The sequence below is a fragment of the Microbacterium maritypicum genome (genome assembly GCF_041529975.1).
In the GTDB taxonomy this organism is placed as follows: domain Bacteria; phylum Actinomycetota; class Actinomycetes; order Actinomycetales; family Microbacteriaceae; genus Microbacterium.
Map to the genome: position 1 here is coordinate 2,591,493 of NZ_CP168030.1, position 113,260 is coordinate 2,704,752.

General features: G+C 67.8%; 109 protein-coding genes and 3 tRNA genes (2 of these 112 only partly in view). 74 read left to right on the plus strand and 38 right to left on the minus strand.

The features are described from left to right. From alaS to ACCO44_RS12790, 44 genes are all read left to right on the plus strand, one after another. Positions 1–1,550, plus strand: the 3' portion of a protein-coding gene (gene alaS, locus ACCO44_RS12575) for an alanine--tRNA ligase (protein ID WP_372466786.1). 1,111 nt of this gene lie to the left of the window's left edge; the window shows 1,550 of its 2,661 coding nt (coding positions 1,112–2,661); the start codon falls outside the window, past its left edge; the stop codon is at positions 1,548–1,550. Next, on the plus strand, positions 1,547–2,020 hold the full coding sequence (ruvX, locus tag ACCO44_RS12580; protein WP_029263337.1) for a Holliday junction resolvase RuvX: 474 nt from the start codon (positions 1,547–1,549) through the stop codon (positions 2,018–2,020). The genes alaS and ruvX overlap by 4 nt, the downstream gene beginning before the upstream one ends. A gap of 2 nt (positions 2,021–2,022) precedes the next feature. Then, entirely contained in the window at positions 2,023–3,543 is a 1,521-nt protein-coding gene (mltG, locus tag ACCO44_RS12585) for an endolytic transglycosylase MltG (RefSeq protein ID WP_372466787.1), read from the plus strand. 4 nt (positions 3,544–3,547) lie between these two features. Beyond that, positions 3,548–4,360 carry a shikimate dehydrogenase gene (locus ACCO44_RS12590; RefSeq protein WP_372466789.1) on the plus strand — a complete coding sequence of 271 codons (813 nt, stop codon included), beginning with the start codon at positions 3,548–3,550 and terminating at the stop codon, positions 4,358–4,360. Between the two features lie 60 nt (positions 4,361–4,420). Further along, positions 4,421–5,650: a chorismate synthase gene (gene aroC, locus ACCO44_RS12595; protein ID WP_105709960.1), complete on the plus strand. Its 1,230-nt coding sequence runs from the start codon at positions 4,421–4,423 to the stop codon at positions 5,648–5,650. Next, positions 5,634–6,155, plus strand: coding sequence for a shikimate kinase (locus tag ACCO44_RS12600; protein ID WP_262000958.1), 522 nt, complete (start codon positions 5,634–5,636; stop codon positions 6,153–6,155). The genes aroC and ACCO44_RS12600 overlap by 17 nt, the downstream gene beginning before the upstream one ends. Further along, positions 6,152–7,240, plus strand: a complete 1,089-nt coding sequence (gene aroB / locus ACCO44_RS12605) for a 3-dehydroquinate synthase (protein WP_029263342.1) — start codon at positions 6,152–6,154, stop codon at positions 7,238–7,240. The genes ACCO44_RS12600 and aroB overlap by 4 nt, the downstream gene beginning before the upstream one ends. Beyond that, positions 7,237–7,671 (plus strand): type II 3-dehydroquinate dehydratase, encoded by a 435-nt coding sequence (gene aroQ, locus ACCO44_RS12610; RefSeq protein ID WP_372466790.1) that lies wholly within the window; start codon positions 7,237–7,239, stop codon positions 7,669–7,671. Before aroB ends, aroQ begins: the two co-directional genes overlap by 4 nt. A 212-nt stretch (positions 7,672–7,883) precedes the next feature. Further along, positions 7,884–8,444 (plus strand): elongation factor P, encoded by a 561-nt coding sequence (efp, locus tag ACCO44_RS12615; RefSeq protein WP_029263344.1) that lies wholly within the window; start codon positions 7,884–7,886, stop codon positions 8,442–8,444. Between the two features lie 3 nt (positions 8,445–8,447). Continuing rightward, positions 8,448–8,858, plus strand: a complete 411-nt coding sequence (gene nusB, locus ACCO44_RS12620; RefSeq protein WP_029263345.1) for a transcription antitermination factor NusB — start codon at positions 8,448–8,450, stop codon at positions 8,856–8,858. A 46-nt stretch (positions 8,859–8,904) separates the two neighbouring features. Further along, positions 8,905–11,862, plus strand: coding sequence for a DEAD/DEAH box helicase (locus tag ACCO44_RS12625; RefSeq protein ID WP_372466791.1), 2,958 nt, complete (start codon positions 8,905–8,907; stop codon positions 11,860–11,862). Positions 11,863–12,045: 183 nt separating this feature from the next. Continuing rightward, the gene (locus ACCO44_RS12630; RefSeq protein ID WP_372466793.1) at positions 12,046–12,903 is read left to right on the plus strand and encodes a hypothetical protein; all 858 of its coding nucleotides are present in this window, start codon (positions 12,046–12,048) and stop codon (positions 12,901–12,903) included. Next, positions 12,900–13,235 (plus strand): hypothetical protein, encoded by a 336-nt coding sequence (locus ACCO44_RS12635; protein WP_029263348.1) that lies wholly within the window; start codon positions 12,900–12,902, stop codon positions 13,233–13,235. The genes ACCO44_RS12630 and ACCO44_RS12635 overlap by 4 nt, the downstream gene beginning before the upstream one ends. Before the next feature lie 147 nt (positions 13,236–13,382). Next, a complete protein-coding gene (locus ACCO44_RS12640; RefSeq protein WP_372466794.1) occupies positions 13,383–14,960 on the plus strand; it encodes a Rieske 2Fe-2S domain-containing protein in 1,578 nt (525 codons plus the stop codon). 84 nt (positions 14,961–15,044) lie between these two features. Beyond that, positions 15,045–15,575, plus strand: coding sequence for a bifunctional pyr operon transcriptional regulator/uracil phosphoribosyltransferase PyrR (gene pyrR / locus ACCO44_RS12645; RefSeq protein ID WP_105709953.1), 531 nt, complete (start codon positions 15,045–15,047; stop codon positions 15,573–15,575). After that, positions 15,572–16,537 carry an aspartate carbamoyltransferase catalytic subunit gene (locus tag ACCO44_RS12650; protein ID WP_262000953.1) on the plus strand — a complete coding sequence of 322 codons (966 nt, stop codon included), beginning with the start codon at positions 15,572–15,574 and terminating at the stop codon, positions 16,535–16,537. The genes pyrR and ACCO44_RS12650 overlap by 4 nt, the downstream gene beginning before the upstream one ends. Further along, positions 16,534–17,838, plus strand: a complete 1,305-nt coding sequence (locus ACCO44_RS12655; protein ID WP_029263352.1) for a dihydroorotase — start codon at positions 16,534–16,536, stop codon at positions 17,836–17,838. Before ACCO44_RS12650 ends, ACCO44_RS12655 begins: the two co-directional genes overlap by 4 nt. Beyond that, positions 17,835–18,347 carry a hypothetical protein gene (locus tag ACCO44_RS12660; RefSeq protein ID WP_372466796.1) on the plus strand — a complete coding sequence of 171 codons (513 nt, stop codon included), beginning with the start codon at positions 17,835–17,837 and terminating at the stop codon, positions 18,345–18,347. The genes ACCO44_RS12655 and ACCO44_RS12660 overlap by 4 nt, the downstream gene beginning before the upstream one ends. Beyond that, entirely contained in the window at positions 18,344–19,522 is a 1,179-nt protein-coding gene (carA, locus tag ACCO44_RS12665) for a glutamine-hydrolyzing carbamoyl-phosphate synthase small subunit (RefSeq protein ID WP_105709951.1), read from the plus strand. Before ACCO44_RS12660 ends, carA begins: the two co-directional genes overlap by 4 nt. Continuing rightward, positions 19,522–22,809, plus strand: coding sequence for a carbamoyl-phosphate synthase large subunit (gene carB / locus ACCO44_RS12670; RefSeq protein ID WP_372466798.1), 3,288 nt, complete (start codon positions 19,522–19,524; stop codon positions 22,807–22,809). Before carA ends, carB begins: the two co-directional genes overlap by 1 nt. Beyond that, on the plus strand, positions 22,806–23,651 hold the full coding sequence (gene pyrF, locus ACCO44_RS12675; RefSeq protein WP_262000949.1) for an orotidine-5'-phosphate decarboxylase: 846 nt from the start codon (positions 22,806–22,808) through the stop codon (positions 23,649–23,651). The genes carB and pyrF overlap by 4 nt, the downstream gene beginning before the upstream one ends. Then, a complete protein-coding gene (gene gmk, locus ACCO44_RS12680; protein ID WP_029263357.1) occupies positions 23,644–24,555 on the plus strand; it encodes a guanylate kinase in 912 nt (303 codons plus the stop codon). Before pyrF ends, gmk begins: the two co-directional genes overlap by 8 nt. A 66-nt stretch (positions 24,556–24,621) precedes the next feature. Continuing rightward, the gene (rpoZ, locus tag ACCO44_RS12685) at positions 24,622–24,876 is read left to right on the plus strand and encodes a DNA-directed RNA polymerase subunit omega (protein ID WP_017204385.1); all 255 of its coding nucleotides are present in this window, start codon (positions 24,622–24,624) and stop codon (positions 24,874–24,876) included. A gap of 88 nt (positions 24,877–24,964) precedes the next feature. Next, positions 24,965–26,158 (plus strand): methionine adenosyltransferase, encoded by a 1,194-nt coding sequence (gene metK / locus ACCO44_RS12690; RefSeq protein ID WP_372466799.1) that lies wholly within the window; start codon positions 24,965–24,967, stop codon positions 26,156–26,158. A 16-nt stretch (positions 26,159–26,174) separates the two neighbouring features. Further along, positions 26,175–28,133 carry a primosomal protein N' gene (locus ACCO44_RS12695; protein WP_372466800.1) on the plus strand — a complete coding sequence of 653 codons (1,959 nt, stop codon included), beginning with the start codon at positions 26,175–26,177 and terminating at the stop codon, positions 28,131–28,133. 18 nt (positions 28,134–28,151) lie between these two features. Next, positions 28,152–29,072, plus strand: a complete 921-nt coding sequence (fmt, locus tag ACCO44_RS12700; RefSeq protein ID WP_372466801.1) for a methionyl-tRNA formyltransferase — start codon at positions 28,152–28,154, stop codon at positions 29,070–29,072. Then, a complete protein-coding gene (locus ACCO44_RS12705; RefSeq protein ID WP_372466802.1) occupies positions 29,069–30,565 on the plus strand; it encodes an RsmB/NOP family class I SAM-dependent RNA methyltransferase in 1,497 nt (498 codons plus the stop codon). The genes fmt and ACCO44_RS12705 overlap by 4 nt, the downstream gene beginning before the upstream one ends. A gap of 4 nt (positions 30,566–30,569) precedes the next feature. Beyond that, positions 30,570–31,250: a ribulose-phosphate 3-epimerase gene (gene rpe, locus ACCO44_RS12710; RefSeq protein ID WP_105709946.1), complete on the plus strand. Its 681-nt coding sequence runs from the start codon at positions 30,570–30,572 to the stop codon at positions 31,248–31,250. Then, the gene (locus ACCO44_RS12715; protein WP_017202142.1) at positions 31,247–31,510 is read left to right on the plus strand and encodes a phosphoribosyl-ATP diphosphatase; all 264 of its coding nucleotides are present in this window, start codon (positions 31,247–31,249) and stop codon (positions 31,508–31,510) included. The genes rpe and ACCO44_RS12715 overlap by 4 nt, the downstream gene beginning before the upstream one ends. Before the next feature lie 38 nt (positions 31,511–31,548). After that, the gene (hisG, locus tag ACCO44_RS12720; protein WP_029263363.1) at positions 31,549–32,391 is read left to right on the plus strand and encodes an ATP phosphoribosyltransferase; all 843 of its coding nucleotides are present in this window, start codon (positions 31,549–31,551) and stop codon (positions 32,389–32,391) included. Beyond that, a complete protein-coding gene (hisF, locus tag ACCO44_RS12725; protein ID WP_372466803.1) occupies positions 32,391–33,152 on the plus strand; it encodes an imidazole glycerol phosphate synthase subunit HisF in 762 nt (253 codons plus the stop codon). Before hisG ends, hisF begins: the two co-directional genes overlap by 1 nt. Beyond that, positions 33,149–33,508, plus strand: a complete 360-nt coding sequence (gene hisI / locus ACCO44_RS12730) for a phosphoribosyl-AMP cyclohydrolase (RefSeq protein ID WP_029263365.1) — start codon at positions 33,149–33,151, stop codon at positions 33,506–33,508. The genes hisF and hisI overlap by 4 nt, the downstream gene beginning before the upstream one ends. After that, a complete protein-coding gene (locus ACCO44_RS12735) occupies positions 33,505–34,092 on the plus strand; it encodes a Trp biosynthesis-associated membrane protein (RefSeq protein WP_105709944.1) in 588 nt (195 codons plus the stop codon). Before hisI ends, ACCO44_RS12735 begins: the two co-directional genes overlap by 4 nt. A gap of 47 nt (positions 34,093–34,139) precedes the next feature. Then, positions 34,140–34,370 (plus strand): HGxxPAAW family protein, encoded by a 231-nt coding sequence (locus ACCO44_RS12740; protein WP_029263367.1) that lies wholly within the window; start codon positions 34,140–34,142, stop codon positions 34,368–34,370. A gap of 2 nt (positions 34,371–34,372) precedes the next feature. Next, positions 34,373–35,143: an indole-3-glycerol phosphate synthase TrpC gene (gene trpC, locus ACCO44_RS12745; protein WP_029263368.1), complete on the plus strand. Its 771-nt coding sequence runs from the start codon at positions 34,373–34,375 to the stop codon at positions 35,141–35,143. Then, positions 35,143–36,411: a tryptophan synthase subunit beta gene (trpB, locus tag ACCO44_RS12750; protein WP_029273873.1), complete on the plus strand. Its 1,269-nt coding sequence runs from the start codon at positions 35,143–35,145 to the stop codon at positions 36,409–36,411. The genes trpC and trpB overlap by 1 nt, the downstream gene beginning before the upstream one ends. After that, a complete protein-coding gene (gene trpA, locus ACCO44_RS12755) occupies positions 36,408–37,211 on the plus strand; it encodes a tryptophan synthase subunit alpha (RefSeq protein WP_372466805.1) in 804 nt (267 codons plus the stop codon). Before trpB ends, trpA begins: the two co-directional genes overlap by 4 nt. A gap of 10 nt (positions 37,212–37,221) precedes the next feature. Beyond that, a complete protein-coding gene (gene lgt / locus ACCO44_RS12760; protein ID WP_372466806.1) occupies positions 37,222–38,247 on the plus strand; it encodes a prolipoprotein diacylglyceryl transferase in 1,026 nt (341 codons plus the stop codon). Positions 38,248–38,392: 145 nt separating this feature from the next. After that, a complete protein-coding gene (gltB, locus tag ACCO44_RS12765) occupies positions 38,393–42,916 on the plus strand; it encodes a glutamate synthase large subunit (RefSeq protein WP_105710343.1) in 4,524 nt (1,507 codons plus the stop codon). Continuing rightward, complete coding sequence (locus tag ACCO44_RS12770) at positions 42,909–44,375, plus strand: glutamate synthase subunit beta (RefSeq protein ID WP_372466807.1); 1,467 nt, start codon at positions 42,909–42,911, stop codon at positions 44,373–44,375. The genes gltB and ACCO44_RS12770 overlap by 8 nt, the downstream gene beginning before the upstream one ends. Before the next feature lie 58 nt (positions 44,376–44,433). Next, a complete protein-coding gene (pyk, locus tag ACCO44_RS12775; protein ID WP_029263374.1) occupies positions 44,434–45,882 on the plus strand; it encodes a pyruvate kinase in 1,449 nt (482 codons plus the stop codon). Between the two features lie 120 nt (positions 45,883–46,002). Further along, positions 46,003–46,185 (plus strand): hypothetical protein, encoded by a 183-nt coding sequence (locus ACCO44_RS12780; RefSeq protein WP_372466809.1) that lies wholly within the window; start codon positions 46,003–46,005, stop codon positions 46,183–46,185. 95 nt (positions 46,186–46,280) lie between these two features. Then, positions 46,281–47,093 carry an alpha/beta fold hydrolase gene (locus ACCO44_RS12785; protein ID WP_372466811.1) on the plus strand — a complete coding sequence of 271 codons (813 nt, stop codon included), beginning with the start codon at positions 46,281–46,283 and terminating at the stop codon, positions 47,091–47,093. Next, positions 47,078–47,743 (plus strand): esterase/lipase family protein, encoded by a 666-nt coding sequence (locus ACCO44_RS12790; RefSeq protein ID WP_372469408.1) that lies wholly within the window; start codon positions 47,078–47,080, stop codon positions 47,741–47,743. The genes ACCO44_RS12785 and ACCO44_RS12790 overlap by 16 nt, the downstream gene beginning before the upstream one ends. 5 nt (positions 47,744–47,748) lie before the next feature. Here the strand turns inward: ACCO44_RS12790 and ACCO44_RS12795 are convergent, their stop codons facing one another. Next, positions 47,749–48,225 (minus strand): hypothetical protein, encoded by a 477-nt coding sequence (locus ACCO44_RS12795; protein ID WP_029263376.1) that lies wholly within the window; start codon positions 48,223–48,225, stop codon positions 47,749–47,751. A 94-nt stretch (positions 48,226–48,319) separates the two neighbouring features. After that, positions 48,320–48,402 (minus strand) — tRNA-Leu (locus ACCO44_RS12800). Positions 48,403–48,501: 99 nt separating this feature from the next. Here ACCO44_RS12800 and ACCO44_RS12805 point away from each other — a divergent pair. Together ACCO44_RS12805 and ACCO44_RS12810 are read left to right on the plus strand one after the other, a co-directional pair. Beyond that, a complete protein-coding gene (locus ACCO44_RS12805) occupies positions 48,502–49,122 on the plus strand; it encodes an ANTAR domain-containing response regulator (RefSeq protein WP_017830602.1) in 621 nt (206 codons plus the stop codon). A gap of 2 nt (positions 49,123–49,124) precedes the next feature. Continuing rightward, positions 49,125–49,700, plus strand: a complete 576-nt coding sequence (locus ACCO44_RS12810; protein ID WP_372466813.1) for a GNAT family N-acetyltransferase — start codon at positions 49,125–49,127, stop codon at positions 49,698–49,700. Here the strand turns inward: ACCO44_RS12810 and ACCO44_RS12815 are convergent. Further along, positions 49,675–50,103 carry a hotdog fold thioesterase gene (locus ACCO44_RS12815; protein ID WP_105709938.1) on the minus strand — a complete coding sequence of 143 codons (429 nt, stop codon included), beginning with the start codon at positions 50,101–50,103 and terminating at the stop codon, positions 49,675–49,677. The genes ACCO44_RS12810 and ACCO44_RS12815 overlap by 26 nt on opposite strands. Positions 50,104–50,148: 45 nt before the next feature. Here ACCO44_RS12815 and polA point away from each other — a divergent pair, with 45 nt between their 5' ends. The 7 genes from polA to ACCO44_RS12850 all read left to right on the plus strand — a co-directional run bounded on the left by polA (position 50,149) and on the right by ACCO44_RS12850 (position 59,487). Then, entirely contained in the window at positions 50,149–52,782 is a 2,634-nt protein-coding gene (gene polA / locus ACCO44_RS12820) for a DNA polymerase I (protein WP_372466814.1), read from the plus strand. A 41-nt stretch (positions 52,783–52,823) separates the two neighbouring features. Then, the gene (locus ACCO44_RS12825; protein ID WP_372466815.1) at positions 52,824–54,500 is read left to right on the plus strand and encodes a DUF885 domain-containing protein; all 1,677 of its coding nucleotides are present in this window, start codon (positions 52,824–52,826) and stop codon (positions 54,498–54,500) included. 54 nt (positions 54,501–54,554) lie between these two features. After that, complete coding sequence (locus tag ACCO44_RS12830; protein ID WP_372466816.1) at positions 54,555–55,589, plus strand: LLM class flavin-dependent oxidoreductase; 1,035 nt, start codon at positions 54,555–54,557, stop codon at positions 55,587–55,589. 48 nt (positions 55,590–55,637) lie between these two features. After that, complete coding sequence (locus ACCO44_RS12835; protein WP_105709934.1) at positions 55,638–56,990, plus strand: MFS transporter; 1,353 nt, start codon at positions 55,638–55,640, stop codon at positions 56,988–56,990. A 61-nt stretch (positions 56,991–57,051) separates the two neighbouring features. Beyond that, on the plus strand, positions 57,052–57,807 hold the full coding sequence (locus ACCO44_RS12840) for an SGNH/GDSL hydrolase family protein (protein ID WP_372466817.1): 756 nt from the start codon (positions 57,052–57,054) through the stop codon (positions 57,805–57,807). Between the two features lie 28 nt (positions 57,808–57,835). After that, positions 57,836–58,582 carry a formylglycine-generating enzyme family protein gene (locus ACCO44_RS12845; protein ID WP_372466818.1) on the plus strand — a complete coding sequence of 249 codons (747 nt, stop codon included), beginning with the start codon at positions 57,836–57,838 and terminating at the stop codon, positions 58,580–58,582. A 92-nt stretch (positions 58,583–58,674) separates the two neighbouring features. Continuing rightward, positions 58,675–59,487: an arginase family protein gene (locus ACCO44_RS12850; protein WP_029263385.1), complete on the plus strand. Its 813-nt coding sequence runs from the start codon at positions 58,675–58,677 to the stop codon at positions 59,485–59,487. Between the two features lie 145 nt (positions 59,488–59,632). Here ACCO44_RS12850 and ACCO44_RS12855 read toward each other — a convergent pair whose 3' ends face one another. Then, complete coding sequence (locus ACCO44_RS12855) at positions 59,633–60,958, minus strand: nitrate/nitrite transporter (protein WP_029263386.1); 1,326 nt, start codon at positions 60,956–60,958, stop codon at positions 59,633–59,635. Between the two features lie 73 nt (positions 60,959–61,031). Here ACCO44_RS12855 and ACCO44_RS12860 point away from each other — a divergent pair, with 73 nt between their 5' ends. From ACCO44_RS12860 to ACCO44_RS12870, 3 genes are all read left to right on the plus strand, one after another. Beyond that, positions 61,032–61,400 (plus strand): VOC family protein, encoded by a 369-nt coding sequence (locus ACCO44_RS12860; RefSeq protein WP_029263387.1) that lies wholly within the window; start codon positions 61,032–61,034, stop codon positions 61,398–61,400. Between the two features lie 561 nt (positions 61,401–61,961). Beyond that, positions 61,962–63,398, plus strand: a complete 1,437-nt coding sequence (locus ACCO44_RS12865; protein ID WP_372466819.1) for an Ig-like domain-containing protein — start codon at positions 61,962–61,964, stop codon at positions 63,396–63,398. A gap of 29 nt (positions 63,399–63,427) precedes the next feature. After that, entirely contained in the window at positions 63,428–64,141 is a 714-nt protein-coding gene (locus ACCO44_RS12870) for a tyrosine-protein phosphatase (protein ID WP_372466820.1), read from the plus strand. Between the two features lie 14 nt (positions 64,142–64,155). Here the strand turns inward: ACCO44_RS12870 and ACCO44_RS12875 are convergent, their stop codons facing one another. Genes ACCO44_RS12875 through ACCO44_RS12885 form a run of 3 tightly spaced genes read right to left on the minus strand, consistent with a single transcriptional unit; the run spans position 64,156 to position 67,355 of the window. Further along, a complete protein-coding gene (locus tag ACCO44_RS12875) occupies positions 64,156–66,513 on the minus strand; it encodes an excinuclease ABC subunit UvrA (RefSeq protein ID WP_262000929.1) in 2,358 nt (785 codons plus the stop codon). A 27-nt stretch (positions 66,514–66,540) separates the two neighbouring features. Next, on the minus strand, positions 66,541–66,951 hold the full coding sequence (locus tag ACCO44_RS12880; protein WP_105710341.1) for a VOC family protein: 411 nt from the start codon (positions 66,949–66,951) through the stop codon (positions 66,541–66,543). 5 nt (positions 66,952–66,956) lie between these two features. Further along, complete coding sequence (locus tag ACCO44_RS12885) at positions 66,957–67,355, minus strand: helix-turn-helix transcriptional regulator (protein ID WP_051662469.1); 399 nt, start codon at positions 67,353–67,355, stop codon at positions 66,957–66,959. A 182-nt stretch (positions 67,356–67,537) separates the two neighbouring features. Between ACCO44_RS12885 and ACCO44_RS12890 the strand changes: the two genes are divergently transcribed. Then, entirely contained in the window at positions 67,538–68,134 is a 597-nt protein-coding gene (locus ACCO44_RS12890; protein ID WP_029273870.1) for an HdeD family acid-resistance protein, read from the plus strand. Positions 68,135–68,201: 67 nt separating this feature from the next. Here ACCO44_RS12890 and ACCO44_RS12895 read toward each other — a convergent pair whose 3' ends face one another. Then, a complete protein-coding gene (locus tag ACCO44_RS12895) occupies positions 68,202–68,966 on the minus strand; it encodes an SDR family oxidoreductase (protein ID WP_029263394.1) in 765 nt (254 codons plus the stop codon). Positions 68,967–69,088: 122 nt separating this feature from the next. Here ACCO44_RS12895 and ACCO44_RS12900 point away from each other — a divergent pair, with 122 nt between their 5' ends. From ACCO44_RS12900 to ACCO44_RS12915, 4 genes are all read left to right on the plus strand, one after another. Next, on the plus strand, positions 69,089–69,562 hold the full coding sequence (locus ACCO44_RS12900) for an NfeD family protein (protein WP_105709927.1): 474 nt from the start codon (positions 69,089–69,091) through the stop codon (positions 69,560–69,562). Between the two features lie 10 nt (positions 69,563–69,572). Next, positions 69,573–70,502 carry an SPFH domain-containing protein gene (locus tag ACCO44_RS12905; protein ID WP_051662450.1) on the plus strand — a complete coding sequence of 310 codons (930 nt, stop codon included), beginning with the start codon at positions 69,573–69,575 and terminating at the stop codon, positions 70,500–70,502. Further along, on the plus strand, positions 70,499–71,269 hold the full coding sequence (locus ACCO44_RS12910) for a glycerophosphodiester phosphodiesterase family protein (RefSeq protein WP_372466821.1): 771 nt from the start codon (positions 70,499–70,501) through the stop codon (positions 71,267–71,269). Before ACCO44_RS12905 ends, ACCO44_RS12910 begins: the two co-directional genes overlap by 4 nt. 132 nt (positions 71,270–71,401) lie before the next feature. Beyond that, on the plus strand, positions 71,402–71,785 hold the full coding sequence (locus tag ACCO44_RS12915) for an RNA polymerase-binding protein RbpA (RefSeq protein ID WP_029263398.1): 384 nt from the start codon (positions 71,402–71,404) through the stop codon (positions 71,783–71,785). Here the strand turns inward: ACCO44_RS12915 and lnt are convergent. From lnt to ACCO44_RS12960, 9 genes are read right to left on the minus strand one after another with little or no spacing between them, the layout of a single operon-like run. Further along, positions 71,760–73,316 carry an apolipoprotein N-acyltransferase gene (gene lnt / locus ACCO44_RS12920; protein ID WP_372466822.1) on the minus strand — a complete coding sequence of 519 codons (1,557 nt, stop codon included), beginning with the start codon at positions 73,314–73,316 and terminating at the stop codon, positions 71,760–71,762. The two genes, ACCO44_RS12915 and lnt, sit on opposite strands and share 26 nt — an antisense overlap. A gap of 2 nt (positions 73,317–73,318) precedes the next feature. Further along, on the minus strand, positions 73,319–75,793 hold the full coding sequence (locus tag ACCO44_RS12925) for a DEAD/DEAH box helicase (RefSeq protein WP_372466823.1): 2,475 nt from the start codon (positions 75,791–75,793) through the stop codon (positions 73,319–73,321). After that, positions 75,790–76,548 (minus strand): twin-arginine translocase subunit TatC, encoded by a 759-nt coding sequence (tatC, locus tag ACCO44_RS12930; RefSeq protein WP_029263401.1) that lies wholly within the window; start codon positions 76,546–76,548, stop codon positions 75,790–75,792. Before tatC ends, ACCO44_RS12925 begins: the two co-directional genes overlap by 4 nt. 56 nt (positions 76,549–76,604) lie before the next feature. Beyond that, entirely contained in the window at positions 76,605–76,841 is a 237-nt protein-coding gene (gene tatA / locus ACCO44_RS12935; RefSeq protein ID WP_105709923.1) for a twin-arginine translocase TatA/TatE family subunit, read from the minus strand. Positions 76,842–76,885: 44 nt separating this feature from the next. Beyond that, positions 76,886–77,869, minus strand: a complete 984-nt coding sequence (locus tag ACCO44_RS12940) for a YafY family protein (RefSeq protein WP_105709922.1) — start codon at positions 77,867–77,869, stop codon at positions 76,886–76,888. Next, a complete protein-coding gene (locus tag ACCO44_RS12945) occupies positions 77,866–78,858 on the minus strand; it encodes a YafY family protein (protein WP_105709921.1) in 993 nt (330 codons plus the stop codon). Before ACCO44_RS12945 ends, ACCO44_RS12940 begins: the two co-directional genes overlap by 4 nt. Further along, positions 78,858–79,790 carry a hypothetical protein gene (locus ACCO44_RS12950; protein WP_372466826.1) on the minus strand — a complete coding sequence of 311 codons (933 nt, stop codon included), beginning with the start codon at positions 79,788–79,790 and terminating at the stop codon, positions 78,858–78,860. Before ACCO44_RS12950 ends, ACCO44_RS12945 begins: the two co-directional genes overlap by 1 nt. Positions 79,791–79,800: 10 nt before the next feature. After that, positions 79,801–80,820 carry a tRNA (adenine-N1)-methyltransferase gene (locus tag ACCO44_RS12955; protein ID WP_262000926.1) on the minus strand — a complete coding sequence of 340 codons (1,020 nt, stop codon included), beginning with the start codon at positions 80,818–80,820 and terminating at the stop codon, positions 79,801–79,803. Then, a complete protein-coding gene (locus ACCO44_RS12960) occupies positions 80,817–81,509 on the minus strand; it encodes an HAD family hydrolase (protein WP_372466827.1) in 693 nt (230 codons plus the stop codon). The genes ACCO44_RS12955 and ACCO44_RS12960 overlap by 4 nt, the downstream gene beginning before the upstream one ends. An 81-nt stretch (positions 81,510–81,590) precedes the next feature. On the opposite strand from ACCO44_RS12960, the gene ACCO44_RS12965 reads away from it, so the two are divergent. After that, positions 81,591–82,439, plus strand: coding sequence for a PAC2 family protein (locus tag ACCO44_RS12965; RefSeq protein ID WP_029263408.1), 849 nt, complete (start codon positions 81,591–81,593; stop codon positions 82,437–82,439). A gap of 7 nt (positions 82,440–82,446) precedes the next feature. Here ACCO44_RS12965 and ACCO44_RS12970 read toward each other — a convergent pair whose 3' ends face one another. Both ACCO44_RS12970 and ACCO44_RS12975 read right to left on the minus strand, forming a co-directional pair. Next, positions 82,447–83,271: an undecaprenyl-diphosphate phosphatase gene (locus ACCO44_RS12970; RefSeq protein WP_105709918.1), complete on the minus strand. Its 825-nt coding sequence runs from the start codon at positions 83,269–83,271 to the stop codon at positions 82,447–82,449. Positions 83,272–83,311: 40 nt separating this feature from the next. After that, a complete protein-coding gene (locus ACCO44_RS12975; RefSeq protein ID WP_029263410.1) occupies positions 83,312–84,607 on the minus strand; it encodes a M20/M25/M40 family metallo-hydrolase in 1,296 nt (431 codons plus the stop codon). A gap of 112 nt (positions 84,608–84,719) precedes the next feature. Between ACCO44_RS12975 and ACCO44_RS12980 the strand changes: the two genes are divergently transcribed. Together ACCO44_RS12980 and ACCO44_RS12985 are read left to right on the plus strand one after the other, a co-directional pair. Then, positions 84,720–84,802, plus strand: a tRNA-Leu gene (locus ACCO44_RS12980). A 144-nt stretch (positions 84,803–84,946) separates the two neighbouring features. Continuing rightward, positions 84,947–86,287: a DUF1254 domain-containing protein gene (locus ACCO44_RS12985; RefSeq protein WP_372466828.1), complete on the plus strand. Its 1,341-nt coding sequence runs from the start codon at positions 84,947–84,949 to the stop codon at positions 86,285–86,287. 15 nt (positions 86,288–86,302) lie between these two features. On the opposite strand, the gene ACCO44_RS12990 is transcribed toward ACCO44_RS12985, so the two are convergent. Next, positions 86,303–87,400 carry a VIT1/CCC1 family protein gene (locus ACCO44_RS12990; protein ID WP_262000922.1) on the minus strand — a complete coding sequence of 366 codons (1,098 nt, stop codon included), beginning with the start codon at positions 87,398–87,400 and terminating at the stop codon, positions 86,303–86,305. Positions 87,401–87,545: 145 nt separating this feature from the next. After that, positions 87,546–89,288, minus strand: coding sequence for a DEAD/DEAH box helicase (locus ACCO44_RS12995; protein WP_029263412.1), 1,743 nt, complete (start codon positions 89,286–89,288; stop codon positions 87,546–87,548). Between the two features lie 148 nt (positions 89,289–89,436). Here ACCO44_RS12995 and ACCO44_RS13000 point away from each other — a divergent pair, with 148 nt between their 5' ends. After that, entirely contained in the window at positions 89,437–90,264 is an 828-nt protein-coding gene (locus ACCO44_RS13000; RefSeq protein WP_372466829.1) for an SGNH/GDSL hydrolase family protein, read from the plus strand. Between the two features lie 7 nt (positions 90,265–90,271). Here ACCO44_RS13000 and ACCO44_RS13005 read toward each other — a convergent pair whose 3' ends face one another. Further along, positions 90,272–91,072, minus strand: coding sequence for a TrmH family RNA methyltransferase (locus ACCO44_RS13005; RefSeq protein WP_372466831.1), 801 nt, complete (start codon positions 91,070–91,072; stop codon positions 90,272–90,274). Between the two features lie 115 nt (positions 91,073–91,187). On the opposite strand from ACCO44_RS13005, the gene ACCO44_RS13010 reads away from it, so the two are divergent. Continuing rightward, positions 91,188–92,027 (plus strand): Sir2 family NAD-dependent protein deacetylase, encoded by an 840-nt coding sequence (locus tag ACCO44_RS13010; protein ID WP_105709912.1) that lies wholly within the window; start codon positions 91,188–91,190, stop codon positions 92,025–92,027. Continuing rightward, positions 92,024–92,611 (plus strand): histidine phosphatase family protein, encoded by a 588-nt coding sequence (locus ACCO44_RS13015; RefSeq protein ID WP_029263416.1) that lies wholly within the window; start codon positions 92,024–92,026, stop codon positions 92,609–92,611. The genes ACCO44_RS13010 and ACCO44_RS13015 overlap by 4 nt, the downstream gene beginning before the upstream one ends. On the opposite strand, the gene ACCO44_RS13020 is transcribed toward ACCO44_RS13015, so the two are convergent. The 5 genes from ACCO44_RS13020 to ACCO44_RS13040 are packed head-to-tail and all read right to left on the minus strand — an operon-like array spanning position 92,612 to position 98,577. Next, positions 92,612–93,418 carry a CoA ester lyase gene (locus ACCO44_RS13020; RefSeq protein ID WP_262000920.1) on the minus strand — a complete coding sequence of 269 codons (807 nt, stop codon included), beginning with the start codon at positions 93,416–93,418 and terminating at the stop codon, positions 92,612–92,614. Continuing rightward, the gene (locus ACCO44_RS13025) at positions 93,415–93,903 is read right to left on the minus strand and encodes a MaoC family dehydratase (RefSeq protein ID WP_029263418.1); all 489 of its coding nucleotides are present in this window, start codon (positions 93,901–93,903) and stop codon (positions 93,415–93,417) included. Before ACCO44_RS13025 ends, ACCO44_RS13020 begins: the two co-directional genes overlap by 4 nt. A 41-nt stretch (positions 93,904–93,944) precedes the next feature. Next, a complete protein-coding gene (locus ACCO44_RS13030) occupies positions 93,945–95,093 on the minus strand; it encodes an acyl-CoA dehydrogenase family protein (protein ID WP_372466835.1) in 1,149 nt (382 codons plus the stop codon). Between the two features lie 2 nt (positions 95,094–95,095). Next, positions 95,096–97,018, minus strand: a complete 1,923-nt coding sequence (locus ACCO44_RS13035) for a biotin carboxylase N-terminal domain-containing protein (RefSeq protein WP_372466836.1) — start codon at positions 97,016–97,018, stop codon at positions 95,096–95,098. Between the two features lie 5 nt (positions 97,019–97,023). Continuing rightward, a complete protein-coding gene (locus tag ACCO44_RS13040) occupies positions 97,024–98,577 on the minus strand; it encodes a carboxyl transferase domain-containing protein (RefSeq protein ID WP_372466837.1) in 1,554 nt (517 codons plus the stop codon). 111 nt (positions 98,578–98,688) lie between these two features. Between ACCO44_RS13040 and ACCO44_RS13045 the strand changes: the two genes are divergently transcribed. Then, positions 98,689–99,297 carry a TetR/AcrR family transcriptional regulator gene (locus ACCO44_RS13045; RefSeq protein ID WP_029263422.1) on the plus strand — a complete coding sequence of 203 codons (609 nt, stop codon included), beginning with the start codon at positions 98,689–98,691 and terminating at the stop codon, positions 99,295–99,297. Here ACCO44_RS13045 and ACCO44_RS13050 read toward each other — a convergent pair. Genes ACCO44_RS13050 through pdhA form a run of 3 tightly spaced genes read right to left on the minus strand, consistent with a single transcriptional unit; the run spans position 99,290 to position 102,776 of the window. Beyond that, positions 99,290–100,651: a dihydrolipoamide acetyltransferase family protein gene (locus tag ACCO44_RS13050; RefSeq protein WP_372466839.1), complete on the minus strand. Its 1,362-nt coding sequence runs from the start codon at positions 100,649–100,651 to the stop codon at positions 99,290–99,292. The genes ACCO44_RS13045 and ACCO44_RS13050 overlap by 8 nt on opposite strands. Then, complete coding sequence (locus ACCO44_RS13055; protein WP_372466840.1) at positions 100,648–101,658, minus strand: alpha-ketoacid dehydrogenase subunit beta; 1,011 nt, start codon at positions 101,656–101,658, stop codon at positions 100,648–100,650. The genes ACCO44_RS13050 and ACCO44_RS13055 overlap by 4 nt, the downstream gene beginning before the upstream one ends. Positions 101,659–101,660: 2 nt before the next feature. Beyond that, the gene (gene pdhA, locus ACCO44_RS13060) at positions 101,661–102,776 is read right to left on the minus strand and encodes a pyruvate dehydrogenase (acetyl-transferring) E1 component subunit alpha (protein WP_372466841.1); all 1,116 of its coding nucleotides are present in this window, start codon (positions 102,774–102,776) and stop codon (positions 101,661–101,663) included. 168 nt (positions 102,777–102,944) lie between these two features. On the opposite strand from pdhA, the gene ACCO44_RS13065 reads away from it, so the two are divergent. After that, the gene (locus tag ACCO44_RS13065) at positions 102,945–103,418 is read left to right on the plus strand and encodes an Lrp/AsnC family transcriptional regulator (protein ID WP_029263426.1); all 474 of its coding nucleotides are present in this window, start codon (positions 102,945–102,947) and stop codon (positions 103,416–103,418) included. Here ACCO44_RS13065 and ACCO44_RS13070 read toward each other — a convergent pair. Next, positions 103,390–104,289, minus strand: a complete 900-nt coding sequence (locus tag ACCO44_RS13070) for an alpha/beta fold hydrolase (RefSeq protein WP_372466842.1) — start codon at positions 104,287–104,289, stop codon at positions 103,390–103,392. The genes ACCO44_RS13065 and ACCO44_RS13070 overlap by 29 nt on opposite strands. Positions 104,290–104,355: 66 nt before the next feature. Here ACCO44_RS13070 and ACCO44_RS13075 point away from each other — a divergent pair, with 66 nt between their 5' ends. The 3 genes from ACCO44_RS13075 to ACCO44_RS13085 all read left to right on the plus strand — a co-directional run bounded on the left by ACCO44_RS13075 (position 104,356) and on the right by ACCO44_RS13085 (position 106,593). After that, positions 104,356–105,081: a 3'-5' exonuclease gene (locus tag ACCO44_RS13075; RefSeq protein ID WP_105709904.1), complete on the plus strand. Its 726-nt coding sequence runs from the start codon at positions 104,356–104,358 to the stop codon at positions 105,079–105,081. 110 nt (positions 105,082–105,191) lie between these two features. Further along, a complete protein-coding gene (locus ACCO44_RS13080) occupies positions 105,192–106,106 on the plus strand; it encodes a helix-turn-helix transcriptional regulator (protein ID WP_372466844.1) in 915 nt (304 codons plus the stop codon). 169 nt (positions 106,107–106,275) lie between these two features. Further along, complete coding sequence (locus ACCO44_RS13085) at positions 106,276–106,593, plus strand: hypothetical protein (RefSeq protein WP_029263431.1); 318 nt, start codon at positions 106,276–106,278, stop codon at positions 106,591–106,593. 42 nt (positions 106,594–106,635) lie between these two features. Here ACCO44_RS13085 and ACCO44_RS13090 read toward each other — a convergent pair whose 3' ends face one another. Together ACCO44_RS13090 and ACCO44_RS13095 are read right to left on the minus strand one after the other, a co-directional pair. After that, complete coding sequence (locus ACCO44_RS13090; RefSeq protein WP_029263432.1) at positions 106,636–106,896, minus strand: DUF6458 family protein; 261 nt, start codon at positions 106,894–106,896, stop codon at positions 106,636–106,638. Between the two features lie 118 nt (positions 106,897–107,014). Continuing rightward, the gene (locus ACCO44_RS13095) at positions 107,015–108,235 is read right to left on the minus strand and encodes a globin domain-containing protein (RefSeq protein ID WP_372466845.1); all 1,221 of its coding nucleotides are present in this window, start codon (positions 108,233–108,235) and stop codon (positions 107,015–107,017) included. A 21-nt stretch (positions 108,236–108,256) separates the two neighbouring features. Between ACCO44_RS13095 and ACCO44_RS13100 the strand changes: the two genes are divergently transcribed. Then, positions 108,257–108,997, plus strand: a complete 741-nt coding sequence (locus tag ACCO44_RS13100; RefSeq protein ID WP_105709901.1) for a helix-turn-helix domain-containing protein — start codon at positions 108,257–108,259, stop codon at positions 108,995–108,997. On the opposite strand, the gene ACCO44_RS13105 is transcribed toward ACCO44_RS13100, so the two are convergent. After that, positions 108,995–109,068: transfer RNA gene (locus ACCO44_RS13105), tRNA-Ile, on the minus strand. The genes ACCO44_RS13100 and ACCO44_RS13105 overlap by 3 nt on opposite strands. A 30-nt stretch (positions 109,069–109,098) precedes the next feature. Further along, entirely contained in the window at positions 109,099–109,635 is a 537-nt protein-coding gene (locus tag ACCO44_RS13110) for a gamma carbonic anhydrase family protein (RefSeq protein ID WP_372466847.1), read from the minus strand. A 130-nt stretch (positions 109,636–109,765) separates the two neighbouring features. On the opposite strand from ACCO44_RS13110, the gene ACCO44_RS13115 reads away from it, so the two are divergent. Then, positions 109,766–110,251, plus strand: a complete 486-nt coding sequence (locus ACCO44_RS13115) for a Dps family protein (protein ID WP_029263436.1) — start codon at positions 109,766–109,768, stop codon at positions 110,249–110,251. A gap of 66 nt (positions 110,252–110,317) precedes the next feature. On the opposite strand, the gene ACCO44_RS13120 is transcribed toward ACCO44_RS13115, so the two are convergent. The 3 genes in view from ACCO44_RS13120 to ACCO44_RS13130 are tightly spaced (at most 39 nt apart) and all read right to left on the minus strand, a layout consistent with a single transcriptional unit that may run on beyond the window. After that, entirely contained in the window at positions 110,318–111,817 is a 1,500-nt protein-coding gene (locus tag ACCO44_RS13120; RefSeq protein WP_372466848.1) for an amidohydrolase, read from the minus strand. Then, a complete protein-coding gene (locus ACCO44_RS13125) occupies positions 111,814–112,455 on the minus strand; it encodes an FMN-binding negative transcriptional regulator (RefSeq protein WP_372466850.1) in 642 nt (213 codons plus the stop codon). The genes ACCO44_RS13120 and ACCO44_RS13125 overlap by 4 nt, the downstream gene beginning before the upstream one ends. A gap of 39 nt (positions 112,456–112,494) precedes the next feature. Then, positions 112,495–113,260, minus strand: partial view of an Fpg/Nei family DNA glycosylase gene (locus tag ACCO44_RS13130; protein ID WP_262000907.1) — the 3' portion only. It continues 233 nt past the right edge of the window; the window shows 766 of its 999 coding nt (coding positions 234–999); its start codon lies beyond the right edge, outside the window; it ends in the stop codon at positions 112,495–112,497.

Below are 113,260 nucleotides of genomic sequence, written 5' to 3' on the forward strand. Positions count from 1 at the left end.
GTTCGACGATCCTCGACCTCGCTCTCGACGAGACCAAGAAGGGCGGCGGCAAGACCCTCAGTGGTCCCGAGGCCTTCCTGCTGCACGACACCTACGGCTTCCCGATCGATCTCACCCTCGAGGTTGCCGAAGAGGCCGGGCTCGAGGTCGACCGCACCGCGTTCGACACGCTCATGCAGGAGCAGCGCCAGCGCGCCAAGGACGACGCTCGCAATCGCAAGCGTCAGCTCGCCGACGTCTCGGTGTACCGCGACCTGCGCGCCCTGGGCGAGACCGGCTTCGACGGATACACGGCGCTCGAGGTCGAATCTCGTGTGATCGGACTCCTCGTCGACGGGGTTCCGGTGCGCAGCGCCGCCGAGGGGCAGATCGCCGAGGTCGTACTCAGCGAGACCACGCTGTATGCGGAGTCGGGCGGTCAGGTCGCCGACAAGGGCACGATCGTCGGACCGGGCTACGAGCTCGAGGTACTCGATGTGCAGAAGCCCGTTCCCGGTCTTATCAGCCACACCGTCGAGGTCGCCCGCGGAAGCGTCGCGGTCGACGACGTCGCGACGACCGTCGTGGACGCCGCCAACCGTCGCGCGGCACGCCAGGCGCACTCGGCGACGCACCTCGTGCATGCCGCTCTCCGGGACACGCTCGGACCGACCGCCACGCAGGCGGGGTCGTTGAACCGCGCGGGTTACATGCGATTCGACTTCTCGTGGTCGCAGGCGCTCTCCGCGGACACGCGCAGCGAGATCGAGGAGATCACCAACCGCGCCGTGCAGGACGCCCTCGAGGTGACCACGCGCATCGTCTCCCTCGACGAGGCGAAGGAAGCCGGCGCCATGGCGCTGTTCGGCGAGAAGTACGGCGACGTCGTGCGCATGGTCGACATCGGCGGCCCCTGGTCGCGTGAGCTGTGCGCCGGTACACACGTGGGCACGAGTGCCGAGATCGGTCTGGTCAGCCTCGTCGGAGAATCGTCCGTCGGTGCATCCAACCGCCGTATCGAAGCCCTCGTCGGCGCCGATGCCTTCCGCGAGCTCGCAGCCGAGCGGGCGATCGTCTCGCAGCTCACCAGCTCGCTGAAGACGCCCCGTGAGCAGCTGCCCGAGCGGATTGCCGATCTCACGGCGAGCCTGAAGGCCGCGGAGAAGCGCATCGCGCAGTTCGAGTCCCAGCAGCGCGCGGGGCAGATCCCGGCGATCGTCGAGGCCGCGAAGCGCGTCGGCGCCTTCCGGCTCGCAGCACTCAACCTCGGCGACGTGGCATCTGCCGATGATGTGCGCGACCTCGTCAACGGCGTGCGCGATCGGCTCGGCTCCGATGCCGCGGTCGTCGCCCTGGGGGCGGTCGTCAACGGTCGCCCGGTCGTGGTCGTGGCGACGAACGATGCTGCTCGATCCGCCGGCGCGAAGGCGGGTGCGCTCGCGAAGCGCGCCGCCGGTGTACTCGGCGGCGGTGGCGGAGGACGCGATGATGTCGCGCAGGGCGGCGGCGCGGACGCCGCGGCTCTTCCCGCGGCTCTCGAGGCCATCTCGCAGGAGCTGCACGGCGCGTGAGCGGCTTCCGCCGCGGTGTGCGGCTCGGCATCGACGTCGGTCGGGCGAGGGTCGGTGTCGCCCGCTGCGACCCGGACGGCATGCTCGCCGTGCCGGTCGAGACGGTCCCGCGGGACGAGGCGTCGATCGATCGCCTCGTCCAGCTCGCGGGGGAGTACGAGCCTCTGGAGTTCGTGGTCGGACTGCCGGTGAACATGCGGGGCGCCGATACGCCGTCGACAACGGACGCACGGGAGTTCGCGGCGGCTCTCCAGCTGCGCAGTGGCATCGTCGTGCGGCTCGTCGACGAGCGTCTGAGCACCGTTTCCGCGCACGCCGCCCTGCGCAGTTCCGGGAGATCTCAGAAGAAGTCTCGTAGCATTGTGGATCAGGTCGCCGCCGTGGTGCTTCTGCAGCAGGCGATCGATATGGAGAAGAGCACCGGAAACCCGGCCGGTGCGGCCATCTCGCCTGACGAGGAGCACGCCTGACGATGTCCGAACGCGACAACGAAACGCCGCGGCATGACGCAGACTCCCGCCTGGGGGAGCTGTTCGAGAACCTTCCGGAGCCGACCACGCAGATTCCGACGGTCGACAACAGTGCGCCCGCTCCGGGTTCGCGTCGTGCGGCTCGTGAAGCCGCCTCGGGGGACGCCACGGCGCCCACGAACGGCGCATCGGGTGACCATCTGCAGCCATCGCCCGTGCCGGTCCGTGCGTCCGCCGACGAGGCGGCCGCGGCGAACCGCGAGTCCCCGTCGCCGACCCCTGTGCGCGACTCGGCCGACTCCGTGGACGCGGGCGATACGCCGACGCGAGCCGTTCCGGTGACCCGGCCGCCGGCAGCATCCGCGTCGCCGGCCGCGACGCCGGAGCCCGTGATCGGCGGCGGGCTCGACGACCTCTTCGCCCCGCACGACGATCACGTCGACGCCACGCCGAAGAAGAAGCGTCGCAAGGGATGCCTGATCGCGTTGATCATCGTCCTCGCAATCGTCGGCGGCCTCGCGGGAGCCGGCGTCTGGGTGGCGAACACCTACGGTGACAGGATCAGCGAGGCCATGGGCTGGGGGCCGTCGAAGGACTGGGAACCGGGTCAGGCGACCGGCGAAGCACTGGTCACTATCAAGGAAGGCGACACCGGCGGACCGGTCTCGATCGCTCTCCACGAAGCGGGCGTCACGAAGACCGAGGATGTGTTCTACGACTACTTGGTCGATGAGGGCATCAACCCGACGTTCTACCCCGGTGTGTACCGCCTGCAGCAGAAGATGACGGCCGAGGCCGCTCTCGCCGCTCTCGAGGATGAGGCCAACAAGCTCGAGAACACGGTGTCGGTCGGCGAGGGCGCGACGATCGTCTCGTCGCTGCCCGGCATGGCCGAGACTCTCGGCCTCCCGCTCGCCGACTTCGAGGCGGCCGTCAAGGACCCGTCGCAGTACGGCGTCGACGCGCGTAGCCTCGAAGGCTGGCTGTTCCCGGCCGTGTACACCTTCGACCCTGAGGTCACCCCGACGCAGGTCATCCAGCGGATGGTCGACCGTACCCGCCAAGCGCTCGATGAGGCAGGAGTGCCGCCCGAAGACGCGCAGCGCGTGCTGACGATCGCCTCGATCATCCAGCGTGAAGGCCGACTGGACGACTTCGCGAAGGTGTCGCGAGTCATCCAGAACCGTCTGGATATCGACATGCTGCTGCAGATGGACTCGACAGCCCAGTACGGCTATGGATCGCTGCACGAGGGTGTCGTCTCGAGCTCCAAGGAGGCGCTCGAGAGCGACAACGAGTGGAACACCTATAAGCGCCAAGGACTCCCCGCGACCCCGATCTCGAGCGCGAGCGACGCTGCCATCGATGCCGCCATGCATCCGGCGGACGGTCCCTGGCTGTACTTCGTCACGATCAACCTCGAAACCGGGGAGACGCAGTTCTCCGAGACCATGTCCGAGCACGAACAGGGGATCGAGAAGTGGCGCGCGTGGTGCCGGGAAAACCCCGACGCGGGCTGCTGAGACGGTGACCGGTACCCGTCTGGCGGTCTGGGGCGACCCGATCGCGCACTCCAAGTCGCCGGACCTGCACGCCGCGGCCTACCGCGTGCTGGGCATGGACTGGGAGTACGGGCGCCGTCAGGTCACCGCCGACGGATTCGCGGGGGCGCTCCGAGGACTCGACGACTCCTGGCGCGGTCTCTCGCTGACCATGCCGTTGAAGGAGGAGGCGTTTCGCGCCGCTGAGACGAGGGACGCCCACGCCGAGCTCACCGGCGCCGTCAACACCCTGCTGCTCGGGGACGCACCCGCGGGTTTCAACACCGACGTAGGAGGGATCGTCGACGCACTGGCCGAGGCCGGGGTGACCGAGGCGGGAACGGTCCGCATCCTCGGGGCCGGCGCCACGGCTGCCTCCGCGCTCGTGGCGGCGTCGGAGCTGGGTGCGACCCGGGTGGTCGTGCATGCCCGACGACCCGAACGAGCGGCGGGGCTGGTGGCGCTCGGAGCGCGCATCGACGTCGTGGTGGAGGCGCAGCCGCTCGATGGGCCGACCACGTCCGCCGACCTCACGATCGCCACGCTGCCGAGTGGGACCGCACTCCCCGTCGACACCTCGACGGCCTTGGCGGCGAGCGGGGGAGCGCTCTTCGACGCCGCGTACGCGCCGTGGCCCTCGGCTCTCGCGGCGAATTGGGGGGATGGCGCGGTGATCTCCGGACTCGGCATGCTGCTGCACCAGGCCGTGCGTCAGATCCGCATCTTCCATCACGGTGACCCCCGCATCGAGCTACCGGATGAGGGCCCGGTCGTTGCCGCGATGCGCGCCGCGCTCTGAGCCGACTCGCAGGACGAAACGCGGCGCAGCGGGGGTCCGAACCCGTGGGAGACTGGAGCAATGCTCCGCGTGCTCACGGCCGGCGAATCCCACGGCCCAGAACTCATCGCCGTCATGGAGGGTCTGCCCTCCGGCGTCCCTGTCTCCTCCGAGGCCATCCAGGCCGATCTCGCCCGTCGAAAGCTGGGTTACGGCCGCGGCTCGCGCATGAAGTTCGAGCAGGATGAGCTGACCCTCTCGGGCGGCGTCCGCCACGGAAAGAGCCTGGGCAGCCCGATCGCCCTGCGCATCGGCAACACCGAGTGGCCGAAGTGGATCGAGGTCATGAACCCCGAACCCGTCGAGCTCACCGACAAGTCCCGTGGGCGCAGCGCTCCGCTCACGCGGCCGCGCCCGGGGCACGCCGACCTCGTCGGCATGCAGAAGTACGACTTCGACGAGGCGCGTCCGATCCTGGAGCGTGCGAGCGCGCGCGAGACGGCGGCACGCGTCGCTCTCGGCGCCATCGCCCGTTCGTTCCTCGGCGAGCTCGGCATCCGTCTGGTCAGCCACACGCTCTCGATCGGTCCGGTGCAGGTTCCTCCGGGCTCTGCTCTTCCGACGCCGGACGACGTGGACGCCTTGGACGCCGATCCGCTCCGCTGCTTCGACGCCGCGACGTCGGCACTCATGGTCGCCGAGGTCGACGACGCGAAGAAGGACGGCGACACGCTCGGCGGCATCGTCGAGGTGCTGGCGTACGGCCTCCCGCCCGGGCTCGGCTCGCACGTGCACTGGGACCGGCGTCTGGACGCCCGTCTCGCCCAGGCGCTGATGAGCATCCAGGCGATCAAGGGCGTCGAGGTCGGCGACGGGTTCGAGACCACGCGCCGTCGTGGCTCGGCGGCGCACGACGAGCTGTTCGCGACCGCTGACGGCATCACCCGCGGCTCCGACCGCGCCGGCGGCACCGAGGGCGGCATGTCCACGGGCACCGTGCTGCGCGTGCGTGCCGGTATGAAGCCGATCGCCACGGTGCCGCACGCGCTGCGCACCATCGACATCGCGACCGGCGACGACGCGACCGCCCATCACCAGCGCTCCGACGTGTGCGCGGTTCCCGCGGCGGGTGTGGTCGCCGAGGCCATGGTCGCGGTCGAGCTGGCGAACGCCGTGCTGGAGAAGTTCGGCGGCGACAGCATCCGTGAGACGCGGCGCAACCTCGACGGGTACCTCGACGGCATCCCCGCGGAGCTGCGCACGACACCCGCGTCCGAGGCGGCGCTCATCGCGCATGACGAGCGAGGCTGACCCGCTGACGCTGGTGCTGGTCGGCCCGATGGCCGCCGGCAAGACCAGCGTCGGTCGACGCGTCGCGCGTCGACTGGGAGTCGCCTTCGTCGACACCGACAAGCGCATCGTCGCCGCTCACGGGCCGATCCCCGCCATCTTCGCGGAGCACGGCGAGGCGCACTTCCGAGACCTGGAACGGGCAGCGGTGGCGGACGCGCTCTCCGAGGGCGGCGTGATCTCCCTCGGAGGCGGCGCGGTGACGCAGGCCGACACGCGCGATCTGCTCAAGGATCAACCGGTCGTCTTCCTGACGGTGAGCGTCGATGCGGTGGCCGACCGCCTGCGCGGCAGCAATCGTCCGCTGCTGGCGGGCGAGGAGGATCCGGTCGAGCGCTGGAAGAAGATCTTCGAGGAACGCCGGAGGTGGTACGCCGAGGTCGCCTCGACGACCTTCGACACCTCACGTCGTCCGATGCAGAGGATCGCGGACGACATCGTGACATGGAGGAGAGAGCAGCGATGAGCACGACGACCATCAGCGTCACCGGGAACGATGCCTACGACATCACGATCGGGCGGGGGATCCTGGAGCAGGTCTCGGCTGCCCTCGCGCCGGGTGTGCGCAAGATCCTGGTCGTGCACCCGCCGACGCTCGCGGCGCGCGCGGCCGAGCTGCGGGACCGTCTGCTCGCCGACACGGCCGAAGGACCGCGCGAAGTTCTGCTCGCCGAGATCCCGGACGCGGAGCAGGGCAAGCGCATCGAGGTCGCCGCATTCTGCTGGCAGGTCATGGGGCAGGCCGACTTCACCCGCAGCGACGCCGTCGTCGGCTACGGCGGCGGTGCAGTGACCGATCTCGCAGGTTTCGTCGCGGCGACCTGGCTGCGCGGTGTGCAGCTGGTCCAGGTGCCCACCACCGTTCTCGGGCTGGTCGACGCCGCGGTCGGCGGGAAGACCGGCGTCAACACCGCCGAGGGCAAGAACCTCGTCGGCGCGTTCTGGGCCCCCAGCGCCGTGATCGGCGACCTCGACGAGCTCGCCAGCCTGAGCCCGAACGAGGCGACCGCAGGGTTCGCCGAGGTGGTCAAGGCCGGGTTCATCTGGGCACCGGAGATCCTCGACATCATCGAGGCTGATCCCGTCCGCGCGGTGGATACGACCACCGACGAATTCCGTCGTGCGATCGAGCTGGCTATCGGTATGAAGGCGGAGGTGGTCTCCGACGACTTCCGCGAGGCCGGCCTCCGCGAGATCCTGAACTACGGACACACCCTCGGGCACGCGATCGAGCATGCCGAGCGGTACCGCTGGCGGCATGGTGCGGCGATCTCGGTGGGGATGCTGTACGCCGCGGAGCTCTCTCGCCTCGCGGGCCGGCTCTCCGACGCCGCGGCCGAACGCCACCGCACCGTCCTCGACTCTCTGGGGCTTCCCACGTCGTACCGCGCCGGAGCGTGGCCGCAACTGCTCGCCACGATGCAGCGCGACAAGAAGAGCCGCGGCGGGATGCTCCGTTTCATCCTGCTCGACGACATCGCCAAGCCCACCGTGCTGCAGGCCCCGGACGAGTCGCTGATGTTCGCCGCCTACCAGGAGGTGGGTGCGTGACCCGCCGCATCCTCCTGGTCAACGGCCCGAACCTGAACCTGCTGGGCACGCGCGAACCCGAGGTCTACGGCACCGCCACGCTCGCCGACGTGGAGCGGATCACCGCTGCTGCCGCCGCCGAGTTCGACTTCGAGGTGCGCGCGGTGCAGAGCAACCACGAGGGCGTCCTGATCGACGCCATCCACGCCGCGCGCGAGGACTGCGCGGCCATCGTGATCAACCCCGGGGGGCTCACGCACACGTCCGTAGTGCTGCGGGACGCGCTGACCGGTGTCGCGCTGCCGTTCGCCGAGGTGCACATCTCCGATGTGTACGCGCGCGAGGAGTTCCGCCACCACTCCTACCTGCATGATGTCGCCGTGGTCCGCATCGTCGGACGCGGCGTCGACGGATATGCCGACGCCGTGCGCGAACTGGTCACGCACCTCTGATCGAAACGAGTCGCCGTCCACCGCGATGGCCATCAGCTGAGCGCCGAAACGGATGACGTCCACGGGGCGTGCGAGGCGGTGCTGCGTGCCTACGTTCTCGTGGGATGGGCTGATCCACGGCATGGGCCGTGCGGGGGTCCGGCCGCTCATCCCTTAGACTCGACTGTCGGCCTCGTCCGAACCCGCAGACACACGAACGGAACTCGCAGCGCATGGCATCTACCGCAGACATCAAGAACGGCGTCGTCCTCAGCATCGACGGGCAGCTCTGGAGCGTCATCGAGTTCCAGCACGTCAAGCCCGGCAAGGGTGGCGCGTTCGTGCGCACGAAGCTGAAGAACGTCGTCTCCGGCAAGGTCGTCGACCGCACGTACAACGCGGGCGCGAAGATCGAGATCGAGAACGTCGACCGCCGCGACTACACGTACCTGTACACCGACGGCGACGGTTACGTCTTCATGGATCAGACCGACTTCGACCAGATCACGGTCGGCGCCGCCACTGTCGGCGACGCGAAGAACTTCCTTCTCGAGAACCAGGCCGTGACCATCGCCCTGAACAACGGCAACCCGCTGTACATCGACCTCCCGGCATCCGTGATCCTCGAGATCACCTACACCGAGCCGGGCCTGCAGGGCGACCGCTCGTCGGCCGGCACCAAGCCCGCGACGCTCGAGACCGGCTACGAGATCCAGGTGCCGCTGTTCGTCGAGACCGGCACCAAGGTCAAGGTCGACACCCGCACGGGTGACTACCTCGGCCGCGAGAAGTAAGGCGTGAGCGCCCGGACGAAGGCGCGCAAGCGCGCTCTCGACATCCTGTTCTCCGCCGATGTGCGCGGGGATGACATCGCCGTGACGTTGGCGGCCGAGGCGAAGCGTGCGGCCAGCGAGCCTGCACGTGAGGCCTCCTGGCTCTATGCCCGCGAGATCGTCGACGGCATCATCGACCAGCGCGACGAGATCGATGAGCAGATCACGACGCACAGCCGCGACTGGAAGCTCGAGCGGATGCCCGCGGTCGACCGCGCGCTGCTCCGCATCGCGGTGTGGGAGATCCTCTACAACGACGAGGTTCCGACGGCCGTGGCGATCGACGAGGCCGTGGAGCTCGCGAAGGAGTTCTCGACCGACGACTCCGGCGCGTTCGTGCACGGCGTCCTCGCGCGGGTAGCCCGCTCCGCCTGATCGTCCGCCGCGAGGCACTGTCGGTGGTGTCGGAGAGGATGGGGGCATGTCCCTCGCGTCCGATCCGTCCCGCTCGGAGGGCTCGTCATCCGCGGACTGGCGGTCGATTCTCGGTTCTCCGCGCGACTACGCAGAAACTCCACTCGCACTCGGCGTGGAACTGCGGCTGCGCGACGGCCGAGGCGCGAACCCGTGGGCGTCCCGCCCGCAGCGCACGGCGACCGCGCGCGACGTGGCGAAACGTACCGGCGAGATTCTGCTCGGCATCCGGCCGCTCGAGAAGAGTGCGTCGACCGGCGCCTGGGTGCAGGGCACGGCATCGTGGGACGCCGTCCGCCGCTCGCCCACGCAGTACGGACGCGACCGGTCGCGGTGGTTCGCCGATCTGCTCAGCATCGCGCGCGACACTCTTCTGTCGGGCACGGCCGGCGACTGGCTGGTCGCCGACCTGATCGAGTCCGGCCTGCTCTGGGGGCATCTGCGTGCCGCGGCCGACGTCGGCATCCCCCTCGTCGCCGCCCAGAAGAGCACGACCGTCGTGCTCGCGGAGCGCGCATCGATCGGCGCCACCGTCGGACGCGAGGGCGGAGGCCTCATCGTGCACCCGGCCGTCACGATCGACGGCCGCGAGGTCGACCCGCTCGCCGTGCATCCGATCGGGCACAGTGGTCTGTACGAGGTCGCACAACGCGGCACGAATCTCCGTGTCACGCTGGCCGAGGTGGCGATCAGCCGCCCCGTGCACGCCCTGCTCGGCGCCGGCGAGGGCCTCGCGGTGCCTGCCGGTGACGAGGCGGCATTCTTCCGTGATGCCTACCCGCTGCTGGCGCGTCGCATCGATGTGCGGCCGGTCGGTCGGGTCGAGCTGCCTCCTCTTCCGGCGCCCCGTGCCGTGCTGGAGCTGTCCTTCCAGCGGGGCGACACCGTCAAGTATTCGTTCGCGTGGGACTACCGCGGGTTCGGACTCGTGCCTTTCATGCCGAGTTCCGATGCGGTGCGAGACACCGTCGCCGAGAATGCGCTCAGGGATGCGCTTCAGGCCGTGTGGACGGAACGACTGGGGGAGGAGCTCGCGCCCACCGGGGCTTTCCACGACGTCGCGGCCGCCGAGTTCGTCACCCGAGTGGTGCCGGCGCTCGAGGCCGAGGGCGTCACCGTCACCGTCACCGGCCGCAGCAAGAGCTATCACGAGCTCACGGGCGAGCCCGAGATCACGGTGACCACGGTCGAGAGCACTGATCCCGACTGGTTCGATCTCGGCGTCCTGGTGAAGATCGACGGCCGCACCATCCCGTTCGGACCCCTCTTCACCGCATTGAGCAAGGGCAAGAAGAAGCTCCTGCTCTCCGACGGCGGCTATTTCTCCCTGAATCACCGGGCGCTCGACCGCCTCCGCGAACTGATCGAGGAGGCCGGCGAACTCGAGGAGTGGGAAGCCGGCCCGCGGATCAGCCGACATCAGACCGATCTCTGGGAGGAGTTCGAGGATCTCGCCGACGAGGCTCTTCCCGCAGTGACATGGCGGGCGACGGCCGACGGGCTGCGTCGGGCGAGTTCCGTGCCGGCGGTCGCGGTGCCGCAAGGAATCACGGCCGAACTCCGCCCTTATCAGAAAGAGGGTCTGGACTGGCTCGCCTTTCTCTGGGCGCACCGTCTCGGCGGCATCCTCGCCGACGACATGGGCCTCGGCAAGACGCTGCAGCTGCTGGCGCTCATCATGCACGCGCGCGAAGCGGGGGAGCGGCGACCGTTCCTCGTCGTCGTGCCCACGTCTGTCCTCGCGACCTGGCGCAGCGAGGCCGCGCGATTCGCGCCGACGCTGCGCGTGCAGGTCAGGGCGAGCACGCAGGGGCCGCCATTGACGGACTCGCTGCGGGACATCGACCTCGTGATCACGAGCTATGCGGTCGCACGGCTCGACGAGGACGTGTACGCCGGGGTCGAATGGGCCGGGCTCATCCTCGATGAAGCCCAGTTCGTGAAGAACCCCGAGACCAAGCTGCACCGCGCGGTCGCGACGTTCCGCGCGGACGTCACCTTCGCGGTCACCGGAACCCCGATGGAGAACAGTCTCAGCGAGCTGTGGGCCCTGCTCAAGCTGACGGCGCCGGGCCTCTTCGCCTCGGCCCGGAAGTTCCGCGAGGACTACATCCAGCCGATCGAGCAGGGCAAGGTCCCCGAGAACGAGGAGGGCGGCGCCTATCGGCAGCGTCGACTCGAACGGCTGCGCCGCCGCATCCGCCCGCTCCTGCTGCGGCGCACGAAAGAACTCGTCGCGCCGGAGCTGCCGGCGAAACAGGAGCAGATCCTCGAGGTCGAGCTGAGTTCCTCCCACCGGGCGCTCTACGAGGTCGTCCTGCAGCGTGAGCGGCAGAAGGTGCTGGGACTGCTGGAAGACCTCGACCGCAACCGCTTCATCGTGTTCCGCTCCCTGACGCTGATGCGCGTGCTCAGCCTGGCTCCCGGACTGATCGATCCCGAAGACGCGAAGATCGGCTCGCGCAAGCTCGACGTGTTACTCGAGCGCGTGATCGAGCTGCAGGCCGAGGGCCATCGGGCTCTGGTGTTCAGCCAGTTCACGTCGTTCCTCGACATGGCCGCGGCGCGCCTTGATGCCGCAGGCATCCCGTATGCGCATCTGGACGGTTCGACGCGGCAACGTCAGAAGGTGGTCGACGGCTTCACGTCGGGGGAGCAGCCGGTGTTCCTCATCAGCCTGAAGGCCGGCGGATTCGGGCTCACCCTCACCGAGGCCGACTACGTGTTCCTGCTCGACCCGTGGTGGAACCCGGCCGCCGAGGCGCAGGCCGTGGACCGCACGCACCGCATCGGTCAGGACAGCCAGGTGTTCGTCTACCGCATGATCGCCACGGGCACGATCGAGGAGAAGGTGCTCGAACTCCAGCGCAAGAAGGCACGCCTGTTCACGGCGGTCCTGGACGACGAGGCACTGTTCGCGCAGTCGCTCTCGGCCGACGACATCCGCGGGCTGTTCGACGCCTGACCTGTCTCTCGCCGCGAGGTTCGAAGGAGGACGAGCGGCGGGCACGTCGTTTGGACAGCTCAAGCCGGACGGGGTGGGTGGGGCGCATCTACGGGAAGTTCGGTGCGCAAGCAGTCGCAACCCGTACACAGCTAGCGTGTTACCGGTTAGCGGGGATCAAATCGAGGAGGCTTGGAGATGCACATGAGAACGAACCGGACAGTAGGAATCATCATCGCGGGAGCGTTGGCTGCAACAATGGTGACGGCTACACCGGCTCTCGCCGAGGAAGGTACGTCCTCATATGGTGAGGAGGATCAGGCAGTCGCAAGCGCTCTCGGCAACCTGGGTGAAGGTTTGCTCCAGCACCCCGTCGGCTCCCAGTCGCCAGCGCAGGACAATGCTAATCCTGTGATGAGCGACGGCTATCTGGACGTGATCATCCCGGCCAATGCCAGAGATGGCGTTTCCATGACCGTAGGGGAGTTCTCGCTCGGGATATCTCTCCCCAATGCAGCAACCTCAGCCCCCGCCAGTACGCTAGAGAACGGCGCCGTCGCGTTTGCCTCTGGCGGTGAGAGCTCCAACGCCGTCGTTCCGACGGAGGGAGGCGTACAGCTCCTCTCGGTCATCGAGAATAAACTGGCGTCCGAGTCTTACGCGTATGGCCTGTCGATTCCCGCAGGGCACAGGCTCGTGGCGACCGACGAAGGCGGGGCGCAGATCATTGACGCGCAAGGTGTGACCAAGGTGGTCTTTGAGCCGGCTTGGGCCCGCGACGCCAATGGCGAGGCAGTACCAACGCATTACATCGTCGAGGGAACGACCTTGACGCAGATCGTCAAGCATCAGGAGCTCAGCGACGTGGCGTACCCCGTCGTTGCCGATCCTCTCCCCCTGGTCGTCATCGTCGTGACGACGATTGCGATGATCGTCGTTGCCGCGGCGGTACTCGGTGTCGCTACGTGGATCGTTGTCAGCTGGTGGAACACGTGCCGGGCGATGGGGAAGTATCCCGAGCTGTCCACGAAGAATGGCTTCACTGCCAGGTGCGTACGATGACGAGCGCTGAAGGGGCGATCGGAATGCGCGGCTCGGCTTCGTCGATGGTTGGCTATTGCCTGGTCGTTCTCCATTCACTCCTCATCTCGGTCGGGATCGTGCTCGTTGGATGGATGCTATGCGCGGCCGTGGCGTTCGGCGGCGGGACGACGATCGCGATTCCATTTATCGCGACGTTTCGCGGCGCTGCCGGACGGGAATATGCTCCGGCCGTGACGATCACCGGATCCGTAGGCGCCACTGCTCTCCTGATAGTCGCATTGGCAGCGCTCATCACCTTGTTGGTCATCGGAGCGGCCCGCCTGCGGTACCCCCACGGCTCCAACGCCTGAAGTGTGGCACGGCGGCCTCGCGCGGCGATGTGTCGGTGAGGCCGCCGCGGGTTCTTCGACGCCTGACCGGAATACTCACGGCGAGGTCGACCGGGCCCACAGGGAGCCCTCGGTACAATCGAACGGTTCACTTTCGGGAGGAATGCAATGCGGATCACGGGACTCGGCCACGCCGGGATGTTCATCGAGACCTTGGGCGGGAACATCATCTGCGACCCGGTCCTCGGGCCTTCTTTCTACGGATCCTGGTTCCCGTTCCCCGACAACCGAGGGCTCGACTGGGAGCGTTTCGGGCGTGAGGCCGACTTCCTCTGGATCTCGCACCGCCACCGCGACCACTTCGACCCGAAGCTGCTCGAGCGCTACATCCGCAAGGACATCGAGGTGCTTCTTCCGGAGTACCCGACGGATGACCTCGAGAAGGACATCCGCGCGCTCGGCTACACGAACATCACCTACGCACCCGCGGGTCGGGTCATCGAGCGCGGTGAGCTCAAGATGATGATCACACCGCTGCGCGCGCCCAGCGACGGTCCGATCGGCGACTCCTCCCTGAGCGTCGACGACGGTACCGGCTCGGTGCTCAACCAGAACGACTCGCACCCGCTCGACCTCGAGAAGCTGCTCGATTTCGGCAAGCCCGACGCGTACTTCACGCAGGTCTCCGGAGCTATCTGGTGGCCCATGGTCTACGACCTGCCGCTGGATGCCAAGCAGAACTTCGCTCGGCTCAAGCGCGAGGCGCAGAACAAGCGCGCCATGTACTACATCGAGAAGGTCGGTGCCCCGCACGTCTTCCCGATGGCCGGCCCGCCCATGTTCCTCCGCGACGACCTGTTCGACTTCAACGGGCTCGGCAAGAACGGCGAGTCGATCTTCACGGATCAGAAGCAGTTCCTCGCGCACATGAAGGAGCTCGCGCCGCAGTACGACGGCCAGCTCTTCATCCCCGGCACCGTGGTCACGGTCGATGGGGGAGCGGTCACCAGCGAGCAGACCCTCTACACCGAGGCCGAGATCGCGCACATCTTCGATGAGAAGTGGGACTACCTCGAGGAGCAGCGCGCGAGCCGACAGCAGGAGATCCGCGATGAGGAGGCCTCTCGTGCCGAGATCATCCCGCCCGCGGAGATGCTCGAAGCCCTCAAGACGTGGTGGGAGCCGCTACTGAAGAAGTCCCGCACGATCCGGCTCGGCGTCGGTGGCTGCGTGCGCTTCCGCATCGGCGAGCTCGACATGGTCGTCGACTTCCCCCGCGCGAAGGTCCGCGAGTACGCGGGCGAGGAGTGCGTGTACTGGTACACCATCCCCGCCGATCTGGTGTCGACCAACATCGTCGACCACGAGATCGACTGGTCGAACTCGATCTTCCTCTCGATGCAGTTCTCCGTGGGCCGCAGCGGCAAGTTCAACGAGTTCCTGACCACGTTCCTCAAGTGCCTCTCGGTCGACCGCATCGAGTACGTCGAGAACTGGTATCAGGAGCAGACCGACCAGACCGAAGACACCGAGATCGGCGACTGGGTCGTTCAGCGTCGCTGCCCGCACCTGCGCGCAGACCTCACCCGCACCGGCACGGTCGACGAAGACGGCATCCTCACGTGCAGCATGCACGACTGGAAGTGGGATCTGAAGACCGGGCGCTGCCTTTCCACCGCCGGTCACGCGATCCGTTCGTCGAAGATCGACGACGTCACCGATCCGGTGCTGCGAGAGGCCAGCTGACCCTCGGGAGCCTCATCGCTCCGATACACTGGCATGACAAGCAACCTTTAACACCGTCCTGTGAGGCGGAGAAGGGAGCGGCCGATGAGCATGCGCACCGTGCTGCACGAAGCCGACATCTCACGAGCGCTGACCCGTATCGCGCACGAGATCCTCGAGTCCAATCGAGGCGCCGAGAGCCTCGTCCTGCTGGGCATTCCGACCCGGGGCGTCACTCTCGCCCACCGACTCGGCCTGCTGATCAGCGAGATCGCACAGCAGTCCGTCCCGGTCGGATCGCTCGATGTCACGCTGTTCCGCGATGACCTCGCCAAGCACCCGACCCGTTCTCCGCAGCCGACCGAGATCCCGGTGGGCGGCATCGACGGCAAGACCGTCGTCCTCGTCGACGACGTGCTCTTCTCCGGTCGCAGCATCCGCGCTGCTCTCGACGCGATCCAGTCCATCGGACGCCCCGCCGTCGTGCGCCTCGCGATCCTCGTCGACCGCGGGCACCGCGAGCTTCCGATCCGTCCGGACTTCATCGGCAAGAACATCCCCTCCGCCCGCACCGAGCGGGTCAACGTGCGCCTCCTCGAGAACGACGGGGCCGAAGAGGTGACGATCGGCGAATGAGACACCTCCTCGACACCCGCACCCTCGACAGGACCACTGCCCTGCGCATCCTCGACATCGCCGAAGACATGTCCGACACACAGTCGCGCGAGGTCAAGAAGCTCCCGACCCTGCGGGGCAAGACGGTCGTCAACCTCTTCTTCGAGGACTCGACGCGCACGCGCATTTCGTTCGAAGCCGCCGCCAAGCGACTCTCCGCCGATGTCATCAACTTCGCCGCGAAGGGCTCCAGCGTCTCGAAGGGCGAGAGCCTGAAGGACACCGCGCAGACGCTCGAGGCGATCGGTGCCGATGCGGTCGTGGTCCGTCACCCGGGCTCCGGTGCGCCACAGACCCTCGCGACCAGCGGGTGGATATCGGCGGGGGTCGTGAACGCCGGCGACGGCACCCATGAGCATCCGACCCAGGCTCTGCTCGACGCCTTCACCATCCGCAAGCGTCGGTTCGGCGCCGACAGCCGCGGCCAGGACCTGAGCGGAATGCACGTCGTGATCGTGGGCGACGTCCTGCACTCACGGGTCGCCCGCTCGAATGTCTGGCTGCTCACCACGCTCGGCGCCGAGGTCACCCTGGTGGCTCCGCCTACGCTGGTTCCGCAGAACGTCTCGCTCTGGCCGGTCCGGGTCGTGTACGACCTCGATCACGCGCTGGCGGACGAGCCGGACGCGGTGATGATGCTGCGCATCCAGCTCGAACGGATGAACGCCGCGTATTTCCCGACTGAGCGGGAGTATTCCCGCCGCTGGGGCCTGGACGCGCGGCGAGTGGCGGCTCTTCCGGGCGGTAGCATTGTGATGCACCCCGGACCCATGAACCGGGGACTGGAGATCTCTTCGGAAGCAGCCGATTCCCCCCGTTCGACGGTGCTGGAACAGGTCACGAACGGGGTGTCCGTCCGCATGGCGGTGCTGTACCTGCTTCTGGCAGGAGAACGAGACGACGAACGAGGGGGAGACCTGTGAACGAGACCCTCGTCATCACCGGCGCACAGCTTCTCGGTGCCGAGAGCGCCGACATCATCATCGAGGACGGCCGGATCGCCGAGATCGGCAGCGGGTTGAGCCGCTCAGGCGCGCGCGTCGTCGACGCGGCGGGACTCGTCGCGCTGCCCGGACTCGTCGACCTGCACACGCATCTGCGCGAACCGGGCTACGAAGCCTCCGAGACGATCCTCACCGGCACGAGGGCTGCGGCCGCCGGCGGCTTCACGGCCGTCTTCGCCATGCCCAACACCTCGCCGGTCGCCGACACCGCGGGTGTGGTCGAGCAGGAGCTCGCCCTCGGTGAAGCAGCCGGCTACGCCACCGTGCAGCCCATCGGCGCGGTCACCGTCGGCCAGAAGGGTGAGCGTCTCGCCGAGCTGGGCGCCATGGCGACCTCCCGCGCGCAGGTCCGCGTCTTCAGCGACGACGGCTTCTGCGTGTTCGACCCGCTGATCATGCGTCGTGCGCTGGAGTATGTGAAGTCCTTCGGGGGAGTCATCGCCCAGCACGCGCAGGATCCCCGCCTCACCGAGGGCGCCCAGATGAACGAGGGCACGGTCTCGGCAGAGCTGGGCCTCGCAGGCTGGCCCGCCGTCGCCGAAGAGTCGATCATCGCCCGCGACGTGCTGCTCGCGGAGCATGTCGGCTCGCGCCTGCACGTGTGCCACCTCTCGACCGCGGGGTCGGTGGACATCATCCGCTGGGCCAAGAAGCGCGGCATCGATGTCACGGCCGAGGTCACCCCTCATCACCTGCTGCTGACCGACGAGCTGGTGCGCGGATACGACGCGCGGTACAAGGTCAACCCGCCGCTGCGCCGGGAAGAGGATGTGCTCGCCGTGCGCGAGGGCCTCGCCGACGGCACGATCGACATCGTGGCCACCGACCACGCCCCGCACCCGAGCGAACACAAGGCGTGCGAGTGGCAGGCTGCCGCGAACGGCATGGTGGGCCTCGAGAGCGCGCTGCGCGTCGTGCACCAGTCGATGGTGCAGACCGGACTGCTGGAGTGGTCCGATGTCGCACGCGTGATGAGTGCGACGCCGGCGCGCATCGGCCGACTCGCCGGTCACGGCACCCCGCTCGAGGTCGGTCAGCCGGCGCAGATCACGCTCTACGACGCCTCCGTCGACGGCGTCTTCACCGAAGCGGATCTGCACGGCCGCAGTGTGAACTCGCCGTACCTCGGCAGGGCTCTTCCCGGACGGGTCGAATACACGATCCACGGGGGCGTCCTCACGGTCGACGGCGGCAACGTCGTCGAGGAGCTCGGCGCATGAGCGCTCGGGATCTCGCCGTCGCGATCACGATCGCGGTCGCGCTCCTGGTGCTGCTCACAATGCTCTTCGCCTGGCGACGACGAATTCGCCGCGACTCCGTGTTCACGGCCCCGCTGGGGGTTCCGGAGCATGCGGAGGTCTCCCGCCGCGACGAGGTGCTGTACGTGTCGACGACACGGCACGAGCAGCCGCTCGAGCGTCTGGCGGTGTCGCCCCTCGCGTACCGGGCCCGCGGCGAACTCGCCCTCACGGATCGCGGCATCGCCCTCTGCCTCGACGGCGAGCCGACGGTGTTCCTCGCGAGCGTCCGGCTCGTCGCCGTCGACCGCGCCACGGTCACGATCGACCGGGTCGTCGAGCCCGGCGGCCTCGTGCGCATCGCCTGGAACATCGACGACGACACGATCGTCGACAGCTACCTGCGGCTCGCCACCGGCGACCCGCGGACTCTCATCTCCGACCTGCAGCGGCTCGTCCCCGCCGCCCCCGACACAGGAGCAACGTCATGACACTCTCGACACCCCCCGGACAGGCCCCCGCGGCCCAGCTCCCCGATCCCGCCGTCCTCGTCCTGGAAGACGGCACCCGCCACACCGGACGCGCCTACGGCGCCCGCGGACGCACCCTGGGCGAAGTCGTCTTCGCGACCGGCATGTCCGGTTACCAGGAGACGATCACAGACCCCTCCTACGCGGGCCAGATCGTCCTGCAGACGGCACCGCACATCGGCAACACCGGCATGAACGACGAGGATGCGGAATCCCGTCGCATCTGGGTCTCCGGATACATCGTGCGCGACCCCTCGCGTGTGGTCTCCAACTGGCGTGCGAACGCCTCGCTCGACGACGTGCTCGTCGAGGACGGCATCGTGGGCATCAGCGGCATCGACACCCGGGCGATCACCCGCCACATCCGCTCGGCCGGCTCCATGCGCGGCGGGATCTTCTCCGGCCCGGATGCCGCCCTCGATCCGGAGGAGCAGGTGCGCATCGTCCGAGAAGCGCCCGAGATGGCGGGACGCAACCTCTCCGCCGAGGTCTCGGTCGACGTCGCGACCATCACCACGGCGATGGGCAACCGGATCGGCAACCTCGCCGTCCTCGACCTCGGCGTGAAGCAGGCGACGATCGACAACCTCGCCGCCCGCGGCTTCGAGGTGCACGTGCTTCCGCAGGATGTCACGATCGACGAGATCCGGGCGATCGACCCCGTGGCGGTCTTTTACTCGAACGGCCCCGGTGACCCCGCGGCCTCCGGCGACCACGTCGAGCTGCTCCGCTCGGTGCTCGATGACGGCCTCCCGTTCTTCGGCATCTGCTTCGGCAACCAGCTGCTCGGCCGCGCGCTCGGTCTCGGCACCTACAAGCTGCCCTTCGGCCACCGCGGTATCAACCAGCCGGTGCTCGACAAGCAGACCGGCAAGGTCGAGATCACGGCTCACAACCACGGCTTCGCGGTCGAGGCGCCCCTGGAGGGCTCCTTCGACAGCCCGAACGGCTACGGCAAGGTCGAGGTCAGTCACGTCGGCCTCAACGACAACGTCGTCGAGGGCCTCCGCGCCCTCGACATCCCGGCCTTCTCGGTGCAGTACCACCCCGAGGCGGCGGCCGGCCCGCACGACGCCAACTACCTCTTCGACAGGTTCCGCGACCTGGTCATCGCCAGCCAGAAGGACTCCAAGTAATGCCCAAGCGCGACGACATCAACTCCGTCCTCGTCATCGGCTCCGGCCCGATCGTCATCGGTCAGGCCTGCGAGTTCGACTACTCCGGCACCCAGGCGTGCCGCGTGCTCCGTGAAGAGGGTGTCCGGGTCATCCTGGTCAACTCCAACCCGGCCACGATCATGACCGACCCCGACTTCGCCGACGCGACCTACATCGAGCCGATCACCTGGCAGGTCATCGAGACGATCATCGCCAAGGAGCGCCCCGACGCGATCCTCCCGACCCTCGGCGGCCAGACCGCGCTGAACGCGGCGATTGAACTGCACAACCACGGCATCCTCGAGAAGTACGACGTCGAGCTCATCGGCGCGAACTTCGAGGCGATCAACAAGGGCGAGGACCGCCAGATCTTCAAGCAGCTGGTCCTCGATGCCGGTGCCGACGTGGCGGATTCCCGCATCGCCCACACGATGGACGAGGTTCTCGCGGCCGCCGACGAGCTCGGCTACCCGCTCGTGGTCCGCCCGAGCTTCACGATGGGCGGCCTGGGGTCCGGCTTCGCGTACGACGAGAGCGACCTGCGTCGCATCGCCGGTGCGGGCCTGCGCGACTCGCCCACCACCGAGGTGCTCCTGGAGGAGTCCATCCTCGGCTGGAAGGAGTATGAACTCGAGCTCATGCGCGACACGGCCGACAACACGGTCGTGGTCTGCTCCATCGAGAACGTCGACCCGGTCGGCGTGCACACGGGTGACTCGATCACGGTCGCGCCCGCGCTGACCCTCACCGACCGCGAGTACCAGAAGATGCGCGACATCGGCATCGACATCATCCGTGCCGTCGGCGTCGACACCGGTGGCTGCAACATCCAGTTCGCGGTGGATCCGTCGAACGGCCGCATCATCGTCATCGAGATGAACCCGCGCGTCTCGCGCTCCAGCGCCCTGGCCTCGAAGGCGACGGGATTCCCGATCGCCAAGCTCGCGGCCAAGCTCGCGCTCGGCTACCGCCTCGACGAGATTCCGAACGACATCACCGGCGTGACACCGGCGAGCTTCGAGCCCACGCTCGACTACGTCGTGGTCAAGGTGCCGCGCTTCGCGTTCGAGAAGTTCCCGGCGGCCGACGCGACGCTGACCACGACCATGAAGTCGGTGGGCGAGGCGATGGCGATCGGCCGCAACTACGCGACCGCGCTGCAGAAGGCGCTCCGCTCGCTGGAGAAGCGCGGATCCAGCTTCCACTGGGGCCCGGAGGAGCGCTCGGTGGAGGAACTCCTCGAGATCTCGAAGATCCCGACCGACGGCCGGATCGTGACGCTGCAGCAGGCGCTGCGCAAGGGGGCGACCGTCGAGCAGGCCTTCGACGCGACGGCGATCGACCCGTGGTTCCTCGACCAGATCGTGCTGATCAACGAGGTCGCCGAGATCGTGCGCACGGCTCCCGAGCTCGACGCCGCGACCCTCCGGTACGCCAAGGAGCACGGCTTCTCCGACGCGCAGCTCGCCGAGATCCGCGGCACGAACGAGGCAGAGGTGCGCGGCGTCCGCCACGGCCTCGGCATCCGCCCGGTGTACAAGACGGTCGACACCTGCGCCGGCGAGTTCCCGGCTCTCACGCCGTACCACTACTCGAGCTACGACTTCGAGACCGAGGTGGCACCGTCCGAGCGGACCAAGGTCGTCATCATCGGCTCGGGCCCGAACCGCATCGGTCAGGGCGTCGAATTCGACTACTCGTGCGTGCACGCCTCGTTCGCGCTGTCGGACGCCGGCTTCGAGACCGTGATGGTCAACTGCAACCCGGAGACCGTGTCGACCGACTACGACACCTCCGACCGCCTGTACTTCGAGCCGCTGACGCTCGAAGACGTGCTGGAGGTGCTCGACGCGGAAGCCGCGAGCGGAACCATCCTCGGCGTCGTGTGCCAGCTCGGCGGCCAGACGCCGCTCGGGCTCGCGAAGGGCATCGAGGCAGCCGGGTACACGGTGCTCGGCACCAGCCCCGAGGCGATCGACCTGGCCGAGGAGCGCGAGCTCTTCTCCCGTCTGCTCGACGAGGCAGGGCTCGTGGCGCCGCGAAACGGCACCGCGATCGACGTCGAGGGCGCCGTACGCATCGCCGAGGAGATCGGCTACCCGGTGCTGGTGCGCCCGAGCTTCGTGCTCGGCGGACGCGGCATGGAGATCGTCTACGACACCGCGTCGCTGCGTGACTACTTCGTGCGCACCGCGGGCGAGGTCGTCATCGAGGAGGGCAAGCCGCTCCTGGTCGACCGCTTCCTCGACGACGCGATCGAACTCGACGTGGACGCGCTCTACGACGGCACCGATCTGTACATCGGCGGCGTCATGGAGCACCTCGAAGAGGCCGGCATCCACTCCGGCGACTCGAGCTGCACCTTGCCTCCGGTCTCGCTCGGCCGCACCGATGTGGACCGCGTGCGCGAGGCCACTCTGGCCATCGCGAAGGGCGTCGGCGTGCGCGGACTGCTGAACGTGCAGTTCGCCATCAGCGCCGGTGTGCTCTACGTCATCGAGGCGAACCCCCGCGCCAGCCGGACCGTGCCCTTCGTCTCCAAGGCGCTCGGCATCCCGATGGCCAAGGCCGCGAGCCGTGTGATGACCGGTTCCACGATCGCCGAGCTGCGCGCCGAGGGCATGCTGCCGGAGCAGGACGGATCCCGCGTTCCGCTCGACGCCCCGGTGTCGGTCAAGGAGGCCGTGCTCCCGTTCAAGCGGTTCCGTACGGCCGACGGCAAGACGGTCGACTCGATCCTCGGCCCGGAGATGCGCTCCACCGGTGAGGTCATGGGCATCGACCGCGACTTCCCGACGGCGTTCGCGAAGAGCCAGGCCGCGGCCTACGGCGGCATGCCCACCTCGGGCACCGTGTTCATCTCGGTCGCCGACTCGGACAAGCGCGCCGTGATCCTGCCCGCGCACCGACTGCAGCAGCTGGGCTTCACGATCGTCGCGACCGAGGGCACCGCCGAGATCCTCTCCCGCAACGGCATCGCCGTGACCATCGTCGAGAAGTTCAGTGCGACGCAGGAGTCCGGGGCGAAGAACATCGTCGACCTCATCAACGAGGGGGCGATCGACATCGTCGTGAACACCCCGTCAGGTGGGGCGGCCCGTGCCGACGGGTATGAGATCCGCGCGGCAGCGGTCGCCGCTGACAAGGCCCTGTTCACGACCATGGCCGTGCTCGGCGCCGCGGTGAGCGGCATGGACGCGGCCCACGAGGGCTTCCAGGTCAAGAGCCTCCAGGAGTACGCGCTGGAGCGGAAGGCGGCACTGTGAGCGCACGCTTCGGCGAGCGGGTCCGCGCGGCGCTGCACGCACGCGGACCGCTCTGTGTCGGCATCGACCCCCACGCCGCGTTGCTCGCGGCGTGGGGGCTGAGCGACGATGCGCAGGGCGTCCGCGAGTTCGGCCTGCGCACGGTCGAGGCCGCTTCCGGGCGGGTGGGCATCGTCAAGCCCCAGGTCTCGTTCTTCGAGCGCTTCGGCTCCCAGGGCATCGCCGCACTCGAAGATGTTCTCGCAGCGGCACGCGCGGCCGGTCTCGTCGTGATCGCCGACGCCAAGCGGGGAGACATCGGTTCGACGATGGACGACTACGCGCGTGCGTGGCTGACTCCGGGTTCACCACTGGAGGCCGACGCGCTCACGGTCAACCCGTTCCTCGGAGTCGGTGCTCTCGACGGGGCATTCGCGTTGGCCGCCGACCATGGCAAGGGGCTGTTCGTGCTCGCCGCGACCAGCAACCCCGAGGCCGAGCTCCTGCAGCGCTCCACCGGCTCGACGGGTGCGACGGTGTCCGCTGTGGTCATCAGCGAGGTCTCCGCTCGCAACGCCGTGGAGTCAGCGGCAGGGGAGTGGGGGAGTTTCGGTTTCGTGATCGGCGCGACCGTCGACTGGACCCTGGCCGGCATCGAGCCCTTCGCACCGGCAGCTCCCATCCTCGCTCCCGGCTTCGGCGCCCAGGGGGCCACGCCGGCCGACCTCCGTCGCCGCTTCGGCCCGATGTCGGAAGCGGTGATCGCGAGTGAGAGCCGCAGCATCCTCTCGGCGGGTCCCGCGGATCTGGCCGAGGCGATCACCGCACGCGCCGCCGAGTACCTCGAGGTGGCCGGTGTCTGACGCGCAGCGCACGGTTCCCGAAGTCGACAGGGCTGCTGCCGCACGCCGCGCCGTGGAGCGTCGGCGCGCCAGGGCTTCGGTGAAGCGCGATCTCACGATGCGGGTGGTGACCCCGCAGACAGTTCTGCATCGCGCCACCGCGGATGCCGACTCCGTCGAGGGGTCGATGCGCATCACCGACTTCCTCCTCGCTCTCCCCGCGATCGGTGCCGGCAAGCGCGACCGGGTACTGGAGGAGCTGCAGATCTCTCCGGTCAAGCGCCTCGGTGGGCTCGGAGCTCGTCAGCGCCGGGTACTCGAGGAATGGCTCGACACGCGCTTCCCCGCGCCGAGCGCGCGAGGAGCGCGGAGTCGATTGCTCGTGCTCGCCGGCCCCACCGCGGTCGGCAAGGGCACGGTCGCCGCGCACATCCGCGAGCACAACCCGGAGATCCACCTCTCGGTGTCAGCGACCACACGGCCCCCGCGCCCCGGCGAGATCCACGGCGTGCACTACTACTTCGTCGACGACGCGGAGTTCGATCGGCTGATCGCCGACGGGGAACTCCTCGAGTACGCGGTGGTCCACAACAAGTCGCGCTACGGCACGCCGCGGGGGCCCATCGACGAGGCTCTGGCCGCAGGCAAGACCGTTCTGCTCGAGATCGACCTGCAGGGCGCTCGTCAGGTGCGCGCCGCGGAACCCGCCGCGACGCTCATCTTCCTGCTGCCTCCGAGCTGGGACGAACTGGTGCACCGGCTGGTCGGCCGTGGCACCGAAGATGCCGAGGAGCGCGCCCGTCGACTGCGCACCGCGAAGGGCGAACTCGCCGCTCAAAACGAGTTCGATCACCTCATCGTGAACGAGGACGTCGCCACGGCGGCCCGCGAGGTCGTAGAATTGTCTTCAAGCTCTGCGCGCTGAGCGTCTTCGCGCGCCATTTCGCACCGACTTCGCGACGATCCCGTCGCCTGACCAGGAGGTCTCACCATGGCCGGACACAACAACGGCATCATCGATCCCCCCATCGACAACCTGCTCGACCGCGTCGACTCCAAGTACGAGCTCGTGATCTACGCCGCCAAGCGCGCGCGCCAGATCAACGATTACTACTCCGATCTGCACGAGGGCAACCTCTTCGACAACGTGGGCCCGCTGGTCGACTCCTCCGTCGAGGACAAGCCGCTCACCATCGCACTGCACGAGATCAACGAGGACAAGCTCCGCCTGCGTCACGCAGAGTGATATTCGAGGCCGCGCCTCCCTTCTGTCGGAGGCGCGGTCCAGAATGGGTGCAACACCCTCCCTCTGTCCGTCCCGTTCTGGAGTTTCGATGAGCACCCTGCGTCTGTTCACGTCCGAGTCCGTCACCGAGGGGCATCCGGACAAGATCTGCGATCAGATCTCGGACAGCATCCTCGACGGGCTCATCGCCAAGGACAGAGACTCCCGCGTGGCGGTCGAGACGCTCGTCACGACGGGCCTCGTGCACGTCGCCGGCGAGATCCGCACCGAGGCCTACGTCGACATCCCCACGATCGTCCGCCAGGTCGTGAACGGCATCGGCTACACATCCAGTGAGACCGGCTTCGACGGCGACTCCTGCGGTGTCAGTGTCTCGGTGGGCGAGCAGTCGACCGACATCGCGCACGGCGTCGACAGCGCTCAGGAGCACCGCGACGGATCGTCGGTCGATCCGCTCGACGCCCTCGGCGCCGGCGACCAGGGCATCATGTTCGGCTTCGCGACGAACGAGACGCCGCAGCTCATGCCGATGGCCGCGTGGACCGCGCACCGGCTCGCCGAGCGGCTGACGGAGGTGCGCCGCTCCGGTGTTCTGCCGTTCCTCCGCCCCGACGGCAAGACCCAGGTGACCCTCGGTTACGACGGCTTCACCCCGAAGACGGTCGACGCCGTCGTGGTCTCGACACAGCATCACCCCGACATCTCGCAGGAAGACCTGCAGGCGCGGGTTCGCGAGCACGTCATCGACCCCGTGCTGGCCACGACCGGTCTCGACCTCGACGACGTCACCCTCTACATCAACCCGGCCGGTCCCTTCGTGACCGGTGGCCCCAAGGGAGACGCCGGGCTCACCGGCCGCAAGATCATCATCGACACCTACGGTGGCGCCTCCCGCCACGGCGGAGGAGCCTTCAGCGGCAAGGACCCGTCGAAGGTCGACCGCTCCGGCGCCTACGCGACCCGATGGGTGGCGAAGAACGCGGTGGCAGCTGGACTCGCAGACCGGCTCGAGGTGCAGATCGCCTATGCGATCGGTGTCGCACGTCCGGTCGGTCTCTACGTCGAGACCTTCGGCACCGGCAAGGTGTCCGACGAGGTCATCACACAGGCGATCACATCGGTGTTCGATCTGCGTCCGCAGGCGATCATCGAGCAGCTCGACCTGCTGCGTCCGATCTACGCCCAGACGGCCGCGTACGGTCACTTCGGTCGAGAACTCCCTGATTTCACGTGGGAGCGCACCGACCGCGTCGAAGAGCTGCGCCGCGCTGCCGGGCTCTGATGGGACCGCGGTCCTGATGTCTCCGGTGAGCCGGCGCATCGCGCGCGTGCTCCTCGATTCCCCGCTGCCTCAACTCGATCGGCTCTTCGACTACGCGCTCCCTGCGGAACTGGGCGACGTCCCGCTCGGGGTTCGGGTCCGCGTGCCGCTGCGCACCGCTGGGCGCGTGATCGACGGCTACGTCGTCGAGATCGGCACCGAGGACGACGCGGACCGCCCGCTCTCCGAGGTGGAGAGCGTCGTGTCGGAGGTCCCGGTCCTGCCGGAACGTCTGCACACGCTCGCGCGCCGGGTGGCCGACCGGGCAGCCGGCTCGGCCTCGGATGTGCTGCGCCTGGTGATCCCCAAGCGTCAGGTGCGTGTCGAGAAGGCGTGGACCGCCGATGCGCCGGCGGAGACGCCCGACCCGGATGCGCTCGCGGTGGCCGAGGGCACCGTCGGACTGTACGAGGGCCTCGGGGCCGTGCTCGACTCGGGCGGACGCGCCGCTGTGGAGGCGATTCCTCAGCTCGTCGATGGCCTGCAGGGGTGGGCCCGACTGCTGGCATCTTCCGCGGCCCGGATGCTCGCGGCGGGCAAGTCGTCGATCATCGTCGTCCCCGACAGCCGTGATCTCGACAGGCTCCTCGCTGCGCTCGACGCTCTCGTCCCCACCGGAGCGGTCGTGCGCCACGACTCCCGGCAGACGAATCCCGACCGCTACCGCGGATTCCTGCGCACGCTCGAGGATGCGCCGTGCATCGTGGTGGGCAACCGCTCGGCCGTGTACTCCCCGGTCGTGGCGGGGATGGTCGCGATCTGGGACGACGGCGATCCGCTCCTGGGGGAGCCGCTCGCTCCGTATGTCAACGCTCGCGACGCGGCTCTCCTTCGACAGGAGCTCGAGGGGTCGGCGCTGCTCTTCGCGGGACACACCCGCACCACGGATGTGGAGCGCCTCGTGGTTCTCGGCTGGCTGCAGGATGTGAGGGCGGCACGCCGCGTGCTTCCTCGCGTCGTGCTCAGCACACCGCAGGAGATGGAGCAGCCGACGGCCCAGCGGATGCCGTCCTCCGCCTTCCTCGCCGCGCGCACCGCAGCGGCCGAGGGGCCGGTGCTCGTTCAGGTCTCGCGACCCGGCTTCTCGCCCTCGCTCGTCTGTGCCGAGTGCCGTGCGCCGGCGCGATGCGCCCACTGCGGCGGCCCGCTCGGCGCGAAGCATCGGGGTGCAGTGCCCGTGTGCGGCTGGTGTGGCCGGGCAGCCAGCGCCTGGGCGTGCCCTGCGTGCTCCTCGACCAAGCTGCGACTCGCCTCCTCAGGGAGCGAGCGCACCGCCGACGAGCTCGGGCGGGCGTTCCCGGGTGTACGCGTGATCGTCGCCGACAGTGCGCACCCGGTCGAGCGCGTGCCGGCCAAACCCGCGCTCGTGGTCGCGACCCGCGGCGCGGAGCCGATCGCGGAGGGCGGATACCGTGCCGTCGTCCTCCTCGACGGCCCTCGCATGCTCCAGGCGCCCGACCTGCGCGTCGCGGAATCCTGTCTGCGATGGTGGTCGAACGCGACCGCCCTGGCCGCGCCCGGCGCGCCGATCCATCTCGTCGGGGTCAACGGTGCGGCGGCGAAGGCACTTGCGACCTGGAACCAGGCAGGCCACGCGCGGTCTGAGCTGGAGAGCAGGGCGCCGCTGCACATGCCCCCGACGACCAGAGTGGCTCTGGTCCAGGGCGCGGTTCCGGCGGTCGCGAACGCTCTCGCCGCCCTCACCGAGCTCGCCCTACCCGGGGATGCCGTACTCGGCCCTGTGCCCATCGAGTCCGACGACGTTCCCCCTCGGGTGCGAGCGCTCGTGAGGTTCGACTACGGCTCGGGCCCTCGCGTGGCGACCGCCCTGCGCGCCGCTGTCGTCGCCGAAGCAGTGAGCGGCCGCCGCCGAAAGGGGCGTGCGACCAAGAGCACGCTCTCCGTCCGCCTCGATATCCTCGAACCAGAGCTCTGACCCTTCCGGAGAACCTTCATGCGCCTCGTCTTCGCCGGCACACCCGCTGCCGCCGTGCCCACCCTGCGACGTCTCGCGACCTCGCACGACATCGCCGCGGTCGTCACGCGACCCGATGCCCCGCTCGGGAGAAGGCGGGTGCTGACGCCGTCTCCGGTCGCCCAGGCCGCCGTCGAGCTGGGTCTTCCCGTGATCAAGACGGCGCGGCTCGACGAGGCCGCGACAGCCGAGATCTCGGCGCTGCAGGTCGAGCTCGGAGTGATCGTCGCGTACGGCGGGCTGGTGCGCGAGCCGCTGCTCTCCGCCCCGACCGCCGGGTGGATCAACCTGCACTTCTCTCTGCTGCCCGCATGGCGGGGAGCCGCCCCCGTGCAGCGCGCGCTCATCGCGGGCGATCGGGTGCTCGGTGCGAGCGTGTTCCAGCTCGTCGCCGAGCTGGATGCTGGTGACGTATTCGCCATGCGGGAGATCGACGTTCCCGAGACGGCGACCGCAGGAGAGGCGCTCGAGGCGCTCGCGCTGGACGGAGCAGAGCTCACGGCCGATGTGGTCTCCGCGGTCGCGGACGGCACGGCGCGGGCGGTTCCGCAGCAGGGCGAGCCGACCTTCGCCGCCAAGCTCACGCTCGCCGACGGACTGCTCTATTGGGACCAGCCGCTCGACGCCGTGTTCGCCCGATTCCGCGGCGTGACTCCCGAGCCGGGAGCGCACACGACCGTCGCCGGTCAGCCCCTCAAGGTACTCGAGGCGGCTCCGGCAACGGATGCCGAATCGCTGCCCCCCGGACGACTCCGGGGTACCAAGACCGCTCTCCACATCGGCACGGGCACCGGGGCACTCGCCGTCACGAGGGTGCAGCCTGCGGGCAAGGGAGCGATGAACGCGGTCGACTGGTGGCGCGGCCTGCGCGGGGGAGATGAGCTGGTGGCCGGATCATGAGCGACGAGCGACGCAACCGTCGAAGCACGCCGTCGAACGGTCGACCGCGCGGCTCCCAGAGCTCGGCGGAGGGGCATCGCGGCGGTCAGCGCGGTCCCGCTCGCACCGTGCAGCCCGCGAGACGGGTGGCCTACGACGTGCTTCGTGCCGTCTCCGAGACCGACGCGTACGCGAACCTCGTGCTTCCCTCGGCCATCGCCGACGCGAAGCTCACCGCTCAGGACGCGGCGCTCGCGACCGAGCTGACCTATGGGACCCTGCGACGGCTCGGGACCTATGACGCGATCATCGCCTCGGCGGCAGATCGTGCGACAGACGGCATCGACCCGGCGGTTCTCGATGCGCTCCGGCTCGCGGTGCACCAGCTGCTCGCGACACGTGTCGCCTCGCACGCCGCGGTGAACGAGTCGGTGAACCTGGTCGCCATCGAATCAGGTCGCGGAGCGTCGAGTTTCGCGAATGCGGTTCTGCGGCGCATCACCCGGGATTCGGCGGAGGCCTGGCAGGAGCGCATCGAAGAGCAGGCGCGCTCCGACGACGAGCGCCTGGCGCTGCGTTCCGCACATCCGGTCTGGGTGATCCGGGCGCTCCGTCGCGCCCTTGCGGCGGAAGGTCGCGACGCCGAGCTCGGCGCCCTCCTCGAGGCCGACAACGCCTCGCCCGATGTGACGCTCGTCGCCCTGCCCGGTCTCGCGGAGCCCGGCGAACCTCGTCTGCCCTACGCGCCGACGGCCTTCGCCTCTCCCGGTGGCGATCCGCGTCTGTCGGTCGAGGCCTCCGGCGGCACGGTGCGCGTGCAGGACGAGGGCTCCCAGCTCGTCGCGCTCGCCCTGGCCGGAGTCTCACCGATCGCCGCGGGGGAGCGGTGGCTCGATCTCTGTGCCGGCCCGGGTGGGAAGACCGCGCTCCTGGCGGCGATCGCGCTCGAGAAGGATGTCGTCCTCGAGGCCAACGAGGTCGTCCCCGTCCGCGCGCGCCTGGTGCGCAAGGCGCTCCGCGCTGTCCCCGGCGAGATCGTGGTGCACGAGCAGGACGGCCGCGAGATCGCGGCCTCGCGTGCCGGCGAGTTCGACCGGATCCTCGTGGACGCGCCCTGCACGGGCTTGGGTGCGCTGCGCCGCCGGCCCGAGGCTCGGTGGCGCAAGTCGCCAGCCGACGTGGCCGAGCTCGTACCGCTCCAGGTGGAGCTGCTCTCCGCCGCGCTCGACGCGCTCGCCCCGGGCGGGATCGTCGCATACGTCACATGCTCGCCCCACCTCGCCGAGACCACGGGCGTCGTGCAGGAGGTGCTGCGCGGGCGCACTGACATCGTCGAGCTCGATGCGCGCGCAGCGATCGCCGACGTCTCGCGGTCGCCGATCGACCTCGCGACCGAGGGGCGCTCCGGTTCCGGCAGCGCACAGCTCTGGCCGCATCGACACGGCACCGACGCGATGTTCCTCGCGCTCCTGCAGCGCTCCGCAACCGTCAACACCACAGGGAAGGAAGACTAGGACCGTGGATCTGCCTCGCGCACCGCGCATCAACCCCAGCATCCTCGCCGCCGACTTCGTGAACATGCAGGCGGACCTCGCCCGCATCGCGACAGCAGACTTCGCGCACGTCGACGTGATGGACAACCACTTCGTGCCCAATCTGACGTTCGGACCCCAGATGGTCGAGCGCATCCAGGCGACCAGCCCGATCCCGCTCGACGTGCACCTGATGATCACCGACCCGGAGCGCTGGGCACCCGAGTATGCCGAGATCGGCGCGGCGAGCGTCACGTTCCACCTCGAGGCCGCCGCCGATCCTGTGGCCCTCGCCCGACGCCTGCGCGACATCGGTTCCCGCGCCGGCGTCGCGGTGAAGCCGGGAACCCCGGTCGATTCGCTGTTCGATGTGCTCGACGAGTTCGATCAGATCCTCGTGATGACGGTCGAGCCGGGATTCGGCGGACAGAGCTTCATGCCCGAGACGATGCCGAAGCTCCGCTCCCTGGCGGAGGAGGCGCGTCGGCGCGGCTCCTCGGTCTGGCTCCAGGTCGACGGCGGTATCTCGGACAGCACGATCGAGTACGCCGCCGCCGCCGGAGCAGACACCTTCGTCGCAGGTTCGGCCGTGTACGGCGCGGACGACATCGAGGCGGCCGTCACCCGGCTGAGAGACCTCGCCCGAGCGGGTAGCCTGGAATCGTGAAGACTTTCGACGAGCTGTTCGCCGAGCTCAGCGTCAAGGCCGAGACCCGTCCCGAAGGATCGGGCACGGTCGCCGAGCTCGACGGCGGCGTGCACACGATCGGCAAGAAGATCGTCGAAGAGGCCGCCGAGGTGTGGATGGCGTCGGAGTACGAGTCCGATGAGGCCGCCGCCGAGGAGATCTCGCAACTCCTCTATCACGTCCAGGTGATGATGCTCGCGAAGGGTCTCAGCCTGCAAGACGTCTACCGACATCTGTGATGCGCTCCGTTCCTCTCCTCTCGAACTGAAAGCACTCCATGCTGCGCATCGCCGTTCCCAACAAGGGCTCGCTCTCCGAGACCGCCGCCGACATGCTCGCCGAGGCGGGCTACGCCGGACGCCGGGACCCCAAGACCCTGCATGTCATCGACGCCGAGAACGACGTCGAGTTCTTCTTCCTCCGCCCCAAGGACATCGCGACCTACGTCGGTTCCGGTGCGATCGATGTGGGCATCACGGGTCGTGACCTGCTGCTCGACGCCCGCATGCCCGGCGCACGCGAGATCGAGGCTCTCGGCTTCGCGGGATCCACGTTCCGCTTCGCGGCACCCACCGGTCGCTACACCGACGTGGCCGAGCTCGACGGACTGCGCATCGCCACCTCCTACCCGGGGCTGGTCGACGCGTTCCTCGACGAGCGCGACATCGCGGTAGACCTCGTTCCGCTCGACGGAGCGGTCGAATCGGCCGTCCGACTCGGTGTGGCCGACGCGGTCGCCGATGTCGTCGAGACGGGGACCACACTCCGCCAGGCCGGGCTCGAGGTCTTCGGTCCGGTCATCCTGCAGTCCGAGGCCGTGCTCATCGCCGGCCCCACCGATGCCGAGGGTGCCGAGACGCTCCTGCGCCGGCTTCGCGGCGTCATGGTCGCCCGCCGCTTCGTGATGATCGACTACGACCTGCCGGTCGCTCTGCTCGATGAGGCCGTGAAGATCGCCGGTGGCGTGGAGTCGCCGACCGTCTCACCGCTGCGTGACCCGGAATGGGTGGCCGTACGCGTCATGGTCGCGCGCACGCGGGTCAACCCGGTCATGGATGCGCTCTATGCGCTCGGCGCTCGCGCCATCCTGGTCACCGCCATCCACAACGCGAGGCTCTGATGACTCTCGCCAGTCGTGTCATCCCGTGTCTGGATGTGGCCGAAGGCCGTGTCGTCAAGGGCGTGAACTTCGAGAACCTGCGCGACATGGGTGACCCGGTAGAACTCGCCAGGCACTATGCGGCCCAGGGGGCCGACGAGATCACGTTCCTCGACGTGACCGCGACGGTCGATGCGCGAGCCACGACCTACGACGTCGTGCAGCGAACCGCCGAGCAGGTCTTCGTGCCGCTCACGGTCGGCGGGGGAGTGCGCAGCGCCGAAGACGTCGCCCGGCTGCTCTCGGTCGGCGCCGACAAGGTGGGGGTCAACTCGGCCGCCATCGCACGCCCCGAGCTGATCGGCGAGATCGCCGACCGCTTCGGTGCACAGGTGCTCGTCCTGTCGCTCGACGTGAAGCGTGCGCCGACCACGCCCTCCGGCTTCGTCGTCACGACTCACGGCGGTCGCACGCAGACCACCCTCGACGCGGTCGCCTGGGCGCGAGAGGCCGTCGAGCGCGGCGCCGGTGAGCTGCTGGTCAACTCGATCGATGCCGACGGCACGCGCGACGGGTTCGACCTCGAGCTCGTACGGCTCATGCGGGAAGCGGCCTCCGTGCCCGTCATCGCTTCGGGCGGGGCCGGTCAGATCTCCGATTTCGCGCCGGCCATCAAGGCCGGAGCCGATGCCGTGCTCGCGGCGAGCGTCTTCCACACGGGGGCGCTCACCGTCGGCGACGTCAAGGACGCCCTGCGCGCAGATGGGGTGGTGGTCCGATGACCTCCGTGGAAGAGCGCATCGCCCAGGTCGCCTTCAACGCAGACGGGCTCGCGCCGGTGATCGTGCAGCAGTTCGACACGCATGAGGTGCTGATGCTCGCGTGGGTCGATGCCGAGGCGCTGCGGCGCACGCTGACCTCAGGGCGGGCGACCTACTGGTCCCGATCCCGCCAGGAGTATTGGCGCAAGGGCGACACGTCGGGCCACATCCAGGTGGTTCACGAGGCGCGCCTCGACTGCGACGGCGACGCCATCCTGCTCCTGGTCGCGCAGACCGGCCCCGCCTGTCACACCGGCACGCGCACCTGTTTCGACACCACCGACCTCGAGGCGACGACGGGAGCGGATCAGTCATGAGCATCGCGCAGCGCGGTCGCTCGCTCTCCGTCTCCGGCTTCCTGCTCGCCGGGGCGATCGGCATCATCTCGTCGACCCAGACGTGGTTGACGGTGGAGCGTGCGGATGCCGGCGAAGCGATCCTGGTTCCGGGAGCCTCGGCCCTGGTACTGCTCGCTCCGCTCAGCCTCGCGGTGCTCGCCCTCGGGGCGGCACTCGCCATCTCCGGCAAGGTCGTGCGCCTCGTCTTCGGCGTGCTCGCGGCCGCGACGGCGCTGTTCCTCGGCTGGTCGACGATCCAGCTCCTCCTCACCGAACCGTTCGACGCCGTCGCCGCGACAGTGACCGAGGTCACGGGTCTCGCCGGTGGTGGCGCTGTCCACGAGGTCGTCACGAGCATCGTGCCGTCGGCGTGGCCGTACATCGCCCTCGTCGGATGGGTGATCCTGCTCGTCGCATCGGTGGTGGTCCTCACGACTTGGCGTGGCTGGAAGGCGGGTGGGCGGCGGTACCGCACCGACCACGTCGAGGCCGCGCACGACGGCCCGGTGGACGCGGTCGATTCCTGGGACGAGCTGTCCCGGGGAACCGATCCGACGCGTTGACCCCGATAGACTGATTCCGAACTGCACGTCGTCCCCCGGAGGAGAACATGACCAACCCGATCGCCGATCCCGGCCACGGACACTCGCCTGCAGCCTGGACCGCCGTGGTCATCATGCTGGTCGGCGTCGCCGCCGCGACTGTCGCATTCTGCTTCGAGCAGCCGGTGCTCGTCATGATCTCTCTGGTGCTCGTCCCGATCGGTGCGATCGCGGGTTGGGTGCTCGCGAGGGCCGGTTACGGCGTGAAGGGTCCGAAGTACGCTCCGAAGGCGCACTAATGGTGCTCGCCGACCTGACGGCCGGCGCAGTCGCAGACGCTGAGCGTCGTGCTCTGTCGCGCCCGCTGGATGCGGTCGAACGCGCGGCGCTTGCGCGCCCGGCCGCGAAGGACGCACTCTCGTTCCTCGCCCCGGCCGATCGCGTCAAGATCATCGCCGAGGTCAAGCGGGCGAGCCCGTCGCGTGGCGCACTCGCCGAGATCCCCGACCCTGCTCTGCAGGCATCCCTGTACGAGACGGGTGGAGCCTCGGCGATCAGCGTGCTCACGGAGGAGCGTCGCTTCGGCGGCAGTCTCGCCGACCTCGAGGCCGTCACCGCCCGAGTGTCGCTCCCGGTGCTGCGCAAGGACTTCATCGCCACCCGCTACCAGGTGCTCGAGGCACGGGCAGCGGGCGCTGATCTGGTGCTGCTGATCGTCGCCGGTCTCGAACCCGATGTCCTTCGCGATCTGTTCGGCTTCATCGGCGAGCTGGGTATGACACCCCTCGTCGAGACGCACTCGGCCGATGAGCTCGAGGCCGCGATCGACCTGGGCGCACCGCTGATCGGTGTGAACGCCCGCGATCTGAAGACCCTCGAACTCGACCGCGACCTGTTCGGACGCCTGGTCGACCGCATCCCGACGACCGCGGTGAAGATCGCCGAATCCGCGGTTCTCACGCCCGCCGATGTCGTGCATTACCGCTCCGCCGGCGCTGACGTCGTCCTGATCGGCGAAGCGCTCGTGACCGGCGATCCCGTCGCCACCCTCAAGAGTTTCCTGGAGGCATGATGAGCCTGCGCGACCAGCACGGCCCCTTCTTCGGCGAGTTCGGCGGGCGCTTCATGCCCGAGTCGCTCATCGCCGCGATCGATGAGCTGACCGTCGCGTACGAGGAGGCGATCGTCGACCCGGCCTTCCGGGACGAGCTCGCACACCTCCTGAGCTCGTATGCGGGCCGCCCCTCGGCGATCACCGAGGTGCCCCGGTTCGCAGAGCATGCCGGGGGTGCGCGCGTCTTCCTCAAACGTGAAGACCTGAACCACACGGGGTCGCACAAGATCAACAACGTGCTCGGTCAGGCGCTGCTCACGAAGCGGCTCGGCAAGACGCGAGTGATCGCCGAGACCGGCGCCGGACAGCATGGTGTCGCCACGGCGACGGCCGCGGCGCTGTTCGGTCTGGACTGCACGATCTACATGGGCGAGGTCGACACCGAGCGTCAGGCACTCAACGTCGCCCGCATGCGCCTGCTCGGCGCGGAGGTCATCCCGGTCACCTCCGGTTCGCGCACGCTCAAGGATGCGATCAACGATGCCTACCGCGACTGGGTGGCGTCGGTCGAGACGACCAACTACATCTTCGGCACCGCGGCCGGGCCGCATCCGTTCCCGGCGATGGTCCGCGACTTCCAGAAGATCATCGGCGAAGAGGCCCGCGCGCAACTGCTCGACGAGGTCGGTCGGCTTCCGGATGCGGTCGTCGCATGCGTGGGTGGCGGTTCCAACGCCATCGGCATGTTCGACGCGTTCCTCGACGATGAGGGCGTCAAGCTCTACGGCGTGGAGGCAGCCGGTGACGGCGTCGACACCGAGAAGCACGCGGCCTCGATCGAGCGCGGACGACCCGGCGTGCTGCACGGTGCCAAGACCTACGTGCTGCAGAACGAAGACGGCCAGACCATCGAGTCGCACTCCATCTCCGCGGGGCTCGACTATCCGGGAGTCGGTCCGGAGCACTCGTGGCTCGCCGACATCGGACGCGCCGAGTACATTCCGGCCACCGATGACGAGGCCATGCAGGCGCTGCGGCTGCTCAGCCGCACGGAGGGCATCATCCCGGCCATCGAATCGGCGCATGCCCTCGCCGGCGCTCTGCGGATCGGGCGTGACCTCGGCCCGGACGGCCTCATCGCGATCTGTCTCTCCGGCCGCGGCGACAAAGACATGGACACCGCGGCGCGCTACTTCGAGCTGTACGACGAAGCCGCTCTCGCGCACGACGTCGACGACGAGAGCGAGGCCGAAGAGACGGCCTCGAAGGGGGAGCCTCAGCTATGAGTCGCGTCGAACAGGCGATCCAGTGCGCACAGGACGCCGGTCGCAGCGCCTTCGTCGGATACCTCCCGGTCGGTTTCCCCGACCTCGAGACCAGCATCCAGGCCGCCATCGCCCTCGCCGAGAACGGCGTCGACATCATCGAGCTGGGCCCGCCGTACAGCGACCCGGTGATGGACGGCGCGATCATCCAGGAAGCGACCACCACGGCTCTCGCCGCGGGGTTCCGGATGGCCGACCTCTTCACAGCGATCCGTGCGATCACCGCGGCCACCGACGTACCCGTCCTCGTGATGACGTACTGGAACCCGGTCATGCAGTACGGCGTCGACCGCTATGCCGACGACCTGCTCGCCGCGGGCGGCGCGGGGCTCATCACACCCGACATCACCCCCGACGCGGCAGGGGAGTGGATCGCCGCCAGTGAGCGGACCGGTCTCGATCGGGTGTTCCTCGCAGCCCCCACCTCCTCGGACGAGCGGCTCGACCTGGTGGTGAAGTCGTCCACCGGTTTCGTCTACACCGTCTCGACGATGGGAATCACGGGAGAGCGCGCCGAACTCGACCGCGCCGCCCGCACCCTGGTCGGACGCCTCCGCGCACACGGAGCGCACCGCGCGTGCGTGGGCATCGGCATCTCCACCGCCGAACAGATCGCCGGTGTCTCGGAGTACGCCGACGGCGCCATCGTCGGGACCGCACTGGTCCGCGCTCTCCGTGACGGCGGCGTCCCCGCCCTCGCCGAGGTCACCCGAAACCTGGCAGCCGGCACCTCGTCGGCGCGCCCCGAAACCGAGAACTAGAATCGCACTCATGTCACTCGCGTTCCCCAGCACCGTCACCAGCGTGCTCGCCAGCATCCCGAGCCCTCCGGTGTCGTACATCGACCTCGGACCCGTACGGATCCACTTCTACGCGCTGTGCATCATCGCGGGCATCATCGCGGCGACGCTGCTGACCAACTACCGCCTGACCAAGCGCGGAGCGGAGCCGTGGGTCGTGATCGACATCTCGATCCTCGCCGTGCCGCTGGCGATCATCGGCGCCCGAATCTTCCACGTGCTCACGCACCCGAACTTCTACTTCGGCGAGGGCAGGAACACCTGGAACCCGTTCGAACCCGGTTCGGTGTGGGCCATCTGGGAGGGCGGCATCGCGATCTTCGGCGCCCTCATCGGCGGCGCGATCGGCGCATACCTCGGCTGCCGTTGGACGGGCATCCGCTTCTGGACGTTCGCCGACGCGCTGGCGCCCGGTCTGCTGCTGGCTCAGGCCATGGGCCGTTTCGGCAACTGGTTCAACCACGAACTGTTCGGCCTTCCCACAGGCCTGCCGTGGGGACTGGAGATCGAGTCGACGAACTCCGCGTTCCCGGCCGGTCTGCCGGAAGGCACCCTCTTCCACCCGACCTTCCTCTACGAGATCATCTGGAACGGTCTGGGTGTGCTGGTCCTCCTGTGGCTCGGCCGCAAGCTCTTCTTCCAGTGGGGTCGCCTGTTCGCGATCTACCTCATCTGGTACAGCGCGGGCCGCATCGTCTGGGAGTCGATCCGCATCGATCCGAGCGAGATCATCCTGGGGCTGCGCAGCAACGTCTGGGCAGCGATCATCGGAGTCGTCGTCGGACTCGTGATCCTCGTCGTGCAGACGCGTCGTCACCCCGGTCTCGAGCCGTCACCGTACCAGCCGGGCCGCGAGAAGGTCGACGCCGACGCTGATGTACAATCGCAGAACAATCCCTCTGACTTCGTGGACGTGAGCGAGCCTCCGACCGAGGAAGTCACCGCAGGAGCCACTGCCACAAGCACTGCTCCCACGAGCGAGAACGGCTCCCGATAACAACGCCACCTCGTGGCGGGAGAACCATTGCACTGAACGAGCGGGCCGACGTCGTCCCCGGGTTTCACTGAAGATCTGAGGACGGTAACTGGTGTACTTCCAGCCACCCTACGGCGCGTCCGGCGCCTACCCCCCGAAGCAGGGCATGTACAACCCGGCGTTCGAAAAGGACGCCTGCGGCCTCGCCATGGTCGCGACCCTGCGCGGCGAAGCCGGGCACGACATCATCGCGTTGGCCCTCGAGGCCCTGCGCAACCTGGAGCACCGCGGAGCCATCGGTTCCGACGCGGGCACCGGGGACGGCGCCGGCATCCTGACGCAGATGCCCGATGCGTTCCTCCGCGCAGTCGTCGGCTTCGAACTGCCGCCCGTGGGGGAGTACGCCGCTGGATTGGCCTTCCTGCCTCGCGACTCGAGCGAGCGCCGCCAGCAGAAAGCCGGGATCGAGAAGATCGCCCGCTCCGAAGGACTTCGCGTCCTCGGCTGGCGCGAGGTCCCCACCGCCAACGAGAATCTCGGCAAGCTCGCCGATGAGGCGCGTCCCGCCTTCGAGCAGCTGTTCGTCAGCGCCGGCGGAGCGACCCACACCGATGCCCCGCTCACGGGCATCGCCCTCGACCGCGTCGCCTACCGGCTCCGCAAGCGCGCCGGCCATGAGCTCGGCGCCTACTTCGTGTCGCTCTCGGCCCGCACCCTCGGTTACAAGGGCATGGTCACCACGCTGCAGCTCGAGCCGTTCTACCCCGATCTGCAGGACGAACGCTTCGCGTCCGAGCTGGCTGTGGTGCACTCCCGCTACTCGACCAACACGTTCCCGTCCTGGCCACTGGCGCAGCCGCTGCGCATGCTCGCCCACAACGGCGAGATCAACACGGTCGGCGGCAACCGCAACTGGATGCGCGCCCGCCAGTCGCAGCTCGAGTCCGAGCTGCTCGGCGACATCCAGCCGTTGCTCCCGATCTGCACCGACGGCGCCAGCGACTCCGCGTCGTTCGACGAGGTGCTCGAGCTGCTGACCCTGACCGGGCGCAGTCTGCCGCACGCCATCATGATGATGGTTCCCGAGGCGTACGAGAAGCAGGCCGACATCACGCCGGAGCTGCGCTCGTTCTATGAGTACCACTCCAACCAGATGGAGCCGTGGGACGGTCCGGCCGCCCTCATCTTCACCGACGGCACGCTCGTCGGCGCCACGCTGGACCGCAACGGTCTGCGCCCCGGACGCTGGACCGAGACGACCGACGGCCTGGTCGTGATCGGCTCCGAGACCGGCGTGCTGCAGTTCGAGCCGGAGCGCATCAAGCGTCGCGGACGCCTGCAGCCGGGCAAGATGTTCCTGGTCGACACCTCGCAGCGTCGCATCGTCGAAGACAGCGAGATCAAGCACGACCTCGCCACGATGCACCCGTGGCAGGAGTGGCTGGATGCCGGCGCCGTCCGGCTTGCCGAGCTCCCCGAGCGCGAGCACATCGTGCACCCGCCGGCATCGATCACCCGTCGTCAGCGCACGTTCGGATACACAGAGGAAGAGGTCCGCATCCTCCTCACCCCGATGGGCCAGACCGGTGTCGAGCCGCTCGGCGCCATGGGATCCGACACTCCGATCGCCGTGCTCAGCAAGCGTCCGCGTCTGCTGTTCGACTACTTCACGCAGCAGTTCGCGCAGGTCACGAACCCGCCCCTGGACTCGATCCGCGAAGAGGTCGTCACGAGCCTCAAGCTGGGCCTCGGCCCCGAGAGCAACCTGCTCTCCTGGGGTCCGGAGCACACGCGCACGGTGTCGCTGGACTTCCCCGTCATCGACAACGATGAGCTCGCGAAGATCCGTCACATCGACAAGGCCATGCCCGGTCGGTCGAGTGCGACTATCCGCGGTCTCTACCACTTCGACGCCGGCCCCCAGACGCTGCAGGACCGGCTCACCGAGATGTGCGCAGAGGTCGATGAAGCGATCGAGAACGGCACCGAGTTCATCATCCTGTCCGACCGCGACTCGAACAAGGACCTGACGCCGATCCCCTCGCTGCTCATGGTCTCGGCGATCCACCACCACCTCATCCGCCGTGAGAACCGGATGAAGGTGGGCCTGATCGTCGAAGCCGGCGATGTGCGCGAGGTGCACCACGTCGCCACGCTGATCGGCTACGGCGCCTCCGCCGTCAACCCGTACCTGGCGATGGAGTCGGTCGAGCACCTGGTGCGCACCGGCTACATCACCGGGATCACGCCCGAGAAGGCCGTCAAGAACCTGATCTACGCGCTGGGCAAGGGTGTGCTCAAGATCATGTCGAAGATGGGCATCTCCACGGTGTCGTCGTACGCGGGTGCCCAGGTGTTCGAGGCGATCGGCCTCAGCCAGGAGTTCATCGACGCGTACTTCACCCGCACCGAGTCCAAGCTCGGTGGCATCGGCATCGAAGAGATCTTCGCCGAGAACCAGGCGCGTCATGACTACGCCTACCCGGAGGATGCCGCGGCGCGTGCGCACGAGCGGCTGTGGACCGGCGGCGAGTACCAGTGGCGGCGCGACGGCTCGCCGCACCTCTTCAACCCGGAGACGGTGTTCAAGCTGCAGCACTCGACCCGCACCCGGCGCTACGACATCTTCCGCGAGTACACGAAGCTCGTCGACGAGCAGGCTGCCGAGCTGAAGACGCTGCGCGGCCTGTTCCAGCTGCGCACCGGAACCCGCAAGCCCGTGCCGCTGGACGAGGTCGAGCCGGTGTCCGCGATCGTCAAGCGCTTCTCCACGGGAGCCATGAGCTACGGCTCGATCTCCCGTGAGGCACACGAGACGCTCGCGATCGCGATGAACAGCATCGGCGGCAAGTCGAACACCGGTGAGGGCGGCGAGGATCCGGACCGGCTGCTCGACCCCCAGCGCCGCAGCTCGATCAAGCAGGTGGCCTCCGGGCGCTTCGGCGTGACCAGCCTGTACCTGACCGAGTCGGACGACATCCAGATCAAGCTCGCTCAGGGCGCGAAGCCCGGCGAGGGCGGCCAGCTGCCTCCGACCAAGGTGTACCCGTGGGTGGCGCGAACGCGTCACGCGACGGCCGGTGTGGGGCTCATCTCCCCGCCGCCGCACCACGACATCTACTCGATCGAAGACCTCAAGCAGCTCATCTTCGACCTGAAGCGGGCGAACCCCGAGGCGCGCATCCACACGAAGCTCGTGAGCCAGTCGGGTATCGGCGCGGTGTCGGCCGGCGTGGCCAAGGCGCTCAGCGACGTCATCCTGGTCTCCGGCCACGACGGCGGAACGGGTGCGAGCCCCCTGAACTCGCTCAAGCACGCGGGAACGCCGTGGGAGCTCGGTCTCGCCGAGACACAGCAGACGCTCATGCTCAACGGCATGCGCGACCGCGTGGTGGTGCAGGTCGACGGTCAGCTCAAGACCGGCCGCGATGTGATCATCGGCGCGCTGCTGGGTGCGGAGGAGTTCGGCTTCGCCACGGCTCCGCTCGTCGTCAGCGGCTGCATCATGATGCGCGTCTGCCACCTCGACACCTGCCCCGTGGGCGTCGCGACACAGAACCCGGTGCTGCGCGAGCGGTTCACGGGCAAGCCGGAGTTCGTCGTCAACTTCATGGAGTTCATCGCCGAAGAGGTGCGTGAGCTCCTCGCGGAGCTCGGCTACCGCTCGATCGACGAGATCGTCGGCCGCGCCGACCTCATCGAGGTCAACGCCGCGGTCGAGCACTGGAAGGCCGAGGGACTCGACCTCACCCCCGTGCTCGAAGGACCGGTGTTCCCGGCGGGCGAACCGCGCCGCAGCGGTCGCACGCAGGATCACGAGCTGGAGAAGCACTTCGACGTGCAGTTGATCGACATCGCCAAGGGCGCACTGCTCAACGGCGAGCCTGTCGTGGTCGAGTTGCCCATCGCCAACACCGAGCGCGCCGTCGGCACCATGCTGGGGCACCAGGTGACTTCTCGGCACGGCGCCGCCGGTCTGCCCGAGGGCACGATCGACGTGACGCTGCACGGCACCGCAGGACAGTCGCTGGGTGCCTTCCTTCCGCCGGGAATCGTGCTGCGCCTGGAGGGCGACGCGAACGACTACGTCGGCAAGGGACTCTCAGGCGGCGACATCACGATCCGTCCGCCGCGCGGAGCTGCCATCGCGCCTCATGAGAACGTGATCGCCGGCAACGTGATCGGCTACGGCGCGACCTCGGGGACGATGTTCATCTCGGGCGTCGTCGGTGAGCGGTTCCTCGTCCGCAACTCGGGCGCGACCGCGGTCGTCGAGGGCGTGGGAGACCACGCGCTGGAATACATGACCGGCGGGCTCGCGGTGATCCTCGGATCGACCGGACGCAACTTCGGTGCCGGTATGTCCGGGGGAGTGGCGTACGTGCACGCGCTCGACACGAGCAAGGTGAACGCGCAGTCGCTCGGCAGCGGGGAGCTCCTGCTCGAACCGCTCGACCGTGCCGACCTCGAGGTGCTGCGCAGCCTGCTGGTCGCGCACGTCGAACGCACGGCCTCGCCGCGAGCGTCCGCGCTTCTCGAGAGCTTCGAGGAGACCGCTGCAGAGTTCGTGAAGGTGCTGCCTCGTGACTTCGCCGCCGTGCGGAGCATGCGCGAGGAAGCGCTGGCCGAGGGGATCGACCCCGACGGCGACATCGTGTGGAACCGCATCCTGGAGGTGACCGGTGGCTGACCCCAAAGGCTTTCTGAAGGTGACCGAGCGGGAACTTCCCGCCCGTCGCCCCGTGCCCGTGCGCATCATGGACTGGAAAGAGGTCTATGAGCCCGGCGACAAGCAGGTCCTGCGTCGTCAGGCCGGTCGCTGCATGGACTGCGGTGTGCCGTTCTGCCATCAGGGCTGCCCGCTCGGCAACCTGATCCCCGAGTGGAACGACCTGACGTGGCGTGGCGAGGGTCGCGAGGCGATCGAGCGGCTCCACGCCACGAACAACTTCCCGGAGTTCACCGGTCGTCTGTGCCCCGCTCCGTGCGAAAGCTCGTGCGTGCTCGGCATCAACCAGCCCGCCGTGACCATCAAGCAGATCGAGGTCTCGATCATCGATGAGGCCTTCGCCAAGGGCTGGGTCGAGGCGGAACCGCCGGAGCGTCTGACCGGCAAGACGGTCGCGGTCGTCGGATCGGGGCCCGCGGGTCTCGCCGCCGCCCAGCAGCTCACGCGTGCAGGCCACACGGTCGCGGTCTTCGAGCGCGACGACCGCATCGGTGGTCTGCTGCGCTACGGCATCCCGGACTTCAAGATGGAGAAGTCGCAGCTCGAGTCGCGCCTGCGCCAGATGCAGGAGGAGGGCACCCGCTTCCGCGCGGGTGTCGAGATCGGCAAGGACATCTCCTGGCCCGACCTGCGCGCCCGCTACGACGCAGTCGTCATCGCGACGGGTTCCACGGTTCCGCGCGATCTCGCGATCCCCGGACGCGACCTCGACGGCGTGCACTTCGCCATGGAGTACCTCGTCGAGTCCAATCACGCGGTCGCCGGCGACAAGGTCACCGACCAGATCAGCGCCGAGGGCAAGCACGTCATCGTGATCGGCGGCGGCGACACCGGCGCCGACTGCATCGGTACCGCACACCGTCAGGGCGCGCTGAGCGTCACCAACCTCGCGATCGGCAAGCAGCCGGGCGACGCACGTCCCGACCACCAGCCGTGGCCGATGATGCCGACGCTCTTCGAGGTGTCCTCTGCGCACGAGGAAGGCGGCGAGCGGGTGTTCCTCGCGTCCACCGTCGAGTTCCTCGGCAACGAGGTGGGCGAGGTCCGTGCGCTGCGCGTCGCCGAGACCGAGTACATCGACGGTCGTCGTGTTCCCAAGAGCGGCACCGAGCGGGAGATCCCGGCCGACCTGATCCTGATCGCCATGGGCTTCACCGGACCGGAGCAGGACGGCTACACCGAGGAGACGCTCCCACAGGTCACCGACCGTGGCGCGTTCCGTCGCAACAACGGCTACGAGTCGACGGTTCCCGGCGTGTTCGTCGCCGGCGACGCCGGCCGTGGACAGTCGCTCATCGTCTGGGCCATCGCCGAGGGCCGCGCGGCCGCCGCGAACGTCGATCGGTTCCTGATGGGCACCACGGTTCTTCCCGAGCCGGTGCGCCCGAGCGATGTCGCGATCGGTCTCCAGCCCGCGTAGGCTGAGGCCGGCACCGTCGCCTGATTCACCTTCCCCCACTTCTACCCTGGAGAAATCTTTGAGACGCGCGAAAATCGTCGCCACCCTGGGCCCCGCCACCTCCACCTATGAGACGGTGCGTGCACTGATCGACGCGGGGGTGGATGTCGCTCGACTGAACCTCAGCCACGGCGACTACTCCGTGCACGAGAACAACTACGCCAACGTGCGGCGTGCCGCAGAGGACGCCGGCCGTCCGGTCGCGATCCTCGTCGACCTGCAGGGACCGAAAATCCGTCTCGGCAAGTTCGAGGACGGCCCCTACGAGCTCGCCAAGGGCGACATCTTCAAGATCACCACCGAAGACATCATCGGCAACAAGGAGATCTCCGGGACCACCTTCAAGGGGCTCCCGCAGGATGTGAAGCCCGGTGACTTCCTCCTCATCGACGACGGCAAGGTGCGCGTCGAGGTCGTGGAGACCGACGGCGTGACCGTGACGACGAAGGTCATCGTCGCCGGAGCGGTGTCGAACAACAAGGGCATCAACCTGCCCGGCGTCGCCGTGAACGTCCCCGCCCTGAGCGAGAAGGACGAGGACGACCTGCGCTGGGGTCTGCGCATCGGCGCCGACCTGATCGCGCTGTCGTTCGTGCGCAATGCCTCCGACGTCACCCGTGTGCACGAGATCATGGCGGAGGAGGGCGTTCGCGTCCCCGTCATCGCGAAGGTCGAGAAACCGCAGGCCGTCGACGCACTCGAAGAGATCGTCGACGCGTTCGACTCGATCATGGTCGCCCGAGGCGACCTGGGCGTCGAGCTTCCGCTCGAGGCCGTCCCGATCGTGCAGAAGCGCGCGGTCGAGATCGCCCGCCGCATGGCGAAGCCGGTCATCGTCGCGACGCAGATGCTCGAGTCGATGATCAGCAGCCCCGTCCCCACGCGCGCCGAGACCTCGGACGTCGCGAACGCCGTCCTCGACGGTGCGGACGCGGTCATGCTCTCCGGCGAGACAAGCGTCGGGGACTACCCGGTCGTGGTCGTCGAGACGATGGCGCGGATCATCGCATCCACCGAGGAGCACGGCCTGGAGCGTATCGCGCCGCTGACGACCAAGCCCCGCACGCAGGGTGGTGCGATCACGCTGGCCGCCCTCGAGGTCGCCGAGTTCGTCGACGCGAAGTTCCTCTGCGTGTTCACGCAGTCGGGCGACTCCGCTCGTCGTCTGTCGCGTCTGCGCTCGCGCATCCCCATGATCGCGTTCACGCCGGAGCCGGACATCCGCCGTCGTATGGCGCTCACGTGGGGCATCCGCTCGACCCTGGTCGACATGGTGCAGCACACCGACCTGATGTATCACCAGGTCGACGAGTATCTGCTCGGCAACGGACTCGCTGAGGAAGGGGACAAGGTCGTCGTGATCTCCGGTTCCCCTCCCGGAATCATCGGATCGACGAACGACCTCCGCGTGCACAAGGTCGGCGATGCGATCCGCGGTGCAGCCCCGATCTACAAGGCCGGCGTCTGACACTCAGCATCCAGAGGGGGCGAGACTTCGGTCTCGCCCCCTCTGTCGTGCGCGTCCTGGGTCACGTCCGATCAGCCGTCTTCCCTGTAGCGTGATACACGTCAGATTGGAAGTCAAACTGTGCCTGAACCTACATTCCTGGGTGGGTGGTGGCCCGCTCTCCTGTTCTTCGCTTCACTCCTCGTGGCCGTGACCACCCACATCGATCCGTGGATCATCGGCATCTGCACGGGGTCGCTCATCCTGATCGGCTTCGGTATCGAGTGGTGGGTGCAGCGATCTCGCGGACAGAAACCGCAATGAGAGGGGGCGAGACTTCGGTCTCGCCCCCTCTGCCGTGCACCGGAGCGCCAGTCAAGCCCGTGCTGCGTTTCCGCGCGTTGCGGTAGCTTCACAACATGTGTCCTTCCCGTCGTCGCATCGTCACCGACGGGATGCCTTTCGGGCTCTGGGACAGCCCGCGGCCGCCGGGTGCGGAATCGCCCACCATCGCGCTCGTGCACGGCATCGGAATGTCGCATCGCTACCTGTCGCGGTTGCATGACGTTCCTGCTGATCTCACGCGTGTGGTGTCCGTGAACCTGCCGGGATTCGCGGGGCTGCCCAGGCCCTCCGGCAATCCCGATGTGGTGCGGATGGGACGAGCACTCGCGGAAGTGATCGCCGCCCTGGGGGAGGATCGCATCATCGTCGTCGGTCACTCCATGGGAGTGCAGTGGGCGGCCGAGGCCGCTCTGCACCGCCCGGACCGCGTGCAGGCCGTCGTCGCGATCGGTCCTGTCGTCGATCAGAGCCATCGCAGCCTCGTGTCTCAGACCAGGGCGCTCGCGATCGACACGCTCGGGGAGACTCCGCCCAGCAACCTGATCGTGTTCTCCGACTATCTCCGCTGCGGCATCCGGTGGTACCTGAAGCAGGCGCGGCACATGATCGAGCACCCGACCGAGCAGCGGTACGCCGAGCTGACGCGGCCCATCCTGGTGATCAGGGGAGGCGATGACCCGGTGGCTGGGCGCGAATGGTGTCGGCGGCTTCGCGACTCCGCGCGCACTGAACGGCTCGTGGAGGTGCCCGGGCGCCACCACGTCGTGCAGCACTCCGCGCCTCGTACCGTTGCCGCCGCCATCGTGGCGAACCCGGACGGGCCGTGGCCGCCGAGCGTGCGATCGGCCGCTTCCCAGAGACGGAGGAGTGCATCATCAGCGTGCTGAGGAACGCGGGCTGGTGGCTGGCCGACTACGCGTACGCGGGCTACTGGCAGCTGCGTGCGACGTTCGATCGCACATCTCCCGCGACCTTCGCCTCAGGGAGCGCTGCGCACATCGTCGTGCTTCCGGGTGTGTACGAGACCTGGAAGTTCATGCAGCCCCTCGTGGAGCAGATGCACGCGCGCGGCCACGCCGTCCACATCGTCGACACGCTTCGTCGGAACGAGCGTCCGGTCGCCGACATCGCGGCGGCTGTCGCGGAGTTCCTGGAGCGCCAAGGGCTCACCGACGTGATCCTGGTCGCACACAGCAAGGGAGGGCTCGCCGGCAAGCTCGTCATGACCGGCCCGGCGGGGGAGCGGGTGCGCTCGATGCTCGCGATCGCTACGCCGTTCGGCGGCTCGCGCTACGCCCGTCTGATGCTGTCGCGCACCCTGCGCGCCTTCTCGCCGGAAGACCCATCGATCGTGGACATCGCCCGGCAGCTCACGGTCAATGAACGGATCGTGTCGATCTATGCGGCGTTCGATCCCCACATACCGGAGGGGAGCGAGCTGGCCGGGGCCAAGAACGTCCGACTCGAGACCGGAGGACACTTCCGGATCCTTGCGCATCCTCGAGTCCTGGCCGAACTGGCCGTGCTGGCCGAGTAGTCGCTTCAGCGCGAGGTGAAAGAAAGGAACGCGGCGATCAGGCCCGCGAGAACCAGGATGCCGATCGCGACACCGTGGACGACCCGACCGGCGACGAGCATCGGGAGATCACGTCCGTCGTAGGACGCGGGATTGAACATCAAGCGCCGTGCACCGTGGCTCCAGCGGATGCGGAAACCGATGCCGCGGAGCGCCTGCGATGGGGCGGCGAAGGTCTGGCCACGCGCTTCGCGCGATGCCTTCCACGTCGCCTGTACCGCGTACCAGGCGATGACGAAGAACGGCATCACCAGGGATGCTGCCCACGCGATGAGCGCGACGCCGATCAGGAGTCCCGCCCCCGAACCGAGCGAGCGGTACAGGAACACGCCGAGGGCGGCGAGCCCCACTGCCGCGGGAACGAGCAGCAGACCCCAGCCCCAGCCGGGATGGAGTTCGACCGGCTGAGGGCGAGTGATCACTTCGTCTTCGGGCCAGGTCATCGCAGTCCCCTCCGGTCATCGCGTCCGCAGGCCCGGGACACGAGGTCGATCTGAGGCTGTGCGAGTGATTCAGCGGTCTCGACCGCGATTCGTGTGCCGGCGGTGGGACTCGAACCCACACGCCCTTTCGGACAAAGCATTTTGAGTGCTCCGCGTCTGCCATTCCGCCACGCCGGCTCGTGTGTCGCGTCTACGACTTTAGCGCAGGGTCGGGGCGCGATCCTCCGCCGCGAGCACCTACAGCCCGCGCACGGACCTCTCCACTAGGATGGTTCTGTGACAGAGCAAGAAGAGCAGGCCGAGCAGCCCACGTCATCCGCCCCGCGACGCGTCGTCGTCGCCGAGGATGAGTCGCTGATCCGCCTCGACATCGTCGAGATCCTCCGCGACAACGGCTTCGATGTCGTCGGTGAAGCCGGTGACGGCGAGACCGCGGTCGCGCTCGCGACCGAGCTGCGCCCCGACCTCGTCATCATGGACGTGAAGATGCCTCAGCTCGACGGCATCAGCGCCGCCGAGAAGCTGCACAAGGGCAACATCGCGCCGGTCGTCCTCCTCACGGCGTTCAGCCAGAAGGAGCTCGTCGAGCGGGCCAGCGAAGCAGGCGCCCTCGCCTACGTCGTGAAGCCGTTCACGCCGAACGACCTGCTGCCCGCGATCGAGATCGCCCTCGCCCGCCACGAGCAGATCATCACGCTCGAGGCCGAGGTCGCCGACATGGTCGAGCGCTTCGAGACCCGCAAGCTCGTCGACCGCGCCAAGGGCCTGCTCAACGAGAAGATGGGCCTGAGCGAGCCTGAGGCGTTCCGCTGGATCCAGAAGGCGTCCATGGACCGTCGTCTGACCATGCAGGACGTCGCCAAGGCGATCATCGAGCAGCTCGCCCCCAAGAAGTAGCGGTGAGCGCCGGAGTCCTCCGGCTCGATGGCGAGCACATCCTGCGGCCCGTCCGTATCGGTGACGGTGCAGCGCTCTCGAGGGCGTATCTGTCGAACCGGGAGCACCTCGCACCGTGGGAGCCGACTCGTGGCGAGTCCTTCTTCACGATCGACTCCCAGGAGCGCCACGCTCAGGAGTGCGTCACCGACGCCGCGTCCGGCCGTAGCATCCGTTTCGTGATCGAGTCGGACGACGGTGAGATCCGTGGACGGATGAACATCAACAACATCGTCCGTGGCGCGTTCTGGAGCGCCGACCTCGGCTATTGGGTCGACGCCGCGAGGCAGCACCGCGGACTCGCGACCCGCGCGGTGTCACAGATCCTGGAGTACTCGCGCATGGAGCTGCGCCTCCACCGGATGCAGGCCGCGACACTGCTGCACAACATCGGATCCCAGCGTGTGCTGCGCGGAAACGGTTTCGAGCGCATCGGACTGGCTCCGAAGTACCTCCGCATCGCGGGGGAGTGGCAGGATCACGTACTGTTCCAGCGACTGCTGGAGGAGCCGCTCAGCGCTCGGCGGGAACGTCCTTGATCATGTTGGTGATGCGGATCGTCGAGCAGCGCCGACCCTGATCGTCGGTCACCACGATCTCGTGCACGGTGATGCTCCGGCCCAGGTGCACGGGCGTGCACACGCCGGTCACGACTCCGGAAGTGGCCGAGCGCGTGTGGGTGGCGTTGATGTCGACGCCGACCGCGAGCCGCCCGACGCCGGCGTGGAGGTTCGCGGCCATCGAGCCGAGCGATTCTCCGAGCACCACGTACGCGCCGCCGTGCATGAGCCCGACCGGCTGCGTGTTGCCCTCGACGGGCATCGTCGCCACGCAGCGTTCGACGCTGAACTCGACGAACTCCATGCCCATCTTCTCGGCCAGAGCACCCATCCCGCGGGCCGTGGCCCAGTCGAGTCCTTCGCTCGTCGCGACGTCGCTCATGCATCCTCCTCAGCGGGTGTCTGTCGTCCTCGTTAGGCTGACAGGGTGACGGACTCCGCAAAGCCTACCCTCATGGTCGTCGACGGCCATTCGCTCGCCTATCGTGCCTTCTTCGCCCTTCCGGTCGAGAACTTCACGACCAAGGACAACCAGCACACGAACGGGATCTACGGGTTCCTGTCGATGCTGGTGAACCTCATCAAAGCCGAGCAGCCGACGCACCTGGCCATCGCCTTCGACACCTCGCGGCACTCGTTCCGCACCGATGAGTATCCGGAGTACAAGGCCACGCGCTCCGAGTCGCCGCAGGAGTTCAAGGGACAGATCCCGCTCCTGCAGGACTGCCTCGCCGCCATGTCGATCCCGGTTCTGACGAAAGAGGGGATCGAGGCCGACGACATACTCGCGACGCTCGCGTCCCAGGGCGCGGAACAGGGCTACGACGTGCTGGTCGTCTCGGGCGACCGCGACACCATCCAGCTCGTCAACGACGATGTCACGCTGCTCTACCCCTCGGTGCAGGGCGTCTCCCAGCTCAAGCGGTATGACCCGACGACCGTCCAGGAGCGTTACGGGGTCCGGCCCGAGCAGTACCCCGACATCGCGGCACTGGTCGGCGAGACCAGCGACAACCTTCCCGGTGTGCCGAAGGTCGGCGAGAAGACTGCGGTCAAGTGGCTCACGCAGTTCGGCTCGCTCGACGAGCTGATCGCACGGGCCGATGAGATCAAGGGCGTGGTCGGCGGCAACCTCCGCGATCACGTCGAAGACGTGCGTCGCAATCGCAAGCTCAACCGTCTGCTCACCGACGTCGAGCTTCCGGTCGGACCTGCTGATCTCGAGGTCGCCCCGATCGACGCACAGGCGGTGCGCGACATCTTCGCGCGTCTGGAGTTCCGCACCCTCCTGCCGCGGGTGTTCGAGGCCGTCGGCGCCGGCGAAGTCGCCGATGATCCTGCCTCCGTCGTCGTCCTCCCTGCGCCGGTCGACGTCGCGCCCGCCGATCTCGCGGCCTGGGCCGCAGCGCAGGACGGCGATGTCTCCCTTCGCGTCACCACCCAGGGCGGCGTCCCGGTGCGCATCGGTGCGGCCACGCTGACCGATCTGCGCGAGGCCGACTGGACGGACACCGCTGCCGAAGCCCTGCGCGAGTGGATCGAATCCGACGCGCCGAAGGTGCTCCACGATGCGAAGCCGCAGGTCAAGGCGCTGATCCGTCAGGGCCTCCGCCTCCGCGGCCTTTCGTACGACACGAGTCTCGCCGGCTGGCTGCTGCGCCCCAGTTTCCCGGACAAGACCCTCGCCGACCTGGTCGAGCGATACCTGGGCGAGAAGCTGCCCGAAGCAGACCCGTCCCAGCTCGTGCCCGAGACCGAGGGTGCGACGCCCTCGCAGGAGGCCTGGTTCGCCCTGCGCGTCGCCGATGCGCTGCGGGAAGACATTCCGGAGTCGGTCGGCACGGTCCTCGTCGACATCGAGCTGCCGACGCTGCTCACCCTCGCCGACATGGAGGTCGCCGGCGTGGCGGTCTCCCACGAAGTGCTCTCGACCTTCTCCGGCGAGCTCGCCACGCGCGCCGAGGGGCTCGCGCAGGAGGCGTTCTCCGTCGTCGGGCGCGAGTTCAATCTCGGCTCACCCAAGCAGCTGCAGGAGGTCCTGTTCGAAGACCTCCAGCTCCCGAAGACCCGCAAGACGAAGACGGGTTATTCGACGGATGCCGCCGTGCTCGCCGACCTGCAGGAGAGCCATCCGCACCCTTTTCTGAGCCTGCTGCTGCAGCACCGCGAAGCGACCAAGCTGCGTCAGATCATCGAATCGCTCGACACGGCGATCGGCGATGACCACCGCGTCCATACCACCTACGTGCAGACCGGAAGTCAGACCGGGCGGCTCTCCAGTACCGATCCCAACCTGCAGAACATCCCGGTGCGCACGGAGGAATCCCGCCGCATCCGCAGTGCGTTCGAGGTCGGAGAGGGCTACGAGGCTCTCCTCACCGCCGACTACTCGCAGATCGAGATGCGCATCATGGCGCACCTCTCGGGCGACGAGGGGCTGATCGAGGCCTTCAACAGCGGGGAAGACCTGCACCGTTTCGTGGGCGCACGGGTGTTCGGCGTCGATCCGAGCGATGTGACGCCCGCCATGCGCACCAAGGTCAAGGCGATGTCGTACGGCTTGGTCTACGGACTCTCGGCGTTCGGGCTGTCCAAGCAGCTGCGCATCGAGCAGTCCGAGGCCAAGCAGCTCATGGTCGAGTACTTCGCCCGTTTCGGAGCAGTGCGCGACTATCTGCGTGCGTCGGTCATGAAGGCCAAGGAAGTCGGCTACACCGAGACGATCTTCGGTCGTCGCCGTCCGTTCCCCGACCTCGCGAGCCCGAACCGGGTGCTGCGGGAGAACGCCGAGCGTGCGGCGCTCAACGCGCCGATCCAGGGCAGCGCGGCCGACATCATGAAGATCGCGCTGCTGCACATCCACGACGATCTGCGGTCCGAACAGCTCTCCTCGCGGGTGCTGCTGCAGATCCACGATGAGCTCGTGGTCGAGGTCGCTCCGGGGGAGTGGGATGCCACCGAGCGCATCGTCCGCGCGCGCATGGGAGATGCGGCCGAGCTGACCGTGCCGCTCGACGTGCAGGTCGGCCGTGGTCGCGACTGGAACGAAGCCGCGCACTGACCTCCGGCGGTGGAAGGGGGGCGGGGATTAGGCTGGCAGTTATGACTTCAGCTCCTCGCACCCCCTCCGCCATCGACGCCGTCGCCGATGAATGGGTCGACAAGATCGCGGTTCTGGCGCCCACTCTCGGCACCTACATCGGCCGCGACGAGGTGAACGATCGTTTCGGCGATCTGAGCCCGGCCGGCCATGAGGAGATCGCCGCGGCGACCCGATCGACCCTCGACAAGCTGTCTGCTCTCACGCCCGTCGACGCGATCGACGAGGTCACCAAGACCGATCTCAGCGCGGAGCTCCGCCTGGACCTCGAGCTTCACGACGCCAAGTGGCATCTGCGCGACCTCAACGTCATCGCCTCCGCGGCGCAGGACGTGCGCTCGGTGTTCGACCTGATGCCGACGTCGACAGTCGAGGACTGGGACGTCGTCGCGACGCGCCTGGCCGCCGTCCCCGGCGCTCTCCGCGGCTACGTCGAGACGCTTCGCACCGGCATCGCCGAGGGCGTCATGCCCGCACGTCGTCAGGTGGTCGAAGTCGCCACCCAGATCGACCGCTACACCGCCGATGACGGGTTCTTCGCCGCCTTCGTGGCGGAAGCCGACCCGGACGAGGGTCAGCTTCCCGCCTCCCTGGCTCGTACGCTCGCCGACAATTCCGCCGCCGCACGGGTCGCCTACGACGAGCTGCGTCGATTCCTGGCGGAGGAGCTCGCCCCGGCCGCCGGCGACGTCGATGCCGTGGGGCGTGAGCTGTACGCGCTCAACTCCCGCCGGTTCCTCGGCGCGACGATCGATCTCGACGAGACGTACGAGTGGGGGCGTGAGGAGCTCGCGCGCATGGTGGCGGAGCAGACCGCGATCGCGAACGAGATCCTTCCCGGAGTCTCGGTCGAAGAGGCCGTTGCTCATCTCGAGGCCGATCCCACCCGCAAGCTCGTCGGCACGGAAGCGCTGCAGAAGTGGATGCAGGAGACCAGCGACCGTGCGGTCGCCGAACTCGGCGCCTCGCACTTCGACATCCCGGAGGCTATCCGCACACTGGAGTGCATGATCGCCCCGACGCAGGAGGGTGGGATCTACTACACCGGCCCGACGGACGACTTCTCCCGTCCCGGTCGCATGTGGTGGTCCGTTCCCGAAGGTGTCACGGAGTTCGACACCTGGCGCGAACTCACCACCGTCTTCCACGAGGGTGTGCCCGGCCATCACCTCCAGATCGCGCAGGCGGTCTACAACCGTGCCGAGCTCAACTCCTGGCGCCGTCTGCTCGCGGGCACCTCGGGCCATGCCGAGGGATGGGCGCTCTATGCGGAGCGTCTGATGGAGCAGCTCGGATACCTCGACGACCCGGCCGACCGTCTCGGCATGCTCGATGGGCAGCGCATGCGTGCGGCGCGGGTCGTCCTCGACATCGGTGTGCACCTCGGTAAGCCGCGCCTCGACGGTACCGGTGTGTGGGACGCGGACTACGCGCTCGACTTCATGCGCCGCAACGTGAACATGTCCGATCAGTTCGTGCAGTTCGAGGTCAACCGCTACCTCGGCTGGCCGGGGCAGGCACCTTCATACAAGGTGGGACAGCGCATCTGGGAGCAGGTCCGCGACGGCGTCCGTGCCGCCGAGGGCGACGCGTTCTCGTTCAAGGACTTCCACAAGAGGGCGCTCGACATCGGCGGCGTCGGCCTCGACACCCTGCGCACGGCGCTGCTGCCACGCTGACGGGAATGCGGCCCGACCTTCAGGTGTTCATTCACATGAATAGGAAGGCATGACATGGGCATCGAATTCGGGCTGGACACCTTCGGCGACATCACGAGGGATGCGGGCGGAGAGCTCCTCACCGGGGCGCAGACGATCCGCAACATCGTGGCGCAGGCGGAACTCGCCGACACCGTCGGTGTGGACTTCTTCGGCGTGGGGGAGCACCACCGCACCGAGTTCGCCGTTTCTGCGCCGGAGATGGTGCTCGCCGCCATCGCCGCGCGCACCGAGCACATCCGACTCGGCACCGCTGTCACCGTGCTGTCGTCTGACGATCCGGTGCGCGTGTTCGAGCGGTTCTCGACACTCGATGCGCTCTCGAACGGGCGGGCCGAGGTCGTCCTGGGACGCGGCTCCTTCATCGAGTCCTTCCCGCTGTTCGGCTACGACCTCCGCGACTACGACGCACTGTTCGAGCAGAAGCTCGAACTCTTCGTCGAGCTGCTGAAGGAGGAACCGGTCACCTGGTCCGGCACGATGCGCGCCTCCCTCGAGAACGCGAACGTGTTCCCGAAGACCGAGAACGGCCTGCGCACCTGGGTCGGCGTCGGCGGCAGCCCGGAATCGGTCGTGCGGGTCGCGCGCCACGGTCTGGGACTGATGCTGGCGATCATCGGCGGCCCTGCGCACCGGTTCAAGCCGTTCGTCGACCTCTATCACCGTTCGGTCGCCTCGTTCGGGACGACATCGCACCCGATCTCCGTGCACTCTCCAGGACACATCGGGGAGACCGACGCCGAGGCCTGGGAGGCCGCGTATTCCGGCTTCGAGGCGATGAACAACACCATCGGACGCGAGCGCGGATGGCCCGCGTACAGTCGCGCGCGATTCCAGAACGATGTCGGACCGGAGGGCGCGATCTACGCGGGTTCCCCCGATCGCGTCGCGGCGAAGATCGCCGACACAGTCACCACTCTCGGTCTGGGCCGCTTCGACCTGAAATACGCCACCGGTACCCTTTCGCACGAGTCGATGATGCGCAGCATCGAGCTCTACGGCACCGAGGTGATCCCGCGGGTCCGCAGGATCCTCGCCGACCGCGACTGAGCGTCATCCGAGGCGGGACGGGGTTGGCGCGGCTCTACGATGAGGAGCATGGCCAACACCGCCCTGCCGAGCCGCGCGTCGCTCGCTGAGCGCCTGGACGTCCTCCCGTTCACGCGTCGTCACTTCCGCCTGCTGACCGGATCCGGCCTCGGGTGGGCGCTGGATGCGATGGATGTCGGGCTCATCTCGTTCATCCTCGCGGCGCTCACCCAGCAGTGGGATCTCAGCAAGAGCGATGCCGGCTGGATAGCGTCCATCGGTTTCGTCGGTATGGCCATCGGCGCCACCCTCGGCGGACTCCTCGCCGATCGCTTCGGACGACGGCAGGTGTTCGCGCTCACGTTGCTCGTCTACGGCGTCGCGACGGGAGCGAGCGCACTGGTCAGCGGACTCGCTGCGCTTCTCGTCCTGCGGTTCCTGGTCGGTCTGGGCCTCGGCGCCGAGCTCCCCGTCGCCTCGACCTACGTGAGCGAATTCGCTCCCGCACGGATTCGTGGTCGGTTGATCGTCGTGCTGGAGGCCTTCTGGGCACTCGGATGGACCGCCGCGGCGGTTATCGGTTTCCTCGTCATCCCGGCCTCCGACGACGGGTGGCGATGGGCCTTCGCGCTCGGCGCGATTCCCGCGGTGTACGCGCTCTTCGTCCGGTGGCGGATGCCCGAATCCCCGCGCTGGCTCGCCTCGCGGGGCCGCATCGCGGAAGCGGACCGCATCGTGTCGGCGTTCGAGGCGGATGCCGGTGTCGTCTCGGCACCGGCCATCCGGAAAGAGCCGCCCTCTCGGGCGATCGCGATCACGGCGCGCGCCCGCCTCGCAACCCTGTGGAATCCGGAGTTCCGGCTCCGGACGCTGTGCCTGTGGCTGGTCTGGCTCGGGGTCAACTTCGCCTACTACGGCGCGTTCATCTGGATTCCGAGCATCCTCGTGGACGCGGGTTTCGACCTCGTCAAGTCCTTCGGCTTCACCCTCATCATCACGCTCGCCCAGCTCCCCGGATATGCCGTCGCCGCCTGGCTGATCGAGGTCTGGGGGAGACGTCTGACCCTCTCGGTCTTCCTGGTGGGTTCAGCTGTTTCGGCCGTGATCTTCGGCACGGCCTCCACGGAGGGAGCGATCATCGGCGCGGGAATGGCGCTGTCCTTCTTCAACCTCGGCGCCTGGGGAGCGCTCTACGCGGTGACGCCCGAGATCTACCCCACGTCTCTGCGGGGGACCGGGGCGGGATGGGCGGCCGGGATCGGTCGAATCGCCTCGATCGTGGCGCCGCTGTCCGTCCCCGTCATCCTTCTCGCCGGGGGAGCGCCCCTGCTGTTCGCGGTGTTCGGCGTGTGCTTCCTCGGCGCAGCCGCCGCCGCCTGGGGCTTGGTCGACCGCGGCGGACAGGCTCTCGACGACCGCTGACGACGCGGGCGCACCGCCGCGAAGCGACCGCCGTGTCGTCGGGCCGCAATAGGCTGGGACGATGGCAGATGTGCGCTTCGTGGCTATCGGCGACTCGTTCACAGAGGGCGTCGGCGACGTTCTCCCGAACGGGCAGGAGCGCGGCTGGGCCGATCTCGCGGCGCAGGGGTGGGCGGACGCCGCCGGGCACCCGATCCACTACGCGAATCTCGCCATCCGCGGCAAGCTGGCCTGGCCGATCGTCGAGCAGCAGCTCGAACCCGCGCTGGCTCTGCGACCCACTCACCTTTCGTTCAACGGCGGTGGCAACGACATGCTGCGCCCTCGTACCGATGTCGAACACATCGCGGATGCGTTCAGCCGGGTGTTGCGCCGGTGCGACGAGGAGGGCGTGACGATGATCCTCCTCTCCGGCGCGAACCCCAGCGGGCAGCTTCCGATGGGGTCGCTGGTGCAGCGTAGGGGGGATCTGCTCTCCGAGGCGGTGATACGTCGGATCGAAGAACGTCCCGACGTCATCCAAGCGCTCAACTGGCCGGACCGGGAACTCTCCCGGGGCGCGTACTGGGCCGATGATCGTCTGCACATGAACGCGGCCGGACATCACCGCGTGGCCGCCCGGGTGCTCCACGCGCTGGGCTTCGAGCCTCCGGAGACCTGGTGGGCGCCGAGCGATCGCCTGGGAGCCGGTCCCTCCGGTCTCGCGTACTACCGAGAGTTCGTCGGTCCGTGGGTGCGGCGTCGTGTGACACGCACGTCATCCGGAGACGGCCGTGCCGCGAAGTATCCCACCTGGGTCGAACGGATTCCCGCGTGAGACCCGCCTGGCTACGGCGGATAGGGCCGTGAGCGACCTCGAACTGGCTCGCATCCACGCGGGCGTCGTGACCTTGACCGATGCACGTCGTAAAGAGCATCGTGTGGTCGAGCTCGAGCCGTTCGAGATCGGGGTCTATCCGGTCACGGAGGAACAGCTCGCCGACGTTCTCGACGTCCCCATGCGCCATCCGCGGCGCCCCGCATCCGATCTCTCGTGGCTGCGAGCCGTGCACTTCTGCAATGCCGCGTCCGAGTGGGAAGGCCTCGACCGGGTGTACCTGTTCGACGGCGAGGATGTGAGCTGGGACACCACCGCAGACGGCTACCGCCTGCCGACCGAAGCGGAGTGGGAGTTCGCGTGCCGCGCCGGCTCTGCGGGTCCGCACTACGCGCCCCTCGCCGACGCCGCGTGGACGAGTGCGGACGGCGTGCCCACTCCGCAGGACGTCGGCGGCAAGCTCCCGAACCTGAACGGTCTCTTCGACACGCTCGGCAATGTCTGGGAATGGTGCTGGGACCTGCTGGATCCTGCTCGTTACGATGACTATCGCGTGTTCCGTGGCGGAGGGTTCGCCGACGACGCGTGGAGCGTTCGCGCGTCGGTGCGTCGTGGGGGAGCGCCACGCATGCATCACGAGGACGTGGGTCTCCGGCTTGCGCGGGGAGCCTTCGACATTCCGGGGGAGGCCCAGGGGTGGTCGGCCCAGGGAGACCGGGAACGAGCCGTGCAGGACGGCCCCTTGCCTTCCGGGTGGACGCCACGCAGGCAGTGAGCCGCGCCGCCGGGCGACTTCTGCAGAGGACGCAACGACGGTGCGGTGATCGCCCGTTTGGTCGGTCGTCCCACGAGTGAAAAGCTGGACGCATGGCATCCGCGTACTCGCTCATCGTCTCTCAGGGTCGCGTCGCCGACCGTACCGACGGCGCCCTCATCGGTGCTCATCGAGTCGGCGAGGCGGTGTCGTCGTTGCTCGGTCTCGTCCCTCAGATCGTCGGAACGCCGACGGCGAGCACGGAAGACGATTGGTCCGTCGCGCTCCCGCAAGCGGAAGAGACACTGACCGGACTGCGCGATGCGCTGCGGAGTGCCCTCAGCGCAGGAGCGACACCGCTGCTCATCACCAACACCTGCGCGGCGAGTCTCGGCACGCTTCCGACGGTCGCCGAGCACCATCCCGATGCGATGCTGCTGTGGATCGACGCGCACGGCGACTTCAACACCCCGGAAACGACGGGGTCCGGTTACCTGGGCGGAATGGTCCTCGCGGCGGCATGCGGGCTGTGGGACAGCGGCCACGGATCAGGGCTCGATCCGAGGCAGGTCGTCGTTGTCGGCGGACGCGACATCGACCCGGCCGAGGGCGAGCTGCTCGCCGGCGCGGGCGTGACGGTGCTCGCCCCCTCCGAGAGCACACCGGAGCGGGTGCTGGAGCTCGTCTCCGGTCGGCCCGTGTGGATCCACGTCGACTGGGACGTGCTCGAACCGGGGTACATCCCGGCCGCGTACCGCGTCGGAGGTGGTCTGCTGCCGCACCAGATCGCGGCGATCTTCGCCGCTCTGTCATCGGGCTCCGTCCGAGGCGTCGAGCTCGCGGAGTTCGAAGCAGGCGACACAGAGGTTCCCGAACGCGTGAGCGTCGAGCTGATCGTCGAGACGCTGCAGCACCTGCTCCGCTGAGTCCCCAGCACGACGCCACCCCCGCCGGCGAGTCAGCCCTGCCCTGCGTCATCTGCGTCACCATGTAACGCTTCGGATCATCCGGCACGGCGAAGCCGTACGGGGCGTAGAGCCCGCGTGCGGTGGACGTCGTGAGAAACGGCGCTCAGCGACGACGCTCAGGGTCGAGGCCCATCCGGATCCGCGTCCGCTTGCGCTCGACGAGGATGAAGGTCGTACCGATGATCCAGAGGGGGATCGGCATGAGGAAGGCGAGGCGGAACGCCTCGAGCGTGTATGTCTCGGGCGTACCCGCGCCCTGAAGGTCGAGAGCGAGTCCGATCAGGAAGATCGCGATGAGAGCGGCGATGAACCCGCCGGCGTTGGTGACGCCGGTGGCGGTGCTCAACCGATGGCTCGGGTTGTGGGTGCGGGCATGATCGAACGCGATCATGGACGCGGGCCCACCGGTTGCCAGCGCGACGGCGAGAACGTAGAGCAGCCAGATGGGAGCGGTGTCGGGCAGCGCGATGACAGCGATCCAGGCGGCCATCTGCACACCGACCGCGGGAAGCACGAGCGCGAGCGAGCGGTGATTGGGCAATCGACGGGAGAGATCTCCGATGATGGGCCCGAGAAGCATGCCGGAAACGACATATACAGAGATGATCCCCGCAGCATGTGCGGCATCGAGGCCTTCGGCCGCTGTGAGGAACGGCATTCCCCACAGCAGGACGAACGCGGTACCCGCGAACGGCGTGGTGAAATGCGACCAGAAGGCGAGGCGGGTTCCCGGGTGAGCCCACGCCGCGCGGATGCCGACGCCCGTGTCGATCGCGGAGGTGACGACGCGGATCACGCCCGTGTCGGTGTTCACGGTGACGTCGGCGCCGCGCTCGGCCGGGTGATTGCGGATGACGAGCGCCACGAGGATCGTGAACAGCACTCCGAGCCCGGCGATGCTGCCGAACGTGATGCTCCACGTCGTCGCATGCAGCAGTGCAGCGAGGGGGACCAGGGCGATCAGCTGACCGGTCTGCCCGATGATCCCGGTGAACTGCACCATGATCGGACCCCGCTGCGCGGGAAACCAGGTCGCGACGAGTCGTAGCACCGCAGGGAAGATGGCCGCGTCGCCGGCACCGAGCAGAACCCGCGCGAAGATCGCGATACCGATGCTGGGGGAGAGGGCCATGGTGAGCTGCCCCGCCGCCATCAGAAGCATGCCGATCGTCATGATCGGGCGAGAACCGAAGCGGTCGAGCAGGACCCCGATCGGAATCTGCATCCCTCCGTAGACCGCGAGCTGCACGACGGCGAACAGTGCGAGTGTCGACGCATCCGCGTCGAAGCGGTCAGCGGCCTCCACTCCGACGGCACCGAGCGACGTGCGGTTCGTGATGGAAAGCACATAGGCCGCGACACCGACGGACCAGATGATCCATGCGCGAACTCCTGGTGTGGACACGGGGGAGTGGGGGACCTGCGGCACGTATCAACGCTACTCCTGCGACGGCGGCGCCCCGTCCGTGGTCGATGTCGGAGGTGGCGACTAGCGTGACGCCATGACCAGTTCACCGCTGCACCACTCACTCGACTACGTCGAACTCGTCGTCACGGATCTCGAAGCATCGAAGCGGTTCTTCGCCGAGGCGTTCGCGTGGAGCTTCACCGACTACGGGCCGGGCTATGCCGGCATCATGTCGCCGCGAGGTGACGGCAGCGAGGTCGGTGGGCTCCTGCTCGCCGACGAGCCGCGTCCGGCCGGAGGCCCGCTGGTACTGCTCTACTCGGACGACCTCGACGCGACGATGAGCGGCATCATCGCCGCCGGTGGCACGATTCTGCAAGACCCGTACGCGTTCCCCGGCGGAAGACGCCTGCACTTCTCCGACCCCAGCGGCAACGAGCTCGGCGTCTGGTCCGCGCAGTAGATTCACGTCCCGCTCAGGGGGGATGCCTCTACCGCGAATCAGAGGAGCGCTGGCTGAGCCAGCGGTGGTCATCCTGACGCCATCTGACATAATGTACATTATCGGCTATAGATCAACCGAGACCGTGCTCCAGGAGATCGAGCGCCGATGGCGCAGGAAGACCTCACGAGGCTCAGCCGACACGCGCCGCCGAGTTCAGGCCACACGCAACTCCCGCATCCGATCGCCCCGGAGACGGAACCCGGTATCGGCGTCGACTTCTCGACTTCGCAGTTACCTTGTCGCGAGCGACGCAAGCTTTCCCGCGGATTGCTCGCATTCCCACACGTAACACGCCCGCGCCCCATGCCAGCCCCACGCACTCGCCGAGTATGTCCTCGCGCGCGGCATCAACGCCGTCATGTGTAAGATGTTACGCGATACGGTATTGGTGACGGCGACAGATCAGCTGATCCCCTCGAGCGAAGGACGCCGATGAACTCTCGAACGACACGCGTGACAAGAGGACGCTGCATCACACGCCGACTCGCCCTGGGATTGGTCGCGATCCTCGTAGGGAGCGTGCCGGCGCTGATCGCCACCGCTGCCGCGACTGCGGCGCCCGTGACGGCGATCACCGGCGTAGAGATCATGAACGCGCCACCCCTTATGACGGAAACGCCCTACACGGTCGAAGCGACCTGGGCGGTGGATGACACCGCGATGGCGGGCGACACCTTCAGCCTCGATTTTCCCGATTCGATGTCCGGATACGCGGCGTCCTTCGCACTGCGGGACGACGACGGAGCTGAGGTCGGAAGCTGCGTCGTCTCGTCCGGGTCTTTCCTCTGCACACTCGGGGACTATGTCGAGACCCACACGAACGTGAGCGGTTCGCTGCACTTCCAGGCACGTTTCACATCTGCATTCGATGACGAGTCCGTCGTCTTCACCGCGGACAACGGCCTGACGTTCGACATGGCGACTCCCGGCGGCGTGGGCGACAACGCTGCCAGCCTCCCCCAGAGTCCGGAGAAATGGGGATCCGTCAACTTCGACGGAGAGTCCATGACGTGGGCTCTGAACATCCCGGCCGAGGTCTTGGCGTCGGCCGACGGCCAACCTGTGACGATCGTCGATGAGTACGACGAGCAGCTCACCTTCGATCCGGCGGCGACCTCCGCACGCTGGACTCTCGACTCGGACTGGGGCGACGACGTCTGGCACACCGTTTCGCACGGCACGGGCGCGGGGACCTACTCCCTCGTCGCGGATGCGGCTTCTCACACTTTCACGGTGACCTTCAACGAACCGGTGACCAGCGATGACCGCGTCTACCAGTTCATCACCGTGATGGACTTTCCGTCCGGCGTCCAAGATGGCGAGGCTTTCGGCAACACCATGACGGTCGCCGGTCGTACGGTCACCGCAAGCCCCGTCACCTACGTCGCGTCCGGAGGTGACGGTGACGGTGACGGTCTCGGTGGGTTCGATGTGACCAAGACCGTGAGCGGGAACGGCGCGAATGCGGTCGATGGGGCTCAGTACACGATCGACTACTCGTTCATCGTTGCCGGTTCCGCGACGACCGGCGAGTTCGGGCTCACGGATGGCGCGACCGATGGACTCGTCGACCTGCCCGTGGGTACTGTCGTCACCCTCTCTGAGGCTTCCGCCGCGGGCGAGGACGTCATCTACGGAACGCCGATCTACACCGGTACCGGCGTCACCGACAATCGCGACGGCACAGCGACGTTCACGATCACCGACGACACCGTCGCGATCAGCCTGGAGAACCCGGTGTCGCTGGTTCCGACCACGGACCCGCCTTCGGTCCCCGATTCGCCCGTGAGCCCTGGCACGCCGGGCAGTCCCGGCACGCCGAACGTCCCGGCAGGACAGGACGGCTCACTCGCCGTCACCGGCGCTGACGCCACTCCCCTGGTTCTGATCGGTGCCGCCACCCTGCTGACAGGCGCCCTTCTCCTGATCGTGCGCAGGGTTCGTCGCAGAGGCTGACGGTCCCGGCCGATGCGAGGATGGGAAGCATGAAGCCCGCCCTCACCATCAACGGCCTGGCCAACGCCCGAGATCTCGGTGGGCTCGAGCGCGTGGACGGAACGACCACGCCCGATCGCATCTTCATTCGCGCCGAACGTCTCGATGAAGTCGATGCTTCCGGGTGGGAGGCTCTGCTCGCATACGGAGTGCGTACCGTCATCGATCTCCGTCGCCCCGACGAGTCCAGCGGCGAGGTGCCGTCTCCGCTCGCCCACGTACGGGTGGACCTCGACGGCGACGACGTCGGTTTCTGGGCGCCCTATGAAGCGGACGGACGGTGGGGAACGCCGCTCTACTACCTGGCACATCTGCAAGAGCTGCCTCATCGCCTCTCTGAGGTGCTCACCGCGCTGGCATCCGCCGACGATGGTGCGATCCTCTTCCACTGCTCTGCCGGGTGGGACAGAACGGGGCTCGTAGCCGCGGTGCTCCTCCGTGCGCTCGACGTCACCAGCGATGCAGCTGTTCGCGACTACATGGGATCGTTCGCGAACGCCGAACGGATGGCGCTCCTGCACCGACGCTCGTTCGAGGTCGAGGAAAGACACCAGATCCTCGGCCGTTTCGGGCACACACCCGATTCGGCCTTCCGCGACATGTACGAGAACCTTCGCATCGACAACTGGTTCACGGAAGCCGGCCTCGATCGTGAGACGCGCACTGCGATCACGACGTGGCGGGGCGCGGTTCCGCGAACCTGATCGCACTCATCGGCTCAGGCGCCGACGTACTCCGCGAGGTGCTCCCCCGTCACTGTCGACTTCTGGGATACCAGATCCTTCGGCGCTCCCTCGAAGACGACCCGTCCGCCATCGTGGCCGGCGCCAGGGCCGATGTCGATGATCCAGTCGGCATGTGCCATGACCGCCTGGTGGTGCTCGATGACGATCACGGTCTTCCCCGAGTCGACGAGTCGATCGAGCAGTCCGAGGATCTTGTCGACGTCTGCGAGGTGCAGGCCGGTCGTCGGCTCGTCGAGCACATAGACGTCGCCCTTCTCCCCCATCTGGATCGCGAGCTTGATCCGCTGGCGTTCGCCGCCCGACAGAGTGGACAGCGGCTGCCCGAGCGACAGGTACCCGAGCCCCACGTCTTCCATGCGGCCGAGGATCGCCGTGGCGGCGGGGAGCGTGGACTCCCCTTCGCTGAAGAACACTCGCGCCTCGGCGACTGACAGATCGAGAACCTCGGTGATGTCCTTTCCCGCGAGCTTGTACTCGAGGACGCCTGCCTGGAAGCGCTTGCCGCCGCAGTCCTCACACGGGGTCTCGATCGTGTCCATGAATCCGAGCTCGGTGATGATGACACCCGCGCCCTTGCACGAGGGGCAGGCGCCCTCGGAGTTGGCGCTGAACAGGGCGGGCTTCACACCGTTCGCCTTCGCGAACGCCTTTCGGATCGGTTCGAGCAGCCCCGTGTACGTCGCCGGGTTGCTCCGCCGGGAGCCCTTGATCGCGGCCTGATCGATCGCCACGACTCCGTCGCGCTTCGACACCGAGCCGTGGATGAGCGAGCTCTTTCCCGACCCGGCGACGCCGGTCACGACAGTGAGGACACCGGTGGGGATGTCGACATCGACGTTCTGCAGGTTGTTGGCCGTGGCGCCACGCACCTCGATCGCCCCCGATGCCGACCGCACAGCATCCTTCAGCTGCGCCCGGTCATCGAGGTGGTCTCCCGTCTTGGTGCCGCTCGCCTTCAATCCCTCGACCGTGCCTTCGAAGCAGATCTCTCCACCGGCGCTTCCCGCGCCCGGACCCAGATCGACGACATGGTCCCCGATCGCGATGGTCTCCGGTTTGTGTTCGACGACCAGGACGGTGTTGCCCTTGTCGCGCAGCTGGAGCAGCAGTCCGTTCATGCGCTGGATGTCGTGCGGGTGCAAACCGATGGTCGGCTCGTCGAAGACGTACGTGATGTCGGTCAGGGACGAGCCGAGGTGACGCAACATCTTGATCCGCTGCGCCTCTCCCCCGGACAATGTGCCCGACGGTCGCTCCAGACTGAGGTATCCCAGGCCGAGCGTCACGAAGGCGTCCAGGTTCGCGCTGAGCGCCTGGAGCAGCGGTCCGGCTCCGGGAAGATCGAGTCCGCGGACCCAGGCGGCGAGGTCCGTGACCTGCATCCGGCAGGCGTCGGCGATGCTGATGCCGTCGATCTTCGAGGAACGCGCGCCCTCCGTCAGCCGGGTCCCATCGCACTCGGGACAGACCGCGAACGTGGCGACGCGCTCGACGAAGGCGCGGATGTGCGGCTGCAACGCGTCGAGATCCTTCGAGAGCATCGCCTTCGTGATCTTCGGAATCAGACCCTCATAGGTCATGTTGATCCCCGAGATCTTCACCTTCGTCACCTCGCCGTAGAGGAAGAGATGGCGCTGTTTCTCGGTGAACTGCGCGATCGGCTTGTCGGCGGGGTAGAACCCGGACTGCGAGAACCCCTTCACCATCCAGCCGTCAGCGGTGTATCCCGGCACCATGATCGCGCCCTCGTCGAGCGACTTCGACTCATCGACGATCTGAGCCAGGTCGAGGTCGGAGACTGCTCCCCTGCCCTCGCACCGTGGGCACATGCCCCCGAGGTAGATCGCATCCTTCACGATCTTCTTCTCTCCCCCGGGCCCGGTCATCACTCCGCTGGCCTTCTGGGTGGGGATGTTGAAGGAGAACGCCGTCGGACCGCCGATGTACGGCTGGCCGAGCTTGCTGAACAGGATGCGGAGCATCGCGTTCGCATCGGTGACGGTACCGACGGTCGACCGCGGGTTCGCGCCGAGACGCTCCTGGTCGACGATGATCGCGGTGGTCAGTCCCTCCAGGACGTCGACATCCGGGCGCGGCACCGACGGCATGAACCCCTGCACGAACGCGCTGTAAGTCTCATCGATCATGCGCCGAGACTCGGCGGCGATCGTGTCGAAGACGAGCGAGCTCTTGCCCGACCCTGACACCCCGGTGAAGACCGTCAGCCGCCGCTTCGGGATGTCGACGCTCACGTCTTTCAGATTGTTCTCACGTGCGCCCTGCACGCGGATCAGGTCATGGGTGTCCGCGGGGTGCTGGTCGTCGGTCATCTGCGTCCTTCGTGAATCGGAGAGTGTTCAGGCTGCTTGATTGATACGCAGCAGGTTGCCCGCGGGGTCGCGGAACGCGCAGTCGCGCACGCCGTACGGCTGATCCATCGGCTCCTGCACGACGTCGGCACCGCTGTCGACGAGGCGGGAGAACAGATCGTCGACGTCATCGCTCGCGAGGGTCAGCGCCGCGTAGCTGCCCTTGGCGATGAGCTCGAGTATCGTCTGACGCTCGGTCTCCGTGATCCCCGGGTCGGTTGCCGGCGGATGCAGCACGATCGAGGTCTCCGGCTGACCCTCGGGACCGACCGTGAGCCAGCGGAGACCGTCGTAGCCGACGTCGTTGCGCACCTCGAACCCGAGGGCGTCCCGGTAGAAGGCGAGAGCGGCCTCGGCGTCGGTGTGGGGAAGGAAGGCGTAATGGATGCTGATCTTCATGGTGTTCACGTTAGATGCGTGTCGGTGCGCGGTGCTTCTTGATTCCTGATCGGTCTGGTGACCTGCTTCACCTGGAACGAGGGAATCCCCTCGACGTTCGCGGCGCGTTCACGGTACACGCTGGGTGGGACACCCACCAGCTCCGAGAATCTCGTGCTGAAGGTTCCGAGCGACGAACACCCGACTTCGAAGCACACTTCCGTCACCGTGAGGTCTCCGCGTCGCAGCAGTGCCATCGCGCGTTCGATCCGACGCGTCATCAGATAGGAGTAAGGCGACTCGCCGTATGCCTCCCGGAAGCACCGGCTGAGGTGCCCCGCCGACATGTGCACTCCGCGTGCGAGCGCCTCCACATCGAGGGGTTTCGCGTACTCCCGATCGATCCGGTCTCTGACCTTGCGCATCACGATGAGCTCGCGCAAACGCGTCTCGTCCGGGCCTGTCACCCGTCGATCCTGTCATGTCGCCCCGAGTCCGGCGATTACTTCGAGCAACACGGTCGGCGGAGCTTGCCCCACGTCCGCCTGCGAGAGCGCTACCCTGAGGGTGCATCCTCACAGGAACTTCTCAGAAAGGGGTCCCCACCATGTCTGAACCACTCACCCAGGCGAAGTCACTGTTCAAGTCGATCCGTGTCTCGCTGGCCGTAGCGGGCGTTCTCGCTCTCCTCGCCGGAATCGTCCTCCTGGTCTGGCCGGTGAAGTCCGCGGTCATCGTGACGGCGATCTTCGCCTCCTACCTCGTCATCGCCGGCCTGGTCTACATCGGCCTCGGGATCTTCTCGGGCGCGAAGGGCGGATGGGCTCGCGTCGGACACATCGTCCTCGGCCTGCTCTACGTCGTCGCCGGCGTCATCGCGTTCTTCAACTTGAGCGCCGCGGCGGCAACGCTGGCCTTCGTCGTCGTGATCTTCATCGGTGTCAGCTGGATCGTCGACGGCGTCGTCGCCCTGACGCTCCTCGGCAGCGACGGCTCGCGGGTCTGGACCGTCCTGTACGCCATCCTCAGCATCATCGCGGGAATCATCGTGCTGTTCTCGCCGCTGATCGCCGGGTTCGCCTTCTGGCTGCTGCTCGGCATCTCGCTGATCGTGCTCGGAATCATCCAGATCGTGCGTGCCATCACGCTCGGCAAGGATGAGAAGGAGTACGTCGCCGCCGTCCAGGGAGAGCCCGTCAGCTGACGTCTCCCCCCATCGCCGAATCGGCCCCGTCCTGCGTCAGCAGGACGGGGCCGATTCTCGTCTGCGGCTACTCGGCGACGAACGCGCTCACATCTCCGACGAGCCGCGTGTTGTCGGAGGGCACCGGGTCGACCGCGGCCTTGGCCACCTCGGCGGCGAATTCGGAGACGTTGTAGAGCTTGCCGGCCGATTCCCGGCGTTCGGCGATCGCGCCCGGGTTCGCCCGCTCCAGCAGGGTGGCGGTGATCGTGCCCTCGATCATGTCGCCGGAGACGACCGTGAAGCCGATCCCCTTCTCGGCGAGAGCCGGGATGAGCTCACGGAGTGCATCCTCCCCCGCTCGCTTCGACAGGGCTACCGGTTCGTACTCCGGCATGGTGGGTGTCGTCCGGATGAAGTGCGCCTGGTGGCTGGTGACGAATACGACGCGCGCCCCGTCGCCCAACAGAGGGGTCGCCGCGTTCAGCACGTTGAGCTGCGCATCCCGGTTGAGCGTGAGCGCGTAGTCCTCGGCCATCCCCGACTCCATGCCACCGGAGGCGTTCAGTACGAGGACATCCAGACGTCCGTACTCCGCGCGGACGGCGTCGAACATCTGGGCCACGGATGCGGGATCGGTGAGGTCGGCCCCCACCACGAGCGCCCGACGTCCGAGCTCGCGCAGCTGCGCGGCGAGCTTCTCGGCGCGCGGTGCCTTGTTGCGGAAGTTGATGACGACATCCGCGCCGGCCTCGGCGAGGTAGCGGACGGTGTCTGCGCCGATCCCGCGTGATGAGCCGGTGACGAGCGCCACCTTGCCGTCGAGGGAACCTGCGGGAAGAACGTCGGTCACGGTGACTCCTCATGATGCGCGAAAAGGCCGTGATCGCACGGCTCACTCACACTATCAAGGGAGCGCTGTGGCACCCGGATCGGCGGTCCCCCGCGTGATACGTTGACCACAAAGGAGGCCGCATGGACAACTTCACGACATTCGTCACGTTCATCGACCAATGGGCTTGGATCGGCTGGCTGGTCCTGATCGCCGTGTTCCTCGTCATCGAGATGCTCTCGTTGGACTTCACGTTCCTCATGCTCAGCTTCGGCAGTGTCGTCGGACTGGTGACCGATCTGCTGGGTGTCCCGGTCTGGGTGCAGGTGATCATCGCGGCCGTGGCGGCGGCAGCGTTCATCCTCTTCCTCCGACCGCCGTTGCTCAAGCGCCTCCGGCGCGGCGAAGACCCGACGAAGTCCAACGTGGACGCTCTCGTCGATCTGCGCGGCATCGCGCTGGCCGAGATCACGCAGATCTCCGGCCAGGCGAAGCTCGCCAACGGCGACACCTGGACCGCGCGCACCGCTACGCCGGTCGCCATCCCTCAGGGAGCCCCGATCGCCGTGAGCGCGATCAACGGCGCGACCGCCATCGTCCGACCCGTCAACGACTAGGAGAACCCCCTTGGACGACGCATCGTTCATTCCCGCAGCGATCGGCTGGATCCTCGCCATCGCGGTGATCATCTTCGTGGTGGTCACCGTCGCACGCGCCATCAGGATCATCCCTCAGGCGACGGCCGGCGTCGTCGAACGCCTCGGCCGCTATCACAAGACCCTCACCCCCGGACTCAACATCCTGGTCCCCTTCATCGACCGGCTCCGGCCGCTGATCGACATGCGTGAGCAGGTCGTCTCGTTCCCGCCGCAGCCGGTGATCACCGAGGACAACCTCGTCGTCTCGATCGACACGGTCGTGTACTTCCAGGTGACGGATGCCCGCGCGGCGACGTATGAGATCGCCAACTACCTCGGCGCCGTCGAGCAGCTCACCACGACGACGCTGCGAAACGTCGTCGGTGGCCTCAACCTCGAGGAAGCCCTGACCAGCCGTGACAACATCAACGGCCAGCTCCGGGTGGTGCTCGACGAGGCGACCGGCAAGTGGGGCATCCGCGTGGGCCGCGTCGAGCTCAAGGCGATCGATCCGCCCATCTCCATTCAGGACTCCATGGAGAAGCAGATGCGCGCTGAGCGTGACCGCCGCGCCGCGATCCTGACGGCGGAGGGCACCAAGCAGTCGGCGATCCTCGAGGCGGAAGGCGCTCGCCAGGCCGAGATCCTCCGAGCCGAGGGTGACAAGCAGGCCGCCGTCCTCCGCGCCCAGGGCGAGGCCGAGGCGATCCAGAACGTCTTCACCGCCATCCACCAGGGCGCGCCCGACGACAAGCTCCTCGCCTACCAGTACCTCCAGATGCTGCCGAAGATCAGCGAGGGACAGTCCAACAAGCTGTGGATCATCCCGAGTGAGCTCACCGAGGCGCTCAAGGGCATCGGCAGCGCATTCACTCCGAAGCCGGGTCAGGGCCCGACGAACACGCTTCCCGGCGCGTGACGCACCCGTACTTCACGAAGGCACGGCATCCTCGGGTCCTCGCTCACCGCGGTCTGGTCACCGCGGAGGGCGAGGATTCGGGCATCTGGGAGAACTCCGCTGCTGCCTTCGCCGCCGCACACGCGGCGGGCGCCGAGTATGTCGAGACCGACTGCCAGGTCACGGCGGATGGCGATGTGGTGCTGTTCCACGACTCGACACTCGAGAGGCTCGTCGGTGACACGCGAGCAGTGCGGGACGTGCGCACGCGGGAGCTACGCGAGATCCTCTCCGCCCACGGCGGACTGCTCACGGTGGCGGAGGCGCTCGACTCGTTTCCCGATGTGCGCTTCAACATCGATGTGAAGACACCCGCCGCGGTCGAACCGCTCGGACCGATTCTGGTCGAACACACCCACCGCGTGCTCGTCACGAGTTTCTCAGACGCGAGCCGCCGCGCCGCCGTCTCCTCCGTCTTGCGGGCCGGCGCCTCGCTTCGGCCCGCGACATCGGGCGGAAGCCGCACGATCGCGGGGCTTCGCGCGCTGTCCGCGCTCCGCCTCTCCTCCGCACGCGTGCTCCAGGGAATCGACGCGCTCCAGATCCCCGAGCGACACGGAGCGCTCACCGTGCTCACCCCTGCCCTCGTCCGCGCCGCCCACCGACGCGGTGTCGAGATACATGTGTGGACGGTCAACGATCCCGCCGATATGCGCCGTCTCGTTGCCGCCGGAGTCGATGGGATCGTCTCGGATCGGTCTGACGTCGCCCTTCGGACTCTGTCCTGAACCGACGACTCCCGACGCGCCCCATAACCTCCGGCGCTGAGATTCAGCTGTGAATCGCGCCGAGATGCCGCCCGCGTGGATGAAGCGCACAGGCTGGAGCGTTATACCTGACAGCGACGAGAGGACCACAAAATGGCAGATCGCAGCCTGCGCGGCATCCGACTCGGCGCCCAGAGCCTACAGAGCGAAGAGGGCGTCGTTTTCATGGAGCGCCGTGAGACCACCTACACCTGTGACACCTGCGGCCACGTCACGAACCTGATGTTCGCGGCCGACGCCGAACCGCCCCAGACCTGGGAATGCCGCGCCTGCGGTGCCGAAGCACGCCTGAACGTCGACGGCCAGGCCGTGACGCTCGAAGCGAGCGATGAGAAGGCCGCTCGCACCCACTGGGACATGCTCATGGAGCGCCGTACCCGTGCGGAGCTCGAAGAGTTGCTGGAAGAGCGACTCGCCTTCATCCGCGCCCGCCGCGGCGCCGGAGAAGACCCTACCCGCGAGAAGATCGGGGCGTAGTGCCCCGGGCGCGCCACCACCCGAGGAGAAGCGCGCCCAGACCGCCCCACAGCAGGAACTGCTGAATCCAGGGGCCCAGGACAACCCCCGCCGTGAGGCCGGAACGAAGCTCGACATCTTCGAGCAGCGCTCCGGCCTTTCCTGCATCCAGGCTGGCGATGGTCGATCCATCGGATCTGATGACCTGACTCGTACCGACGGTCGACACGTTCACGACACTGCGACCTGTCTCGATGGCGCGCATCCGGGCGAAGGACAGCTGCTGCAGATTCTCGTCGGTGCCTCGGAAGTCGGCATTGTTGGTCTGGAAGACCAACACCTCGGCGCCGTCGTTCAGCCCTTCCCGGATCACGTCGTCGTAGATGACGTCGAAGCAGATGGCGAGCCCGATCGCGACGCCGTCGACCTCGACGATCGGCGGGTTCGACCCCGGCGTGTACTCCCGCTGGATGAGGCCGATCAAGTCGGGGGCCAGGGCGTTGAAGAACGCTCGGTCGGGCACGTATTCGCCGAAGGGAACGGGGTGTCGTTTGTCGTGCGTCTGCGTGGCCGTGCCGTCGGCGGTCCACAGCATCGAGGTGTTGAAGTAGAGATCGTCCCGCGCGGTCGCCGCATTCGCGAGCAGCGGCGCATCGATCCGGTTCGATACGAGAGTCATCCTCCGGGCGATCGCCGCGTTCTCGAAGGGGTCGGCGTCCAGAGAACCCTCCGGCCACACGACGAGATCGACATCCTCCCCGTAGAGCGGTACCGTCGCGTCGGTCTGCGCCTGGATCACCGAGAACGGCTCGCGTTCGTCGAAATACCCGGTCGGTCCGTTGCCCTGAACCGCGGCGATCCTCATCGACCCCGACGACATGGTTGGGAACAGCGGAGTGAAGAGCAGGACCACGACCAGCACCGCCGGTACCAGCAAGACGAGCGGACGACGCCACCCGCGCGTGCGGACGAGCTCGATCAGCATCGCGACCAGCAGCACCATCAGGAAACTGAGACCGCTCACCCCGAGCCATGAGGAGATGGGCGCGAGGGGGCTCTCGGCCTGGCTCATCCCGATCCGCGCCCAGGGGAAGCCGCCGTACGGCCAGGAGCCGACGAAGAGCTCCCGACCGACCCACAGGGCAGCGACGACCGTCGGAAGCCCCAGGACACGCCCTGCAGCGCCGGGAAACGCACGGGGCAGCCATCTGTAGGCGAGTGCGATGGGCACGAGCGCGATGGCGGTGAGACCGCCTTCCACGACGCTGAGCGCCGCCCACGGAATCGGCCCGAGGTAGCGAGACGTCCAGGAGACCAGTAGAGCGAAGAAGAGGATGCCGTAGACCAGACCGACCAGAAGTGCGCCGCCGAACCGTCTGCCGATCAGCGCCACGAGCACAAGAGCTGTGGCGGGGAATGCGAGAGCCCATACTGCGGCGCCCGGATAGGCGAGGTTCATCAGCAGTGCCCCGAGCGCGGCTGTGGGCACCGCTGCCCACAGGGGCAGCAGCGCGCGCTCCGGCGCAGCGGCGTTCGCGGACGTCGTCGCCATCATCACATCGACGAATAGGCGACGATGCCGCGGCGCACACCGTCGAGGGCACTGTGTGCGGTGCGAGCGACAGCCGCATCCTCGGCCACGATGGACAGCTGATCGAGGAGGTCGATCGTCTGCTTCGCCCAGCGCACGAAGTCTCCCGCGGCCATGTCGGCGTCGATCAGCACCCGGTCGAGCATGCCGCCGCGAGCCCAGGCATGCATCGCGCCGGCGAGCCCGGCGGCGAGCGGTTCGCTGCCCGGCAGGCGATGATCCTGTTCGAGGTCGTCGAGTTCGGCCCAGAGCGTCGTCGTCTTCTCCCAGGCCGTGCGGAATGCTCCACGCGGGAGACCCCGCTCCCCCGAGTTCGCCTCGTCACGGCGCGGTTCGTACACGAGGCAGCACGCCATCGCCGCGAGTGAGGGGGCATCGAGGCCCGCCCAGAGTCCCTGGCGCAGCGACTCTGCGACGAGGAGATCTCGCTCACCGTAGATCCGGCGCATCGTGCGCCCGGCTTCCGTCAACGTGGTCTCGCCATCGACTTCCGTGAGGTAGTCCAGAGTCTCGAGTACCTCGACGACCCGATCGAACACGCGCGCCACCGTCCCGGTCCGGGTCTCGATCTGACGCCGGATCCGATCGGTCTGGCGCTTGAGCTTCCAGTAGCGTTCCGCCCAGCGCGCGTGTGCTTCCCGATCCGGGCAGCGATGGCAGGGGTGGCGCTGCATCTGCGTGCGCAGCGTCTGGATGCGTTTCATCCGTTTGTCGCGCGACGCCCGTGGCGCCTGGGAATCCTGACGATTCTTCTTCTCGAGATCGCTGAGCTCCCGGCGAATGGCGGCGTACTCAGGGAAGTCGCCGTGCTCGCAGGCCATCGAGCTCTGGTATCCCGCCAGCGACGCTTCAGCTTCTCGCACCTGGCGCGCCAGTCCGACGACGGCGCGATCCGCCTGGAACTGCGCGAACGACGACTCGAGGATCTCACGAGCCCTGGCCTTGCCGAACATGTCGATCAGGTTCACGGCCATGTTGTAGGTGGGGCGGAAACTCGAGTTCAACGGGTACGTGCGGCGCGACGCCAGCGCGGCGACGGCCTGTGGGTCCATGCCTTCGGTCCACTGCACGACCGCATGACCTTCGACGTCGATCCCCCGCCTTCCGGCGCGACCGGTGAGCTGGGTGTACTCCCCCGAGGTGATCGCGACCCGGGCCTCGCCGTTGAACTTCTCCATCTTCTCGAGCACGACGGTGCGGGCGGGCATGTTGATGCCGAGCGCCAGAGTCTCCGTCGCGAAGACGACCTTCACGAGTTTGCGTCGGTACAGCTCCTCGACGACTTCCTTGAACGCCGGCAGCAGACCCGCGTGGTGCGAGGCGACGCCGCGCTCGAGGTTGTCCAGCCACTCCCAGTAGCCGAGCACGTCGAGGTCTTCGTCCTGGAGAGTCCGGGTGCGGTCCTCAACGAGCGCACGGATCTCCGCGCGTTCCTCGGCGGAAGTCAGCCGAACCCCGGCGCGCCGCACCTGCTGCACTGCGGCGTCGCACCCCACGCGACTGAAGATGAAGAAGATGGCGGGGAGGAGGTTCGCTCGCTCCAGGAGGTGCACGACTTCCGGACGATCCATCCGCTCGATCCGGCGGGCGTTGGCGGCGCGAACGGGCCGCCGTCCACCCCGCGGCGGACGCTTCGCCTGTCGCCCGGCATGGCGGTCACTGCGGTACGACTGCACCTGCCGGTTGTTGTCGTAGTTCGACCCGGTCGACGAGCGGATGCGCATCAGCTCCTGGTTCACCTGCGCGGTCGCGATGCCCGCACGATCGTCGAAGAGCGGAAGCAGGTCATCGCGGACGAGGACGTGCTGCTCCAGCGGCACGGGCCTGATCTCGGAGACGATGACGTCGGTGTCGCCGCGCACCGTGTCGAGCCAGTCGCCGAACTCCTCGGCATTGGAGACCGTGGCGCTCAGTGACACCAATCGCACCCGCTGAGGTAGGTGGATGATGACCTCTTCCCACACCGCGCCGCGGAAACGATCTGCGAGGTAGTGGACTTCGTCCATGATCACGTAGCGCAGGTCGCGGAGCGCGGCGGAGTCGGCGTAGATCATGTTGCGGAGGACCTCGGTGGTCATCACCACGATCCGCGCGTTGCCGTTGATGTTGGTGTCACCGGTGAGCAGACCGACCTGATCCGCTCCGTACACCTCGACCAACTCACGGAACTTCTGGTTCGAGAGCGCCTTCATCGGCGTGGTGTAGAACGCCTTGTCGCTCGGGGTCCGCATCGCGAGATGGATCGCGAACTCGCCGACGATCGTCTTGCCAGCCCCCGTCGGTGCGGCCACCAGCACACTGCGGCCGTTCTCCAGAGCACGGCATCCCGCGACCTGGAACGGATCGAGCTCGAACTTCTGCAGTGCCGCGAACGCCGAGGTCTCCGGGTGCTCCGCTGCCTGCTGCGCCTGCGTGTACCTATCGGACGGCGAACTCATACCGCGTCCGGCAACAGCCCGGTCGCTTCGTCGCGCTTGCGCTTGCGCCTGTCGAACAGCAAAGAGAGCCCCGCGGCGGCGAAGAAGAGGACGATCAGGATCCCCGCGAGCATCAGCATGCTGACCACGTCGGCGGCCGGGGTCGCGAGCGCGGCGAACACCGTCGCGATGATGATGGCGATGCGCCAGCCCTTGAGGATCGCCCGGCCCGACATGACCCCGGCGAGGTTCAGCGCGACGAGGAACACCGGCAGGACAAACGAGACGCCGATGACGATCATCAGCTTGAAGACGAAGTCGTAGTACTCCTGCGCGTAGTAGAAGTTGGTCGCACCGTCGGGCGTGAAACTCCACATGAGTTCGATGACGTGCGGCATGATCATCACGCCCAGGTAGCACCCGGCGAAGAACAGCGGGACGGCAGCGACCACGAAGCCGACTGTGTACTTGATCTCCTTGCGGGTCAGGCCGGGCATGATGAAAGCCCACACCTGCCACAGCCAGACCGGCGCCGAGATGAAGAGGCCGATCGAGAAGGCGATCCGCATGCGCATGTCGAACGCGGCAGTCACCGTGCCGAAGTTGAGCGCGCTGAAGTCATCACCGCGTTTCTCGGTGATGATGCGGATGGGTTCCGTGATGAAGTGTATGACCGGGTCGGCGACGATGAACGCCACGACCATGCCCACGACCAGAGCGAGCGCCGCATACATCAGACGCTTGCGCAATTCGACGAGATGCGCGCCCAGCGACATCCGCCGATCCCGATCCGCCTTCGGCATCACGGTCGGTTCGATGGCTGCCACGGCCGTCAGGCGCGAGGCGGAGTCTCAGGGTCTGCGCCCGAGTCCTTGACCGACGTGGGGTCGGCGATGGTCGAGTCGGCGCGAGGCGCGTCCTCTTCCTTCATCGCCTTCATCTCACCCTTGAAGACGCGGGCGGACTGGCCCATGCTCTTCGCCAGCGCCGGCAGCTTGGCGGCACCGAACAGAAGGAGGATGACGGCGAGCACGATCAGAAGGTGCCAGCCTTGCATTCCAGCGAACATGTAAGGATTCCCGTCGTCGATGAGCGTTCGGTTCAGTCTACAGATCAATGCTCGGCATCGGGGCGGCGATACAGCGCGAGTCCCGACGCGGCCCAGTCCCGCGTGGCGGATCGGGCGATACCCGGCTCCAACACCTCCATCGCGCCGCCGAATCGCCCGGCGAGCCTCTTGACGCCGCGCGGATCGGCGAGGTGGAGCGTGGTGGTCACCGCCCCGTCGACCACGTCGGGTTGCCCGGTGGGAACGAAGCCGCTCAAAAGGGGGGCGAGGCGCTCCGGCACACGCACGGTGACCTCGCGCTCGTCGTCGAGACCGGCGAAAGCCTCGGGAACGTGTTCACCGCCGTGGGTGATCGGGATGTCGGTGAGGGTCGGTGCGCTGACGCGGTCGAGATGGAACGTCCTCATCGCCTGCCGCATATGGCACCACCCCTGCAGATACCACTGGCCGTTCGTGATGAGGATCTGCATCGGGTCGACCGTTCTGGTCGTCGGCGCGGCATCCGGAGCTTGATAGGTGAAGGCGATCGCGACGCCCTCGTGCAGCCCCCGAGCGACGGCTTCGCGCACCTCGTCGACGGCGCTCGGCGCGACGACCACCTCGGCGGGAGCATCCGCGGCACCGCGGGACAGCTTCGAGATGAGCCCGGCGACGAGCCCCGAGTCCGAGACGGCCGGAACCGCTGCGACCATCTGCAGTCCGGCGAGGAGCGCCGCCGCCTCACGGGCAGTGAAGCGCGGAACTCGACGAAGGGCCACGTCGTTGGTGATCTCGATGACGTCCTCGAGGTCGAGCAGATCCCAGTTGATGTCGAACATCTCCTGCGGCTGCTGCCAATAACCGGATTCCCCGGGGAGCCCGATCACCGTCAGCTTCTCGACCATGCCGCGCATCTCCTGCGGCGTCACGCCGAATTCCTCTGCGGCTTCGGTGAGAGACACCTGGCCGTGCTCGAGCAGGTACGGCACAAGAGTGAGGTAGAGGCGGACGCGGTCGGCTGCGAGCAACGGCTTGGACTTCGCGCTCATGACGCCTCCGCCTGATCGGTGTGCGATTCGACGACCGCTCGCAGCCGCTCGATGACCGCATCGCGCAACGCGACCGGTTCGACCACCCGCACCTCGGGTCCGTAGGAGGCGAGCTCATCGGCGAAGATGTGCAGGTCGACGAACGGGACGTGGATTCCCTGCGGCGCCGACGTCGCACGACGCCCGAGCCGCAGTGCTGCCTCGGTGCCGGGCGTCACCTCCAGCAGAGCCGAGTTCGCAGCCGCCACGCGCTCCAGGCCGGAGAGCGCCCGCTCCCCCGCTCCGTCACGGAGCGCGGAGTCGAAGGTCGTGGGGCTCACCTTGACGGCGCCCACGATGCGACTGAGCAGGAACGTCCTGTCCTCCTCGACGTCCACGTCGATGCCGAACACGTGCCACCGAGCCTCGTAGTCGACCAGTGCCAACGGACGGATCCGCCGCCGCCGAGGCGCATCCTCCCCGGGCTTCAGATAATCGAAGGCGACGACGCGGCACCGCTCGATCGCATCCTGGAGCGGCGCGAACGCGGCGTCGCGGGCGGTGATGCGCGGCGCGAAGCCGATGATCGGCTCGTCCCCGTCGATGCCCAGGGCACGGATCTTGCGGACGCCCGATTGCGCGTCGCCAGAGACGGACTCCGCGCTCCAGACGCTCCCGGCCAGCTGCAACACGGCCAGTTCTGCGGCGGAGAACTCGATGTCACCGGGAAGGTCGTATTCCGCTTGCGGAATACGGTAGCGGGCTTCTCGGAGGTCGTTCGGATCAGCCGCGTCTCCGATCGTCTCGATCGGCACGCCGAGGGTGCGCAACTCGTCTTTGTCCCGCTCGAACATCTTCTCCAGCGCGTCGGAGCGCGTGCCCGCATCCGCTCGCTGCCGATATCCGGAGACGTTGTCGAGGATCTGCTGCTTGGTCAGCCCGATCTCCGTGGCCATCAGCGCCACGACGAGATTCGTCAGGCGCTCTTCCGCGGGGATCCGACTGGCCATCACTGCGTCGGAGCCGTGACTGCGCCCAGGATGTCGACGACGTACGCCACGGCAGGACCGGCGTCACCTGCCGGGGTCACGACGAGGATCTGCGAGCCCACGGTCTCGCCGATGAGCGCCTCTGCGACGGTCGGTGCCGAGGTCGAGAGATCACCGGTCGGTCCCTGGCCCCACGTGCTGTTGATGACCTTCTTGTCATCCCAGCCCACAGCCATCACGTTCAGGAGGGGGATCTGGCCCGCTTTGACCTCATCACCGTCGCCCTTGATGAGGGTCTGGACAACCTGCTCCGTGGGTGCGGCGCTGTCCGGAATGATGACGCCCGGCGTGCCATCAGGAGCGCGCACCACGGTCGGCATGCCCTTCGCGTCGTTGAACTGCAGGGAACCCTCGGCGCGGGAGAGGAACACATCGACCACATCGATGACGAACACCGCGTTGTCGTCGGCCGCGAGACCGAACCCTTCGAGGTTGTTCGCACCGAAGTCTTCCGGGGTGAGTGCGGCGACGATCCGGGACCCTGCCGTCGCGCACTCGAACACCGACTCGAGCCCGGGCGACTGCGTCGCCCAATAGTCGGCCGTGGAGACCTGACCCTTGGACTCGTCGTACGAGGTCGCGTAGACCTGCTTGCCGGTCTCACCGCTGAAGATCGAGAGCTCCACCACGAGAGCCTGCGCGTTGTCGAGGATCTTCCGGCCCTCGCCCACCGTCGTGTCGGCGAAAGCGGTCTCCTTGAGGTGCAGCGGGCTGAACACGCTCACATCCGGCGTCGACCCGACGTCGCCTTCCACGGTCACGGCGTCACGGATCTCGTTCGATCCGGCCCCGCGATCACACGCGACGCCACCGTCGGGTGCCGCGGCGGTGCAGCCGGTCAGAGCGAGGACGGCAAGGCTGAGAGAGGCCAGAACGGCGGACGTTTTACGCACGCGCTCCAGTCTATTCCGTCGCGTGCCCGGAATCGCGCGACGCCGCAGCAAGGCGTGCCCCCTCGGCAGCCTTCTCGGCCTCCCGCGCCCGCTTGCGCAGGTTCTTGTCACTGATCTCCCGGTCGCCCACGGCTCCAGGGGTCCATGCCTCGACATCCTCGTCGCCGTAGCTGCTCTTGGAAGCGCGTCGCTTGACCGAAGGCGCGACGGCGCCCGGCGCGAGTCGTCGCGCCGTCAGCAGGAACCCGGTGTGAGCGACCATGCGGTGATCCGGACGCACGGCGAGCCCCTCGACATGCCACCCGCGGACCATCGTCTCGGAGGCATCCGGCTCGGTGAAGAGCCCGGTGCCTCGGATGTACTCCGCGACACGCGACAGCTGCGTCGCCGTGGCCACGTAGCAGAGGACGACACCGCCGGGGGTGAGCGCATCGGCGACGGCATCCATGCACTCCCAGGGAGCGAGCATGTCCAGTACCACCCGGTCGACGGTGCCGGCCGGCACCTCATTCGGGAGCGACTCGACGAGGTCGCCCACGACGACGCGCCAGGTGTCGGGGTGTTCGCCGAAGAACGTCTCGACGTTGCCGCGGGCGACGTCGGCGAAGTCCTCGCGGCGTTCGAACGAGATCAGGCTTCCCACCGGGCCGACGGCCCGCAGGAGCGAAAGGGAGAGCGCCCCGGATCCGACCCCGGCCTCGACGACCGTCGCTCCGGGGAAGATGTCGGCCTGCATCACGATCTGCGCCGCATCTTTCGGGTACACGATCGCTGCACCGCGGGGCATCGACATCGCGAAGTCCCTCAGCAGGGGACGGAGCGCCAGGTAGTCGTGTCCGGAGCTGTTGGCCACGACGGAGCCGTCGGGAAGGCCGATCAGGTCACGATGGCGCAGCACGCCCTGGTGCGTGTGCAGCTCCCCGTCCTCGCGGAGCGTCACCGTGTGCAGGCGGCCCTTCGGACCGGTCAGCTGCACTCGATCGCCTGGTCGGAAAGGACCACTCGGCCTCGGTACGCGGCTCTCGGTCATCGGGGTGCTCCTGTCCGGGCGTTGATGCTGTCGAAGAGATCGGTGAGGTCGCCGGTGTTCCTTCCGGCGAGCGTCGGCCATAGCTCGTGCGCCCCGAGGTGGTCGAGCGGCACGATGTGCGGCACGGCGAGCGTCAGCGCGCCCGAGGCGAGTCCGGCGCGGACGCCGGTCGGCGAATCCTCGATGACGATCACATCGGCGATGTCGACGTCGAGGAGGGCCGCTGCCTGCAGGTAGGGCTCCGGGTGCGGCTTCGGGTTGTCCACATCGTCCCCGGCCACGACGAGGTCGAACGCCTCGAAGTCGATCAGATCGACGACGCTCAGCGCCATCCTCCGCAGGGACATCGTCACGAGACCCGTCGGAATTCCCGCGCTCCGCAGGTCGCGGAGCAGTTCGCGAGCTCCCGGGCGGAACGGCACGCCACTGGTGCGGAGCGAATCCTGCACGGCGTCGGTCAAATGGTCGACGATCGCCTGGGCCTCCATCGTGACGCCGGCCCCCTGGAGGATCACCGCGCTGTCGAGCAGGCCGCTTCCGACGAGCTGCAGCGCATCCTCGTGACTCCACGATCCGCCGAAGGATTCGACCAGCGCCGTCTCGGCCGCCATCCAATAGGGTTCGGTGTCGACGAGTGTTCCATCCATGTCCCACAGGACCGCGCTGGGCTTTCTGCTCACTGAACCCATGCTAGCCGGGGTACCGCCCGCATCCCGCCGTCGCGGACTAGCCTGGAAGGATCTCGTCCACGATCTCGAAGGGAGCCCACGATGGATGTTCTCGGTCAGCGCATCGTCATCGCCGCCTTCGACGGCTGGAACGATGCGGGTGAAGCGGCGAGTGGCGCCATCGAGGCGCTGCGGGCTTCATCGGAGTACGACCTCGTGCACTCCGTCGATCCCGAGCTGTACTTCGATTACCAGTACACGCGACCGTCGAGCCGGATGGACGCCGAGGGGCGACGTCGACTGACATGGCCGGAGGCCGGGCTGTGGCGTCCCCGCGATCCGGGGCCGGGACCCGAGTTCTGGCTGCTCACCGGCGCGGAGCCCGCGCGAACCTGGCAGGCGTTCGCCTCGGAGTTCATCGATGTGGCTCTGCGCGATGACATCACCGGACTCGTCACCCTCGGCGCGATGCTCTCGGACGTCCCCCACACCCGGCCGATCTCGATCTTCGCGTCCAGCCAGAACGAGCAGGTGCGGGAAGCTCACGACCTCGAGCGCTCGCTCTACGAGGGCCCGGTCGGCATCCTTTCCGTCATCGAGCACTTCGCCGAGAACGCGGGGATCCCCACCGCCAGCCTGTGGGCCAGCGTGCCGCATTACGTCGCGTCGGCGACGCCCTCGCCGAAGGTGACTCTCGCCCTGCTCGACCGGCTCGAGGAGCTGACCGGTGCCGACGTGGATCGCCAGACGCTGCGCACCGAGGCCGCGGCCTGGGAGGCTTCGATCGATGCGGCCGCGTCGGAGGACGAAGACATGGCCGAGTACATCCGTCAGCTCGAGCGCACGCGCGACACGTGGGACTCCCCCGAGGCGTCCGGCGATGCGATCGCGCAGGCATTCGAGCGGTATCTCCGCCGTCGCGATGACGGTCCAGGAGACCGCAAGCGCTGAGTCCGGGTCAGGCCGCGATCACACCGGTACCGAGTAGGACCAGGAGCACGGTGCCGAGCAGGATCCGGTAGATCACGAACGGCAGGAAGCTGCGCTTCGAGATCCAGTTCATGAAGAACGCGATGACGCCGAGCGCCACCACGAACGCGATGCCCGTCGCCGCGAGCGTGTCGCCGAACGAGAAGAACGACGGCTCGTCCCAGCTCTTGAACACCTGGTAGAAGCCACTGCCGAACACCGCGGGGATCGCGAGCAGGAAGGCGTAGCGGGCGGCAGCGGCGCGCTCGTAACCGAGGAAGAGCCCCATCGTGATGGTGCCGCCCGAGCGGGAGACGCCCGGGATCAGCGCCAGTGCCTGCGCGAATCCGAAGGCGATGCCGTGCGGGTACGTGAGGTCGTTCAACTTCCGGCGCTTCGCCCCGACGTAGTCGGCGACGCCGAGCAGGATGCCGAAGACGATGAGCATGATCGCGACGATCCACATCGACCGGAGCACGGTCTCGATCTGGTCCTGGAAGAGCAGCCCGAGAACCACGATCGGGATGCTGCCGATGATGATCATCCAGCCCATCCGCGCGTCGGGATCATTGCGCGGCGCCTTGCCGACGAGCGAGCGGAACCACTGGCCGATGATGCGCACGATGTCACGCCAGAAGAACACGACGACCGCGGCCTCGGTACCGATCTGTGTGATCGCGGTGAAGGCCGCGCCCGGGTCCTCGCCCGACGGCAGGAACGTGCCGAGGATGCGCAGATGGGCGCTGGAGGAGATCGGGAGGAACTCGGTGAGTCCCTGGACGATGCCCAGGATCAGTGCTTCGAGCAGGTGCATGGAGAGCTTTCAGTTCAGAGAGGCACGGAGCGCGCAGCGCTCAGTACGTGCGCAGCAGATCGGCCAGCACCCGCTGGCCGAAGACAAGCGATTCTACGGGTACTCGCTCATCGACTCCGTGGAACATGCCTGTGAAGTCCAAGTCGGCGGGGAGCTTCAACGGCGCGAAGCCGTACCCGGTGATGCCCAGGTAGGCCAGCGCCTTGTTGTCGGTGCCGGCGCCCAGCAGGTACGGGATCACGGGGACACCGGGGTCGTGGCGACCGATGCTGGCGACCATCGCCTCGACGAGCTCGCCCTCGAACGGTGTCTCCATGCCGATGTCACGGACGACCGTCTGGATCTCGATGTCGTCACCGACGATCTGCTGCAACTCGGCGAGCACATCGTCTTCGGTCCCGGGGATCACGCGGACATCGATGAGTGCCTCGGCACGCTCCGGGATGACGTTGTGCTTGTATCCGGCGGTCAGAGCCGTGGGATTCGTGGTCGTCCGGAACGACGACCTCAGGAACGCCTCCGCGGGGCCCGCGGCAGCGGCGAGGGCATCGGGGTCGTCGGCACTGCGCCCGCTCAATGCGCTGAGTCCCTCCAGCAGTGCCGTGGTCGTCGGCGTCAGACGGATAGGCCAGCGCGTGCGGCCGATCGCCGCGACGGCCTCCGAGAGCTTCGTCACGGCATTGTCATCGTGCAGGCGGCTGCCGTGACCCGCACGACCCTTCGCCACCAGGCGGATCCAGATCAGCGCCTTCTCGCCGACCTGCAGCAGGTACGCACGCCGATCGTCCACGGTGATCGAGTAGCCCCCGACCTCGCTGATCGCGGCCGTGGCTCCTTCGAACCACTCCGGACGATTCTGGACGACGAGAGCCGAACCTTCGACGCCCCCGTTCTCTTCGTCGGCGAAGAACGCCAGGATGAGGTCGCGCTCCGGCTGCTCCCCCGCCCGCAGGATCTCGGCGACGGAGGTGAGGATCATCGCGTTCATGTTCTTCATGTCGACAGCGCCGCGTCCCCACAGCATGCCGTCCTGGACGAGGCCGGCGAACGGATCGACGCTCCAGTCGTCGGCCATCGCGGGCACGACGTCGAGATGTCCATGCACGACGAGTGCGGGTTTGGTCCGATCGCGGCCCGGAACACGGGCCATCACGTTGGTACGGCGCTCGATCGGCTCGTAGTACTCGACCTCCAGCCCGAGCTCCTCGAGGTAGGCGCCCACGTACTCCGCAGCCTCACGCTCGCCCTTCGCATTCCCTCCACCGAAGTTGGATGTGTCGAAGCGGATGAGGTCGCTGGCGATGCGCACGACCTCGGGAAGAGAGGGATCGGTCATGTGCTCCAGGCTATCGAAACGGCGAGCCACGCCCGGGCGTACCGCTCGGTTCGAGAGGCCGCGGGGAACGTGGTAATGTCATTCTTCGGTCGGCAACGATCATCCAAAACCTGCGCGGGTGGCGGAATGGTAGACGCGCTACGTTGAGGTCGTAGTGCCCGTAAGGGCGTGGGGGTTCAAGTCCCCCTCCGCGCACAGGTAAAAGAAGGCCCCGGATCCCACAGATCCGGGGCCTTCTTCTTTGTCCGCACGCGACGCGAGGTAACGCACGAGTGACCTCATCCGAGGGGGATGATCTCCTCCCCCTGCACGCGAACGGCTCTGGATAGCCTGATCCGCATGACAGCCCTCGATGCCGATCGTTCGACGATTACCCAGGCCTACCTTTACGGGTTTCCGCTCGTGTTCAACCTCGATCAGGTCACGCGATACACGACGACCGGAGTCGGCGCCAACCCCGCCGCCCGGTTCAACACCTTCAGCCACGCTCGGACGCTCGCAGGGCCGGCCGATACGTTCGTCACGATCAACAACGACACGCTGTATTCGATGGCGCAGGTCGACCTCAGTGTCGGCCCGGTCGAGCTGCAGGTCCCTGACACTGCCGGCCGCTACTACGTCCTCCAGTTCGTCGACGCATGGACGAACAACTTCGCCTACGTCGGACATCGCGCGACCGGAACGGGCGCGGGGACGTTCCTCCTCGTTCCGCCGTCCTGGACCGGCAACGCCGGAGATACGGTCGTGATCCGATTCCCGACGACGATCGCTTCGATAGTCGGACGCTGGGCAGTGAGCGGTGATCACGAGCTCCCCGAAGTACACGCACTCCAGGACGCCACGACGCTGACGCCGCGAGATCCTGATGCCGTTCCTGCAGGCCTCGCTGTCCCCGATCCCGACGTACCGGGGAGCGCGCTCTTCCTCGAGAAGCTCCGCGTCTGGTCGCAGCAGTTCCCACCCGCACAGCGTGATCGTCCGTTGCAGGACTCGCTTGCCTCTACGGGGATCGCCGTGCGGGGCGCATCACCCTATTCGTCGATGCCGCTCTCCGACGCCGCGCGCCTGGTCGGCGACATGGACGCCGCCAAGGAGACCCTCCATACGATCCTGACGCACGGCTCCAGCCCGGAGGAGAACGGGTGGAAGCTCACCTTCCACGCCTTCGACTACAACCTCGACTACTTCGAGGTCGGTGCCCTGGATGACGACCGCTTCAAGATGACCGACCCCGAACTACGAATCGCCGAACGCGCAGCTGCCGCGCTCGGCGGTCTATGGGGCAACCACCCGTACGAAGCGGCGTACATCATGACGTACGTCGACGACCGCGGAGATCAGCTCACCGGTGCCCGGACATACACGCTGCGTCTGGACCCCGAGCCGCCCGTGTCCGCCTTCTGGTCATTGACGATGTACTCAGTTCCGGAGTTCTACCTGGTGGAGAATCCCATCGCGCGGTACTCGATCGGCGACAGGACCGCGGGCCTGGTCCGCGATGCGGAAGGCGCTCTCACCATCACGATCAGCCATGCGCGACCCGAAGACGCGACGGCGGCGGCCAACTGGCTTCCCGCCCCGGCCGGAGACTTCCGGCCGGTGATGCGGATGTACGAGCCCGATCCCGCCGTTCTCGACCGCCGCTACACGGTCCCCGCGATCAATCGTGTGGAGGGGTGAGTCCGCGCACGCCCCTTAGGCTGTGCCGACACCGAACACGAGACCGAGCACGTACGTGATGGCGGCGGCGCCGAACCCGATCGCGAGCTGACGGAGGGCGCGGCGCAGGGGCGGGCCGCCCGAGAGGACGCCCACCATCGCGCCGGTGCTCAGCAGTGCGACACCGACCAGGACCAGGGCGACGATGATCGCGGCCGTGCCGTGGAGCCCGAAGATCCAGGGCAGGACCGGGATGATCGCGCCTGAGGCGAACAGCAGGAAGCTCGAGATCGCCGCCGTCCAATCGCTTCCGACGATCTCGTGATCGCCTCCAGCCTGGATGTTCACAGGCCCGGTTGCCGCACGGCTGACGCCCGCCTGCGCCGCCGCGACGATGCGTCGCGCGCGCGACAGCGATTCCTCCTGATCCATGCCACGCGCCCGATACACGAGCGCGAGTTCGTTCTCATCGATGTCGAGGTCGCCGGCTGCAGCATGAGCGTCCTCATTCGCCTCTGTCGCGGCCAGCAGCTCGCGCTGCGAACGCACCGACACGAACTCCCCCGCCCCCATCGACAGCGCGCCGGCCAACAGCCCGGCGATGCCGCTGAAGAGGACGAATCCGGAACTGACCCCGGTCGCACCGATGCCGAGCACCAGCGCGAGGTTGCTCACGAGACCGTCGTTGGCGCCGAAGACGGCGGCGCGGAACGACCCCGAGAGCCGCCTCCGTCCCCGCGCGGCGAGTCCGCGGACGACCTCGTAGTGCACCTTCTCGTCGGCGCGCATCGCCGGGGTCGCGTACTGCTCGGAATCGTAGGGCGAGCGCGCCTCGGCGCTCTGCGCGAGCGCGAGCACGAAGATGGACCCGAAGCGGCCCGCCATCCAGCCGAGCAGCCGGGAGCGGAAGCCGGCGCGCGGCAACCGTGCGGGCTCGGCCCCGAGAAGGTCGAGCCAGTGCTGCTCGTGGCGGCGCTCGGCGTCGGCGAGCCTCAGGAGGATCTCCCGCTCCTCCCCCGTGCGGCGTGCCGCGAGCTTCTGATACACGGCGCCCTCGGCTCGTTCCTCGACGAGGTAGCGGGCCCATCGCTTGCGATCAGCAGGGGTCGGGTCGGCGGCAGCAGGCGCTGTCATGGATCCTCCAGGTGTCCGGTGCCCGATGCGAGGGCAACCGTTCAACGCTAGCCTCGGAGGCTCGACGCGACCGCGCTCAGACGCGGATTGACAGCATTTCGGGGATCCGAAGCACGGCCGCCGAACAAGGCCGGCAGACGATCGCTCAGGAGCGTACGCGCTTGCGCAGGACCTCGATACGCGACTGCAGCTGTGTCACGGTCGCCTGCGCCACCGCCGGTCCGCCGCAGATACGTCGGAGCTCGGCATGCACCGCTCCGTGGGGCTCGCCTCTCTGCCGGGCATAGAGGCCCACCAGACTGTTCAGGAGCTGCCGCTGCTCCTTGAGGGTGCGATGGAGGGGCGGCGGAAGCGTCGTCGTCTCCGTCGGCCCGGTGGACGCCTCGCGCGCCTCTCTCAACCGGGACTGTCGCGACTGGCGCTGCATGAGCAGCTCGTGCACGTGCTCGGGTTCGAGAAGACCCGGGAAACCGATGAACTCCTCCTCCTCGGGGGTGCCGGGCTCAGCCAGCTGGCCGAACTCCTGGCCCTCGAAGACGACGCGGTCGAAGTGCGCGACCGAGGAGAGCGCCTGGTAGCTGAACTCCTGCGTCAGCGCATCCGAGGTCTCCTCTTCGCGGTTGGCGCTTTCGAGCAAGGAGTCGTCGAGTCCGTCTTCTTCTTTGGACTGCCGGTCGAGCGCATGGTCTCGCTGCTTGTCCATCTCGTTCGCCAGACCCATGAGCACGGGCACCTGTGGCAGGAACACGCTGGCGGCCTCGCCCCGACGACGGGCCCGCACGAATCGGCCGATCGCCTGTGCGAAGAAGAGTGGGGTGGACGACGACGTCGCGTACACACCGACCGCGAGTCGCGGTACGTCGACGCCCTCCGACACCATGCGGACCGCGACCATCCAGCGGGAGTCGTTCGCGCTGAACTTCTCGATGCGCTCCGAGGCGGTCGCGTCATCGGAGAGCACGATCGTCGGCTGCTGCCCCGTGATGCTGTGCAGGATCTTCGCGTACGCGCGCGCGACCGTCTGATCGGTGGCGAGCACGAGGCCGCCGGCGTCCGGAACATGGTGGCGGATCTCGGTGAGGCGGCGATCTGCGGCCGACAGCACGGCCGGCATCCACTCGCCTTCGGGGTCGAGCGCCGTGCGCCAGGCCTGCGACGTCACGTCCTTCGTGTTGTCCTGGCCGAGGTGCGTCTCGAGTTCATCGCCGGTGGTGGTGCGCCAGCGCATCTTGCCCGCGTACATGTGGAAGAGCACGGGGCGCACGACCCCATCGGCGAGGGCACGGCCGTAGCCGTAGTTGTAGTCGGTGCGCGAGACGCGTGCGCCGGATTCGTCGGGGTGGTACTCCACGAACGGGATCGGCGCTGTGTCGCTGCGGAACGGCGTTCCGGAGAGCAGCAGTCGGCGTTTCGCGGGGCCATAGGCGTCGCGGATGGCGTCGCCCCAGCTCAGCGCGTCCCCACCGTGATGGACCTCGTCGAGCACCACGAGTGTCTTGGCGTCTTCCGTCAGATGCCGATGCACGGACGACTTCGCAGCCACCTGCGCGTAGGTGACGACGGCACCGTGGTAGTGACGTGCCGGCGCCCAGTCGCTGTTGCGGAATCGCGGGTCGAGCCGGATGTGCACGCGAGCCGCCGCATCCGCCCACTGTGTCTTGAGGTGCTCGGTCGGCGCCACCACGATGATGCGGTTCACTTCGCCGATGCGCATGAGCTCGACCGCGAGGGTGAGGGCGAAGGTGGTCTTGCCTGCACCGGGTGTCGCCGCGACGAGGAAGTCTCGCTGATCGGCTTCGAAGTACTGTTCCAGCGCCTCCTGTTGCCAGGCGCGCAGCTTGCTTGCGGTTCCCCAAGGGGCACGCTGGGGAAAGGACGGAGAGAGCATCGACTCCACGATAATCGGTGCTGCGGACACTGGCGCACGTGCCGCGCTTCTCGCGCGCGCCCCTCCCTCGGGCCGGCGCGTGCGAGTAGGCTCGGTCACTGCGCTGCGGCCACCGCCGCCTCGGCAGACGTTCGCGAAGGAGAGCTGGATGACCGACCAGGATTCGACTCGGACCCCGTACATCCCCAACGAGACCGCACACCCGTGGCGCCGTTTCGTCGCCACCGGAGACTCGTTCACGGAGGGCATCGGAGACCCGGATCCGGCGCACCCCGGCAGCCACCGCGGCTGGGCCGATCGGGTGGCAGAGGTGCTCGCCGCCCAGGTGGACGACTTCGCCTACGCGAATCTCGCCGTCCGCGGGAAGCTCATCGCGCAGATCGTCGCCGAGCAGATCGAACCGGCCGTCGCGCTGCGTCCCGACCTCGTCTCGATCTGTGCCGGGGGCAACGATGTGATCCGCCCGGGCACCGACCCCGACGCCATCGCGAGTCAGCTCGAGGATGCCGTGGCGCGGCTGTCATCGACGGGAGCGGCCGTCCTCCTGTTCACGGGCATCGACACCGGTTTCACGCCGGTTTTCCGCGCCTTCCGCGGCAAGGTGGCCATCTACAACGAGAACGTCCGCGCGATCGCCGAGCGCCACGACTGCATCGTCGCGGACCAGTGGGCGCTCAAGGTCGTGCAGGACATGCGGTTCTTCGACGACGACCGGTTGCACTACAACGCCCTCGGCCACCACGAGGTCGCACGCATGGCGCTCCGTGCCCTGAACGTCCCGAACGACCTCGAGGCCATGCAGCCCGAGCCGTACCCGCTGCGGACCTGGCGCGAGGCTCGATCCGAAGACCTCGGGTGGGCGCGCGAGCACCTGATGCCCTGGGTGCTTCGTCGACTGCGGCACCAGTCGTCGGGCGACAACCTGGCCGCGAAGCGCCCTGAGCCTTCGCCGATCCTCCTTCCGCCGCGGGACTGACCCGGGGTCAGCCCTTCACCGCCCACAGCGCCACGGCTGCTGCAGAGGCGACGTTGAGAGAGTCGACACCACCGGACATCGGAATCGTGACGACGGTGTCGGCACTGTCGATCACCGTGCGGGAGAGACCGTCGCCCTCCGAGCCCATGACGAGGGCGACGCGCTCGGGGCGGTCGGCGACGTAGGCGTCGAGTGTCACCGCATCGTCGCGCAGAGCCAGCGCTGCGATGTCGAAATGCGCGGCATGGAGGTCTTCGACGGCTTTATCCCAATCGGTGATCCGCGTCCACGGGACCTGGAAGACCGTCCCCATGCTCACCCGTACGCTGCGTCGGTACAGCGGGTCCGCTCCCCCGGGCGACACCAGCACGGCGTCTGCCCCGAGACCGGCTGCCGCACGGAACGCGGCACCGACGTTCGTGTGATCGCCGATGTTCTCGAGGATGAGCACGACGGAGGCGCCGTCGATCACGTCTCGAACCGTCGGCAGCTCCGGGCGGTGCATCGACGCGATCGTTCCACGGTGCACGGCGAAACCGGTCACCGATTCCGCCACATCGTCAGGGACGACGTACACGGGCACGTCGAGATCGCCGACGATTCCACGGATGTCCTCCACGCGGCGCTCCTGCACCAGCACAGAGCGCGGACGATGCCCGGCTGCCACCGCACGGGCGATGACCTTCGTCGACTCCGCGATGTACAGCCCGCCCGCCGGTTCACGGATGGTGCGCAGCGCCGTGTCGGTGAGCCCGCGGTAGTCGTCGAGGCGCGGATCGTCGGCATCGGTCACAGGCACCAGTCGCATGCGTCCCACTCTGCCACTGCTCGCACCCCCGCTCCGACGCACCGTGCGCCGTCGACGAGCTGCTCGCTGAGTCCGTCGCATCTCTCCACGCCGTAGACTCGCTCGAGGAGGTCCTGTGAGCGTCTCGAACACCGCCGAGCTGTCGGCCGCCATCGCCCACGCCGCCGAGCTGCTGCGTGACAGGCGCATCGCCCTCTTGACAGGCGCCGGCATCTCCACCGACTCGGGGATACCCGCGTACCGCGGAGAGGGCGCCAGAACCCGCAGCGACCCGATGACGATCCAGACCTACTTGGGCGACGAGGCCGCACGACGACGTTATTGGGTCGGCGGCCACCTCGGCTGGCGTGCTTTCGCGCGAGCAGAACCCAACGCCGGTCACCTCGCGGTCGCACAGCTCGAGGCTGCCGGGAACGTCTCGGGCGTCATCACCCAGAACGTCGACGGACTCCATCTGCGCGCCGGGAGTTCGCACGTGATCGAGGTGCACGGCACGATGCGTCGCGTCTTCTGCCTGCAGTGCGGCCAGGTCTTCGATCGCCGTGACATCGCGGTGCAGATCGAGGAGCGAAACCCCTGGATCACCATTCCGGAGAATGTGGCACTCGCCCCAGACGGCGACGTCCTCCCCGAATCCACCGAGGGGTTCATCGTCCCGGTGTGCACGGTGTGCGGCGGGATGCTGAAACCCGATGTCGTCTTCTTCGGAGAGTATGTCCCGCTGGACCGCTTCCGTGCGGCAGAGTCGCTGCTTCGCTCCAGCTCCGCCCTCATCGTCGCCGGCTCCTCGCTCGTCGTGAACTCCGGCGTGCGGCTGGTCGAGCGGGCCCGACGCCGCAACATCCCTCTGATCATCGTCAACCGCGAGCCGACGCGTGCGGATGCCTGGGCCGATGTCACCATCGCCGCAGGCACCAGCGACGTGCTCCCCGCACTCCAGGAACTTCTCTCGTGACCCACCTCACCCTCATCCGCCATGGCCAGACCGATTGGAACCTCGCTCGACGAATCCAGGGTTCGACCGACATCCCGCTGAACGAGACCGGGCGAGAAGACGCGCGAAGGGCAGCCGAGACCCTCGCCGCCAGCACGCATCACGCGGTGTACACCAGTCCGCTGCTGCGCGCCAAGGAGACGGCCGAGATCATCGCCGACAGGCTCGGGCTCGAGGTGGTCGGTGTCATTCCCGACATCCGGGAGCGCGAGTTCGGCGACGGTGAAGGCATGCTCGTCGAGGACTACATCTCGACGTACGGCGACTGGCACGCCGAGGTTCCGGGCGCGGAGTCCCTGGAGCAGGTCGGCGAGCGTGCCATCGCTGCGCTCCACGCGATCGCCCGTGAAGCGCGGCGCCGCTCGGCCCCGCAAGCGGAATCGGTGCTCGTGGTGGCACACGGCGGCGTCATCCGCGCTGTGATCGATCATGTCTCCGGCGGGACGCTTCCCCGCGACGGGGAGGTCCTGCGCAACGGGTCCGCACACCGCTTCGTGGCGGCACCCGGTTACCTTCGACTCCTCGAGGAGTCGAAGGTCCTCTGATCAGCTGACGCGGGTGACGACCGATCGCGCGTGCCGAAGCACCGGTTCGTCGATCATCCGTCCCTCGAAGCGGAACACGCCGCGTTCCGTGGCCGCAGCCGCGAGCACCGCCCGCGCCCAAGTCACCGCACCGTCGTCCGGCCGATACGCGGCCCTGATCGCCGACACCTGGTTCGGATGGATGCAGGCGGTGGCATGGAACCCCGAGGCCGCAGCGTCCATCGCCTCGCGTTGCAGCCCCTCGGCGTCGTCGATGTCGATGTGCACCGCGTCGATGGCCGCCTTGCCGTGGGCGCCGGACTCGAGGAGGACACGAGCACGGGCATAGCGGGCGATATCCCGATAGCCGCCCTCAGCATTCCGCGACGAGGTTCCGCCGAGAGACGCCACGAGATCCTCTGCGCCCCACATCATCGCGGTGACCAGGGGGTGCGCGGCGATCCGGTCGGCCGCATGGATGCCGCGCGCGGTCTCGCACAGGGCGATCAGCGAGTACCGCTCGTCGAACGCATCGAGGCACTCGGCGCTCTCCGTCTTCGCTACCATCACCGTACGGAAGTCCGTCTCGGCGAGTGCGTCGAGGTCGGCCGTGAACGCTTCGGTGCCCGGAGCGTTCACGCGCACGATAACCCGCTCGGCGTCGATGTCCGCATCGATCACGTTCCGGCGCGCCACGGCCTTCGCCTCCGGGAGTACGGCATCTTCGAGGTCGAGGATGATCGCGTCCGCCCGGTCCTGAGCCTTGCGGAAGCGCTCCGGACGGTCCGCGGGGCAGAACAGCAGGGCCGGTCCGAGTTCGAAAGTCACTTCGCGACTCCTTCCGGGAGGCAGTGGACGAGAACCGACCTCACTGCGGTCGCCACGACCGTCTCGTCCTGATTGCGCCCGGTGTGGGCGATCTTCACGATGCCCTGACCCGGGCGTGAGGACGACAGCCGTTTGTCGACGATGACGCTCTCGGTATAGAGGGTGTCACCGGCGAACAGCGGGTGCGGGAAGACGATGTCGCCGAACCCGAGCTGTGCGACCAGCGTGCCCTGCGTCAGCTGCGCGACCGAGGCGCCGACCATCGTCGACAGCGTCCACATCGAATTCATGAGCCGCGCACGGAACGGGTCCTGCGCATCGGCGAACGCCGCATCGAGGTGCAGCGCCTGCGTGTTCATGGTGAGCGTCGTGAACAGCACGTTGTCGGCCTCGGTCGCCGTGCGGCCGGGGCGGTGCAGGTAGCGGGCGTCGAGCACGAACTCCTCGTAGTACAAACCCCTCTGAAGGATGTCGTGGGTGGTCACTTCGACTCCGTTCGTCGCTCAGTACGGCGCATGGGGCCACGCTACCCGGCGAGTCCGAGTCCGCGCGCGATGACGAGGAGCTGCACCTCGGTCGTCCCCTCGCCGATCTCGAGGATCTTCGAGTCGCGGTAGTGGCGAGCGACCGGGAATTCGTTCATGAACCCGTTTCCCCCGAAGACCTGGGTGGCGTCCCTCGCGTTGTCCATCGCGGCCTCCCCGCCCACGAGCTTGGCGATCGCTGCGGCCTCCGCGAACGGCTTCCCCGCATCCCGCAGTCGCGCCGCGTGATGCCAGGCGAGCCGCGCGGTGTGAACGCGCGCCCGCATACGGGCCAGGGTGAACTGAGCATTCTGGCGTGTGCTCAGCGCTGCGCCGAAGATCGTCCGGCTCTTCGCGTATTCGACCGCCGCCTCCAGACACCCCTCGGCCGCGCCGGTGGAGAGGGCGGCGATCGCGATGCGACCCTCGTCGAGGATGCTGAGGAAGCTCCGGAAGCCGCTCCCCCGCTCCCCCAGCAGGTTCGTCGCCGGAACCCGCGCTCCGTCGAACGTCAACGGGTGGGTGTCCGAGGCGTTCCACCCGACCTTGTCGTAAGGAGCTTCGACCGTGAACCCGGGAGTGCCGTTCGGGACGATGATCGTGGAGATCTCCTTGCGCCCGTTCTCGTTCCCGGTCACCGCAGTGACCGTGACGAAGCGGGTGATCGGAGTTCCCGAGTTGGTGATGAACTGCTTGGAGCCGTCGATCACCCACTCATCGCCCTCCACGCGCGCGGTCGTCCTGGTCGCGCCAGCGTCGCTTCCGGCTTCCGGCTCGGTCAGGCCGAAGCCCGCCAGCGCGCGCCCCGCGAGCAGATCGGGAAGCAGCTCCTGCCGCTGTTCCTCGGTGCCGAAGCGGTAGATCGGCATGGCACCGAGGCTCACTCCTGCTTCGAGTGTGATCGCGATCGACTGGTCCACCCGCCCCAGGGCCTCGATCGCGATGCCCAGCGCCATGTAGTCACCGCCCTGACCTCCGTACTGCTCGGGGAACGGCAGGCCGAACAGGCCGAGGTCACCCATCTGCGAGACGACCTCCATCGACAGCGTGTGCGTGCGGTCGGCCTCGTACGACTGCGGTGCGACCACCGTCTCGGCGAATTCGCGCACCATCGCGGCGAGCTCGCGCTCCTCCTCTGACAGGTCTTCCATGTTCAGCTCTCCTCTGTCGTCACGCGGGCGACCGGTTGGTCGCGCCGCACCTGATCGCCCACCGCGACCAGCAGATGCACCACACCGTCATGGGGTGCGAGCACCTGGTGCTCCATCTTCATCGCCTCGATCGCGACGAGCGGGTCGCCGGCCGACACCGCATCCCCGTTCGCGACGAGCACGGCCACGACGCTGCCCGGCATGGGCGCGCGCCCCTCGGGCTCGGTCGCTGCCGCCCCTGACTCGCGCTGAGCGAGACGGTGGAGCATCCTGCGCCGCCTGTCGAGCGGACGCAGACGCACCGTGCGGCCGCTCTCGGACACCCAGACCGCGCCATCTCCGTCCATGGCCGCGTGCACCGTCCCGTTCGGGGCGGATACGTCCGCTGCACCGAGTTCAACCACTTCGTCGTCATCCGTGAGGGCCGCGAACGTCGCCTCCGGCACGGCCGCGGCACCCAACCGCCACCCCGGACGATCCCGCCAGAGCGCGCTCGTTCGCAGCGGTTCGCTTGCTCCGGTCGCCGACATCTTCCTCGCCGCAGCCAGCTGAGCGGGAGACGGGCGCTCCGCCTTCCAGGGCAGCAGCGTCTCGATGAGCCCGGTGTCGAGATCGCCCGCGACCACACGCTCGTGACGGCAGAGGGTCCGCAGGAAGGCCACGTTGGTGTCGACCCCGAGCACCACCATGCGTGCGAGAGCCTCATCGAGCCGTGCCAGGGCGGCTCGACGATCGTCAGCGAACGCGATCACTTTCGCGATCATGGGGTCGTAGAACCCGGTCACCTCACTCCCCGTCTCGACGGCGGAATCCACGCGCACGCCGGGCGGCGGATCGAACAGGAGGATCGTGCCCGTCGAGGGCAGGAAACCGCGCTCGGGGGACTCCGCATACACACGCGCTTCGACGGCGTGCCCTCGCACTCGCGGCGTGACGTCCAGCGGAAGCCCGTCAGCCGCACGGAGTTGAAGCGCCACCAGGTCCAGACCGGTGACCTCTTCGGTGACGGGATGTTCCACCTGAAGGCGTGTGTTCATCTCGATGAAGAAGGCCTCGTCCGGCGCGTCGGCGTCGATGAGGAACTCGACCGTGCCCGCGCCGACGTACTGGACGCTCTCCGCCGCCAGCACGGCCGCCGAGAGCAGCCGCTCCCTCGTATGTGCGGGGATGCCAGCCGACGGTGCCTCCTCGATGACCTTCTGATGACGACGCTGCAGCGTGCACTCGCGCTCGCCGAGGGCGATGACCGTTCCGTGGGCATCGCCGAAGACCTGCACCTCGATGTGCCGTGGGCGACGGATCAGGCGCTCCAGGATGAGCGAGTCATCTCCGAAGGCGGCTGACGCGACCCGACGAGCCGAGGCGAGCGCTCCGCGCAGCCCCGCAGCGTCGGAGACGACCTCCATGCCCTTTCCTCCGCCACCTGCACTGGGCTTGACCAGCAGCGGGTAGCCGACGTTCTCCGCCTCCTCGGCGATCTCGAGGTCGGAGAGGCCTTTGGCGTCGAAGCCCGGAACGACAGGCACGCCGTAGCGCAGCACATGCTCGCGGGCGCGGGCCTTGTCTCCCATGATCTGCAGAGCGTCGACGGAGGGGCCGATGAAGACGACGCCGCTCTCGGCGCAGGCCTCGGCGAGACCGACACTCTCGGAGAGGAACCCGTAGCCGGGATGGATCGCCTGTGCACCGGTGCTGCGGGCCGCGGCGATCACCGCATCGATGTCGAGGTAGGACTCGACGGCGGGCGCGGGACCGATCCGCACCGCCAGATCCGCTTCGCGTACGTGGGGCGCGGACGCATCCGCATCGCTGTACACGGCGACGCTGCGGATTCCGAGGGTACGGAGGGTACGGATCACCCGACGGGCGATCTCGCCACGGTTGGCGACGAGCACGGTATGGAAGGAAACGGTCGATGATGACATAGCACTCACATCCGGAAGACGCCGAAGCGCGGTTCGGGCAGCGGACTGCGGGCGACGACGTCGAGCGCGAGCCCCAGCAGATCGCGGGTCTGCGCGGGATCGACGATGCCGTCGTCCCACAGCCGTGCTGTCGCGTAGTAGGGCTCCCCCTGGCGCTCGTACTGCTCACGGATCGGCGCTTCGAACTCGCCGCGCTCCTCGGCGCTCCACGACTCGCCTCGAGCGGACAGTTGATCCTCCTTCACCGTGGCGAGCACTGATGCGGCCTGCGTTCCGCCCATCACAGAGATGCGGCTCGCAGGCCAGGTCCAGAGGAACCGCGGTGAGTACGCCCGTCCGCACATCGAGTAGTTGCCCGCCCCGAACGAACCACCGATGATGACGGTGAGTTTCGGCACCCTCGTACTCGCCACGGCCGTGACCATCTTCGCGCCGTCCTTGGCGATGCCGCCTGCCTCGGCATCGGAGCCCACCATGAACCCCGTGATGTTCTGCAGGAACAGCAGTGGTATCCCCCGTTGATCGCACAGTTCGATGAAGTGCGCTCCCTTGAGTGCGGATTCGCTGAACAGCACGCCGTTGTTCGCCACGATACCCACCGGATGCCCATGGAGTCGAGCGAACCCCGTGACCAGGGTCGTGCCGTACTCGGGCTTGAACTCGAGGAACGTGTCGCCGTCGACGAGGCGCGAGATGACCTCACGCACGTCGTACGCGGCGTTCACGTCGACGGGAACGGCATCGTACAGGCTTGACGGCTCAGCGGGCGGCCGGCCGCTCAGGACCTCCCAGGCGGGTGCCGCGGGCGGCGGAAGAGTGGCGACGATGTCGCGCAGGATCTCGAGCGCATGCTCGTCGTCCTCCGCGAGATGGTCGACGACACCGCTCCGCCGTGCGTGCAGCTCACCCCCGCCGAGTTCTTCGGCGGTCACGACCTCGCCGATCGCTGCCTTCACCAGCGGCGGCCCGCCGAGGAAGATCGTTCCCTGACCGCGCACGATGACCGTCTCGTCGCTCATGGCAGGCACGTAGGCGCCTCCTGCGGTGCAGGAGCCCAGGACCGCGGCAAGCTGCGGAATCCCCTCGGCCGACATCCGCGCCTGATTGAAGAAGATCCGCCCGAAGTGCTCGCGATCGGGGAACACCTCGTCCTGTTTCGGCAGGAACGCTCCCCCCGAATCGACCAGGTACAGGCACGGCAGCCTGTTCTCGAGCGCGATCTCCTGGGCGCGCAGGTGCTTCTTGACCGTGAGGGGAAAGTACGTGCCACCCTTCACCGTCGCGTCGTTGCAGATCACCATGACGTGGCGACCGTGAACGAGTCCGATGCCGGCGATGACTCCGGCGCCGGGAGCGTCTCCCCCGTACAGACCATCGGCGGCGAGCGGGGCGACCTCGAGAAACGGGCTGCCCTCGTCGAGCACTCGCGCGACGCGATCTCGGGGCAACAGCTTGCCCCGAGACACATGGCGTTCACGGGATGCGGTCGGTCCCCCGCGCGCGGCTGCCATGAGGCGCTCGCGCAGCTCCTGCGCCAGGGACTCCTGCGTTGCGGGCATCGTGATGTCCTCCTCGACTCACGTCCGCGCGGGCGACGCCCTGGCGCGGTGCAGGCATATTCGGTTAGTGTGCACTAACCCGTTGATTCAGGTTAGCGAGGATTAACTGAGATGACAAGCCCGGTCACCGCCCGAGACCGCGCAAAGGCCGAACGGTCTGATGCGATCCTGCACGCCGCCGCACGCCTCTTCGCCGCGCGCGGATACAGCGGCGTGAGCCTGGAAGACATCGGCGCCGCCGTCGGCGTGTCCGGCCCGGCTGTCTACCGACACTTCGCCGGCAAGCAGGCATTGCTCGGCGCGGTTCTCGTCAAAGTCAGCGAGGACTTGATCAACGGCGGGCGGCGGGTGGCGGAGAACACCCCGAGCCCGGATGAGCGGATGCACGGGCTCATCACCTTCCATGTCGATTTCGCCCTCGGGAACGCCGAGGTGATCCAGGTGCAGGACCGCGACGTCGCCCACCTGTCCGAAGCGGATCGGGCAGCCGTCCGGCGGCTGCAACGCGCGTACATCGACCTCTGGATGGACGCCCTCGCGCCGCTACACACCGCGGGCGCCGGCGGAGCGGACCAGGAAGAGCTCCGCCTTCGAGTCCAAGCCTGCTTCGGCCTCATCAATTCCACGCCGCACAGCACGCGTGCGGCAGCACGGCGCCACTCCGCCACCGCGACCGTGCTGGTCGCGATGGCGGACGCCGCACTTCGCGCGACTATCTGAGAAGCATCGCCCGGCCCGGCTCCTCGAGGATGTCCGCGACATCCTTGAGGAACCGCGCGCCTTCCGCGCCGTCGACGAGCCTGTGGTCGAACGAGAGGCTGAGCGTCATCACCTGACGGAGGGCGATCTCTCCGCGGAACTCCCAGGGCTGACGACGCACGGCGCCGACCGCGAGAATCCCGGACTGGCCGGGCGGGAGGATGGGTGTGCCGGCATCGACGCCGAACACCCCGATGTTCGAGATCGAGAAGGTGCCTCCGGCCAGCTCCGCCGGCGAGGTCTTCCCCGAACGCGCGACCTCGGCGAGAGCTCTCACCGCGCCCGCGAGTTCCACCAGAGTCAGCCGCTCCGCGTCGCGGATCATCGGCACGATGAGCCCGCGATCTGTCGCGGCCGCGATCCCCAGGTCGACGTAGTGGTGCTGGACGATCTCGCCGGCAGCCTCGTCCCACCGGGAGTTGAGTCCGGGGGTGCGTCCGAGCGCGAGGCACACGGCCTTCGCCACCACTGCGAGTGGTCCGATCCGATGCTCGCTGAGTGAGCGATCGTCTCGAAGGCTCGCAAGGAGGTCCATGGTCGCCGTCACGTCCACCGTGTGGAAGACGGTCACGTGAGGTGCCGTGAAAGCGCTCTGGACCATCGCCGCGGCCGTGTGCTTGCGGACTCCGCGAATCGGTACGCGGGTCTCACGCGCCCCGTCGCCGGGAGCACCGGGCGTGAGCGGCGACGACGGGGCGGCGACGGGGACGTAAGCCGTGGCCTGACTGCGCACTCCTACCCTTTCGGCGTAGGCGTCGACGTCAGCGCGAGTGATCACCCGGTCTCCGACCTCTGCGGCCACCAGCACCAGGTCGATCCCGAGACGCTTCGCGTGTGCGCGGACCGGAGGCGTCGAGCGCGGCCGCTCCACCACGGAGTCGACCGCGGACGATGGCGTGGCGTCGTGCGGCGCAGCCTCGAGCACCGCTGTGTCGACAACCGCCGGCACCGCTCCGCTGCGACGTGCGCGACGGGCCGGTCGTCCGGTCGCGGTGGGGGCAGCGCCGTATCCGACGAGGTTCGGCTGAGCCTTCTCGGCCGCCTCCGGCATCGGCGCGGATGTGGTCTCCTCCTCACCGACGACCTCGAAGTCGATCAGTGCCGCCCCGACGGCGACCGTCTCGCCTGCTTCCGCGTGGAGGGTTGCCACCGTGCCTTCGTACGGCGACGGCAACTCGACCACGGCCTTCGCGGTCTCCACCTCGGCCAGTGTCTGGTTGAGGGCGACCGAGTCCCCCGGGGCGACCAGCCATTGCACGACCTCGGCCTCGGCCAGCCCTTCTCCGAGGTCGGGAAGACGGAATTCCGCGATCATGCTTCTGCTCCTGTCAGGCTGTTCGGCCGATCCAGTACCCGATCGACGGCGTCCAGCAGCCGGTCGAGATCAGGAAGGTGATACTTCTCGAGCTTCGCCGGCGGGTACGGCACGTCGTGGCCGGTCGCCCGCAACGGTGCCGACTCCAGATACTCGAAGCAGCGCTCCGTGATGCTCGCGATCACCTCGGCCGCGACACCGGCTTCACGAGATGCCTCGTGTGCGACCACGACCCGTCCGGTCTTCCGTACCGACGCGGCGACCGAGTCGTAGTCGACGGGCGAGAGCGAGCGCAGATCGATGACCTCCAGGGATGTCCCTTCGTCCTCCGCGGCTTCCGCGGCCTGCAGGGCGGTGGAGACCATCGCCCCATAGGTGATCAGCGTCGCATCCGTCCCTGCCCGCACGACGCGCGCCAGTCCCATCGGCGGCGCGTCCGCGAGGGGAGCTTCGAGGTCGACGTCCCCCTTGTGGTGGTAGAGCCGCTTCGGCTCGAAGAAGACCACAGGATCATCCGACGCGATCGCCTGACGCAGGCTCCGGTATGCGTCTTCGGGGTTCGACACCGCGATCACGCGGATGCCTGCCGTATGCACGAAATACGCCTCGGGAGACTCCGAGTGATGTTCCGCCGCGCCGATGCCTCCTGCCCAGGGGATCCGGATCGTGATGGGCATCTTGACCCGGCCCTGTGTGCGGTAGTGGAGCTTCGCGACCTGGGCGACGATCTGGTCGAAGGCGGGATACACGAAGCCGTCGAACTGGATCTCGACGACAGGACGATAACCGCGGAAGGCCAGGCCCACGGCTGTGCCGACGATGCCAGACTCGGCGAGCGGAGTGTCGATCACTCTCGCTGCTCCGAACTCGTCGAGAAGCCCGTCGGTGATGCGGAAGACACCACCGAGCTTGCCGATGTCCTCGCCCAGGAGCACGACCTTGTCATCGTCGCGCATGGCCTGCCGCAGGCCGGCGCCGAGCGCCTTTCCGAGAGTGAGCTCGGTCATGTTCACGCCTCGCTCTCGAAGGAGGCGAGGTACGCCGCATACTCGCCGCGCTGACGCTCGAGGCCCGTGTGGGGTTCGGCGTAGACACCGTCGAAGACCGCGAGCGGCGGACGCGTGACCATTCCGAGGCACGCAGCACGCATCTCCTTCGCGACCGCGTCGGCGGCGGCCTGAGTCTCGGCGACGTGCTCGTCGGTGAGGTCACCGCTGGCCCGGAGGTGCGCCTCCAGTCGTGCGATCGGATCGCGTCGTCGCCAGGACTCGAGCTCCTCCGCGTCGCGGTAGCGCGTCGGGTCGTCCGCCGTGGTGTGCGGCCCCATGCGATAGGTCACGGCTTCGATGTAGGCGGGGCCCTTGCCGGAGCGTGCATGCTGCAACGCCCAGCGCATGGCGGCCATGCATGCGAGCACGTCGTTCCCGTCGACACGGAGGCTCGGGATGCCGAATCCCGGAGCCCGACCCGCGATCGGGAACTGCGATTGCACGGCGACCGGCTCGGAGATCGCCCAATGGTTGTTCTGGCACACGAAGACCACCGGCGCCTGGTACGACGCCGCGAAGATCATCGCCTCGTTGACGTCGCCCTGGCTGGTCGCTCCGTCGCCGAAATAGGTCACCGCGACCTCGTCCGCACCGTCGCGCTGGATGCCCAGGGCGTATCCCACCGCGTGCAGCGTCTGTGCGCCGATGATGATCTGCAGAGGCGCGACGCCCAGCGCTGCAGGGTCGTAGGCCGCGCCCTCTTCTCCTCGCCACATGCGCACGTAGTCGCCGGGCTGGGCGCCGCGTGCGTAGATGACCCCGGTCTCCCGGTAGCTGGGGAACACGTAGTCCTCAGGAGCGAGTGCCCGCGCGGTCCCGATCTGCGTCGCCTCCTGCCCCTGGCACGGCGCCCAGAGGCCCAGCTGTCCCTGGCGTTGCAACGCGACGCCCTCGGCATCGATGCGGCGCAGGATGATCATGTCGCGCAGCAGCGACCGCAGCTGCGCAGTATCCACGTCGGCGACGAAGGGATCCAGTCGAGGGTTCGACACACGGCTCCCGTCAGGAGCCAGGATGCGTTCGGAGAGTTCGAGATCCTGGGCGGTGTCTGCGATGGGGGTGATCTGCGGTGACATCGTCGTCCTCCTCGTCGGCGGCCCTCGTGAGGCTCCGCGCGTTGACGCCGGCGTCATCACCGGCATGCTCTGAGGGTACGTCCGCTGAACACCTCGCTCAAGCATTCTTGCGAGGCTTGAGCATGTTGCTCAATTTGACGCCAAGTCCGACTGCTAGGGTTTGGCACTATGCCAGGACTCGACCGCATCGATCTCGAGCTTCTCGCCGCCCTCGCCGATGATCCGAGGATCACCATCGTCGCGCTGGCGGAGAATCTCGGGCTGTCCCGCAACACGATCCAGGCGCGGATGACACGCCTCGAGCAGAGCGGCATCTTCCTCTCCTACGAGCGATCGTTCTCGCCGGACGTCCTGGGCTTCCCCCTGCAGGCGTTCGTGAGCATCGGCGTACGCCAGACCGAACTGCCGCGTATCATCAACGAGCTCGCGCGGATCCCTGAAGTCGTACAGGCGCACGGCTTGAGCGGCTCGATCGACCTGCTCGCTCGTGTCGCGTGCAGGGACGCACGCCACCTCTTCGACACCGACGCCCGCATCCTCTCGATCGAAGGCGTCGAGCGCACGGAGACCTCGCTCGCGATGGGCGAGGTCATCCCGTTCCGGGTCGCAGGCCTTATCGGCCTCGCCCGACGGGAATCCTGAGGAACCGACGAACGGCGCCCGCCGCCTCTGCCGGCGTCTCGTAGTGGATGAGATGCCCCACCTCGGCGATCTCCACGAGTGTCGCGTCGGGGAACAGCGCCGCCAGCCTGCGTTCTGCCTCGATCGGGGTGATGTCGTCACGCTCTGCAGCGACGAGCAGGGTCGGAACATCGATCTCGCGAGCGAATTCGCGGACGTCGTGAGAGACGCTCGCGATGAAGGCGTCACGGAGCACATCCCGGTCCGAGAATCGCGAGAAATATGTGTCGTGCTGGTCGTGGATGAAACGACGGAGCGCGGGATCCCTGGTCTTGGCCATCGTGATGCTCATCACGCGGACGATGATGCGGTTGCGCAGCAGCGCGGTTCCGAGTCTCTCCGGAAGTCGGGCACCGAGAGCGTAGTAGAAAACGGCCAAGCGCGTCATGAGACCCTTCGGTCCCTCCAGCGCCGGAGCCCCGATCGGGTTCAGCAGGATCAGGCGCGGAGTCCGCAGTCCCCGGGCGACCGCCGCCGCCGTCACGATGGATCCGAAGGAGTGCCCCAGGATGATGGCGCCGGGGGCGACCGCTGCTGCGAAGTCGTCAAGCCAACCGGCATACTCGTCCAGGTCGTGTCTGCGCCCGGGCAGAGGCGCTGATTCCCCGAACCCGGGAAGATCAGGCGCGACCACACGCACCTCGGGGAGGTACGCCAACACTAGTTCGAGCCCGTGATGATCACCGCGGAAGCCGTGCACAGCGATCACCGTCGTCTCCGCCTTCTCAGGCCCGTAGACCCAGTACGCCGTGGTCGCTCCACGCACCTCTACCGCGTGGCGCTGCACGGGGAGTCGATGAAGGCGGTCCGCATAGGGGGAAGGCACGGTCATGCTCCGAGTCTACGAGTCGCCGTGCGCCTTCCCCTGGATGTCTGCGCCCGCGCATAGCGTGAAGGCATGCCATCCGGTCCCCCGCTCCCTGCGTGGCTCACCCGTGTCGGGGTGTTCGACCTGGAGACGACCGGCGTCGATGTCGAGTCCGATCGGGTGGTCACCGCGTACGTCGGTGTCCTCGATGCCGCAGGACGCGAGATCGCCGCCCGCTCCTGGCTCGCCGATCCGGGCATCCCGATCCCGGATGGCGCCAGTGCGGTGCACGGCATCACCACGGAACACGCGCGGGCGGAGGGGCGACCGTCGCCCGAAGTCGTCGCTGAGGTCACGGCGGCCCTACGGTCGCTGCTGGAGCAGAATGTGCCGGTGGTCGCGTACAACGCCGCGTACGACTTCTCGCTGCTCGCGCACGAGGCCGCCCGACATGGAATCGTCCCTCTGACCGCCCCTTCCCCCATCATCGACCCTCTGGTGATCGACAAGGCGTACGACCGATACCGCCGCGGGCGACGCACGCTCGAAGTGGTAGCCGCCCACTACGCGGTCGTGCTCGACGGCGCGCATGAGGCGTCCGCGGATGCGATCGCCGCCGGTCGTGTGGCGCAAGCCCTCGCTCGTCGCTTCTCCCTCCCCGAGACCCCGGCAGAGCTGCACACGAATCAGATCGGCTGGGCGCGCTCGCAGGCGGCCAGCCTCACGGAGTACTTCGTGAGCATCGGCCGCCTCGATCCGGAGGAATCGATCGACGGCAGCTGGCCCGTGCGATCGGCTCGAACCGCCGCCCGGTGACGGAGCCGAAAAGCTGCCGATCAGCTGATGCGCGGCCGGTCGACACACTGGGCTACGCTCCTGTCAGGCACCGCCGAGTGGGATCGCGGTGCGAGGAACAAGGAGCACCCATGCAGTTCACGTCCACCGACATCGAGCAGGTCGAGTCCACGTGGCAGCAGTTCGTTCCCTCTGCAGCGCTTCAGGATGCAGACCCTCGGCGCTTCCGGTTCGACTGGCGGTCCGAAGAGCTTCGCAGCGTCACGCTCGTCAACTACCGACTAGCGGCGCAGGTGCATTCGACGGCCGAGCCACTCGACCAGATCCTCGTGTGCCGTGTCGACGCTCCGGATGCTCGGGTCTGGTCCGCGCGCCACAGCCTCACTCCGGGCGCACCGTGGATCTCCGACGGCACCCGAGTGGAGGCGAAGTGGGACCGATCGGCCGACGTCCGCGCCCTCGTCTTCGACCGACCCGCAGCCGAAGAGCGGGCACGACAGTTGACCGGCGATGACGGCCTGAAGTTGCGCACGACCGGGCTCGCGCCGCACTCGGCCGCCGACGCGCGGCGCTGGGAGACGATGTTCGCGTATGTCGACCAGGCACTCGCCCTCTCGGGCTCCGACCCGCTGATCGCCGCCGAACTCGAACGCCATGCCCTGATGATGACCCTCTCCGCGTTCCCCACGAGCTTCACCGAGGCTCTGCGCCGCCCCGCCCAGCGGGCGGGAGCTCCGGTGGCGGTCCGCCGGGCGCTTGCCTACATGGATGAGAACGCGCACCTGCCGATCACGATCGACGATGTCGCAGCTGCCGCCTACATCTCCACGAGAGGGCTCCAGTACGCGTTCCGGCGAGCTCTCGACATCACTCCCACCGAGGCCCTCCGCCGGGCACGACTCGAGGGCGCCCGCAGAGACCTCCAGCACGGCAACGGGCGCTCGGTCGGCGATGTCGCGCGCCGCTGGGGTTTCAGCCACTCGTCACGCTTCGCCACTGCATACCAGCAGGCCTTCGGCACACCGCCGTCGCTGATCCCGGGGTGACACCCGGCGAAGAGTCTGTTCGCATTCTGCGGCGGGTCGCGACGCCGGCACGGTGCGAGCTGAAGTCCTTGGCTAGAGTTCGAGTACCCGGACTCCCTCGGTCCGTGGCCACACTGTCGAGGAGTCGCATGACCCGTGCCACCCATCCCATCGCTATGTTCGTTCGCTGATGGGGAGCCTGTACTACGGCGACACGCAGACTCCGATCCAGATCGACGATCGCGCGCTCGCGCATCTGAAAGTCGTTATCGCCACCAAGCTACGACGCAACGAGAGCTTCACGCTCTCATGGCGGCATCCCGAAGGCGATGCTCCCGGGCGCTCGACGCTCTGGCTGCACCCGTCGATCCCTCTCCGGTTCGTCTTTCAGGAACCGGAATCGCCGGACTTGAGCCGGAAGTGGATCGAGGAACTCGCGCACTCGGCTAGCTCCAGCGGAGGCATCACACTCATCGAGGAGCATCTCGAGAGCAGCCCCGCGGAGTGATGGCGTCCGACGACCGCGATCGTCGGACGCCATCCGCAGTCCTCACACCGCGTCGTCACCGCTGGAGCTGACGGAGCGACGAGTCGTGGGTTCGCCCGTGGCCGGGTCGACGAACGTTCGCGAGACCGTCTCCGTCCTGCGGCGACGCGCGAGCAGCACGATGCCGATGAGGAAGATGACGACGCCGGCGCCCATCAGGATGTACCCGACCATGTCGAGGTCGACCCATTGGATGTCGACGTTCACCGCGAAGACGAGGATCGCCCCGATCACGAAGAGCGCGATTCCGCTGCCGATGCTCATGGTGCCTCCCGTTCTGCGACGCTATGCCGCACGTGGGAAGAATGTCGCCTGAGGAGGGCGCCAGGGAGGGGCTTGACAGCGGCCTCTGTCCGGGTCGCACGATATCCCGGTGCGGCGATCAGGCCGCTTCGACAGTCGGCTGTTGCGCCCAGAGATCTGGTCCGAACACCTCGTAGGAGATCCGCTCCGGCGGGACGCCGCGCGCCAGGAGTGTGGATCGACATGTACGCATGAAGTCCAAGGGCCCACACATGAAGACGTCCGCATCGTCCGGCAGCTCGACGGCGGCGAGGTCCATGCGCCCCGACAACGCGGGTCGAAGAGTCGGCGCCGATCCCGCATCGTCTCGATACCAGTTCTGCGCACGGGCGTCTTCCATCGCCAGCACCTGCCTGCGCAACGACGCGTAGAGCACGTGAGTGTCGTGCGAGCGATCGGCATGGAACAGGCGCACGGTGCGCGCCGGGGAGTGGCGCGAGAGGTCTTCGACGATCGCGGCGACCGGGGTGATGCCGATACCGGCGGATACCAGGACGAGCGGAGTCTCATCGTGGTCGACGACGACATCGCCAGCAGGTTGCGACACGTCGAGCAGCGTTCCCGGATGTGCGTTCTCGTGCAACCATGTCGAGACCTGGCCGTCAGGCGTGCGCCCGTTTGCTCGCACACGCTTGATCGTCACGCGCAGCGAGTCGCTGCGGGGACCGGACGAGATCGTGTACTGGCGCGGCTGGCGCGATCCATCCGGTAGATCGACGGCGATGGCCACGTACTGCCCCGCGCGGTGGGTCGCGACATCTCCGGAGACCGGAGCGAGGAGGAGCGACACGACGTCAGCCGATTCCTCGACCCGTTCCACCACTCGATGCTTCCGCCAGGGGTGATCGGGATCGGTGCCGCCGAGGGCATAGAGCTTCGCCTCTTCCGCGATCAGCGAGCATCCGAAGAGCCAGTAGACCTCGTCCCATGCGGCCCTGATCTCCGGCGTGACGGCGTCGCCAAGTACGGTTCCGACCGCATCGAGGAGGTGATGGCCGACGATCGTGTATTGGCGCGCCTTGATGCCCAGCGAGACATGTTTGTGCGCGATTCGACGCATCACCGGTGCGAAGTCGGGTGCCTCGGGGTCGATCAGCTGCACGGCGAATGCGACAATCGATGCCGCAAGGGCCTTCGGCTGCTCTCCGATCGCCTGATTCGCCCGGTTGAACACTCGGAGCAACTCCGGATGCACGGCGAACATCTCGCGGTAGAAGAGAGTGGTGATCTCGTCGGCATGCTCTGCGACGACCCCCGCGGTCGCTCGGACGATCGCCTCGGATTCTGATGTGAGTCTCATGGCTTTCCGCCCCTCATCGTGATGGTTGTTCCACCATCTCGAGTCGTCGCGGACATCGCATTCCGTTCTACCGGTTTATTTCCGGTCGAACGTGAGACCGACGGTCGTCTCCCCGTCTACTCTCGCCACATGCCCCGCCGCGCCCATGACTTCCGCGGGCTGACACAACCCCGTCGGCTCCAATTGCTCCACGCCATCCAGCAGACCCCCGGACGCTCAGCAGGTGAGTTGGCGGAGCAATGCGGAATACCCCTCAACACCGTGCGTGATCATGTGCGGGTGCTCGAGGACGAAGGGCTGATCTGCAGTGAGACTCTGGTCCTGGGCAAGCGTGGCCGTCCGCCAGTGGTGTTTCACCCGGTTCACGACACCGCATCGAGCGCCGTGGCGCGCGCTCGCGTCGCGGGGGCTATCTCGCGGGGGCGCATGCTGCGGGCGATGTCGTGCGAGACCCCGCACGAGCTCGAGGCCGATGCGCTGCGTCAGGTCGATGTGCTCTACGAGCATCTCGATGATGCCGGCCTGAACCCGGTCGTCGACGAGAGGGCCCTACGATTCGACCTCACCCCGTGTCAGTATCACGACCTGCTCGTCGCGGATCAGGAGCTCGTCTGCGGTGTACATGCTCAGCTGGTGAGGGACGTTCTCCGCCACAGTGACGGCCCGCTCGAGGTGAAACTTCTCGAGCCGTTCGTCACGAGTCACACCTGCCGTCTGTTCCTCACGCGTGGCGACGCACGAATCGCTGAAGGTGAAGCGTAGGGCGGGCGGGACTTGAACCCGCGATCGTTGGGTTATGAGCCCACTGCCTTAACCAGCTTGGCCACCGCCCCTTACGTCTCTCAGCCTAGCGGCCGAGACGGTCACGCCCGGGTAGCCGCGGAGTGGTTCCGCGAGTGCACGAGGTAGATATCGGCATTGGCGATCAGACCCTCTCGCTCCTCGTCGCTGAGCCCCCGACGCACCTTCGCGGGGACCCCGGCCACCAGCGAACCAGCCGGGATCTCCGCCTCGCCGAGCACGACCGCACCCCCGGCGATCAGACACCCGGCACCGATCCTCGCTCCGCTGAGTATCACGGCGCCCATGCCGATGAGCGTGCCGTCGCCGATCGTGCAACCGTGCACGACCGCGTTGTGGCCGATGGACACCTTTGCGCCGACCGATACGGGGTGGTCGGAATCCACGTGCACCGAGACGTTGTCCTGCACGTTGGAGTCCGGTCCGATGAAGATTCCTGCAGAGTCGCCGCGGAGCACGGCGTTGTACCAGACGCTGGCGCCGGCCGCGAGCGAGACGTTTCCGATGATGCGGGCGCCCTCCGCGACGAACGCCGTGTCAGCGATCGACGGGACGCTGTTCGGCAGGGCGAGGACGGAAGCTCCGGCAGCGATGCTCATGAGGCGAGGCTACCCGAATGCCCGCGGAATCATGCGGAAGTGAGCCCAGCCTCAGCTTGCTTGCGGAATGTCTCAGCCTGAGTAGCGTTGCATACATCAGATACGCGATTTCCCTCCGGAGGAGCACAAGATGAGCAAGGCACAGACCGTTTCCACCACCGCCATCGACCCGACCGTGGCTGCAGGGGCGGCCCAGTTCCTCTCCCCTGTCGTGCTCGGCCTCCAGGCGCTCACCGTCAACGGCAAGCAGGCGCACTGGCACGTGCGCGGCGCCAACTTCGTCGGCGTCCACGAGCTTCTCGACACGATCGTCGCGCATGCCGGCGACTTCGCCGACACTGCCGCCGAGCGGATCGTCGCCCTCGGCCTGCCGATCGACGCCCGTGTCAGCGCCGTGGCTGAGAAGGCCGGCGCGACCACCGTCCCCGCGGGCTTCACCCAGTCGGACGAGCTGATCCGCGCCGTGATCGCCGACATCGACGCGATCCTGGTCGATGTCAAGGCTGCCGTCGAGGGGCTCGACGAGGTCGACCTCACCAGCCAGGACGTCGCGATCGAGATTCAGCGCGGCCTCGAGAAGGACCGCTGGTTCCTCGTCTCGCACATCGCCGCCTGATCATCCACCGCAGAAGGGCCGGTTCTCCGTCATCGGAGGACCGGCCCTACTGCGTGATGGAGCGGACTACGAACCCGCGTGGGTGCGGCGCCCGGCGAGCAACGTGGCCCAGACCGGCATCCCGCGCAGCGTCTCCCCGCTCGCCACGAGGGGGTCCGCGCCACACACGACGATGTCGGCGGGCTCTCCCGGTCGCAGCGAGGTGCGCACGCTCGCCTCGAGCGCCTGACCGATCGTGATCCGCTCTTCGGGATGCCAGGGTGCCCGATCGTCCTCCGTCCGCGACACCGCCGCGGAGATGGCCTGCCATGGATCGAGGGGGGCGACGGGCGCGTCGGAACCGAAGCGCATCTCGGCCCCCGCATCGCGCAGCGAAGCCAACGGATAGCCGATCGCGGTCTGCCCACTCCACAGCCGGTCCACGAGCTCACGGTCGTCGACGGCATGCTGTGGCTGGACGCTCGCAACGACCCCGAGGCGTCCGAAGCGCGCCAAATCCGCGTGCCGCACGAGCTGCACATGCTCGATCGAGCCCACAGCCCCGGTTGTGGTGAAGGCGTCCAGTGCCGACGTCACGGCACGGTCGCCGATCGCATGCACGGCCACCGCCAACCCCGCGCCTGCCGCTCGTGTCAGCAGGTCGACGAGCTCGTCGGAGGGCACCGTCAGCATGCCGAAGTTGTCAGGATCGTGCGGGTAGGGGTGCGAGCACGCGGCCGTCCTCGTGCCCAGAGACCCATCGGTGATCACCTTCAGCGGTCCCATGTGGACGAGACCGCGGCCCGCTGCGGGCGCATCAGGCTCCTCATGCGGCTCGCCGGTGCGGAGCCCTGCGGCGATCGCCCGATCGAGATCGAACGGATACACGGCGAACTCCACGCGATGCGCGGCGAAGCCATCCCGGATCCGGCGCGGCCATGCATCGGCACCCCAGGCCATGTCGAAGTCGACGACACCCGTGACACCCCGTGCGGCCGCCTGCTCGCCGGCTCGCCGCATCGCGCTGTCGCCGTGCGCGGCGTCGACTGCATTCAATCGACGCGAGATCTCGAAGGCATCCGTCTCACGGAGCAGGCCGTCGTCGCTTCGGAAACCCTCACGCGCAAGCGCTGCAGAGTTCAGCCAGACGCTGTGCACATCCGCGTTGATCAGGTAAGTGGGGACCGCACCGGTGGCAGCGTCCAGAAGCTCGAGGGTCGGCCGATCCGGCCAGAGAGCATCACGGAACCCGGTGCCGACGCGGCGCCCGTCCGGCAAGGGGACGACACCGCTCATCGCGTGCGCCGCAGCCGCCGCGGAGACCGCGTGACCCAACGGAGCGCGCTCCGCGGTCAGCGCCCACTGGACGGTGTGGACGTGGTTGTCCCAGAGCCCGGGGACCGCCCACGCTCCTTCGACATCGAGCACCTCCCCCCGCGAGGGAAGCGCTCCGGTGGGGGCGATATCGGCGATGAGCCCGTCGGCGATGTGGATGTCGACGGGCTCATCGTCGATCAGGAACTCACGACCGGGGCCGACGATCCTCGTAGCCCTGATCGTGCCGATCACCGCGTCGCCATCTGTCATCGCCGCCCTCCGGTCCTGGCATCCTGGGCACGTCGCATCTCTTCCGCGAGAGCCGGGTTCGAATACGGACCGTCCGACCGGAGGGCGCTGATCACCGTCTCGATCGTCTCGACCGGCTTGTTCTGGCTGAGCTTGCGCTTCGCGACCACACGGGTGGGCGTCAGTCGGAACCCCACTGTGCCGGCAGCGAGTCGCTGGACGAAAGCGGCATCGTTCGGTCGTTCCCACATCAGCTTCGGCTCCGGCATCCGCGACTCGAATCGTGCGACGAGCTGATCCAGTACCACCAGGTTCTCTTCGTCGGAGAGGATCTCCGGCACACCGGCGAGGTGCACGGCGGTGTAGTTCCACGTCGGCACCGCCTGCACGTCGCCGTACCAGCCGGGCGACACGTAGCCGTGCGGCCCCTGGAACACGACGAGGAGCTCGCGCTCCCCCATACCGTGGATGAGGTCGTCCGGGCGGCCGACGTGCCCGACGATGGTGAGGTCGTCGCGTGTCTCGTCCAGAAGCACCGCGTAGTGCGAAGCGACGAGACCGTCATCACCGGCGCTCATGATCGTCGCCCAGGGGCTCATCTCGATCACCCGGCGAATCTCGGCCTCGTCGGCGAGCGTGAAGCTCGGATTCTGTCGCATGCGATCAGCCTAGAACGGAAGCGGGGGTGCACAGTCCGGTCACGCCTGACAGCGCGGGCACCAGTACAGCTTGCGAGCGCCGATCTCCTCGAGGGCGATCTCCGTGCCACAGACCCGGCACGGGAGCCCCGCCCGGTGATACACCCAGTGCCGGTCGTCGCGGTTCGCCATCGCGGCGCGGTAGTCCTCGCCCGTGAGACCGTCCATCGTCATCATCTGGCCGGTCTCGACGCCGATCGCCAGCAGTCGCACCCAATCGTGCCAGAGCGCGCGCACGACCTCTTCCGGAACGTCTCGACCCGGAGTATGCGGGTTCAACCGCTGCCGATAGAGCATCTCGGCGCGGTATACGTTCCCGATCCCGCTGACGACGGACTGGTCCATGAGAAGCAAGGCGATTACCGTCGACTTCTTCCCGACCGCCCGGACGAACCGCTCCTCATTCTCGACCGGGTCCCCGACCAGCGGGTCGGGCCCGAGCTTCGCGACCGTCGCCAGCATCTCCTCCGGCGTCTGGAGCACGCATGCCGTCGGGCCACGCAGGTCGGCGGCGGTGATGTCGGTCATGAGGCGCAGACGAACCTGTCCCACGACCGGAGGCGGCCATTCGAGCCCCTCATCGGCGAGGCCCTTCGTCTGCTCCGACATGCGGACGTGCACCCTCGTGCGGCGTGGTGCCCCGATGGACGCGAGGGAGTTCTCGCCGGCATCATCCAGGATGGGGTCGTCGAGGACGGTGCCGCGCTGATTCGTCTGCCCCATCCGCCCATTGGCGGAGGCTATCGTCGGATCGACGATGATCTCA

What these genes read in the sequence shown, in the direction of transcription:
- ACCO44_RS12660 (WP_372466796.1), top strand. Translation starts at nt 17,835, where the DNA reads ATGAGCGCTCGGGATCTCGCCGTCGCGATCACGATCGCGGTCGCGCTC.
- ACCO44_RS12735 (WP_105709944.1), top strand. Translation starts at nt 33,505, where the DNA reads ATGAGCATCGCGCAGCGCGGTCGCTCGCTCTCCGTCTCCGGCTTCCTG.
- gltB (WP_105710343.1), top strand. Translation starts at nt 38,393, where the DNA reads ATGTACAACCCGGCGTTCGAAAAGGACGCCTGCGGCCTCGCCATGGTC.
- ACCO44_RS12945 (WP_105709921.1), bottom strand. Translation starts at nt 78,858, where the DNA reads ATGGCCAGTCGGATCCCCGCGGAAGAGCGCCTGACGAATCTCGTCGTG.
- ACCO44_RS13030 (WP_372466835.1), bottom strand. Translation starts at nt 95,093, where the DNA reads ATGGAAGACCTGTCAGAGGAGGAGCGCGAGCTCGCCGCGATGGTGCGC.
- ACCO44_RS12850 (WP_029263385.1), top strand. Translation starts at nt 58,675, where the DNA reads ATGGCATCCGCGTACTCGCTCATCGTCTCTCAGGGTCGCGTCGCCGAC.
- ACCO44_RS12825 (WP_372466815.1), top strand. Translation starts at nt 52,824, where the DNA reads ATGACTTCAGCTCCTCGCACCCCCTCCGCCATCGACGCCGTCGCCGAT.
- ACCO44_RS13090 (WP_029263432.1), bottom strand. Translation starts at nt 106,896, where the DNA reads ATGAGCATCGGCAGCGGAATCGCGCTCTTCGTGATCGGGGCGATCCTC.
- ACCO44_RS12835 (WP_105709934.1), top strand. Translation starts at nt 55,638, where the DNA reads ATGGCCAACACCGCCCTGCCGAGCCGCGCGTCGCTCGCTGAGCGCCTG.
- tatC (WP_029263401.1), bottom strand. Translation starts at nt 76,548, where the DNA reads ATGTCGCTGGGCGCGCATCTCGTCGAATTGCGCAAGCGTCTGATGTAT.
- ACCO44_RS13055 (WP_372466840.1), bottom strand. Translation starts at nt 101,658, where the DNA reads ATGACCGAGCTCACTCTCGGAAAGGCGCTCGGCGCCGGCCTGCGGCAG.
- ACCO44_RS12925 (WP_372466823.1), bottom strand. Translation starts at nt 75,793, where the DNA reads ATGAGTTCGCCGTCCGATAGGTACACGCAGGCGCAGCAGGCAGCGGAG.
- ACCO44_RS12600 (WP_262000958.1), top strand. Translation starts at nt 5,634, where the DNA reads ATGACGAGCGAGGCTGACCCGCTGACGCTGGTGCTGGTCGGCCCGATG.
- ACCO44_RS12985 (WP_372466828.1), top strand. Translation starts at nt 84,947, where the DNA reads ATGACAGCCCTCGATGCCGATCGTTCGACGATTACCCAGGCCTACCTT.
- ACCO44_RS13035 (WP_372466836.1), bottom strand. Translation starts at nt 97,018, where the DNA reads ATGTCATCATCGACCGTTTCCTTCCATACCGTGCTCGTCGCCAACCGT.
- metK (WP_372466799.1), top strand. Translation starts at nt 24,965, where the DNA reads ATGAGCACCCTGCGTCTGTTCACGTCCGAGTCCGTCACCGAGGGGCAT.
- ACCO44_RS13115 (WP_029263436.1), top strand. Translation starts at nt 109,766, where the DNA reads ATGAGCAAGGCACAGACCGTTTCCACCACCGCCATCGACCCGACCGTG.
- ACCO44_RS13005 (WP_372466831.1), bottom strand. Translation starts at nt 91,072, where the DNA reads ATGCGACTGGTGCCTGTGACCGATGCCGACGATCCGCGCCTCGACGAC.
- ACCO44_RS12815 (WP_105709938.1), bottom strand. Translation starts at nt 50,103, where the DNA reads ATGAGCGACGTCGCGACGAGCGAAGGACTCGACTGGGCCACGGCCCGC.
- ACCO44_RS12640 (WP_372466794.1), top strand. Translation starts at nt 13,383, where the DNA reads ATGCGGATCACGGGACTCGGCCACGCCGGGATGTTCATCGAGACCTTG.
- ACCO44_RS12695 (WP_372466800.1), top strand. Translation starts at nt 26,175, where the DNA reads ATGTCTCCGGTGAGCCGGCGCATCGCGCGCGTGCTCCTCGATTCCCCG.
- ACCO44_RS12885 (WP_051662469.1), bottom strand. Translation starts at nt 67,355, where the DNA reads ATGCGCAAGGTCAGAGACCGGATCGATCGGGAGTACGCGAAACCCCTC.
- trpB (WP_029273873.1), top strand. Translation starts at nt 35,143, where the DNA reads ATGAGCCTGCGCGACCAGCACGGCCCCTTCTTCGGCGAGTTCGGCGGG.
- ACCO44_RS12860 (WP_029263387.1), top strand. Translation starts at nt 61,032, where the DNA reads ATGACCAGTTCACCGCTGCACCACTCACTCGACTACGTCGAACTCGTC.
- ACCO44_RS13045 (WP_029263422.1), top strand. Translation starts at nt 98,689, where the DNA reads ATGACAAGCCCGGTCACCGCCCGAGACCGCGCAAAGGCCGAACGGTCT.
- hisF (WP_372466803.1), top strand. Translation starts at nt 32,391, where the DNA reads ATGACTCTCGCCAGTCGTGTCATCCCGTGTCTGGATGTGGCCGAAGGC.
- trpA (WP_372466805.1), top strand. Translation starts at nt 36,408, where the DNA reads ATGAGTCGCGTCGAACAGGCGATCCAGTGCGCACAGGACGCCGGTCGC.
- ACCO44_RS12630 (WP_372466793.1), top strand. Translation starts at nt 12,046, where the DNA reads ATGAGAACGAACCGGACAGTAGGAATCATCATCGCGGGAGCGTTGGCT.
- ACCO44_RS12880 (WP_105710341.1), bottom strand. Translation starts at nt 66,951, where the DNA reads ATGAAGATCAGCATCCATTACGCCTTCCTTCCCCACACCGACGCCGAG.
- ACCO44_RS12915 (WP_029263398.1), top strand. Translation starts at nt 71,402, where the DNA reads ATGGCAGATCGCAGCCTGCGCGGCATCCGACTCGGCGCCCAGAGCCTA.
- ACCO44_RS12970 (WP_105709918.1), bottom strand. Translation starts at nt 83,271, where the DNA reads ATGCACCTGCTCGAAGCACTGATCCTGGGCATCGTCCAGGGACTCACC.
- ACCO44_RS13125 (WP_372466850.1), bottom strand. Translation starts at nt 112,455, where the DNA reads ATGCGACAGAATCCGAGCTTCACGCTCGCCGACGAGGCCGAGATTCGC.
- ACCO44_RS12990 (WP_262000922.1), bottom strand. Translation starts at nt 87,400, where the DNA reads ATGACAGCGCCTGCTGCCGCCGACCCGACCCCTGCTGATCGCAAGCGA.
- ACCO44_RS12900 (WP_105709927.1), top strand. Translation starts at nt 69,089, where the DNA reads ATGGACAACTTCACGACATTCGTCACGTTCATCGACCAATGGGCTTGG.
- ACCO44_RS12785 (WP_372466811.1), top strand. Translation starts at nt 46,281, where the DNA reads ATGTGTCCTTCCCGTCGTCGCATCGTCACCGACGGGATGCCTTTCGGG.
- ACCO44_RS12635 (WP_029263348.1), top strand. Translation starts at nt 12,900, where the DNA reads ATGACGAGCGCTGAAGGGGCGATCGGAATGCGCGGCTCGGCTTCGTCG.
- ACCO44_RS13095 (WP_372466845.1), bottom strand. Translation starts at nt 108,235, where the DNA reads ATGAGACTCACATCAGAATCCGAGGCGATCGTCCGAGCGACCGCGGGG.
- rpoZ (WP_017204385.1), top strand. Translation starts at nt 24,622, where the DNA reads ATGGCCGGACACAACAACGGCATCATCGATCCCCCCATCGACAACCTG.
- ACCO44_RS12960 (WP_372466827.1), bottom strand. Translation starts at nt 81,509, where the DNA reads ATGGGTTCAGTGAGCAGAAAGCCCAGCGCGGTCCTGTGGGACATGGAT.
- carB (WP_372466798.1), top strand. Translation starts at nt 19,522, where the DNA reads ATGCCCAAGCGCGACGACATCAACTCCGTCCTCGTCATCGGCTCCGGC.
- hisI (WP_029263365.1), top strand. Translation starts at nt 33,149, where the DNA reads ATGACCTCCGTGGAAGAGCGCATCGCCCAGGTCGCCTTCAACGCAGAC.
- ACCO44_RS12940 (WP_105709922.1), bottom strand. Translation starts at nt 77,869, where the DNA reads ATGAGCGCGAAGTCCAAGCCGTTGCTCGCAGCCGACCGCGTCCGCCTC.
- pdhA (WP_372466841.1), bottom strand. Translation starts at nt 102,776, where the DNA reads ATGTCACCGCAGATCACCCCCATCGCAGACACCGCCCAGGATCTCGAA.
- aroC (WP_105709960.1), top strand. Translation starts at nt 4,421, where the DNA reads ATGCTCCGCGTGCTCACGGCCGGCGAATCCCACGGCCCAGAACTCATC.
- ACCO44_RS12975 (WP_029263410.1), bottom strand. Translation starts at nt 84,607, where the DNA reads ATGACCGATCCCTCTCTTCCCGAGGTCGTGCGCATCGCCAGCGACCTC.
- lgt (WP_372466806.1), top strand. Translation starts at nt 37,222, where the DNA reads ATGTCACTCGCGTTCCCCAGCACCGTCACCAGCGTGCTCGCCAGCATC.
- ACCO44_RS13050 (WP_372466839.1), bottom strand. Translation starts at nt 100,651, where the DNA reads ATGATCGCGGAATTCCGTCTTCCCGACCTCGGAGAAGGGCTGGCCGAG.
- ACCO44_RS13070 (WP_372466842.1), bottom strand. Translation starts at nt 104,289, where the DNA reads ATGACCGTGCCTTCCCCCTATGCGGACCGCCTTCATCGACTCCCCGTG.
- ACCO44_RS13120 (WP_372466848.1), bottom strand. Translation starts at nt 111,817, where the DNA reads ATGACAGATGGCGACGCGGTGATCGGCACGATCAGGGCTACGAGGATC.
- ACCO44_RS12875 (WP_262000929.1), bottom strand. Translation starts at nt 66,513, where the DNA reads ATGACCGACGACCAGCACCCCGCGGACACCCATGACCTGATCCGCGTG.
- ACCO44_RS12625 (WP_372466791.1), top strand. Translation starts at nt 8,905, where the DNA reads ATGTCCCTCGCGTCCGATCCGTCCCGCTCGGAGGGCTCGTCATCCGCG.
- ACCO44_RS13080 (WP_372466844.1), top strand. Translation starts at nt 105,192, where the DNA reads ATGCAGTTCACGTCCACCGACATCGAGCAGGTCGAGTCCACGTGGCAG.
- aroB (WP_029263342.1), top strand. Translation starts at nt 6,152, where the DNA reads ATGAGCACGACGACCATCAGCGTCACCGGGAACGATGCCTACGACATC.
- ACCO44_RS12650 (WP_262000953.1), top strand. Translation starts at nt 15,572, where the DNA reads ATGAGACACCTCCTCGACACCCGCACCCTCGACAGGACCACTGCCCTG.
- hisG (WP_029263363.1), top strand. Translation starts at nt 31,549, where the DNA reads ATGCTGCGCATCGCCGTTCCCAACAAGGGCTCGCTCTCCGAGACCGCC.
- ACCO44_RS12840 (WP_372466817.1), top strand. Translation starts at nt 57,052, where the DNA reads ATGGCAGATGTGCGCTTCGTGGCTATCGGCGACTCGTTCACAGAGGGC.
- ACCO44_RS12740 (WP_029263367.1), top strand. Translation starts at nt 34,140, where the DNA reads ATGACCAACCCGATCGCCGATCCCGGCCACGGACACTCGCCTGCAGCC.
- ACCO44_RS12965 (WP_029263408.1), top strand. Translation starts at nt 81,591, where the DNA reads ATGGATGTTCTCGGTCAGCGCATCGTCATCGCCGCCTTCGACGGCTGG.
- mltG (WP_372466787.1), top strand. Translation starts at nt 2,023, where the DNA reads ATGTCCGAACGCGACAACGAAACGCCGCGGCATGACGCAGACTCCCGC.
- pyrR (WP_105709953.1), top strand. Translation starts at nt 15,045, where the DNA reads ATGAGCATGCGCACCGTGCTGCACGAAGCCGACATCTCACGAGCGCTG.
- ACCO44_RS13040 (WP_372466837.1), bottom strand. Translation starts at nt 98,577, where the DNA reads ATGCCCGCAACGCAGGAGTCCCTGGCGCAGGAGCTGCGCGAGCGCCTC.
- ACCO44_RS12830 (WP_372466816.1), top strand. Translation starts at nt 54,555, where the DNA reads ATGGGCATCGAATTCGGGCTGGACACCTTCGGCGACATCACGAGGGAT.
- ACCO44_RS13110 (WP_372466847.1), bottom strand. Translation starts at nt 109,635, where the DNA reads ATGAGCATCGCTGCCGGAGCTTCCGTCCTCGCCCTGCCGAACAGCGTC.
- ACCO44_RS12705 (WP_372466802.1), top strand. Translation starts at nt 29,069, where the DNA reads ATGAGCGACGAGCGACGCAACCGTCGAAGCACGCCGTCGAACGGTCGA.
- ACCO44_RS12955 (WP_262000926.1), bottom strand. Translation starts at nt 80,820, where the DNA reads ATGACCGAGAGCCGCGTACCGAGGCCGAGTGGTCCTTTCCGACCAGGC.
- ACCO44_RS12890 (WP_029273870.1), top strand. Translation starts at nt 67,538, where the DNA reads ATGTCTGAACCACTCACCCAGGCGAAGTCACTGTTCAAGTCGATCCGT.
- tatA (WP_105709923.1), bottom strand. Translation starts at nt 76,841, where the DNA reads ATGTTCGCTGGAATGCAAGGCTGGCACCTTCTGATCGTGCTCGCCGTC.
- fmt (WP_372466801.1), top strand. Translation starts at nt 28,152, where the DNA reads ATGCGCCTCGTCTTCGCCGGCACACCCGCTGCCGCCGTGCCCACCCTG.
- lnt (WP_372466822.1), bottom strand. Translation starts at nt 73,316, where the DNA reads ATGGCGACGACGTCCGCGAACGCCGCTGCGCCGGAGCGCGCGCTGCTG.
- ACCO44_RS13075 (WP_105709904.1), top strand. Translation starts at nt 104,356, where the DNA reads ATGCCATCCGGTCCCCCGCTCCCTGCGTGGCTCACCCGTGTCGGGGTG.
- ACCO44_RS13065 (WP_029263426.1), top strand. Translation starts at nt 102,945, where the DNA reads ATGCCAGGACTCGACCGCATCGATCTCGAGCTTCTCGCCGCCCTCGCC.
- carA (WP_105709951.1), top strand. Translation starts at nt 18,344, where the DNA reads ATGACACTCTCGACACCCCCCGGACAGGCCCCCGCGGCCCAGCTCCCC.
- ACCO44_RS13085 (WP_029263431.1), top strand. Translation starts at nt 106,276, where the DNA reads ATGGGGAGCCTGTACTACGGCGACACGCAGACTCCGATCCAGATCGAC.
- ACCO44_RS12870 (WP_372466820.1), top strand. Translation starts at nt 63,428, where the DNA reads ATGAAGCCCGCCCTCACCATCAACGGCCTGGCCAACGCCCGAGATCTC.
- ACCO44_RS13100 (WP_105709901.1), top strand. Translation starts at nt 108,257, where the DNA reads ATGGTTGTTCCACCATCTCGAGTCGTCGCGGACATCGCATTCCGTTCT.
- ACCO44_RS12795 (WP_029263376.1), bottom strand. Translation starts at nt 48,225, where the DNA reads ATGACCTGGCCCGAAGACGAAGTGATCACTCGCCCTCAGCCGGTCGAA.
- ACCO44_RS13000 (WP_372466829.1), top strand. Translation starts at nt 89,437, where the DNA reads ATGACCGACCAGGATTCGACTCGGACCCCGTACATCCCCAACGAGACC.
- efp (WP_029263344.1), top strand. Translation starts at nt 7,884, where the DNA reads ATGGCATCTACCGCAGACATCAAGAACGGCGTCGTCCTCAGCATCGAC.
- ACCO44_RS12995 (WP_029263412.1), bottom strand. Translation starts at nt 89,288, where the DNA reads ATGCTCTCTCCGTCCTTTCCCCAGCGTGCCCCTTGGGGAACCGCAAGC.